Genomic DNA, 114,739 nt, shown 5'->3' with positions numbered 1-114,739 from the left:
CCACGTGCCGTGGCATTTTCAACCAGGTTGGCCTGGCGGATATGGCGCATGGTGGCACGCCCGGCGACCATGGCGATCTGATTGCCGCGGAAGGTGCCGGCGTGCATGCCCGGGCCCCAGGTGTCGAGGTGTTCGGCGTAGACAATCACCGACAGCGGGTAGCCGCCGCCGATCGCCTTGGACAGCACCAGGATGTCGGGCACGATACCGGCATGTTCGATGGCAAAGGTGCTGCCGGTACGGCCCAGGCCGGTCTGCACTTCGTCGATGATCAGCACAATGCCCAACTCGCGGGTGATCTCGCGTAACCCACGCAGCCACTGGGCCGAGGCGGGAATACAGCCACCTTCACCTTGCACCACTTCGACGAGCACGGCGGCGGGGCGGGTGACGCCACCTTCCGGGTCGCAAAGTACGGTGCGGATGTAGTCGATTGACAGTTGGTCCGTCTGCTCGCCATCGGTGCCGAACGGGCAGCGGAAGCGATACGGGAAAGGCAGGAAGTGGGTGTTTTGCGCGGTGACGCTGGGGATGTTTTTGGGGTTGAGATTGCCCATGGCCGACAGGGCACCGGCGGTCATACCGTGATAGCCGCCGTGAAAGGCCATCAGCGCCGAGCGTTTGGTGTAATGGCGCGCCAGTTTGATCGCCGCTTCCACCGCATCCGAGCCGCTGGGGCCGCAGAACAGAATCTTGCTGGAGTCACGCATGGCGGCCGGCAATTGGGAAAACAGTTCCTGTACAAACGCCTGCTTGGCGGGTGTGGCGAGGTCCAGGGCCTGTTGCAGTTGGTCGGTGCCGAGGAAATCCAGCACCGCTTCTTTGACGACGGGCGGATTATGCCCCAGGGCCAGGGTTCCGGCGTTGGCCAGGCAGTCGAGGTATTCCTTGCCTTGGGCATCCTTGACCCACACGCCTTTGCCGCTGACAAACAGGCGCTGGAACGTGGCGGCATAGGTGCGTGCATTCGATTCGACTTTCTTCAGATAACTTAGCTCTTCCATAATCATGCACTCATCGGCTGCGGCAAAGCGCAGCGCTGGATAGTTGATGGAACAAGAGACGGCGTGTCGTTAATAACGAGCGTTATTCAAGGCAGTAAACGGTGGACCGGTTATATGACCGTATGACGTTTGTTGCTGGAAAATAAACGCAGCCGTAAAGTTAGCCGAACAGCCTGTAAAGTGAGCACTGTCAAGTTAACTTATGACCCGGTTTAGTTTGAAGGAAGGCGGCAACGGCCGCTATCGGTTCAGGCGCGGGATGTCCCCGGAATCTCTGTCAATCAGGTGACAATAAGAGTAATAACCCGCGCCTGCGCTTGAACCGTGAAAGTTGTGCGTGGTTGCACGAAGAAAGTGTCAGTGATTCTGCTGTTAAATGAATAAACAGGGTGTTTTTTATTGCAGGCGTGTCACCGTCGGGTTACCGGGATTGGCATGCATCCAACGGATCAGCGAATGGCGCCCGCTGATGCCCATCTTGATCACCGCGCGTTTCAAGTAGCTTTCCACGGTATTGACTTTGAGCTCCAGCGCTTCAGCCAGCTCAGGCGCGGTACGCCCCGCCAGCAGGCCGGCGCAGATTTCCTTTTCGCGGTTGGACAGCCTCAAGCCAGATTGCACCAGGCGAGCCTCAAAACGCTGGCGCAGGGAATCCATGTCCCGGTTTTGTGGGACAAGCCCATCAACGGCGATATTTTTGTCCGGCATGCCTTGAGAATTTATCGCATTAATGTGCTTCTCTACCAACGCCAGCAGGAGCAAGGAGAAATCCTTGAGGATTATCTGCTCCTGCATCGAGAAGTCATCGATGTGTTCGCGGTAGAACGAAATTATATAAAAGTATTCTTTTTTCCGGGATTTGAGATGCAGCTGGGAACTGAAGGGAATGGGCGTCAACGCCGGTTTTGAAGACGCGCCGGCCGACGCTGAAAAGCTCGCCACGGATTGCGCGAGGACGGGCTTTGCTACCTGTAGGGCGGTCGGTGATTCAGGTGTTCTGGGTTGAGCGGACTTGATCAACGAAGACATGTGCTCCGGGCTCAGGATCTCCGCGCCGGCCCCGGTGGGCTCTACGCGCGCGCCGTCAGCGCCATCGATGCGCACATGGGTGATGTGCGTGGCATCCACGGGCACCTTGGTGAGTACCAGATCATGCAGAAATCGCGAGAAGTGGCGGCTGCCCGTACTGGCGATGACTTTACCGATGAGAGGAAACAGTGTTTGAGCGTTCATTATTTCACCGTCATGTTTCGGTTGATGACTGTCACAGCGGTTGGGTCGGTTGAAGCGCAAGCCTCACGGGGTAAAGCGGCAAGAAAGCCCGAGCTTTGGTTGCATGTTTTTAAACGGTGACCTAGCATCATTTTTGAATGATGGCTTAATGATATTATTTGGCGTTGCACGTTTTCATCCCTGCATCAGCCGCTGTGTGCCCATCACTCCGGACAGCAGGCCGATCCCCAGCAGAAATACACTGGGGGCCTTGGCCATGACTTTCTGGGCCACCGCGAAGGACAGCATCTGGCGCGAGATGGCGCCATAGATCAGCAGGATGGTGATATCGATCACCCCCCAGATCAGGGCGAGGATCAGTCCCTGTTTAATGAAGTCGCCATTGGGTTCGATGAACCCAGGCAGGAAAGCGAGGAAAAACAGGATGTCTTTCGGGTTGGACAACCCCACTTTCAGGGCGCGCCAGAAAAAATGACGCTGGCTTTTTTGCACCGTGGCAACGCTGTCCGAACTGGCCAGGAGGCTGGACACCCCCAACCAGGCCAGATACAGCCCGCCGACCACTTGGCCCCAGTTCAGCAGCACCGGGCTCACATCCAGCGCGGTATAGATGAGCGTCAGGGTGATCAGCAGCAAGAGTTGGGCGGACACCACGCCGCCTGTGATCGTGGCCGCAGGCCAGGCTTGCCTGGCATCGGAGATGACCAGGGCCACCACCGGACCGGGCGAGGCAATCAGGAAAAACACGGCCAGGGCAAAGGTCAGGTGCAGCATGCTCATAGGGTGGTTACCAGGTCCAGGACACGTTGGTTTTTGCCCAGGCGTTGCGCGTAGTAGCGATAGCCGGCGACCGCGAATGTGCGTTGGATCCAGCGATCGCGGCCATCCAGGCCAGCTGAGAACGCACTGCGGGCATGCGCGGTTTTACGGTTGTCGATGATCAACAGGTCACCGGCCTTGAGGTGCACCGGGTGGGCGACTTCCCAGGCGGCCTTGCGCAGGAGTTCGAGCTTGAGTTGCGCGTGTTTGCTGCTGGCCACCATGAATTGAGGGTCAAAGCGGAAATAGGGGGACTCGGGGTCACCGTATAGAACCGTTTGTTTTTGGTTTATATCAATGCGGCAGTTTTTTTCTGTGGCGCAGTAGTCCGACAGAAAGTTGTATTTTTCTTCATGGAAATAATTCAGGTCATGCGGGGTAATAATGTCGCGAATGCCATCGATGGAGCTGATGAAGGTCGCGGCCTCGGCGCCGGGGTCCTGGCGCAGGCAGAAAAGCACCAGATAATCCGGAGACACGGCATGAAAGGCATTTTCGGTATGCAGTTCCAACTCACAATCGTAGCTGTCCGAGTTGGCACCCTTGGAGTACTTTTTATGCGGGAAAAAGTTATTGATGATATCGCCGTTGGATTCCTGGATATAACCAATTGGGTCGCCCAGCATGGCCGTGGCTTTCAGAATGATCTGCTCACTGATCGTGCACTCTTTTTGCAGGCTGGCGCGGTCGCTCGGTGTTGGCGGAATTGTGCCGATGGGCAGGTCTTTTAAATGCAGGAAGCCTTTTTTATTACCAAATAAACGAAAATTCAATATATCGGATTCGGTCGCCTGGTCGAGTTTCGCTTGCTGGATACTGGAAGACAGGAGTTGATTGAAATTAGGCATGGTGAAGGATCTGCTGTGTGTTTAAAAACTATTAAAGGCCGCAGAGGTTAGGCGCATGCCAAGCATGATTGGATTTTTTATAGGGTTCGGTTGCGCTTGAAATGACTAATAAGTCTGTCGCTTATTTGTACGGTTGATTATTTGTCAATCGCACGGTATTTAAAAACGGAAAAAAATGATGGGTAAGGATGAGTATGAATCATGATGCGCTTGATCAGGGCGCGCGCCGGCTGCCGCCGCTCTACGCATTGCGGGCCTTCGAATTGGCTGCGCGTTTCAGTTCTTTTACCCAGGCTGCCGACACCCTCTTTATCACCCAAAGCGCCGTAAGCCGGCACGTCAAGGCCTTGGAGGAGCATTTTGGCTGCGCATTGTTCGAGCGCAAAGGGCCGAAAATTTTCCTCACCCAGACCGGACGATTGTTGGCTCAAGAATTGAAAGTCGGCTTTCGCCTGATCGAAAATGCCTGCACCGTCACCAGCCGCAAGGAGAAAACCCTGAGGGTCAAGGCGCCTTCCACCTTGACAATGCGCTGGTTGCTGCATGTGCTGGATGAGTTCAATGCCGTGAACGGTATAGAGCAGGCGCAATTGTCCAGCGAGTGGATGGACGTCGATTTCGTCAACTTCGATGTCGAGCCGTTCGACTGTGCCGTGTTGTTGGGCAACGGGCGTTTTTCCGATGACCTTGAGTTTATCAAGCTGTTTGATGAATGGCTGATACCGGTCTGCTCGCCGAGCCTGCTGGAGCAACACAACCTGAGCGGTGAGGGGATATTCTCCGCGGAATTGATCCACCCGTCCCGGGACCGGCGCGATTGGCAACGCTGGCTGGAGCGTGTGGGCTTGATGTCGGCGGTTTCCTGGCAGAAAGGCAAAATTTTCGACACCCTGGAGCTGGGTATCTCCGCCGCGATCCAGGGGCGCGGCGTTTCCATCGGTGACCTGGCGCTGGTCGGTGACGAATTGGTCAAGGGCTCACTGGTACTGCCCTACAACAAGGCGGTCAGTACCGGTGACAGCTACTATCTGGTATGGCCCGCACGCAGCAATCACAACGCCGCGCTGGAGAGCTTCAAGCGTTATTTGCTGGAAACCGTGCCGGTGATAGACGAGCGTGGGTTGGAATTCTTGAGTTGACGCAGCCCTGGCAACGTCAGGTTCGAAAGCGTCCCACCAGCGTGCTCAACCCCGCGGCCAGCGTTGCTAGCGCCTGGCTGGCTGCGCGGGTCTGCAAGGCGCCTGCCGCAGACTGCGCCGACAGGTCGCGGATCGCCAGCAAATTGCTGTCCACCTCACGGGCAACCTGAGCCTGCTCTTCGGCTGCACTGGCAATCACCAGGTTGCGCTCATTGATCTGGCTGATGGCCGCGAAAATATCTTCCAGCACGGCCCCCGACGCCTGGGTGATACCCAGTGTGTCTTGCGCCCGCGCCGTGCTGCTGCGCATCGACCCCACCGCCTGTTCGGCCGTGCTTTGCACGTTCGCAATCATCTGTTCGATCTCGCGGGTCGATGTCTGGGTACGGTAGGCGAGGGTGCGCACCTCGTCGGCCACGACGGCAAACCCCCGGCCTGCTTCACCTGCGCGGGCCGCTTCGATGGCCGCATTGAGGGCCAGCAGGTTGGTCTGCTCCGACACCGAGCGGATCACGTCCAATACCTTGCCGATGTTGCGCACTTCATCGGCGAGGTGCTGGATATGCGTTGCGCTGCCCTGAATCTCGGTGGCCATCGATTGAGTGCCGCTGATGTTCTCGCGCACTTGCTGGCGGCTTCTTTCCGACAGCGTATGGGAGGCGGTGGCCGCTTGCGAGGTAGACACTGCGTTGCGCGCCACTTCTTCGACCGCGCTGGTCATCTGGTTGACGGCTGTCGCTGCCTGTTCCAGTTGCATGTCCTGCTGTTGCAGGCCACGGTTGCTTTCTTCGGTGACGGCATTGAGTTGTTCAGCGGCTGAGGCCAACTGCGTGGCGGAGTCAGCGATCTGGATCAGTGTTTCGCGCTGGCGGGTCTGCATGCGTTGGAGTTCAACGAACAACTCGCCGATTTCGTTGCGACCAGGCGAGACGACCTCACAGGTCAAGTCGCCCCCGGCAATACGTTTGAAGTGCTCGCCGGCCTCGCGCAATGGCCGCAGGACCCTGCCGGCAATGAATGTCCAGCAGACGAGCGCGAGTGCCAGGGTCGCCAGGGTCAGGGCGATAGCCAGCGTTTGCGCGGTCTTCAGCCGCGCAGCCGCTTGCGTGTTGATCTCTTGGGCGCGGGCATTCAAAGCGTCGACCAGCTTCACGCGGATTTCCTGCAGCTTGGTCATGCTATTGCCGGCAGCGATATTGACCTGGAAATACTGATCGGCCGAATGCGCACGAGTGGCGGCGCGCTGGCCGGCGATGGCCGTACCGTATTCGGCGAATGCCTCTTTGAGAGTGTCGGCGAGCGCTTTCAGCGCCGGCTCACGCAAGTCTGTGGTCGAGGCATCGAGCTTGGCGATGGCCTCGCTCCAGATAGCCTCGCTGCGAACCAGCCGTGCCTGCGACTCATCAAAGCGTGCGCCGACGGTCTCGATAAACGCCGAGGACACATTGGCGCTGGTGCGAATGGCCAGTAGCAATGCGTTGTTGATCCCGTCGATTTGGCGTGAAGTGCGCCCCAACTCGTCAATCTGGTCGTGACTGCGTTCGGCCGACCACCAACCGTTCAGGGCCGAGAACAGCAGTGCAATGACGAACAGCAGGAGCACCCCGAACATACCGGTGCGAATTTTCAGATGGGCGAGCATGAGGCCACTCCGTGAACGACTGGATAATAGTGACCGAGCTATCCGCCGCCGCTTCAGGAACTTAAGCGGCAAAAGTGGGAACTCGTTCGATTACCGGACGTTAAATGCGGCGCGGGTTGAGGCTTATGGATGAGCGGGGTAATCAGTGTATCCGCGCTGGTCGCCACCAAAGAAGGTACTGGGGTCTGACGCATTGAGCGCCAGTCCCTCACGGATGCGCCGTGGCAAGTCAGGGTTGGCCAGGAACGGCCTTCCGAAGGCAATGATGTCAGCGCGGTTGGCGGCCAGGGCATGTTCTGCGGTTTTCGGATCGTAACCACCGGCCACCATCAGCACGCCTTTCCATTGCGTACGAAGTTGGCCGATGATTGCGTCCCAGCGCGGATCGAAATGCTCGTCCTTGACGGTGCCGACCACGGCAGGTTCCACAAGGTGCAGGTAGGCCAGGGGCCAGCGGTTCAGGGCGCTGACGATATGGCCGAATGTGGCTTCGGGAGTCGCATCGCCCATGCCCATGAAGCGGCCCATCGGTGTCAGCCGTACACCTACGCGCTCCGCCCCGACCTCATCGGCAACCGCCTCGACGACTTGCAACAACAGGCGCGCGCGATTTTCCACACTGCCGCCGTAGACGTCCTCACGCTGGTTGCTGTTGCTATTGATGAACTGGTCGAGCAGATAACCGTTGCCCGCGTGGATTTCAATGCCGTCCATCCCGGCTTTCAAGGCGTTGCGCGCGGCGCGACGGTAATCCTCGATGATCTGCACAATCTCCGCAGTTTCCAGGGCACGTGGTACGGGTACATCCCCCCAGACGCCGTTGCCATTGTCATCGACGATAAATGTCTTGCCTGGCACCGGCAGTGCGCTGGGGGCAACCGGCAGGGCGTTATCGGGTTGGAAGCTGGGGTGAGAAACTCGCCCGACATGCCACAGTTGCATGAAGATCAGTCCCCCGGCTTCGTGCACCTGTGTACTCACCTGGCGCCAGCCTTGCACCTGTTCATCACTGTAAATCCCCGGGGTCCAGGCGTAGCCCTGGCCTTGACGGGAAATCTGCGTGGCTTCGGTGATGATCAAGGCGGCACTGGCGCGTTGCCGGTAATACTCGGCGTTCAGGGCGGTCGGAAGATCGCCCGGCTGGCCGGCTCGGGAGCGGGTCAGAGGGGCCATGGCCACACGATGAGCCAGTGTGTAGGGGCCAACGGCGATAGGTTGAAACAGGTGCTGAGTCATGGGTAGTTCCTTTGCGTCAAACGCAATGCGTTGAAGGGGGCTTGGGGCTATGCCTGTTGCACTGAGCGGGTCAGGGGCAGGTTCAGCCAGCGGCGGCCGGTGGCGTTCGCGACGGCGTTGCCGATGGCGGCGGCCATGGGGCCCTGGACGATCTCGGCCGCGCCAAGAAAGGGTTGCCCGGGCTGATCGAGCAAATGTACGTCGACCTGCTTGGGTAACTGAGGAAAGCGCAGGATCGGGTAACCGCTCCAGTCGTAGCTGCGGACTCCGCCCGGGTCGTAGCCGACTTTTTCATACAAGGTCCAGCTGGCGGACTGCACGATGCCTCCCTCCACCTGGTTGCGCAGGCCATCGGGGTTGACGATTTGCCCCACGTCCACGGCGGTTATCACTTGGTCGAGCTGAATCTCGCCGGTTTGCGGATGCACGTGCAAACGCACGGCGAGTGCGCAGTAGCCCATGATGTTCTTGTAGCGGGCAAACGCGAAGCCAATGCCGGAGCCCGGTTGATTGCCTTTATGCGGCCAGCCGCTGGCATCCCGGACGCGCTCGACTACCGCACGGGCTCGCGGGTCTGCCAGATGGGCAAGGCGCAAGGCAACCGGATCGGTGCCGGCCTGGATGGCCAGTTCATCGATGCAGGCTTCGATGGCGAAGATATTGATGTGGGCCCCCAGCGAACGCATGGCGGATGTGCGAAACGGCATTGTGGTCACGAAGTTCATGTCGATGCGCGTAGAGGCCAGGGTGTACAGCGGCACCGCATTCCGATCGCCATCCCCTTCGGGCTGGGCGATTGGAACCGACGGCGCGGAGACGAACGGACGGGCCAACAGCCGAGCGGGGATCAGTCTGCCGGCATTTACGATGCGTTCGTTGTGTGGCGTGGTCCACAGCTCATAGGCCCAGTCCTGCAATTTGCCCTGTGCATCGAGGGTGGCCCGGACCTCGGTGAGCATGGCACTGCTGTAGGGCTCCCAGAGGTTTTCCTGCTCGCGCATCCATTGCACACGCACGGGCGTGCCGGCGACGCGCATTGCAATCAGCGCGGCGTCGGCTGCCGCGTCGTCCGCGCCATTGTGGCCGTAACAGCCGGCCCCCTCGACATGGATGCAGCGCACCTGCGCCGGTGTCAGCCCCAGCATCTCGGCGATCCCGGTGCGAAGAGGGTAGACACCTTGCGTGTGGGTCCACACGGTGAGCATGCCGTCCTTGAACCAGGCCACGGCGCAGGACGGGCCAATGGACCCGTGCATGAGGTACTGCTTGGTGACGCGCGCGTGATAACTCGCGCCGGCTACGGCGGCCGGGTTACCTTCATGGCTGATGGGATAGCGATGGGCGGGCAGGCGGGTCAACAACGAGTGGATGTCATCCGCGTCGGGAATCGCCTCTGCACCGCTCCAGCGGGCCAGCGCATACCCGCTGCGCATCGCTTTGATGGCTTGCCATTCATCTTCGGCCACCACGGCCAGGTAGTTGCCGTCGCGCACCACCTGTACGACGCCGGGCAGGTTTTTGACTGACTCGGTATCGAACGCTTCAAGCAGGCAACCAGGACGTGGTGGACGGATGACGCGGGCATGGAGCATGCCGGGCAGGCGCAGATCCTGGACGAACGCTGCGCCACCACTGACTTTGGCCGGGATATCCAGGCGTGCAAGAGAATGGCCGATCAGCTTGAACGTGGACGCCGGCATCGAGGGTGATTGCGCCTTCGCATAGTGGTGCAGGTCGACGCCCTTGACGGCTTCGGCATAGGTCATGCGTTGCCCGTTTGGGCCCTGGATGATGCCCTCCTGAGTGGTCAGCAAGGCGGTTTCGACTTTCCAACGGCGTGCCGCCGACTCCAACAGCAACTCGCGAACCTGAGCCGCCGCATTGAACAAGGCCGTGCCGCTGTCGAAAATACTGTGGCTGCCGGCGGTGTAGCCTTCGTCGGGCGTCAGGGCGGTATCCGCAGTGAGCAGACGGATCGCGGAGGGTGAGATATCCAGGCGTTCGGCGGCAATCTGCAGGAGGGCGGTTTTCACGCCTGTCCCCAATTCAACCTTGCCGGTGTAGACGGTGATGCCCTCGGCATCGACGCGGATCCAGGCATCGAGGTAGGGATTGGTGCGCAGGCTTCCAGGAAGATCGGGTGCCAGCACCACCGTGCCGAGTGTATCGACTTCGCTGTCGGCCAGTGCATGCCGCGCTGCCGGTAAAAGGGTGAATGTCAGGACCAGCGCGCCTGCGCGCAGAAAAGCGCGGCGCCCCTGATCAACCTCAGGCTGAAGGGTCATACGGCGCTCCTGTCTTGCCTGGCGACACGGCTGATCGCCTCGACGATCCGCAAGTGGGTTCCGCAGCGGCACAGGTTGCTCGCCATATGCTCGCGAATGGTGTCTTCGTCTGGATGGGGAGTGTGCTCAAGCAACGCCTGGGCGCGCATCAGCATGCCGGCGATGCAGTAACCGCATTGCGCGGCCTGGGTCTCGATAAAGGCTTTTTGCAAAGGGCCTGGTCGCTCTGCCGTGCCCAGGCTCTCGACCGTGCGGATGGCCTTGCCCTCCAGGCCCGTGCAGGGGGTCAGGCAGGAAAATACCGGCTGGTCATCCACCAGCACAGTGCAGGCACCGCACTGTCCCAGACCGCAGCCGTACTTGGCGCCGTTAAGCCCCAGATGATTGCGCAGCGCATACAGCAACGGCATGTCGGGCGCGAGCTCCAGCGAGTGGGGCGAGCCGTTGACGTTGAGGGTCATTTGGGTCATTGCGCCTCCTGGCGTAACTCGTGAAGGGTGGAAGAAAGGTCTGTCCATGGCTGGCCCGGCTTCGCCTGCTCGCGAAGAAATGCAGCCAGTGCCGCGATCTGCTCGTTGTCCAGGCTGGCAACGAACGGTGGCATGGCCGGCCCGGGTTGCCCTGGGGTGGCCGGCACGCCTTCGAGCACCGTCTTGAGAAAGTTGCGCGCGCTCACTGCCTGCAGCGCTGAGGTCTGGCCCAGGGCGGGGCGCCCGTCGATCTCGCGCATCGGCGCGGCCGGGCCATGGCAGCCCGCACAGGCGCCTTCGAACAACAGGGCGCCAGACGCCTGCTCGGCTGCCCCGATGGGGCGTGTGACCGCTGGGGCGGGGGAGGGAGATGCGGCGCTCGTGAGGCTCAGCAGGTATTCGGCAATGGCTTCGGCGTCGCCGGCGGGCAGCTTGGCCAGGCCCAGGCTGACCGGGCGCATCGGCCCGGCCGCGGTACCATGGCCTGCCACGACTTCCGCGCGCAGATAGCTCACCAACTGCTCGCTGCTCCAGGCAGGGGCACGGTTGGCCAGGCCCAGCAGGGAAGGCGCGTCCCATCCGTCGACCCGCCCTCCCGCAAGGTGCTCAGCGGTTTTCTCGGCGCCCAGCGGGTCAAGTGGAGAATGGCAGCCGGCGCAGTGGCCTGGACCTTCGACCAGGTAGCGGCCACGGTTCCAGCTTGCCGATTGCTGCGCCACGGGCGTCAAGGGTTGGGTATGCAGGAACAGCAGATTCCAGAACGACACCAATGGCCGGATGTTCATCGGGAATTTCATCTGGTTCGGTACGGCTGGCGAGTGCACGGCGGGGCCACTCATCAAATAGGCATAGACGTCCTGGATATCCCCTTGCGTCAGGCGGCGGTAGTGCACGTAGGGGAAGGCGGGATACAAGAAGTGCCCATCGCGCGCGACCCCTTCGCGCATGGCTCGCTCAAAGGCCGGTAATGACCATCGGCCAATACCGGTCTCGGCGTCCGGTGTGATATTGGTGCTGTAGAGCGTGCCGAACGGTGTTACCAGAGCCAATCCACCCGCCAGGTATTGGCCGCCGGGACGTGTATGGCAGACTGCGCAGTCGCCGGCTTCGGCTACCCGCGCGCCCTGTTTTACCTGAACGGGATCGAAGTGCCGTGGCGGTTCGGCCGGTGCGATCGCCGGGCGCCACATCAGCAGCACCGCGCATATCCCACCGGCCAAGGCGAGAACTGCAGCGCCCACTCCTAGCTGCCTGGCTTGCATGACATCACCCTTCATTCGTCCGTGAACCCGCAAGGGATTCGTATCGCCGAGGGTAGAGAAGAGACGCACGCGGCGGTATTGCCAAACCGCGCAACGGCGCTTTGCGTCATACGCATCGCTCAGTTGGCCCAGCGTCGGATTTTCCTCGGCGCCGGTGCCTGAGCACACGTGTGCAAGACACTCCATGCACGCTTGGGCATAGTGGTTCGCTTGTTTTTTTGTTCGGAATTGGCTGATGGACAAATTGCTGGCGCTGAAGATGTTCGTTGAAACCGTGCGGTGTGGCGGCTACTCATCAGCGGCGCGCAAGCTTGGTCTCTCGACGTCTTCGGTGACGCGCCAGGTGGCCGGCCTGGAAAGTGCCTTGGGCGCCAGCCTGCTTAATCGCACCACACGCAACACCAGTGTCACGGCTGCGGGGCAGGCTTATTTCGAAAAGGCCGTGGTGATTCTCGACGCCGTCGACGAAGCCGATGCCACCGTCGCCGACCGTGGCACCGAGATCCAGGGGCACCTGCGTGCCAGCGTCCCGGTAGAGTTCGGGCGACGCATTATCGCGCCTCACCTGGGGCGTCTGCTTGAGCGTCATCCGGGCCTGGAGATCAGCCTATCGTTGAGCGATCGGGTCAGCGACCTGATCAGCGAGCGCATCGACGTGTCTGTGCGCCTCGGTTCTTCGATGGTCAACGAGGACGTCGTCAGCAAGAAGATCGGGGATTTCCAGCGTTGGGTCGTGGCCAGTCCCGAGTACCTGGCGCAGGCCGGTCTGCCGCTGCATCCCAATGACCTGCTCAACCATCAGTGCCTGCGGTTTGACTATGGCGCGGCGCACCACGACTGGACGTTCCAGGGCGACGAGGACACCTTGCGCCTGAGCGTGCAGGGGCGCTTGCAAAGCAACAACGCCGACATCCTGCGCGAAGCGGCACTGGCGGGTGGCGGGGTGGCGCTACTGGCCGACTGGCTGGTGCGTGACGATGTCGGCCGGGGCCATCTGACCCGCGTGCTGGAACAGTATGAAGTCAATCCCGGCACCGCCAGCACCGGCATCAATGCGCTGTATCTGCCTAACCACCGTGGCTCGCGGCGTATCAATGTGTTTATCGCATTCCTTGAGGAAATCCTCGGCTAACGCCCTTCATCTGGCGTACGGTTTCTGCCAGCCAGCGCAAGACTGGTGGGTGGGTTGCGCGGTAGCGCGAGCCATTTAAGATCAAAGCTGAAATCGAAATACTGTCTCGCCAAGGTTGACAGTAGTGTGCGTGGGTTCACGTTTCCTTCACGTTGCAATTGGCCATAATGGTCAGCACTGCCCCACGTCTCCTATTTACTTTGACATCAGTGATTTCCAACCCATGAAAACCGTGGCAATGGTGCTGTTTCCAGACTTTCTCCTGCTCGATATGGCCGGGCCCATGGAAGTGTTTTCCATCGCCAATCGTTATCTGGCGGCGGCCGATCATTATCAGCTGTTGACGATCGGCACCGAGCATGGCGCCTTGCGCGCCTCCAATGGCGTCAATGTTCAGGCCGACGTGCACATAGACCAGGCCGGCGACAGCTATGACCTGTTGCTGGTGCCGGGCGGCCCGGGGGCCTACAACGGAAAACACCGGCCGTTGCTCGACTGGCTGCAGGGCGCGGTCGGCCGGTCGGCCAGGTATGGCTCGATCTGCACCGGGGCGTTCATATTGGGGCATGCCGGTTTGCTCGACGGTTATCAGGTGACGACTCACTGGCATTACACGGAGCGGTTGATTCGGGCGTTCCCCAAGGCAATCGTCAAGACCGATCAGATTTACGTGCAGGATCGCAACCTGAACAGTTCCGGCGGGGTCACCGCCGGCATCGACCTGGCACTGGCGCTGGTCGCCCAGGACCACGGCAAGAAAATCGCCCAGGACGTGGCCAAGGTCTTGCTGGTGGTGATGAAGCGCCAGGGCGGGCAAGCGCAGTTCAGCCCGTTGATGCCTGCCGTGGCGCCGCCGGAAACGCCGGTAGCCCGGGTGCAGAACTATGTGCTCGAACACATTGATGAGGCCTTTAGCGTCGAACGCATGGCCAGCCTGGCGAATATGAGTGCGCGACATTTCGCCCGGGTGTTTGCCCGTGAAGTGAACATGACGCCCATGGAGTTTTTGCAAAGCGCGCGTATCGACTGGGCCCGCAGCCTGCTGGAAACCAGCGACCTGCCGCTCAAGACCGTCGCCTACAAAAGTGGTTTCGGCAGCGTGCGGCACATGCGTTTTCTGTTCGGTGAAAAACTCGGCTTGACCCCCGCCCAGTACCGCGAACTGTTCAACTGAGGCGTGGTTGTCCGTCCTGCGCACCGGGATGGCCGTGACGCTCCCTCCAGGGCGGTTGTCCCGTCACGGGTGTCTGCCAAGATGTTTATGAATTCTTGGCAATGGAGATGCGAGAGCCTGGGCGAACTCGTGCAATGCGCTACCTCGAGTCGGGCCAGGTTTTGCGCACTGAATGTGCATGAACAGACTCAGCGATTTAAACAACAGTGCGGTGTTGCGGTTTGGTCCGTATGTGTTTCACACGCGTCAACGGCTGATCCTGCACGGTGATCGGCCGCTGCGTATGGGCGGGCGGGCCCTGGATATCCTCCAGGTACTGGTCGAACACGCAGGCGACGTGGTCAGCAAGGAGGCATTGATTGCCCAGGTCTGGCCGACTTCGGTGGTCGAAGAAATCAACCTGCGTGTGCACATCGCCGCCCTGCGTCGGGCCCTCAACGATGGCCAGGACGGCTGTTGCTACATCGTCAATGTTCCCCAGCGCGGTTATTGCTTTGTCGCCCCGGTGCAACGCGAGCCGGACGGGCTGCCGGTTTCGATCGAGACCGTTGAGCAACCCCGACACAACCTGCCGGTACGGATCACGCCGGTAATCGGTCGGGATTCGCTGGTGGGCAGCGTGGTCCGGCAGTTGCCGGTGTGCCGTTTCATGACACTGGTCGGCCCCGCCGGCATTGGCAAGACCACGGTGGCTTTGCGCGTGGCCGAACTGTTGTTGCAGCACTATGACGATGGCGTCTGGTTGGTGGATCTGGCGGCACTCGATGATCCGGCGCGGCTCGTCGATTATCTGGGTCAGACGCTTGAACTGGACGTGGGTGGGAAGGCGCTGGCGCAACGGCATGCGTTGCTGGTGCTCGACAATTGCGAGCACTGGCTCGAATGCTGCCGAAAGCATGTGGAGAGCCTGTTGGCTGCGGCGCCACGGTTATCGATCCTGGTCACCAGCCGCGAGCCGCTGCGGGCTGCGCGGGAGACGGTGCAGTGTCTGCCGGCCCTGGCGGTGCCGCCGATGTCGGCGTTGCACAGTGTCGGCGAGACCCTGAGCTATTCGGCGGTGCAGTTGTTTGTCAGCCGTGCCCGTAGCCGCCAACAGGGCTTTACTCTGCGTGAGCAGGACCTCCCGGCCGTGCGGGAAATCTGTCGGCGCCTCGACGGTCTGCCGCTGGCCATCGAGCTGGCGGCGGCGCAGATCGATGCGCTGGCACTGGTTGGGCTGCGCGCGCAACTGGATAACTGTTTTCAATTGCTGACCCAGGGCCGGCGCACCGCCGTCGCGCGGCATCAGACACTCAAGGCCGCATTGGACTGGAGCTATCAGCGCCTGAGCCCGTTGGAACAGACCGTCCTGCAAGGGCTGGCGGTGTTCAAGATAGCCTTTACGTTGGACGCGGCCATCGGCGTCATCAGCTGTGCGGTACTGCGGCCCGCCAACCTCGTCGAAGTGATAGACCGGCTGGTGCATAAATCGCTGCTGTCCGCTGAACAAAGCAATGGCGTCACCCGTTACCGGTTCCTCAACACCACCCGCACTTACGTGCTGGAAAAACTGGAACTGAGCGGGCTGCAGCGCGTGTTTGAAGTGCGTTATGCCGGCTACATCAGCCGGGCACGCTGGGTCTCAGGCAAGCCGGTGTTGTTGCAACTCGTCAAGCAAGCGACGGACTTTGCTTAGGTCCGGGGTGGCAAAGCCTTCGGTAAACGCGTTGTAGAGGGGCGCCAGCAAATCATGGGCTTGTTGCAGGCGTCCTTGACGCTGCCAAAGCTCGGCCAGGGATGTCGCCGTGCGCAGTTCCCACGCCCGTGCCCCCTGGGCCCTGGCAATTTCCAGGGCTTGGAGCAGCACCGTCTCGGCAGCACTCTGGCTGTTTTGCGCAAGCAGGGCATTCGCTCTGGCCCGCAGGATTTCCGCTGTGCTCCAACCGGCAGCGCCGTTTTCGGCGCGTGCCAGCAAGGCGTCATCGACGAAACCGCTATCCAGGGTGACCATGATTTCATGGATCAGCCCGTTGCCGGCTGTCGCGGTCGGATGTGCGCCCTCGGCATCGAGCACCTGCGCATACTGCCGGGCCCAGTTATAGAACAGCAGCACCGAGTGCTTTTGTGCCTGTTCGAGCAGCAGGCGCAAGAGCTCGCGGGCCGTTTGGCGGTCACCGTTGTAGTGCGCGATCAGGCACCCGGACAGCGCCAGCGTGTAGCAGATGGACGTGCCGTGGTCGATCTGGACGGCAATGTCCAACGCCTGCCGGGCAGTCTTCCAGGCCTTTTCGGGAAGGCCCTGCAACCAGAGGATCCGCGCCAGAATGGTCAGGGACGCGACGCTCTGGTCGTACTGGATGCCAAAGCCATGGGTGAAGCGATTGAGGTGCCCGCTCTGGGCCATGCACTGGAGGACCTGTTCGGCGCGCTGGCGTGCCTGGTGCTGGTCACCGGCAAAGTGCAGGGCCAGCACCTGCAAACGCTGGGTACTCAGGGAAACGGCGGCGTTGCCTTGCTCGCCCAGGCGATCGAATTGCAGGCTCTGTTCCAGGGCCGTTTGATAGTTGCCGCAACTGAGGTTGACCGCCATGTGCCCGGACACGGCCCGGAGCTGGCCGGCCAGGTCGTTGTTGCTTTCGGCCAGGGTTCGGGCGCTTACAAAGGCTTCGACGGTTTCGGCGGTGCCCCCTTGGGTGTGGTAGCAGGCGCTGCCGAGGGCGAGGTTGAGGGCCATTTTCAGGCGGGGGCAGGGCGCGGGCGTCAATTGGAGCAGGGCCAGGGCCTTGCGCACGTAGACACCGTGCTCCTTGAGCAGCGACAGTTCCTGCCAGAGGGGCGTCGACACCGAAGCTAGCTGGATCGCCACGGTCTGTGGCCCTTGCGCGTTAAAACCCCAATCCAGGGCCGCGCGGATGTCTTCCAGGTGGCGCGCGTAGCGCTCGATCCAGACCTCGGTCTGGACCTGCTCCCAATCGTTGCCGGCCTGGTGCATCAAGGCCAGGCAGCTCTCGGCGTGGCGTTGCAGGGTGCCCTGCAAATCATTTGCCTGGTCGAGTTTTTCCAGGGCATAGCTGCGGGTAGTGTCGAGCAGACGGTAGAACACCTGCTCGTCACCGACCTCCACGTTCAGCAGGGACTTGGCCACCAGTTGCGTAATCGCGCCCAGTACCGCGTGGGGTTCGAGCTGTTCCCCGACAATCACCGTCGCTGCGGCTTCCAGCGTGAAACTGCCCCTGAATACACTCAGTCGGCGCAGGCTGATCTGTTCACAGGGCGTCAGCAGCTCAAAGCTGCAGTCGAGTGTTGCGCGCAGGGTCTGATGCCGGCCCAGGGTCGTCTGGCCGCCCTGTGCGTATAAGCGAAAACTGCCTTGCAGTTGCTTCAACAGTTCGCTCAGGCCGAGGCTGTTCACGTGTGCGGCGGCCAGTTCGATCGCTAACGGAATACCGTCCAGGCGGCGGCAGATCTCGATCGCCAGAGGCAGTTCGTCATCGCTCAGTTCGAAACTGTCATGGCTGGCCATTGCCCGTTCGACGAACAGTTGCACCGCCGAAAAGCCCAGGGCTTGGGAGCGCTCCAGCGCAGCGACGGGCGGCGGGCAGTCGAGTGTTTCCAGGCGCTGCACGAATTCGCCTTCGGCCCGCAGGCTCTCGCGGCTGGTGGCCAGAATGTGCACATCGGGCGCCCCGCGAAGGAGGCTTTCACTGAGTAGCGCAATCGCGTCGATCAGATGCTCGCAGTTATCGAGGACCAGCAGCATGTGCCGTTCATGCAGGAAGGTCGTCAGCGCGCTCAGCGGCTCGGCGTCGTGCAACGACAGCTCCAGCAGCGTCGCCAGGTGGTTGGCGATCATCGCGGGATCGCTGATCGAGGCCAGGTCCAACAGGCGAATGCCGTCCCGGTAGCGACCGATCAGCTGTTCTGCGACGCGCAGCGCCACGCTGGTCTTGCCGATCCCCCCAGGGCCGACAAGGGTGATGAAACGCTGGCGTGGCAATTGCGTTACCAGACTGTCAACCAGGGCCTGGCGACCCACCAGGCGCGTGTGACGAATCGGCAAGTTATGCCCGCGCTGCCCCTGGCCGCTGCTCGGCGGGCGTTGTTCGGCGGGCGCCAGCGAATACGGCGCGACGAAGCTGTAACCCCGCTGGGCCACGGTGACGATATAGCGCTGGCCGGCTTGACCGTCGCCGAGGGCTTTGCGCAGCGCCGCGATATGCACACGCACATTGATGTCTTCGACAACGCTGTTGGGCCAGACCCGTGCGATCAATTGCTGCTTGCTGACCAGATCCCCGGCGTGCTCCAGCAGGATCAACAGAATGTCCATGGCGCGCCGGCTCAGGCGCAGGGGCTGGTCGGCCTCCAGCACCAGGCGTTGTCCGGGGTAGACCCGGTAAGGGCCGAAATGTACAGCCTGTTCGGGGGAAAGGGTCAACGGGTCACTCCTGCCTGCATGCGTCTATCACGGGGTATCCGAGCATGTTCCTGAGTTTTTTGCGGCAGCGCAACGCGGCGGGACCGGGTGTGCGTTGCCGGCGGCGTTTGCGGTGCCGTTCACCCATGCCGTATTGACTGGGGCTGCGCTGACAAAGACTGAGTCGCGGCTTTTGGCGCACCCCTGAGAATTAACAACGTTTAACTCGTCCTGCGTCTGGTTTACACCCAAAAATCCAAGGCTTCCAGTCCATCAACCGAAGGCACTGGTTTTTGTGCTCGTGCAGCAAAAGGGATGGACACTTCAGGAGAAGGCTGGAATGAGCGACGTGGTGGTGGTCTATCACAGCGGTTATGGCCATACGCGGGTTATCGCCGAAGCGGTGGCTCAGGGGGTGGAGCGGCACTCGGGCAGTACGTGCCGGCTGATTCCGGTCGAGGAGGTGGACGAGCAGTGGGACTGCCTGCACCGCGCCGACGCGATCATCTTCGGCGCCCCGACTTACATGGGCAGCGCGTCGGCGTCCTTCAAGGCCTTCATGGAGGCCACCGCGTCGTTCTACCTGGCGCAACCCTGGCGCGACAAGCTGGCTGCCGGGTTCACCAACTCCGGTTGCCTGTGTGGCGACAAGCTCAACACCTTGCTGCAGATGGCCGTGTTCGCCGCCCAGCACTCGATGATCTGGGTCGGCCTCGACCTGTTGCCGGCGCGCTCCAGCGTTGGCCGGTTCGATGGGCAATTGAATCGTCTGGGCAGCTCGCTGGGGGTCATGGCTCAATCAAATGTCGAGCAGTCCCCGGACCATGCGCCACCTGCCGAAGATCGCTTCACCGCCGCTCACCTGGGGGAGCGGGTGGCGCGCCTGGCCGAACGCATGCACCCTGCGTCGGGTTGATGCATCGCGTCCCATCCCTCACAAGGCTCAGCTCAGCAGTGAGCGGCTTGCGCTGCTGAAGAGGCAGGCAGGGCCCGTACGGCCTGGCAGCGCCAGGCGAACGGCGTGATACCTTCGCTGCGGGTGAACATGTGGCAGAAGTGCGCCTGATCGCAGAAGCCACACTCCAGGCTGATTTGCGTCAAGGTCAGGTCGGTGTCCTGGATCAGTTGCTTGGCGCGCAGGATGCGCTGGCAACGAATCCAGTCCTGGGGCGACAAGCCGGTGCTGGACTTGAAGGCGCGAGAGAAATGACTGCGCGACAGGGCGCAGGCCCGAGCGAGTTCGGTGACTTCCAGCGTTTCACTCAACCTTTCGAGGATCAATTTCTTGACCAGGCTTTCCCGCCAGGGAGAAAGGCCTCCGGTGGCCGGGGTGCGCGTTTGAGTGGTTGATACACGGACGGCGTTGTACTGAGCGTGGGCCATGGCAAATATCCGTATCGATGGGAGCGCGCTGGCGCACTGCGCGATGGCTCAGCAGCTTCCCGCGTTAGAAAACAGTCCTGCACAGAGGGCTTCATTTTTGGGCGCGGGTCGGTGGTTGGCGAGTTAAACGTTGTTAATTCCCTGCCTGTGCAACAGCATCCATTGAGCACATTGCTGCAATTTCTTGCGCCGAAAACGCGTGCATAATTGCGCGTATTTCGCCGGAGCCTATCGAACGCGGGTTTTACCGGCGGGCGGCAAGAGTGCCGATGCTCGAGTGAAGTTCGACTGAGGCGTACCTGGCTCAACACACAATGGGACTGTGCCTATGAACCGTAATGATCTGCGCCGCCTGGACATGAACCTGTTGGTGATTTTCGAGGCCCTGATGTTCGAAAAGAACCTGACCCGTGTGGCTGAGAAGCTGTTCATGGGGCAGCCTGCGGTGAGTGCTGCGCTGGGGCGCCTGCGCGATTTGTTCGACGACCCGCTCCTGTTGCGCAATGGTCGCGGGATGGAGCCGACGGCGCGAGCGTTGGCGATTCTTAAAGAGCTGCAACCGGCGATGGACATCATCTCGGGTGCCGTCAGCCGGGCCAAGGAGTTTGACCCGGCGACCAGCTGCGATGTGTTTCGCATAGGCCTTTCGGACGATGCCGAATTTGGTCTGTTCCCGCCGTTGCTGCGCCAGTTGCAGCAGGAGGCGCCGGGCATTGTCGTGGTGGTGCGCCGGGCCAATTATCTGTTGATGCCGGCCTTGCTCGCCTCAGGGGAGATCTCCGTGGGGGTCAGCTACACCACCGACTTGCCGGCCAACGCCAAGCGCAAGCGGTTGCGTGATATTGCCTGCAAAGTGTTGCGCGGGGATGACCGGCCTGGTGAGCTGACGCTCGATGAGTACTGCCAGCGCCCCCACGCGATGGTGTCGTTCTCGGGCGACCTGAGCGGCAACATCGACCTCGACCTTGCCAAGGTCGGGCGTGCCCGGCGCGTGGTGCTGGGGGTTCCGCAGTTCAGTGGCTTGCGGGCGATGCTCGCCGGTACCGAAATGATCGCCACCGTGCCCGACTACGCGGCGTGCGCCTTGGTCGAAGGTTGCGCCCTGCGAGCCGAAGACCCACCGTTTCCCATCGATGCGGCGCAACTGTCGATGGCCTGGAGTGGCGTTCACGACAACGATCCGGCAGAGCGCTGGTTACGTTCGCGGATCAGTCAGTTCATGTCGCAACCCCTGGACATCGCGACCCCCTAGATCCGGCTGAAAGCGGGGTCAGCGTTTTTGCAACCAGCCCAGGAAACCGCCTTTCCTGACCGGTACGGGCTTAGCCATCAACGCCAGCCGACTGTTCTGTTGCCGTACCGCCTGCAACTTGTTCAACGCCTGGCCGACCTCGCTGCGCTGCGCCATGCACTGGCGGGTCAGCTGCTTGTCGAGACGGTAGATGATCGAGGAGGTCAGCGCGGTGAATGTCGCCTGGGACGGTGTATCGGCAAGGATGCTCTGTTCGCCCATGACCTCGCTCGGCCCCATGCGACCGGCCTCGGCCAGCCCATTGCTGTCGGACACGCTGACACTGACGATACCGGTGGCAATCACAAACAGGCTGTCCGGCACTTCGTCCAGATCCAGCACCACCTGGCCGGCGCTGTATTGTTGCGGCACCATTGATTCGGCGAGGCGGTCACGCTCCTCATGGCTGAGCGAGCGGAAAACCTTCACCTCATCGAGCAACGCACGGGCGCGGCTCGAGGGTTCGATCACACCGTCCGGATGCCGCGAGATACCTGCCGCCTCAAGATGCCGATGGGCGAGGTCGAACAACTGGTTGCGCACGTCGCCTTTCCTGGCCAGTTCGGCGATGAAACCGCTGGCCACGTATTCGGACATTTCCTCTCCCGCCTCTTTGAGCAACGCTTTCGGCGCCGGGTTGAGCAACAGGCTGCTGCTGCCTTGCAGCGTCCGGTCGAGGGCATCGAGTACCCGGCGCGGCCGCACGTGATTCGGCACCTTGATGCTGATCGACACGCCGTGCAGGTTGGTGGGGCGGCTGAGGTTGACGATCTTGGCCTTGGCCGCCACCGAGTTAGGCACCACCGCCAGGGTACCGGCGCTGGTCAGCAGATGGGTGGCACGCCAGTCGATATCGAGCACCTTGCCTTCGACGCCGTCGATCATCACGAAATCGTCTACCTGATAGGGCTTGGTGGTGTTGAGCACGATGCCGGAGAACACGTCGCTCAACGTACTCTGCAGCGCCAGGCCGACCACAATGGCGACCACCCCGGAGGTCGCGAGCAAGCCTTTGACCGGCAGCTCCAGCACATACCCGGCGGCGGCGACAATGGCCGCCAGGAACACCAACGCGCCGATCACGTCCTGCAACAACCGACCGCTGTGCCCGATGCGCCGCATCAGAATCAGGCCGACCACTTCGGTCAGCACCCGTGCGGCGTACAGCCACCAGAGTATTCCCAAAGCCGTAGCGCCCAGTTGCGCAACCCGGTCATCGGCAAACGACGGCGCCTGCAACGGGCTGACGCCGGCATTGATGACCAGCGCGCTGAACGCCACGAACAACAGCAGGCGCACGCCGATGCGCGAGGCGCGGTGCGTGAACGGGGCGAGATGCCAGAGCAACGCGTCGAGCACCAGCAGCAGGGCGCTCCAGGACAACGGGTGGGTGAGGAAAAGGCTCATGGATTGCACTCCGGCGGGTACAAAAAAACTCGCCACACGCTGAGGTGTGGCGAGAGGTCGGACTCAGTTCAGATGCGTCTTGAGTTCGGCTGCGGCTTGACGTACCGCCGCTTGGACTTCCGGAATCCGGCTTAGCGGATTGAGCAGGCCGAAGTCATGAATCATCCCGTTGTAGCGCACCGCAGTCACCGGTACACCGGCCGCGTCGAGGTGGCGGGCGTAGCTTTCGCCTTCGTCACGCAGCACGTCGAACTCGGCGGTTTGCACCAGCGCGGCAGGCAGGCCCTTGAGCTGTTCGGTGCTGGCATTCAGGGGGGATGCGTGGATCTGTGCACGTTCGGCCGGGTTGGTGGTGTAGTTGTCCCAGAACCACTGCATCATGCCTTTGGTCAGGAAGTGGCCTTCGGCAAACTGCTGGTACGAGGCGGTTTCGAACCCGGCGTTGGTCACCGGCCACATCAGCAGCTGGAAGCGCAGGGCCGGGGTGTGCTGTTCCTTGGCTTTCAACGCCACTACCGCTGCCATATTGCCGCCCACACTGTTGCCGGCCACCGCCAGACGCTTGCCGTCGACGCCGATGTCCTTGCCGTGCTCGGCCACCCATTGGGTGGCGGCGTAGGCCTGGTTGATCGCGGTCGGGTAATGGGCTTCCGGCGACGGGGTGTAATCGACGTACACGGCAACTGCGCCCGAGCCCACCACCAGATCACGAATCAAGCGTTGGTGGGTCGGGAAGTCGCCCAGCACCCAACCGCCACCGTGGAAGAACATGAACACTGGCAACTCGCCCTTGACCTTGGCCGGACGCACCATTTTCAGGTTGATCACCTGACCGTCAACCTGGATCGCCTTGTCGCTGACCTCAACCCCCGACAGATCGACCTTCACCGACGCCTGGGCACCGGTCAGCACGCTGCGGGCATCTTTCGGGCTCAGTTGTTCCAGTGGTTTGCCACCGCCGGCGGCAAGGGCGTCGAGGAACGCCTGGGTGTTGTGTTCGACGCCAGGGCTGCCGGCGGCGAAAGCATTGCCGATGGACAGGGCGAGCAGGGAAGCGGTAAGGGTTTTCTTGAGGCTCATGGTCAATTCCTTTCAAACGTTCGAGTTTTTATGCCGTGGGATCGGGCTGCTGTGACGCTGGGTTCAGGTCTCAGCAACACCGTGAGCACAGATTAATGAGGCGCTTGAAAGTGAAAAAGCGGCTGGAAACCGTTTAACTGTCAATCAGGTTGTGACAATTAGCCCGTTCGAACGCCGGCGTGATTTTCCAGAGCCACACACCCATACAATCGCTGTGCTTCAACGAAGCCGAAAATGGCGCCTCTCAAACGCATCCGGAGAAGTGTCATGGCAATCGCAAAAGCAGTACCAGGCAAAGGTCTGATTGATCCGAGCAATCACGCTCTGATCCTGATCGACTTCCAGTCGCAGATGTCCTTCGCGACCAAATCCATCGACGCCGTCACACTCCGTAATAACGCTGCACTGATTTCCAAGGCAGCGAAGGAGTTTGGTGTTCCCGCCATTCTTACCACCGTCGCCGAAAAAAGTTTTTCGGGACCCATGTTTGAAGAAATCACTTCGGTCTTCGCCGGTCAGGAACTGATTGACCGCACCAGCATGAATACCTGGGAAGACGAGCGCATCGCCGTCGCCGTGAACAAGATCGGTCGCGACCGCATTGTTCTGGCGGGTCTCTGGACGTCGGTCTGCATTGTCGGGCCTGCTATCTCTGCCCTTGAACAAGGCTTCGAGGTCTACGTCATTTGCGACGCGTGCGGCGACGTTTCGGATGAGGCGCATGAGCGTGCCATCGAGCGCATGATCCAAGCCGGTGCGCGCCCAATGACCTCACTCCAATACCTCCTGGAACTGCAACGTGACTGGGCTCGCGGCGACACCTACAACGAAACGGTGAAAACCGCTATCGCTAACGGCGGCGCCTATGGTCTTGGTTTGATTTACGCCAAAACCATGTTTAACGCATCCGAAGGTCACTGATCCGTACTGCGCTTCTTCCTGTGATAGGCAGGGGGCTATCCTCAAAAATGATGCCCCTTGCGCACCGCTTGCTGCGCTTTTGATCTGCTTTTGATCTGCTTTTGATCTTGATTTTGATCTTAAGCGCCCCGTCAAACCACGCTGGCCGAACGCAGGCTTGAATCCGTGGGTAACCCGGCAGGAAGCCGGGTTAGCCGTCCTGGGCCAGGGATGGCCCATGACGGCGGCCCACGGATTCAAGCCTGTGTTCGGGCACACCGAGCCTGAGCGAGGTGCCGAGTGGTGGGGCAAAGGCCTTTTGCTTACTTTTGGGCCTTTCCAAAACTGAGCCGCTGTAAGAGCGGAACCAATATCAGCCGTTACCACTGCAACGGATATGTACTCGGACCACTCCAACATCCCGGTCGGCCCATAGGCCGCCACGGGAGCAAGCTCCCTCGCCACAAGTGCCAACCTGGCACCAGAGTTTTAGATAGGGAAAGAGGCGAGCAACGAGCCTACAACGGCGTCAACACATTCATCACGGTATCCAGCGCCACACGGGTGTCATCCAGCTGCACCAGCGAAGCATGCCGGGCACCGAGCGCGTCTCGGTTCTGGATCGCGGTGAGGATCGCCTTGTGCCGGGGCAGGCTGAGGCCCTGGATATCCGGACGTCGGTTGGTGATATTGATCGACTCGCGCAACGGCAGCGACAGCATGTTGCACATGTAGGCGAGCAAATCGTTGCGTGTGGCGTCGGCGATGGCCCGGTGAAAATCCAGGTCGGCCTGCAGCAATTGTTCGTGAGTCTGCGCGGTCTCCATGCCACGGTAGGCCTCCTCGATCGTGGCGATGTCCTCGACGGTGGCGGTGGTCGCGGCCATCGCGGCGATTTCCGGTTCGAGAATGCGCCGCACACCGGCCAGGGTGTTGAAAAACTCACTATGGGGCGTGGACTGCATCAGCCAGGACAACACGTCCGGGTCGAGCAAGTGCCATTTCAACCGCGGCCGCACCACCGCGCCGACCCGTGGCTTGGAATACACCAGGCCCTTGGCGCTGAGTACTCGCGTGGCCTCCCGCAATACCGAGCGGCTGACCTTGTACTCCTCGCAGAGCGTGGCTTCCAGGGGCAGTTTTTCTTCGGGCTTGAAGCGGCCGGAAACGATGTGCATGCCCAAGTCCTGAACGATCTGGGCATGCATGCTCTTGCGCGGTTTGGGCGGCTGGTGATCCATAACGACAGGGATGCTCTGACTTAGATTCGCGGCATCATAGCATCCCAATTAGTGGGAATGACGTGGGACTTCAGCGCCACGGCAACCCACCAGGAAGTCAAAGTCGCAGCCTTGGTCGGCCTGCAGCACATGGTCTATATACAACTGGCGGTAGCCACCGACGATCAGCTTCTGCGCGGGCTTGAGGTCGGCCATGCGGGCTGCCAGCTCTGCGTCGGGGATGTCCAGGTGCAAGCGGCCGTTGGCGCAGTCGAGTTCGATCCAGTCACCTTCCTGCACCGCAGCCAACGGCCCGCCGGCTGCGGCTTCCGGTGCGACGTGCAAGACCACCGTGCCGTAGGCGGTGCCGCTCATGCGTGCGTCGGAGATGCGCACCATATCGGTGACACCCTGGGCCAGCAGCTTGGCCGGCAGGCCCATGTTGCCGACTTCCGCCATGCCTGGATAACCCTTGGGGCCGCAGTTTTTCATGACCAGGATCGAGTTGGCATCCACGTCCAGCTCCGGGTCGTTGATGCGTGCCTTGTACATGTCGAAGTCCTCGAACACCACCGCGCGGCCTCGGTGTTGCATCAGCTCCGGGCTGGCGGCCGAAGGCTTGAGGACTGCACCCAATGGCGCCAGGTTGCCACGCAAGACGCAGATACCGCCGTCGGCGCGGATCGGATTGTCGAGCGTGCGGATGACCTCGTCCTGGCCGTAGATCGGCGAGTCCTGGGTGTTCTCGCCGAGGGTTTTACCGTTCACGGTCAGGGCATTCGGATGCGGAATCAGCTTGGCTTCACCCAGACGGCGCAGCACGGCGGGCAAGCCGCCGGCGTAATAGAACTCCTCCATCAGAAAACGCCCCGACGGCTGCAGGTCGACGATGGTCGGCATGCCACGGCCAATGCGGGTCCAGTCGTCGAGGTCGAGTTCCACGCCAATGCGCCCGGCGATGGCTTTCAAGTGGATCACGGCGTTGGTCGAACCGCCGATGGCCGCGTTCACACGAATTGCGTTTTCAAAGGCTTCCTTGGTGAGGATCTTCGACAGTTTCAAATCTTCGCGCACCATCTCCACGGCGCGCATGCCGGACATATGCGCCAGCACGTAACGCCGCGCATCCACGGCCGGTATTGCCGCGTTGTGGGGCAGCGACGTGCCCAGCGCCTCGGCCATGCAGGCCATGGTCGACGCGGTGCCCATGGTGTTGCAGGTGCCCGCCGAACGCGACATGCCACCCTCTGCCGCAAGGAAATCATCCAGGCTGATGGTGCCGGCCTTTACCTGTTCGCTGAGCTGCCAGACCACGGTGCCCGAGCCGATGTCCTGGCCCTTGTGCTTGCCGTTGAGCATCGGCCCACCCGTGACCACGATGGCCGGTACGTCGCAACTGGCCGCTCCCATCAGCAGGGCCGGGGTGGTCTTGTCGCAACCGGTCAGCAGCACCACGCCGTCGATGGGGTTGCCGCGAATGGCTTCCTCCACATCCATGCTCGCCAGGTTGCGGGTGAGCATGGCGGTCGGGCGCAGGTTCGACTCGCCGTTGGAGAACACCGGGAATTCCACGGGGAAGCCGCCGGCCTCGATCACGCCGCGTTTGACGTGCTCGGCGATCTGGCGGAAGTGCGCGTTGCACGGGGTCAGCTCCGACCAGGTATTGCAGATGCCGATGATCGGCTTGCCATGGAACTGATGGTCGGCGATGCCCTGGTTCTTCATCCAGCTGCGGTACATGAAGCCGTTCTTGTCGGCGGTACCAAACCACTGGGCGGAGCGTAGGCCGGGCTTTTTATCAGACATGATCGATTCTCTTATTGTATGACTATATGTTCTATCTGCGGCTAAACATAAGCGTAAAAACCCTGCTTTGGAAGAGTTGTTTTGCAAATAGTCCTACTATATAGTTTGTCTCAACTGAGGTATGACCCTGGCGGATGTTCGCGAGAGGTGTCCCCCGAGCTTCTATAAAAACAACAATCGGAGATCGACCCATGAGCCAGGAACTGCGGCTTATTCGGCGCATCACGCTGAAATTGATTCCCTTCCTGATCCTGCTGTACCTGATCGCCTACGTGGACCGTTCCGCCGTGGGCTTCGCCAAATTGCACATGGGCGCCGATGTCGGCATCGGCGACGCCGCCTATGGCTTGGGTGCCGGGTTGTTCTTTATTGGCTACTTCCTGTTCGAGATCCCCAGCAACCTGATGCTCGACCGCTTCGGCGCACGACGCTGGTTTGCGCGCATCATGGTGACCTGGGGCGCGATCACGATCGGCATGGCCTTCGTGCAAGGCCCGCACAGCTTCTATGTGATGCGCTTTTTGCTGGGCGCGGCGGAGGCGGGCTTCTTTCCGGGCGTGCTCTACTACATCACCCAGTGGTTTCCGGTGCGCCATCGCGGCAAGATCCTTGGGTTGTTCATCCTGTCCCAACCCATCGCGATGATGATCACCGGCCCGGTCTCCGGTGGCCTGCTGGGCATGGATGGCCTGCTCGGCCTGCACGGCTGGCAGTGGCTGTTCATTGTGATCGGCACGCCGGCGCTGCTGCTGACCTGGCCGGTGCTGCGCTACCTGCCGGACGGTCCCCGGCAGGTCAGCTGGATGAACGACGACGAGAAGGCCTGGTTGACCGGTGAACTCACCAAAGACCTGCAAGCCTACGGCCAGACCCGTCACGGCAACCCACTGCACGCCTTGAAAGACAAGCGCGTGTTGCTGCTGGCGCTGTTCTACCTGCCGGTCACCCTGAGCATCTACGGCCTGGGCCTGTGGCTGCCGACCCTGATCAAACAGTTCGGTGGCACTGACCTGGTCACCGGTTTCATCTCGGCCGTGCCCTATGTGTTCGGCATCATCGGCCTGCTGATCATCCCGCGCAGTTCCGATCGCTTGAACGACCGTTACGGCCATCTCGCGGTGCTTTATGTGTTGGGGGCCATCGGCCTGTTCTGCAGTGCCTGGCTGAGTCTGCCGGTACTGCAAATGGCGGCGCTGTGCCTGGCGGCGTTCGCGCTGTTTTCCTGCACGGCGGTGTTCTGGACCTTGCCGGGGCGGTTCTTTGCCGGCGCCAGTGCGGCAGCGGGGATTGCCTTGATCAACTCGGTGGGCAACCTCGGTGGCTATATCGGCCCGTTCGTGATCGGTGCGCTCAAGGAGTACACCGGCAACCTGGCCTCGGGCTTGTACTTCCTGTCTGGCGTAATGGTGTTCGGGTTGTTGCTGACCGGCGTGGTCTACCGCCTGCTGGAACTCAAGCATGTGTTGCCCGCCGACCAATTCGCCGCCAGTGCCCGTGGCGCCACCCGTACTTAATGGAGGAGAAGCTTCATGCGTTTAGTTCAGTTCGAGTTGCACAACGGTGAGCGCCGCGTCGGCGTAGTGGACGGCCATCAACTGCGCGAAGTGCGGACGGCCCACAGCGTGCGAGAACTGGCGCTGGCCGCCATCGAGGCGGGCGTCAAGTTGCAGCAGCAGGTGGAGAGCCTCGGCCTGGGCGCCAGCCACGACTACGCGGCCTTGTTGGCCGGGCAGCAGATCCTGCCCCCGCTGGACCATCCGGACCCGGCCCATATGCTTATCAGCGGCACCGGCCTGACCCACCTGGGCAGCGCCGCCGCACGCGACAAAATGCACCAGGCCGGTGACGACAGCGCACTGACCGACACCATGCGCATCTTCAAGTGGGGCGTGGAGGGCGGTAAACCCGCCGCCGGCCAGGCCGGTGTGCAGCCGGAGTGGTTCTACAAGGGCGATGGCAGCATCGTCGTGCGTCCGGGCCAGGCCTTCGCGGTGCCGCCGTTTGCCGAAGACGCCGGTGAAGAACCGGAAATCGGCGGCCTCTATGTGATCGGCCCGGACAGCCGGCCGTATCGCCTGGGCTTCGCGGTGGGCAACGAGTTCTCCGACCACGTGATGGAGCGCAAGAACTACCTGTACCTGGCCCATTCCAAATTGCGCAGTTGCAGCTATGGCCCGGAGTTGCGCGTTGGTGAGTTGCCCCAGCACCTGGCCGGCACCAGCCGCATCCTGCGCAACGGCGAGGTGATCTGGCAGAACGAGTTCCTCAGCGGCGAGGCCAATATGTGCCACAGCCTGGAAAACCTCGAGTACCACCACTTCAAATACCGTCAGTTCCTCAAGCCTGGCGATGTGCACATCCATTTCTTCGGCACCGCCACGCTGTCATTTGCCGACGGTATACGTACCCAACCGGGCGATGTCTTCGAGATCAGCCAGGCCGAGTTCGGCGCACCGCTGGTCAACAGCGTCGGCAGCGTTGACGCGGCATTCGAACCCGGCCAAGTAGTGCCCCTTTAAGGAGATCGACATGACCCAGTTCCTTGGCCACAACTACATCGGCGGCCAACGCAGCGGCAACGGCAGCGTCAAGCTGCAAAGCATCGACGCCACCACCGGCGAAGCCTTGCCGCAGGATTTCTACCAGGCCACTGCGCAGGAAGTCGACGCCGCCGCCCAGGCCGCAGCGCAAGCTTATCCGGCCTACCGTGCCTTGAGTGCCGCACGTCGTGCACAGTTCCTGGACGCCATTGCCGATGAGCTGGACGCGCTGAGCGACAACTTCGTTGAGCTGGTGTGCCGCGAAACCGCATTGCCCGCCGCCCGTATCAAGGGTGAGCGCGCACGTACCAGCGGCCAGATGCGTCTGTTCGCCAGCGTGCTGCGCCGTGGTGATTTCTACGGTGCGCGCATCGACAAGGCCTTGCCGGATCGCCAACCATTGCCACGTCCGGACCTGCGCCAATACCGCATCGGCCTGGGCCCGGTCGCGGTGTTCGGTGCAAGCAACTTTCCGCTGGCGTTTTCCACGGCCGGCGGTGACACCGCCGCCGCGCTGGCGGCCGGTTGCCCGGTGGTCTTCAAGGCGCACAGCGGGCACATGGCCACGGCTGAACAGGTGGCCAACGCAATTATTCGCGCGGCCGAGGCCACCGAAATGCCGGCGGGCGTGTTCAACATGATCTTTGGCGGCGGCGTCGGTGAGGCGTTGGTCAAGCACCCGGCGATCCAGGCGGTGGGGTTTACCGGTTCGCTCAAAGGCGGGCGTGCCCTGTGCGATATGGCGGCGGCACGCCCGCAGCCGATCCCGGTGTTCGCCGAAATGTCGAGCATCAACCCGGTGATCGTGTTGCCCGAGGCCCTGCAAGCGCGTGCCGACACCATCGCCCGCGACCTGACCGCCTCGGTGGTGCAAGGCTGCGGCCAGTTCTGCACCAACCCTGGCCTGGTGATCGGCATCGCGTCGCCGGCGTTCACCGCGTTCACCCAGCAGGTGGCGCAGTTGATCGGCGAGCAAGCGGCGCAGACCATGCTCAACGCCGGCACGCTTGGCAGCTACGGCAAAGGCTTGCAAAAGTTGCTGACGCAACCGGGTATTCAACACCTGGCGGGGAATGCCCAAACCGGCAACCAGGCGCAGCCGCAGTTGTTCAAGGCCGATGCCCGCTTGCTGATCGACGGCGATGAAGTGCTGCAGGAAGAAGTGTTCGGCCCCACCACGGTGTTTGTCGAAGTGGCTGACCCGGCCCAACTCAACGCCGCCTTGCACGGCCTGCATGGTCAGCTCACGGCGACGATCATTGGCGAGCCGGCCGACCTGCAACAGTTCGCTGCGCTCACGCCGCTGCTGGAGCAGAAGGTCGGGCGCATCCTGCTCAACGGCTACCCGACCGGCGTGGAAGTATGCGATTCGATGGTGCATGGCGGCCCGTACCCGGCGACCTCGGATGCGCGTGGCACCTCGGTCGGCACCCTGGCCATCGACCGTTTCCTGCGCCCGGTGTGCTTCCAGAATTACCCTGATAGCCTGCTGCCCGACGCGTTGAAAAACGCCAACCCATTGCGTATCCAGCGCCTGGTGAATGGCACGCCATCGCGCGATTCGCTGTAAGGCACCCGGAGGTTCCATGTCGTGTCATGCGGTCACTGCACACCGTGCACAATTGGGCGAAGGCCCGTTCTGGGACGTGCCGACCCAGGCGTTGTATTGGGTCAATATTGCCGGCAAACAGGCACTGCGCCTGATGAACGGGCAGTTGCAGATCTGGCAGCTGCCCGAGCACGTCTCGGCGTTTATCCCGTGTGTCCGTGGCGACGCGCTGGTGACGTTGAGCAGTGGCGTGTATCGCCTGGACCTGAGCACCGAAGCCTTGACGCTGCTCTGTGTGGCCGACACGCAGCCGGGCAACCGTGGCAATGAAGCGCGCTGCGATGCCCAGGGCCGCCTGTGGCTGGGCACCATGCAGAATAATATCGGCGAACACGGTGAAGACCTGCCGATTACCCGGCGTTCCGGCGGGCTGTTCCGTATCGACGCCGATGCACAGGTCACGCCGTTGCTGCGGGGCCTGGGCATTCCCAACACGTTGCTGTGGAACGAGGAGGGCACCCAGGTGCATTTTGGCGACAGCCTGGACGGTACGCTTTACCAGTATTCGATCCAGCCCGACGGCCAGTTGGCAGCGCCACAGGTCTGGTTCGGTCCGCACAGCCGCGGCGGCCCGGACGGCTCGGCGATGGACGCCGAAGGCTACCTCTGGAACGCACGCTGGGACGGCAGTTGCCTGCTGCGCCTGACGCCCACGGGGGAGGTGGACCGCATCATCGAGTTACCCGTCAGCCGGCCCACCAGTTGTGTCTTCGGTGGGCCGAACCTGACCACCCTGTATATCACCAGTGCCGCCAGCCCCTTGGATCATCCCCTGGATGGTGCGCTGCTGGCCATCGAGGTCGACGTGCCAGGCACACCCTGTCACCGCTTTGCCGGTTAAACAACCAGACTTGAAAACAACAATAAGGAGTCACCCGTATGAATCTTCGTCGTGGTATCCGTTCCCTGTGCTGCACCGCGGTGGCGGTCTCGGCCCTGAGCCTGAGTGGCCTGCTGCTGGCCGCTGAAGAAGTGAAGATTGGTTTTCTGGTCAAGCAGGCCGAAGAACCGTGGTTCCAGACCGAATGGGCGTTTGCCGAGAAGGCCGGCAAGGAACACGGTTTTACCGTGATCAAGATCGCCGTGCCGGACGGCGAGAAAACCCTCTCGGCCATCGACAGCCTGGCCGCCAACGGCGCCAAGGGCTTTGTGATCTGCCCGCCGGATGTCTCCCTCGGCCCGGCGATTGTCGCCAAGGCCAAGGCCAACGGCTTGAAAGTGATTGCGGTGGATGATCGCTTTGTCGATGCCAAGGGCAACTTCATGGAAGACGTGCCTTACCTAGGCATGGCGGCCTTCGAAGTAGGCCAGAAGCAGGGCGCCGCGATGGCCGCCGAAGCGAAAAAACGTGGCTGGGACTGGAAAGACACCTATGCGGTGATCAATACCTTCAACGAGCTCGACACCGGTAAAAAACGTACCGATGGTTCGATCAAATCCCTGGAAGAAGCCGGCATTCCCAAGGACCACATCCTCACTGCCGCGCTCAAGACGCTCGACGTTCCCGGCAGCATGGACGCCACCAACTCGGCCCTGGTCAAGCTGCCCAGCGGCGCGAAGAACCTGATCATCGGCGGCATGAACGACAACACCGTGCTCGGCGGCGTGCGCGCCACCGAAAGCGCAGGGTTTGCCGCTGCCAACGTGATCGGTATCGGCATCAACGGCACCGACGCCATCGGCGAATTGAAGAAGGCCAACAGCGGCTTCTTCGGTTCCATGCTGCCCAGCCCGCACATCGAGGGTTACAACACCGCGCTGATGATGTACGAGTGGGTCACCAAAGGTACCGAGCCGCCTAAGTACACCGCCATGGACGAAGTGACGCTGATCACCCGTGCGAACTTCAAGGAAGAACTGACCAAGATCGGGCTGTGGAAATGATGGCTGCGGCCCTGCGGTTTGACGGTATCGGCAAGACCTTTCCCGGGGTCAAGGCGCTGGACGGCATCTGCTTCACCGCCCACCCGGGGCAGGTGCACGCCTTGATGGGCGAGAATGGCGCGGGCAAGTCGACGCTGTTGAAGATCCTGGGCGGCGCCTATATTCCGAGCAGCGGCACGGTGCAGATCGGCGAGCAGACCATGGCCTTCAAATGCGCCGCCGATAGCATTGCCAGCGGTGTCGCGGTGATCCACCAGGAGTTGCACCTGGTGCCGGAAATGAGCGTGGCCGAGAACCTGTTCCTCGGGCATTTGCCGACGCGCTTTGGCGTGGTCAATCGAGGCCAGCTGCGCAAGCAGGCGCTGGCGTGCCTCAAGGGCCTGGCCGATGAAATCGACCCGGACGAAAAGCTGGGACGCCTGTCGCTGGGCCAGCGCCAACTGGTGGAAATCGCCAAGGCACTGTCCCGTGGCGCCCATGTGATTGCCTTCGACGAGCCGACCAGCAGCCTGTCGGCGCGGGAGATCGACCGCTTGATGGCGATCATTGCGCGCTTGCGCGATGAGGGCAAAGTGGTGCTGTACGTGTCCCATCGCATGGAAGAGGTGTTCCGTATTTGCGACGCGGTGACCGTGTTCAAGGACGGCCGCTTCGTGCGCACCTTCAACGACATGCGTGCGCTGACCCACGACCAGTTGGTGACCTGCATGGTCGGGCGCGATATCCAGGATATCTACGACTACCGTGCGCGCGAACAGGGCGCGGTGGCGCTCAAGGTCGACGGCCTGCTTGGCCCGGGCTTGCGCGAGCCGATCAGTTTTGAGGTGCGCAAAGGCGAGATTCTTGGGTTGTTCGGGCTGGTCGGGGCCGGGCGCACCGAGCTGTTGCGCCTGCTCAGCGGCCTGGAGCGTGCCAGCGCTGGCACGCTGGAACTCTGTGGTGAGCCATTGCCGCTGCGCTCGCCTCGCGACGCGATTGCCGCCGGGGTGTTGCTGTGCCCGGAGGATCGCAAGAAGGAAGGCATCATCCCACTGTCCAGCGTGGCCGAGAACATCAATATCAGTGCCCGTGGTGCGCATTCGAGGTTTGGCTGGTTGTTGCGCGAAGGTTGGGAAAAAGGCAACGCCGACCAGCAGATCAAGGCGATGAAGGTCAAGACGCCGAATGCGGCGCAGAAAATCCTGTACCTCTCCGGCGGCAACCAGCAGAAGGCCATTCTCGGCCGCTGGTTGTCGATGCCGATGAAAGTGCTGCTGCTGGATGAGCCCACGCGCGGCATCGATATCGGCGCCAAGGCCGAGATTTACCAGATCATCCATAACCTTGCGGCCCAGGGCATCGCGGTGATAGTGGTGTCCAGCGACTTGATGGAAGTCATGGGCATCTCCGATCGCATCCTGGTGCTGTGCGAAGGCGCCATGCGCGGCGAACAAATCCGCGAACACGCGACTGAATCCAACCTGCTGCAGCTGGCCCTGCCGCGCGGCCTGGCGAACTGAGAGAACACCATGACCACTCAAAACAACGCGTTGCCAACGGCACGCAAACCCTTGGATATCCGTGCACTGCTCGACAACTGGGCGATGCTGCTGGCGGCGGTGGGCATCTTTGTGCTGTGCGCCTTGCTGGTCGATAACTTCCTCTCGCCGCTGAACATGCGCGGGTTGGGCCTGGCAATTTCCACCGTGGGCATCGCCGCGTGCACCATGCTGTTCTGCCTGGCGTCGGGGCACTTCGACTTGTCGGTGGGCTCGGTGATCGCCTGCGCCGGGGTGGTGGCGGCCATCGTCATGCGCGATACCGACAGCGTGATGCTGGGCATCGGGGCGGCGCTGGTGATGGGCCTGGTCGTCGGGCTGATCAACGGTATCGTGATCGCCAAGCTGCGGGTCAACGCGTTGATCACCACGTTGGCGACCATGCAGATCGTGCGGGGCCTGGCTTATATCTTTGCCGACGGCAAGGCGGTGGGCGTATCCCAGGATCAATTCTTTGTGTTCGGTAACGGCCAGTTGTTCGGCGTGCCGGTACCGATCCTGATCACCATCCTGTGCTTCCTGTTCTTCGGCTGGCTGCTCAACTACACCACCTATGGGCGCAACACCATGGCCATCGGCGGCAATCCGGAAGCGGCGTTGCTGGCGGGGGTGAACGTTGACCGCACCAAGATCCTGATCTTCGCCGTACACGGCGTGATTGGCGCCCTGGCCGGCGTGATCCTGGCCTCGCGCATGACCTCCGGCCAACCGATGATCGGCCAGGGGTTCGAACTGACGGTGATCTCGGCGTGTGTGCTGGGCGGGGTGTCGTTGAGTGGCGGTATCGGCATGATCCGGCATGTGATTGCCGGGGTGCTGATCCTGGCGATCATCGAGAATGCGATGAACCTGAAGAACATCGACACGTTTTATCAATATGTGATCCGAGGGTCCATCCTGCTGCTGGCCGTGGTCATCGACCGCATGAAACAACGCTGATCCAAGCCATGTGAAGAGCAAGTGTGGGAGGGGCGGTGCGACGATTCGACTTGCTCCCGATAGCAGTGGTGCAGCACCGAATGTAACAACTGACCCACCGTCATCGGGAGCAAGCCCCCTCCCACAGTTTTAATCAGTGGTGAGTTTGAAGACGGTGTGATCCTCGGTGCTGTTGGCCAGCGCTGATCCAAGCCATGTGAGGAGCAAATGTGGGAGGAGCAAGCCCCTCCCACAGTTTTAGTCGGTAGTGAATTTGAAGACGGTGTTCTGGGTGTAGGTCTGCCCAGGGTTCAGGCGGGTCGAGGCAAACTTCGGTTGATTGGGCGCGTCCGGGAAGTGTTGGGTTTCCAGGGTGAACCCGCCCCAGTGCAGGTACGGCTTGCCGCCTTTACCCTTCACTGTGCCGTCGAGGAAGTTGCTGGTATAGAACTGCACTCCAGGCTCCGTGGTGTAGAGCTGCAACCGCCGCCCGGACTCAGGGTCATGCACCTCGGCCGCCAGTTGCTTCACATCACCTTTGCTATCCAGTGCCCAGTTGAAGTCGAACCCGCCTTGTTTCGGCTCGGCGAATTTCAGTTGCGGGTGATCATCCTTGATGTGTTGGCCGATGGCGGTGGGTTTGAGGAAGTCCATCGGCGTGCCCTGGACGGGCGCAAGTTCGCCGGTAGGAATCAAGGTGGCATTCACCGGGGTGTAGTGGCTGGCATGCAAGGTCGCCACTTGCTTGAGGATGTCGCCGTTACCTGCGCCGGCGAGGTTGAAGTAACTGTGGTTGGTCAGGTTGAGCACGGTGGGTTTGTCGGTGCTGGCCTTGTAGTCGATGTGCAGTTCGTTGTTATCGTTAAGGCTGTAGGTGACCTCGGTTTTCAGGTTGCCCGGGAAGCCCATCTCGCCGTCCTTGGACAAGTAGGTGAGGGTGACGCCGACCGAATCCTTGCCGTTGACCGGCTTGGCTTGCCACACCTGCTTGTCGAAACCCTGGGCGCCGCCATGCAGCGCATTGGGGCCGTCGTTGAGCGGCACCTGGTAGCGTTTGCCATCGAGTTCAAAGGCACCGCCGGCGAGCCGATTGCCGAAGCGTCCGATGGTCGCGCCGAAAAACGCCGTGCCGGCCTGGTAACCCTGCACATCATCGAAGCCGAGCACCACGTCGTCGACCTTGCCGTGTTTGTCCGGCACCTTCAGCGACTGCAACACGCCGCCGTAGGTAATCACCGTGGCTTGCATGCCATGGCTGTTGCGCAGGATGTACTGTTCGACGGGCGTGCCGTCGTTGGTTTTACCGAACGGTTTGTGCTCGCTGCTGAGCCCTGCTGCCTGGGCGCCGCCGCTGGCAATCAGCAGGGACATGGCGAGGCCCGAAAGCAGGTATCGAGGGTGCTTCATGATCGAACTTCCTTTTGTTGTTTTGAGTGGAATAGTTCTACTAATGTGCGATATTTGTCGCTGTGACAGCGAATTTATAGCCTTTAAAGCCGGTTTCGTAAAATAAAATAAGACTAATTGATCGAGGCAACCGTTATATGAGTACTGCACAGGCTGTTTATCCCGACCTTGAAGGCAAGACCGTACTGATCTCCGGAGGCGCGTCAGGCATCGGCGAGTTCATGGTGCGTGCGTTCGCCGCCCAAGGCGCCAAGGTGGCCTTTGTGGACCGCGCGCAAAGCCAGGGCGAGCGCCTGGCGGCACTGCTGAACTCAAACGGGCACAGGGTAGAGTTCGTGTGCTGCGACATCACCGATGAAATCGCCTATAAGGCCGCCATCGGGCGTTTCGAGCATTCCCTGGGGCCGATCAGCGTACTGATCAACAATGCAGCCAATGACGTGCGCCACACGTTGGACGAGGTGGATTCGCAAACCTTCGACAAGCTGATCTCGGTCAACCTCAAGCACGCCTTTTTTGCCGCCAAGGCCGTGGTGCCGATGATGAAAAGCGCCGGCGGCGGCTCGATCATCAACCTGGGCTCGGTCGGTTGGATGATGGCGTCCGCCGGCTACCCCGTATACGCCGCCAGCAAGGCCGCAGCCCATGGCATGACCCGCGCATTGGCGCGGGAGCTGGGGCCAAGCCGTATCCGCGTCAATACACTGGTGCCCGGCTGGGTGATGACCGAAAAACAGCTGGCGATGTGGGTAGATGATGCGGCCCGCGAGTTGATTAGCCGCAGCCAGTGCTTGCCGGGGTCTGTCGAGCCTCAGCATATTGCCGATATGGCGCTGTTTCTGGCGTCTGATGTGTCCGCGATGTGCTCCGCGCAGAACTTTATCGTGGATGGCGGCTGGGTTTAGGTGTGATTTGGCCAGCCGTAGCCCGGCTGGCCAATGCCCTCGAGACGAGGTACGGTTTTTAACAACTCTTTACTTTTAGCGTCTGGATTACCCAAAAAACAAAGTGCTAATTTGCGCGTTTTCTGGGGGCGATGGAACGGTGTGGACAAACTAAGGGAAGTGGTTTTAAAAAAGCCGTGCTCATTTATCTTCATCATGGCTTTTGTGGTCTTGGCGGTATTGCAGTACAAGCCTGCGGTACTTAACTACACCACGCGCTTTGTCGATTTTGCCGAATATATGCTGCAGTACGGCGTCACCCTGTTTCCCATTGCGGATGATCTGCAGCCCTATCCTGACTATACGGTCTTCAATACATTACTTGTCTATCTGGTCTCCCTGCCATTTGGGCGCATCTCGATTCTTTCGATGGGCGTTCCCTTTTGTATAGCCGCCGCCTTGATGCTGGTGTTCATTTACAAGTTGGGAGCACTGCATGAAAAGAAATGGGGCGCATACGGTGTCGTGTTTGCGCTGTTCACCTGGTCTTTCCTGGACGGTGTGAATTCCTTGGCGCTGGATGTCTACCCGGCACTGTTTACGGTGATGTGTTTTTACCTGGCTTATACGGGAGAGATGTACAAGCAACGTTTGCGCTTGCTGCTGGTTCTCGCGGTTCTTGCGCTGGGCTTTGCATTTCGTGGCCCGATTGGCCTGATTGGTCCGGCCAGTGTGGTCGCCTCTTACTATCTGCTGAGCCGACAGTGGCGCATGCTGGTGGTGTTTTCCTTGCTGGCTGGCGTGGTGCTGGCCTTGGGGGTTGCCATACTCGCGTGGGCGGCCTATTTACAAGGCGGCGAGGCTTTCCTGCATGAGGTGCTGGTCATGCAGGGACTGGGACGCTTTGGCAGTGATCACGCTCCCCGTTACTACTTCTATTTTTCGGCGGGCCTGTTGACCTACGGCGTCACCGCTTTAATTGCTGTGGGCGTCATTATCAAGAAGGGCAAGCAGTTTTTTGCCGATACACCTCACCCGTCGACAGACATGCTGCTGTATCTCACCGGCTGGTTCCTGGTGGTGCTCGTGCTGTTCACGATCTCGAGTTCGAAGAAGGCGCGTTATATACTTTCAATTACGCCTGCTATTTCATTGTTGGCCGCTTATATTTTTGTAGAACGTAGCCAGCTATTTGCAAAGACGCGACAAAAGTTGTTGAAGTTCTGCTTGAACTTGCCGGCGATCGGGCTGGGCCTGTTGTTGCTGGCCTGGGTTCATGGTTTGTATGCCCAGACGCCCCTTCATCCCAATTACCTCGGTGCGTCCGTTGGCTTGATTGCCCTCGCTGCACTTCGGCCCTGGATGGAGTCGCGCCTGCGCACCTACCCACATCGCGAGTTCGTGGTTTTCTGCTTTGGTGCAGCCGCCTTTCTCCTGCTGGATTTGTTTTTCTTTAATTCCATTACTTACCATTTGGAGTTGGCCAATGAGCCGACTCCCAAATTCCTGCCTTATTGGTTTTGGTAAGGCATGCCGTCAGCGGTGCATGAGGCTATCCGCAGGGCCGGCCTTGTGCCTGGAGCGCTTGAAGGCTCCCGCTGCGGCAATGTTGAGTAACCGGCGAAAATTCGGGCATTGCGCGTGGCTGGGGGCAGAGCATGCGGCGGCATGCCGCAAGCCCTTGCTCATGGCCTGCAGTTGCTTGACCGTCGCATCAAGCTCATCGGCCTTGGCCAACAGCAGCGCTCTGTCCACGGTCACCTGACCACTGGCGGGCAGCATGGCCTGTATCTCGTCCAGTGAGAGGCCTCCCGCTTGCCCGAGTGCAATCACCGCCAATTGCTCGACCACTGCTGCGGAAAACTGGCGGCGAGCGCCGGGTGGGCTGATTGCCGTGATCAAGCCTTTCTTCTCATAGAAACGCAAGGTGTGGGCAGGAATGCCCGTGCGCTTGACGACCTCAGTGATATCCATTGATAGACCATTGACTTGAAGTTGACTTCAACTTCTATGATGCCTGCGCATGTTTAATCGGTCCATGGACAAGAGGTGGATATGGCATCGCTGGAGATGGCTGCACAGGTTGTTTTGTTGGGCGCCGGGGCTACGGTGGTGATGGATGTGTGGATGTTGATCCTGAAAGCCCTTGGCGTTCCAACGCTGAATTTCGCGCTGGTTGGACGCTGGGTCGGGCATGCCTGCCGAGGGCAGTTCGCTCATCGCAGCATTGGGCAAGCGATGCCCGTGCGAGGTGAAGTCGCTCTGGGCTGGATTGCGCACTACGTCACAGGCGTTGTGTTTGCCGTGTTGCTGGTGTGGATTCAAGGTGTTGACTGGCTGCAGCAACCCACCTTCCTGCCGGCACTCGCGTGGGGCGTGGTCACAGTGGCTGTACCACTGTGTGTGATACAGCCCGCCATGGGGGCGGGATTCGCATCCTCCAGGACGCCGACGCCGGGCAAGAACCGCCTGCGCAGTTTGATCAGCCATGCCGTGTTCGGCGTGGGCCTCTACCTGGCCGGGGTCGCGATTAGCTGGGCCTAGAGAGGCACCCAATGCAATCGCGGCCAATGCCGTAGCGTCGCCCCTGTGGCTTTTTTCAGCCCTGTGGCTGCACAAAGTCTTCCTCGAAGTGCTCGTGTTCACCTCGTGTATCACCCTGGCGACGCAGCACTTCCATCTGGCGCAGTTCCACGCGGCGGATCTTGCCGGAAATGGTCTTGGGCAGCTCGCTGACGAACTCGATACGCCGCACCCGCTTGTAGGGCGCCAATTGTTCACGGGCGAAAGCCAGGATGTGGCGGGCCAACTCGGCGTCGCCGACGCTGTCATGGGCCAGGATCAGGAATGCCTTGGGCACGGCCAGGCGCAACGGGTCGGGGCTCGGCACCACGGCCACTTCCATCACGGCCGGGTGTTCGATCAGTGCGCTTTCCAGTTCGAAAGGGCTGATGCGATAGTCGGAGGCTTTGAACACATCGTCGGCGCGCCCCACGAACGTGATGTAACCGTCGGCGTCGATCTGTGCGGTGTCGCCGGTGCGGTAGTAGCCGTCGCGCATCACTTCTGCGGTTTTTTCCGGGCTGTCTTCGTAGCCGAGCATCAAGCCGAGCGGGCGTACCGCCAGGGGCAAGGCGACTTCTCCCTCGGTGCCGGGCCGGCCGTCGGGATCGAGCAGCGCCACTTGGTAACCCGGTAATGGGCGGCCCATGGAGCCTGGCTTGAGCACCTGGCCGGGTGTGTTGCCCACCAGGGCGGTGGTTTCCGATTGGCCAAAACCGTCGCGCAGCGGCAGCCCCCAGGCCAGCTGGATCTGCTCGATGATTTCCGGGTTCAGCGGCTCACCGGCGCCCACCAGTTCACGCAGGTTCAGGCGTGGCTTGTAGGTGGCCAGGTCTTCCTGGATCAGCATGCGCCACACCGTGGGCGGGGCGCACAGGCTGGTCACGCCGTAGCGTTCCAGCGCGCCGAGCAGGGCCGGTGCGCTGAACCGCGCCACGTTATGAATAAAGATGCAGGCACCGGCATTCCAGGGGGCGAAGAGGCAGCTCCAGGCATGCTTGGCCCAGCCCGGCGAGGAAATATTCAGGTGCAGGTCGCCTGGCTGCAGGCCGATCCAGTACATAGTCGACAGGTGGCCCACCGGATAGCTCTGGTGACTGTGCAACACCATTTTGGGTTTCGAGGTGGTGCCGGAGGTGAAGTACAGCAGCATCGGGTCGATGGCCTGGGTGCTGCCGTCGGCTTGGAACGCCTCGGGATATTCGAAGGCGGCACTGTGGGCGACCCAACCGGAGGGTGGCGAGCCGACACAAATACGATTACAGCCGTCAGCCAGGCCGGTGAACTTGCTGATATGTGCCTGGCCGACCACCAGATGGCGTACTTGCCCGCGCTCGATGCGGTCGCGCAGGTCATCGGGGTTCAACAGCGCCGTGGCGGGGATGACCACGGCGCCGAGCTTGAAGGCGGCGAGCATGGTTTCCCACAGCGCCACATCATTGCCGAGCATCAACAGGATGCGCTCACCACGCCGCACTCCGAGGGCACGCAGGTGGTTGGCGACCTGGTTGGAGCGTGCCGACAGTTGCTGGAAGCTGTAGCGCTGCTCACTGCCGTCTTCTTCGACGATCCACAGTGCATCGGCCGAATTGCCCTCAGCCATGGCATCGAAGTAATCCAAGGCCCAGTTGAATGCGTCCAGCTGCGGCCAGCGGAAATCGCGGACGGCGGTGGCGTAGTCAGTGCGGTGAGCGAGGAGAAAATCCCGAGCGGCCAGGAAGGGCTGGGTCATGGTGGCTGTCCTTAATTATTGTTGTGGGGACTGGCCCCCGGCGCGACCGGGTGGCTGAGCCGAGTATAGGCACGCATAAATCAGAGCAGAACGCTCAAAAACACCACTGCGTTGTGCAAAAAAGTCATGGGGGCCGGCAACATCGAGGTGTGATTGACGGTTAATACATAAAAGTCCAGTATGGAATTATAAGTACAAAAAAGTAGCGTCACCTCGTTCTTCACGCTTGCCAAACCAACAACAATTCGCGAGAACACGACCATGAAGAAACGCGCGCTCATCACAGCCTTGACCTTGGGCTTGATCGCCTCCAGCCATCTGCTGGCCGCCGAGAAAACCCTGCGCATCGGCATTGAAGCGGCCTATCCACCGTTCGCTTCCAAGACCCAGGAAGGCAAGATCGTCGGGTTCGACTACGACATCGGCAACGCGTTATGCGCGCAGATGCAAGCCAAGTGCGTGTGGGTAGAGGGTGAGTTCGACGGGCTGATTCCTTCCCTCAAGGTGAAGAAAATCGACATGGCCTTGTCGTCCATGACCATCAACGAAGACCGCAGGAAGTCGGTGGATTTCACCCACAAGTATTACTTCACCGGCTCGCGGCTGGTGATGAAGGAGGGGGCGGTGGTGGACGATCAGTACGCCAGCCTCAAGGGCAAGACCGTCGGCGTGCAACGCGCCACGACCACCGACCGCTATGCCACCGAGGTGTTCGAGCCCCAAGGGATCAACGTCAAGCGCTACAGCAACAATGAAGAGATCTACATGGACCTGGCCGCAGGCCGCCTGGATGCGATTTTCGCCGACACCATCCCCCTCAGCGACTTCCTGTCGATGCCGCGTGGCAAGGGCTATGCCTTTGTCGGCCCGGAGCTAAAGGACCCCAAGTACGTGGGCGAGGGCGCCGGTATTGCGGTGCGCAAGGGCAACACGGCGTTGGTCAGTGAGCTGAACGCCGCGATTGACGGCATCCGCGCGAACGGCGAGTACCAGAAGATTTCCCAGCAGTACTTCAAGTCCGACATCTATGGCGATTGATAACCCCTGTCCCAACTGTAGTGAGCGGGCTTGCCCTAATGTCTGTCAGTTAAGCGATAGAGCAGACGATGGATAACCTGTGGGAGGGAGCAAGCCCCCTCCCACCGTGACAGCGTTAAGCCTTAACTGACTGGCATCAGGGCAAGCCCGCTCACTACAACTTCAGTTCTTTCAGGTGTTTGTAGACGGTCGCCCGGCCCATGCCCAGCACATTGGCCACATAGTTGGAGGCACTCTTGCCCTTGAATGCGCCCTCGGCATGCAGCGCCAGTACCAGTTCGCGTTTGTGGTCACGGGTCAGCAGGTTCAGGCTCAGTTGGCGTTCACGCATCCAGGCGTGCAGGAACGTGTTGATGCGTTCCTGCCAGTCATCGCGAAACAGCGAGTCCGGCTGGGGGATCAGCTTGCTGGGCGACAGGAACAGGTCCAGCGCCGCCTTGGCGTTTTCGAACAGTGAAATATTCAGGTTGATGCACAGTACCGCGAGGCGATGGCCCTGGTGGTCGTGCAACACGGTACTCAGGCTACGAATTTTCTGACCGTCCCAATTGAGCTTTTCGTAAGGGCCGATATTCACTTCGCTGACGTCATCGCTGAGCATGTCCTCCAGCGAGGAGTCATCGCCAATGGCCCGTTTCGACAGGTTATTGGCGATGTAGTCGACGGTTTGCGTGCGCAAGTCATGCAGCACCACTTCCGCATGGGGAAAGAACAACGTGGCGATCGCATCGGCGATCGCACGGAAGTTCTGCATGACCTTGTCGTGTTCAGCGGTGTTCATCAATGGGGCTCCAGGCGGACGGGGGAGAGCATACCAGCGTCCAGGCCGAACCGCGTCAGGTGCTCGGGCAATGGGGCGCCGCGTGCCAGGGCGGCGCTGGCCTGGCCCATGGCGGGCGAGGTCTGGATACCATAGCCGCCTTGCGCCGCAACCCAGAACAGCCCAGGCACGCGGGTATCGAAGCCCGACAGCAAATCACCATCCGGCACAAAGCTGCGCAGGCCGGCCCAGGTGCGGGTGGGGCGGCGGATGGTCAGGGTGGTGGCTTCTTCGATCTGGTAGATGCCCATGGCGATGTCCAGTTCTTCGGGCTGCACATCCTGGGGTTCCACCGGGTCGGCATTGGCCGGTGAACCGAGGAACATGCCGGCATCGGGCTTGATGTAGAAAGCTTCGTCGAGGGCCACCAGCATCGGCCAGGCATGGCTGTCGACACCCTCAGGCCCGGCGAAGATAAACGCCGAGCGGCGCTTGGGTTGCAGGCCGATGGACGCGGCGCCCGCCAGCGCGCCGATGGAATCGGCCCAGGCCCCGGCGGCATTGATGATAACCGGGGCGGTGAAGGTCGCGTGCTGGGTACGCACCTGCCACAGGCCGTCGGCATCGCGGCTCAGGCCCAGCACGTGGCTGTCGGTGTGCACTTCGCCCTGATTGCGGCGGATGCCGCGCAAATAGCCTTGGTGCAGGGCGTCGGTGTCGATGTCGCTGGCCGTCGGGTCATAGATCGCACCATGGACTTTTTCGCGGAGCAGGATCGGCAAGCGTGCGCAAGCCTCGTCGGCACTCAACTGTTCGACCTGCGGCACCGTGGCCTTGGCGCTCAGGTATTGGGCGTTCAATTCGGCGGGGTCATTGTTGAAGTCGACGGTCAACTCACCCCGTGGCGTGAGCAACGGGTGCTCACAGAAACCTGCGGGCGGGTTATCGAAGAACGCCCGGCTGGCCAGGGTCAGGGCACGCACTTGCGACGTACCATAAGCGGCGGTGTAGAGCGCCGCCGAGCGCCCGGTGGAGTGATAGGCCGGGTGGTTTTCACGCTCCAGCACCAACACCTTGCCGTGCGGCGACAGCCAGAAACCCGTGGACGCACCCGCAATGCCGCCGCCGATGATGATGAAGTCTGCATGGCTCATGAACATCTCCTTGAATGGGATTCAGCGCTGGATCTGGTAGAGGGCATTGGCCAGTGCCACGTCTTCCAGGCCCAGCCCGATGGAGCGGAAAAAAACGTGGCGATCGTAGTCCGGACGCTGTGCCCTGTCGCTGAGCAACTCGGGCAGGTCGCCGACCACGGCGCGTTTATCCCAGCCGTGCTGCTCGGCAGCAATCAGCATTTCACCGGCCGCGTCTGGGGTGGTCTGGCGATAGTCGCAGAATACGTGCATGGCGTTCAGGCACTGGGGCGGTACTTCATGGGCACGGGGGGCGTTGGTGCTGATGGAGGTGATCAGCGCCGGTTTACTCAGGTGCGACGGATCGATCACCGGACCGGCCGACGAGGTGCACAGCAGGATAACGTCGGCGTCTTGCACGGCCTCGTCGCAGGATCGGGCCAGACTCAGGCGCGGGTCCAGCGCCTTGAGCTGCGCGAGGGTTTCAACGCCGGCACTGCCAAGGCTTGGCGAATACAGACGGATGCTTTGCCAACCGCGCAGGTGCTGCACGTAGTGCAGGTGCGCCTGGGCGACCTTGCCGCTGCCGATAATCGCCAGGCGTCGGGCTGCCACGGGCGCCAGGGCATCCACGGCCAGTGCTGTCGTGGCGGCGGTGCGGGCGATGGTCAGTTCTGCCGCGTCGCACAGCAGCAGCGGCTGCCCGGTGTGCATCGACATCAGCAATGTCCAAGCCGTCACCAATGGCCCTTGCTCGCGCACGATATACGGCGAAGTCTTGACGCCGTACACCTCGTCGGCGGCCAGCACGCCCAGGTAATTGATGAAGTCACCCGCGCCGTGCGGGAACTCTACCCACTGTTGCGCGGGCTGCACCGCTTGCCCGGCGGCCAGGTCGCGAAACAGCTGGTGCAGGATGTGCGGCACATCGACTTGTGCGAGCAGTTCACGGGCCTGGCCCTGGTTGATCACGAGAGGCGTGCTGGACATGGATATCTCCGCATAAACTATTTTGTCCATTATGGACTTTTAGTTATGCTTGGCAATATCCGCACGAAAAAAGCGTTGCGAACGTTACGTCGCCAGCCACACCGTGACACACAACCCCCGCTGCTGCGCCTCATCGGTAAACCCCAATTGCACCTGTGCCCCGGTGCGCTCGGCAATCGCCTTGACGATCGACAGGCCCAACCCGGAGCCGGCCTCCTCAGTGCCCAGGCTGCGATAGAACGGGTCGAACACCCGCGCTTGTTCTTCCACGGTGATACCAGGCCCCGAATCCTTGATTTGCAACTGGACCGCGCCAGGCATCGCCACCACCGACAGGTCGATCCGTCCGCCCGAGGGGGTATAGCGGATGGCGTTATCGACCAGGTTTTTCACCAGGGTGAACAGATCCATCGGGTTGAACATCACCGGCACGTCCACGGCGCTGTCGACGCCGATATCGATCTGCTTGGCCTCGGCCAATGGCAGTAGATCCTCCAGCACCTGCCGATACACGTCATGCACGGACAGTTGGGTGGGCGCCCGATCCGTCGCCGATTGCGCCGCTGCCAGGCTCAGCAGTTGGTCGATCAGTTTGCGGCCACGCTCGATGCCCCGGGACAATGGCAAGAACCGTTCGCGGGTGATCGGCGACATGTCGGTGGCGGCCAGTCGGTCGGCCTGCAGCGACAGGGCGGTCATGGGCGAGCGCAGTTCATGGGCGGCATCGGCGACAAAGCGGCGCTGGCTGTCCATGGACTGTGCGACACGGCCCAGCAGACGGTTGATCGCCACCACGAACGGGCGCACTTCGGTCGGTAGATGCTGCTCATCAATCGGGTGCAATGCCTGCTCGGCACGCTGGTCGATCTCCGCTGCCAGTACCCCGATCGGGCGGAACAGCTTGCGCACCAGGTCGCCCACTACCAACAACAGCACTGGAAACAAAATCAGAAACGGCAGCAGACTGCGCCATGCGCTTTCGCGGGCATCCTTGTCGCGTGCATCCTGCTCCTGGGCCACGGCAATGCGCTCGCCTTTGGAGGTGGTGTGCACCAGCACACGGAAGGCTTCGCCGGCCACCTCGACCGTGGACAGGCCATCGGTGAGCGTGGTGGGAAAGGGCAGGGGCAGCGCCTCATCGGTGGTGCCTGTCGAATGCCGGCTGTCACCCAGGTACTGGATGATCACCCGGGACTCTTCGTCATCCCCCTCGATGGCCTTGCCTTGCGGGTAGTTCAGGCTCATCTGCTGACGATCGAACAGCATGGCGACCTGGCGCAGGGTGTCGTCCTGTTGTTCGTGGGTTTCTTCAAAAGCGGAGACGAAGGCAAACACACTGGCCACCAGCGCCACCAACAGAATCGCCAGGGACAGGGTCACCGATAACCGCAGTTGAACCGACTCACTCAAACGTTTTTTGAAACCATCCATCCCATGCCCCTGACGTTCTTGATCACGTGAGTGCCTAACTTGCGCCGCAAGGCGTGAATCAAGAACTCGATGGCGTTGCTTTCCACCTCGTTGCCCCAGCCATACAAGCGATCTTCCAGTTCACTGCGCGAGAGGATCGCTCCCGGGCGGATCAACAAGGCTTGCAACAGCGCGAACTCGCGGCTGGAGAGTGCCACGCCAGGTTGTTCCGCGCTGCTGGCTTCTTTGGAGAGCAGGTCCAGCGAGACCACCCCGTTGCTGAGCAAGGATGACGCGCTGCCGCCTTTACGGCGCAGCACGGCGCGCATGCGGGCCAGCAGTTCGGGCATGTCGAAGGGCTTGAGCAAGTAGTCGTCGGCACCGCCGTCGAGCCCCCGCAGGCGGTCGTCGAGGCTGTCGCGGGCGGTGATGATCAGCAGCGGCACCGGGTTGTTGCGGCTGCGAAGGGTCTCCAGCACTTGCAAGCCATCCTTGCCGGGCAGGCCCAGGTCCAACAGCACCAGGTCATAGGGATGGGTGTCCAGGGCGGCCAGGGCCGTGACACCATTGTTGACCCAGTCGGCGGCATAGCTTGCATCGCTGAGCGCGCGCTGGATGGCATCACCAATCATCGGGTCGTCCTCGACCAGCAGTATCCGCATGTTTCTCTCCACGCAAAAAAAACGCGGCGAAAGGATCGCCGCGTGTGTATTGAAGCACCTGTGCCGAACCGCGTCAGCCTTTCATCGAGTCGAAGGTCTTGAGCAGGTCATCCATCGAGGCCTTGCAGGTGGCTTGGTTCGGGTTGCTGTCACGCAAGTCCGAGAGGGCACGGTCGATGGCTTTGTCCAGCACATGCCAGTCGCTCGCGGCCCGTGGCTTGATGCCGGCTTCGGCGGCGTCCCAACTGGTTTCCAGGTCCTTGATACGGGCCTTGGCGCCGGGCAGGTCATTCTTGGCGACCCGTGCGGACACATCTGCCGCGATGCTGCGGAATTCGGACAGGTCACCCAGTTTCGAGGCGTGGGCCTGGCTGCTGGTCGGGTTGGCGTCGGCGGCGTCCTTGGGCTTGTCGGCTGGTTTCGAGCAACCCGTGGCCAGGGTCAGCATAAAGATGGCCGAGGCGATGGCGACGCGGCGAAGCAGGTTTTGAGCGATACGCATGAGGATTTCCTTGCTAGCAGAGATTATTGAGTGATGGCTTTGCGGTTACCGACGCTGATTTGCGCGACGGCCACCAGCAGTACGATGACGCAGAGGAACAGCGCGCTGGTCCAACTGGCGCCCATGCCCAGGCCGCCGTAGGTCTTGGCTTGGGTGAGCAGGTCGCCGAGGGAGGCGCCGAACGGCCGAGTGAGGATGTAGGCGACCCAGAAGGTCAGCACGCTGTTGACGCCCAGGCGCCAGGCCACCAGGGCAATCGCGATCAGACCGGCGAAGATCACTGCACCGAGGGTGAAGCCCAGGCCCAGCGCTTCGGTGGCGAGGTCCCCGGCGGCGGTGCCCAGGGCGAAGGTGCACAGCACCGTGGTCCAATAGAACCACTCACGCCGTGGGGTCACAATGTCGCGGATCGACAGGCTGCGTTCCGTGCGGAACCAGACGATGAAGTTGAGGGCGAGCAATACCGAAAAAATCGCCGTGCTGGTGTACAGGCTCACGTCGAGCTTATCGGTAAGGATATCGGTGATCTGTGTGCCGACGATGCTTACCAGCACCACGGTCAGCCAGTAGATCCAAGGCGTGTAGGCTTTGGTGCGCATCTGGCAGAACAACGCCACCGCCAGCAGCGCGGCCATGCCGATGCTGGTCCAGCCGGCGCCGAAACCGGCATTGACGGCGAGGTAATCCGCGCCGGTTTCGCCCACGGTGGTGGACAAGATCTTGATCACCCAGAATGACAGCGTCACCTCGGGTACTTTGTTCAGCCAGCGGGCTGCTGTGGCATTCATGGGGTAGTTCTCCTTGACTGCGCTGTGGTTGGCGCAGGGGAGAAGGTAAGCCCCGAAACTTAGCTGAGACTGAGCGCCGCGTCTTTTTTCAGGATATGCGCCATGCCGATCGTGGTGAGGTGCACCTCAGTGCCGGTCGGCGGCGCCTGCAAGCCCGAACTGCGCACCAGGATGGCCTGGCCCGGTTCGTCCTCATCGGGGTGCAATACCACGGTCAGGGTGCAGGTATTGCCGCCGAATTCGCGCTCGGTCACCACGCCACGGCAACCGGCATCACCGCTGGTGCTCAACTGCAGCTGCTCCGGGCGCAGCATGATCCGTGTGGTGTCGTGCAGGGACGGGTTGTCGACCGGTACGCGCCCCAGGCCGCAATGCGCCCAGCCGCCTTCGACCCTGGCGGGCAGCACCACTGCTTCACCGAGGAACAACGCGGTTTGCTCATCGACCGGGTATTGGTACAGGTCCATCGGGTGGCCCGATTGCACCAGGCGGCCCTGGCGCATCACCGCCAGTTGGTCGGCAAATGACAGCGCCTCACTTTGGTCGTGGGTCACCAGAATGGTGGTGATGCCGGCGTCGCTCAGAAGGCGTGCAACCATCTTGCGCATGGCCGAGCGCAAGCCGGTGTCCAGTGCCGAAAACGGCTCGTCCAGCAGCATCAGCCGTGGCTGTTGCGCCAATGCACGGGCCAGGGCGACACGCTGCTGCTGGCCGCCGGACAACTCGTGGGGCCAGCGCCGGGCCATGTTGGCGTCCAGGGCCACGCTGTCCATCAGCTCGGCGATGCGGGTGTCGCGGGCCTCACCTTTGGTCGCCAGGCCGAAGCCGATGTTGTCGGCCACGGTCATGTGCGGGAACAGCGCGCCGTCTTGCGGCACGTAGCCGATCTGGCGCTGGTGCGCCGGTACGGCGTGGGTGGCGTCCACCAGGGTCTGGCCGTTGAGGGTCAGGCGGCCGGTGTCGGGGAATTCAAAGCCTGCGATCATGCGCAGCAAGGTGGTCTTGCCGGAGCCGGACGGCCCGACGATCACTGTGCGGCTGCCCGTGGGCACCGACAGACTGACGTCCGCCAGGGCACGCTGGGTGCCGAAGGTCTTGCAGAGGGCGTGGAGTTCGAGGGCGTTCATCGGCCTGCCGTGCGTTTGGATTGGTGGTAGAGAAGGCCGGTCAACGGCAGTGAGAGCAGGATCATGATCAGCGCATAGGGCGCCGCGGCGGCGTAATCGATTTCGCTGGTCATTGCCCAGAACCCGGTGGCCAGGGTGCGCGTGCCGTTGGGGGCCAACAACAGCGTCGCCGTCAGTTCATTGGTGATCGCCAGGAACACCAACGCGGCCCCCGCAGCGGCGGCGGGGGCGGCCAGGCGCATGGTGATCAGCCACAACGCGCGGCCCGGCGAACGGCCGAGGCTGCGTGCCATGTTTTCCAGCTCTACCGGCGCCTGGGCGATACCGGCGCGCAGACTCACCAGCGCCCGTGGCAGGAACATCAGCAAGTAGGCGAGCAGCACGGTGATCGTGGTCTGGTAGATCGGTCGGGCGAAGTGGATGGTCACCGTGACCAGGGCCAGCGCGACGACGATACCCGGCAGCGAGCTGGTGATGTAATTGCAGCCCTCCAGCATGCGCTGCAAGCGCCCCGGCGCACGGATCGACAGCCACGCGATCGGTACCGCCGCGCACGTGGTCAACAGCGCCCCGGCAATCCCCAGCAGCACGGTCTGTTCCAGTGCCGGCAACAGTTCGCCGAGCTGCCAGACCTCGCTGCCACCGGCGATCAGCCATTTGCCCAGGGTGACCAGCGGAACGCCCAGGGCCAGTGCGCAGGTGGCGACTTGCAAGGCCAGGGCGAGCAGGGTGGTGGTCGCGCCCAGTGTGACGGTGCGCTGTTCGCGGGCGCTGCCGGAACCGACCCGCGCATAGCGCGCATGCCCGCGTGCGGCGGATTCGACGGTCAGCATCGCCAGGCAGCACAACGCCAACACCGCAGCCAGCATGTTCGCCGCCGGGCCGTTAAAGGTGGATTTGAACTGATCGAAAATGGCCGTGGTGAAGGTGTCGAAGCGGATCATCGCGTACAGGCCATATTCGGCCAGCAGGTGCAGGCCCACCAGCAGCGCGCCGCCGCAGATCGCCAGGCGCAGTTGTGGCAGCACCACCCGCCAGAACACCGCCCAGGGCTTGAGCCCCATGGATTCGGCCACGTCTTCGATGGCCGGATCAAGCCGGCGCAACGTCGCCGCCACCGGCAAATACAAAAACGGGAAGTAGGCAATCACCGACACCAGCACGCCCGCCGGCAAGCCGTGGATCGACGGCACCAGGCTGACCCAGGCGTAACTGTGCACAAACGCCGGCACCGCCAGCGGCGCCACGGCCAACAACGACCAGGCGCGCCGCCCCGGCAGGTTGCTGCGCTCGGTCAGCCATGCCAGCGCAATGCCCAGCGCCATGCACAACGGTAAGGTGAACAGCACCAGCAATACGGTGTTGAGCAACAGTTCGCCCACACGCGGGCGCCACACCAGCGCTTCGATCTGCGCCCAGCCAATTTGCCACGACACGCCGATCACAAACGCGATCGGCAGCAGGGCCAGCAGCGAAACCAGTACCGACAAACTGGTGACCCACGTGCCGCCACGGCTTTTGAACAGGCCGTGGAAGCGTTTGCGCGGCGACGCGTGGGCGATGCCGGTCAGGGAAGGTTCAGGCAACAATCAGAGCAGTCCGGCCTGGGTCATCAGCTCGACCGCTTTTTTGCTGTTGAGCTTGGACGCGTCGACTTTCGGTGCATCCAATTGCGCCAGCGGGGTCAGCTTGGGGTTGGACTGGGCGTTCAGGCCCACCGCGTATTCGAACGAGTTGCCGTCCTTGAGAATCGCCTGGCCGTCTTTGCCGGTGATCCACTTCAGGAAGGCTTGGGCCTGTTCTTTATGTTTGCTGGAGGCCAAGACGCCGCCACCGGAGATGCTCACGAACGCGCCCGGATCCTGATGCTTGAAGTAGTGCAACTGGGTGTTCTTGCTGTTTTCACCGGTCTTGGACTGATCGACGAAGCTGTAATAGTGATAGATCACGCCGCTGTCGACCTGGCCAGCGTTGACGGCTTTGAGCACGGCGCTGTTGCCACGGTAGATGCTCGCGTTGGCCTTCATTGCCTTGAGCCAGTCGAGGGTGGCGGCTTCGCCCTTGAGTTCCAGCACGGCGGCGACGATGGCCTGGAAGTCGGCACCGGCCGGCGAAGCGGCCCAACGGCCTTTCCAGCTTGGCGAGGCCAGGTCCATCAGCGATTTGGGCAGATCGGCGTCTTTCAGTTTGCTCGGGTTGTACACAAACACCGTGGAGCGTGCGGCAATCCCCAGCCATTTGCCGTGAGCCGGACGGTAGGCAGGATCAACCTGTTCCAGGGTGGCGGGTGCGACCGGCGCGAACAGGCCGGCGTTGTCCACCAGGACCATGGCCGGGGAGTTTTCGGTGAGGAACACATCCGCCGGGGAGGCAGCGCCTTCCTGCACGATCTGGTTGCCCATCTCCGTGTCATCGCCATTGCGGATCGTCACCGGAATCCCGGTTTCCTGGGTGAAGCCTTCGACCCAGGCCTTGGTGAGGCTTTCGTGCTGGGCGTTGTACACCACCAGGCCGACCGGTTCACTGGCGGCGTACACGTGCCCGGCGCTGACCAAGGCAGTGGCGAGCAGGGCTTTTTTGACGAACGAGGGAAGGCGGCTGGTCATGCGGTGAAAGCTCCGGGTTTTTATGGCTGCACGGGAGATCCGCGAGTGGTGTTCGAGATTAAACCAATAGGAATCATTTGCATATTGAAGCGCGGCGAATGTAGGGCCGGGAATGAGAAAAAAACGTCAAAAAAACGTGATAAATATCGTCGAGCGCAGCGCTCAAAACCCATGAGGGAGGGTAGCCTCATTCCCGTCAGTCAAGAATATCCGCCCCGACCCGGCCTTGTAGTGAGCGGGCTTGCCCCGCGCTGGGTGGCGCAGCCGCCCTAATCCAGGCACCGCGTTTTTTCTGAAACACCACGGCGTCCTTATTGGGGCGGCTTCGCCACCCAGCGCGGGGCAAGCCCGCTCACTACAATGCGGGTTTCCACAGGGGGCTAGAGCGTCTTGGCGGTAGTCCTGCCTACCAATTCCACCCGGCACCCAGGCTGCGCATCGCTGACCGTCAGTTGCATGTCATGCAGCCGCGCCACCGCCGCCACCATGCTCAACCCCAGCCCATTGCCCGGTGTGTGCCGGCTCGCTTCGGCGCGATACAAGCGGCGTAGTACCGCCTGGCGCTCGGCTTCGGGAATGCCGGGGCCGTTGTCGGTCACGTGAATGCCGGTCCAGGCCGCATCGGCAATCACGCTCAGCCGCACCTGGCTGTTCCCGGGTGAAAACTTGATGGCGTTATCCAGCAAATTGCACAGCGCATCGAATAACAGTTGCGCATCACCGGCGATGATCACCGGGGCGTCGTGGGTGTCGACGCTGAGGACCGTGCCACGCTCTTCGGCCAGCGGCTCGTAAAGCTCGGCGGCGTCGGCGGCGATCAGGTTGAGGTCGACCGGGGCGAAGTGGCTGCGCCGGGCGCTGTTTTCGATTTCAGAGATGCGCAGCAATGCCTTGAAGGTCAGCAGCAACCCCTTGGCCTCGCTCAGCGCGGCGTCCACGCTGGCGGCATAGTCGGCGGGGGCCATGTCACGGCGTTGTGCACGCTCAAGGCCGGCGATCAGGCGGGTCAAAGGGGTGCGCAGGTCATGGGCGATGTCATCGCACACGCCTTTGACCTCGCTCATCAAGCGTTCCAACTCATCGAGCATGCCGTTGACCACCTGGGCCAGGCGGTCGATGTCGTCGTTGTTGCCGCGTACCGGCAGGCGGCCGCTCAGGTCGCCTTCGATAATGCCTGTGATCGAACGGCTGACCTTGTCCAGGCGACGATGGGCCAGGTAGCCCAGCCCTACCGCGCCCACCAGTCCGACCAGCAGCAACAGCAGCCCGCCGGAGATCAGTGCATTGATCAGCAGTTCGTCGAATTCGCGGATGTCATGCACATCCTGGGCAACCAGCAGCAGCTTGCCGTCATCCAGTCGATGCACGATAAAACGCACGGGCCGGTGGTGCCCGTTGGTTTTGAGCCAGCGAAATTCCTGGGGTTTGTCCAACGCCGTATACGCCGGCAACTGACGAATCGCGCCGGCAATGAACTGCCCCTGTGCATCGAACAGGCTGTGGGGCAGGCGGCCGTCGGTGTCTTGGGCGGCGTGTTTGCGGATTTCATGCAGGCGCAACTCGGCGTCTTGTGCACTGCGGTTTTCCACCTGGCGATACAGCGCGGTATCCGCTTCGGTTTTCAGGTAGAACGAGGTCTGCCAGTAGATATAGCCGAACAACGCCAGGAACGAGCAGCCGAACAGACCCAGAAACAAGAGCCCGGTACGAAAGCTGATGGTCCGCGGGATTTCACTCAGGCGTGCGAAGGACATAGCCGGCTCCTCGCACGGTATGGATCATCTGTCCTTCGCCGTCGCCATCGATTTTACGGCGCAGGCGGCCGATGTGCACTTCGATGACATTGGTGCGCTCGTCGTAGCGGTAATTCCACACGGCCTCGAACAGCATGGTGCGGGTGATGACCAGGCCGGCGTTGCGCATCAGGTGTTCGAGCAGGGCGTATTCGCGCGGGACCAGTTCGATGGTGCGCTCGCCACGACGTACGGTACGGCGCAGCAGGTCGACTTCCAGGTTGGCCACGCGCAGGTGGGTTTCCGGCGCCGGGGCCGCCGGTTCGGCGCGGCGGCGGTTGAGCGCATCCAGGCGAGCGGTCAGCTCAATGAACTCGAAGGGTTTGGTCAGGTAGTCATCGCCACCGGCACGCAGCCCGCGCACGCGTTCATCCAGGGCGCTCAAGGCGCTGAGGATCAGCACCGGCGTGGTGGTGCCCGCCGCGCGCAATGCAGTGAGCACGCCCAGGCCATCGAGGCCGCCGGGCAACATGCGGTCGAGCACGATCAGGTCAAACGGCTCGCTCAAGGCTTTGAGCAGGCCGTCGCGACCGTTCAGCGCCGTGGTCACGCTGAAGCCGTAGTCGATCAGCGCCAGTTCGATTTCGCGGGCGGTGGTTAAGTCGTCTTCAACGACCAGAACATGAGTCATGGCAAGAGAACCGGTCACGTCTTCAGGGCAGAGGTGGCATAGTGTGGCAAAGCCTGGAGCGGCGCCACGTTCCCGCCAGATAAATTAAAGTTTAGATTCGAGCTGGAGATACAAGCGTGCGCATTCTTGTGGTTGAAGATGACGAGCAGACCGCCAACTACCTGCTGCGCGGTTTAAGCGAAAGCGGGCATGTGGTGGATGTGGCCGTGGACGGCACCAGCGGCCTCGGCCTGGCGCTGGAGGGCATTCACGACGTGTTGATCGTCGACCGGCGCCTGCCGGGCCTGGACGGCATTGCCTTGGTCAAGGCACTGCGCGCACGCCAGTCGCGGGTGCCGGTGTTGATGCTCAGCGCCCAATCATCGACTCGCGACAAGGTCGAGGGCCTGCAAGCGGGTTGCGATGATTACCTGTCCAAACCCTATGCGTTTGCCGAAGTGCTGGCGCGACTCGATGCGTTGCTGCGTGGCCGCGAACAATCGGGCAGAACCCTGCACGTCGGCGAGTTGCAACTTGACTGCGCCACCCGCACCGCCGTGCGCCAGGGGCGTAGCATTGCCCTGCAGCACCGCGAAGCCCTGTTGCTGGAAAAGCTCATGCGCCACAGTGGCCAGGTGGTGACCCGCGACATGTTGCTCGACAGTGCCTGGGACTACGACTTCGACCCCAACGACAACGTGATCGACAAACACATCCACCGCTTGCGGCGCAAATTGGATGAAGGCTTCGAGTACTCGCTGATCAAGACCATCCCCGGGGCCGGCTACAGCTTCCAGGTTTCTTAAACAAAAGTTTATCGACTGACGAACGCCCTGGCAGGCACCTCTCGCTATCTTCGCCGCATTCTTTAGCGGGGGGCGGGTGCCCATGTCAGTTGCAAGAACCTCTTTATGGCTTGTCGGCCTGCTGCTCAGCGGTTGTTCGATGGTGCCCGATTATCAAACGCCCACCTTACCCCTGGCCCCGCAATGGGATGCCGGGGCGTCGGCGTCGGCGGCGCAGGGCGGGCGCTGGTGGCGCGAATTCCACAGCGCCGAGCTGGACCAGTTGATCGCCCGTGGCCTGGCCGCCAACTACACGCTCAAGGCGGCGGTCAGTCGTATCGATGAAGCCCGCGCTTCGTCGCAAGTGGCGGGCGCGGCGCAGTTTCCGGCGCTGAATCTGGGAGGCAACTTCCAACGCCAGAACAATTACGGCACCACACCAAAACGCAGCGTGTTTGCCGAAGCCACCTATGAGCTGGACTTCTGGGGCAAACAGCGTGCAGCGGCAGACTCGGCAGACGCACTGGCCAAGGCTACGGTGTTTGATGCGGGCACCTTGCGTATGAGCTTGAGCGCAAGCATCGCCGACAGTTATTTCCAGGTGCTGTCCCTGCAAGAGCGCCTGCGCCTGGCCCAATCCATCGCCGACGATGCGCGCCAAGTGCTCGACCTGGTGGAGGTGCAAGCCCGCCAGGGCGCCGTGTCCAACCTGGAAGTGGCCCAGCAGCGCAACGCCCTGCAAACCTTCGAAGCGGCCATGCCACCGCTGCGCCAGCAGCGCGACCAGGCGTTGTATCAATTGGCGGTGCTGGTCGGCGCGCCGCCCGAGGGCTTCCATTTGCAAGGGGAGGGGCTCAAGGGGCTGCAAATTCCGCAGCCGACCACGGGCCTGCCGATCGGGCTGCTGCGCCAGCGCCCGGACATTCAGGCCGCCGAAGCGCGCCTGGTATCGGCCAACTTTGATGTCGGCGTGGCGCGTGCGGCGTTTCTGCCCAACCTGTCCCTGGACCTGCTGGGCGGTATCGACACCCTGGCCGGCGGGCAAATCTGGAGCGCCATCGGCACCCTCAGCCAGCCGCTGTTCCAGGGCGGCCAACTCAAGGGCCAACTGCATTTCGATCAAGCCCATGTGCAGGAGCTGACCGCCAGCTACCGCGAATCGATCATCGAGGCCCTGCAAGACGTCGAGACCCAACTGAGCGCTACCCGCGAGCTGGACAAGAGCTACGCGCTCAACCAGGCCGCTGTCGACTCGGCCCGCGAAGCCGCGCGCCTGGCCCAGGTGCGCTACCGCTTGGGCTCCACCGATTTCCAGACGCTGTTGATCGTCGAGCGCACCCAGTACCAGGCCGAAGACAGCCTGCTTCAGGTGCGCCTGCAGCATTTACAGGCCGCCGTCGGTTTGTTCCGCGCTCTGGGCGGTGACTTCTCCGACGCCGGCCTTGCTTCCCAATCTCCCGTACAGGTGGCTCAGCCATGAGTGTCTCCAATTCCCGTCATCGCCTGGTTCTGGGCACCCTGATCGTGCTGTCGCTGGCCGCCGTGGCCGGGGGCGTTCATTGGGTCCGGCGCGCGCAGGCCGCACCGCTGCCGGTGGAGGCAAGTGCCGTGCCGGTACGTTTGTCGACGGTCAGCCGTCAGGACTTGCCGATCTGGATCAGCGCCATCGGCAATGTGCAGGCGCTCAACAGCGTCAATGTGCGGGTGCGGGTCGACGGCGAGTTGCAAAAGATCCTGTTCAACGAAGGCCAGATGGTCAGCGCCGGCAGCCTGCTCGCGGTGATCGACCCACGGGTGTATCAGGCGCAAGTCGCCCAGGCCCAGGCACTGGTGGCTAAAGATCAGGCACAACTGGCCAACCTGCGGGTCGACCTCGACCGCGCCAGCAAATTGGCCGCCGCCAAGGCCGGGCCGACCCAGGATGTGGACACCTTCCGTGCCCAACTGGCTGCGCAACAGGCCACGGTGCAGGCTGATCAGGCCGCGCTGGACAGCGCACGCCTGCAGTTGGAGTTCACCCAGGTCAAGGCGCCGTTCACCGGGCGCACCGGCCAGCGCCTGCTGGATGTCGGCGCTATTGCCCACGGCGCCGAGGCCACGGGGCTGGTGACCATTACCCAGATGAACCCGATTTCGGTGGCGTTTGCCGTGTCCCAGGATGACTTGGCCGAGATTCTTCAAGAGAACGCCAAGGGCGCGTTGCAGGTGGTGGCGATGACCCGCGATGGTCGCCAGGCGATTGCGCAGGGGCGCTTGAGCTTTATCGACAGCCAGGTGGCGGCGGCCAGCGGTCAGGTGCAGCTCAAGGCGCAATTCGATAACACCGCCGGCCAGCTGTGGCCGGGTGAACTGGTCAGCGCGCGCTTGCTGGTGCAAACCCACCAGGATGTGACTGTGGTACCTGCCGAGGCCGTGCAATTCGGCCGCCAAGGCAATTTTGTGTACGTGGTGGGCGACGATCAGCGCGTGCAACCCCGGCAGGTCGACGCCGGTACCGTGGTCGACGGCAAACAGTGGATTCGCCAGGGCTTGAACGCCGGGGAAACCGTCGTGGTACAAGGCCAATCCCGTGTCGCCCCCGGCGTCAAGGTGATGCCCGCCAACACCGACACTGCCGTGCTGGCGGAGACCAAACCATGACGGGCCTGGCCGGTTTGATTCAACGCCGCGTCGGCCTCAGCCTGTTGGCGGTGGGCGTGATGCTGCTGGGCGCGTTTGCCTACTTCCAGTTGCCGGTGGCACCGCTGCCGACCGTGGATTTCCCGACGATTCAGGTCACCGCCAAACTCTCCGGCGCCAGCGCCGAAACCATGGCCTCCTCGGTGGCGACGCCGTTGGAGCGGGCGTTCGCCGCCGTGCCGCAAGTCACCTCGATGACCTCATCGAGCGCCGCCGGCAAGACTCAGATCGTCCTGCAGTTCGATCTCAACCGTGACATCGACGGTGCGGCCCAGGATGTGCAGACCGCGATCAATACCGCCACGCCCAACCTGCCCAAGACGATGTCCAGCGCGCCGACCTTCAACAAGGTCAACCCGGCCGAAGGCACCGTGCTGTCCCTGGCGGTCACGTCGCCCACACGCACCTTGCCGGAGCTGGACCGCTACGCCGACAACTACATCGCCCAGCGCCTGTCGCAGATGCCCGGTGTGGGTCTGGTGGATTTTCACGGTGAGCAGAAACCTGCCGTGCGCGTGCAGATCGACCCGGATGCGCTGGCCGCCCGTGACCTGACGCTGGAGGACGTGCGCAGCGTGATCGGTGTCAGCACGCTCGATCAACCCAAGGGCAGCCTCGACGGGCCCAGCCGCTCCATCACCCTTGGCGCCACCGACCAGATGCTTGACCCGCAGCATTACCGTGACCAGGTCATCGCCTATAAAAATGGCATGCCGATCAAGCTCGGCGACCTCGGCCGCGTCATCGCCGGGGCCGAAGACACCCAGCAAGCCGCCCAGTTGGGGCGTGAGCCGACGGTGATCGTCGATATTCATAAACAGCCGGGCTTCAACCTGCTGTCGACGATCGCCACGCTCAAGGCCAAGTTGCCTGAACTCACCGCTTCGTTGCCGCGCGATGTGCAGGTCCAGGTGGTCGGCGATCGCACGCAAACCATCGAAGCCTCGGTCAACGACATGCAATTCACCTTGCTGCTGTCTATCGCGCTGGTGGTCGTGGTGATCTTTATCTTCTTGCGCAAGGCCACGGCCACGCTGATCCCGAGCCTGACCATCCCGCTGTCGCTGGTGGCCACGTTCGGCGTGATGTACCTGTTGGGCTACAGCCTCGACAACCTGTCGATCATGGGCCTGGCGATTGCCGTGGGTTTTGTGGTGGACGATGCCATCGTGGTGATGGAAAACATCGTGCGTCACCTGGAAATGGGCAAGTCGCGCTTGCAGTCGGCGGTGGATGGCCTGCGCGAAGTAGCGTTCACCATTGTGTCGATGACGGTGTCGTTGATTGCGGTATTCCTGCCGATTTTGTTGATGTCGGGGATCGTCGGGCGCTTGATGCGCGAGTTTGCAGTGACGGTCAGCGTGGCGATCCTGATGTCGTGCATCGTTTCGCTGACCATTACGCCCATGCTTTGCGCCTGGCTGCTCAAACCTCACGCCGAGCAACCAGAGGGGCGCTTCGCCCAGGCGTGCGAGCGCGCCTTCACGCGCTTGCACAATGGCTACCGACGCAGCCTGGACTGGGTGCTGGACCATCAGCGCATGACCCTGGCGGTCGCCATTGCGACCTTGGCCGCTACGGCGGTGCTGTACGTAGGCATTCCCAAGGGCTTCTTCCCACAGCAGGACAACGGCCTGATCCAGGGTGTGGCCGAAGCGGCGCCGGATATCTCGCCGTCGGCGATGCGTGCCCAGGTCAACCGCGCCGCCGAAGTCATCGGCCAAGACCCCGCGGTGGCACGCGTGTATTTCTGGATCGGTCCCAACCCGACCGTCAGCCAGGGCAAGGTGATGATCAACCTCAAGCCCTTCAGCGAGCGCACCGCCAGTGCCGCTGACGTGATCCGTCGCTTGCAGCCGGCGCTGGATCGCCTGGACGGTGTGAAAGTGTTCATGCAGGCCAACCAGGACATCCAGATCGGCGGTCGCGCCAGCAAGACCCAATACCAATACACCCTGCAAGACCCGGACAGCGTTGAATTGGACCACTGGAGCGGCGTGCTGCTGGCCAAGCTCAAGACCTTGGCGCAACTGCAGCATGTGACCTCCGACCAGCAGCAGGCCATCGCCCAGTCGACCCTGGTGATCGACCGCCCGACGGCCGCTCGCCTGGGCGTGACGGTGCAGGCGATTGATGACGTGCTGTATGACGCCTTCGGCCAGCGCCAGGTCGCAACGATGTTCACCCAACTGGACCAGAACCATGTGATCCTCGAACTCGACCCGAGCTGGCAAACCTCCACCGCCACCCTGGCGCATCTGTTTGTGCGCGCCAGTTCCGGCGCGCGGGTGCCGCTCGACCTGCTGGCGAGCGTGCAGACCGAGCAAGTGCCGATCATCATCAACCATCAGGGCGTGTTCCCGGCGATTACGCTGTCGTTCGACCTGGCGCCCGGCCAAGCCCTGAGCAATGCCGTGGATGCCATCAACCAGGCGAGCCTGGCGGTGGCGATGCCGGACACCGTGGTCGGCAGTTTCCAGGGGACCGCCCAGGCGTTCCAGGACTCGCTGAAGTCGCAACCGTGGCTGATCCTGGCGGCGATCCTTACGGTGTACATCGTGCTCGGTGTGCTTTACGAGAACGCGGTCCACCCGCTGACGATTATTTCGACGTTGCCGTCTGCCGGGTTTGGCGCCTTGCTGGCGCTGATGCTGTGCGGCCAGGACCTGTCGGTGCTGGGCATGATCGGCATCATCCTGCTGATCGGCATCGTCAAGAAAAACGCGATCATGATCGTCGATTTCACCTTGCAGGCCCAGCAGCAGGGTATGTCACCCCGCGAGGCGGTGCGCGAAGGCTGCTTGCTGCGTTTGCGGCCGATCCTGATGACCTCGCTGGCCGCTTTGCTGGGGGCGGTGCCGCTGGCGTTCGGGCATGGGGCCGGGGCTGAATTGCGCCAACCGTTGGGTATCGCGATTGTCGGCGGGTTGGCGGTTTCGCAGATTCTTACGCTCTACACCACTCCCGTAGTCTATCTTTGGTTCGAACGGCGGCGTCGCAAGGCACTGCCCGACACCAAGGGTATTGCGGTTTGAACGCGGCAGTGGAACCTCGTATGGGCATGGATTTCAGGCAAAGCCTGACGAAGCGGATCGTGATTGTGTTTGCCCTGATGAGTGCCTTTGTAGCGGGAGTGTTTGCCGCAGGTATCGTGGCGACCGTGCATGTCGTCGAGTCCAAACTCACCAGTGCCGACCTTGGGGGCGGCTTGAACCGTCTGTTGCGCCAGGACGATGCTGGCGCCTGGAGCCACCACCCGGAAAAAGACGAGTTGTTTTTTGCCCAGGGCGAGTCGGGCGACATGGCCCTCGACCCGGCCCTGGCCACGCTGGCGCCGGGGTTCCAGGAAATCGAGTATCAGGGGCAGTCTTACTACGCGGTTTCCCAGGTGGTGGACGGTCGCCAATATGTGCTGCTGCGTAACCAGGAAAGCTTCGAGCAACGCGAGCGCGTGCTGTTCGCTGCGGTGGCGGTGGGTTTTGTGCTGAGCATTCTGCTGGCGATCCTGTTGGGCCGCTTGTTGGCTCGCCGGGTCATGGCGCCCGTGATCCGCCTGGCGCGGCAGGTGCGCCATCGTGATCAGTTGCTGGACGTGGCGCCGCCCCTGCATCCGGACTACGCGGTAGATGAGGTGGGGGAGTTGGCCCTGTCCTTCGATAAGACCCTGGGGCGGCTGCGCGACGCGTTGAGCCGGGAAAAGCTCTTCACCAGTGACGTCAGCCACGAATTGCGCACGCCGCTGATGGTATTGGCCAGCTCCTGTGAGCTGTTGCTCAGTGACCCTTCCCTGGATCAGCGCTCGGCAGCGCAGGTCGGCCGCATTGCCCGGGCCAGCGATGAAATGCGCCAATTGGTGGACACCTTCCTGATGCTGGCGCGGGCTTCGGATGCCCGGGAAAATGGCGCGCAGGCCACCCTGAAAGAGGTGGCCGACGGTTTGGTCGAGATCTGGGGGCGGATGATTCGCGAAAAAGGCTTGACGTTCATCTATGCCAGCGAACACGCCTCGTCGCAGTTGTACAACCAGACGTTCCTGCAATCGGTCATGGGCAACCTGCTGCGCAATGCCTGGCACTACACCGACCAAGGGTTTATTCGCCTGACCCTGAGTGAGCATGGCTTCAGCGTGGAAGACAGTGGCATCGGCATTCCCGATGACAAGCGCGAAGCGATGTTCCAACCCTTCGTACGCGGCGAACAAAGCCGTGGCGAAGGGTTGGGCCTGGGCCTGTCGCTGGTGCAGCGGATTTGCGGCATTCAGCAATGGCGGGTCGACCTCACCGCCAGAGAGCCGAACGGCTGTTGTTTCGCCGTGAGCCTGGAACGCAACGCTTGATCAATGGATGCACCGCGATCCAAATGTGGGAGGGGGCTTGCTCCCGATCGTGGCGGGTCAGTCGGCAGATATACCCACTGACCCACCGCTATCGGGAGCAAGTCGAATCGTTGCACCGCCCCTCCCACATTTAACCCAGGAGCGGCTTGTTTAGCGCATATGCAGGATGATCGGGCTGCTGCTGGCCGGGTCGGTATGCCCGCGCAACTTGCTCACCGCTGGGGCGTCCACCGCGCCGCCATGGTTGCCCCAGGTACTGCGCACGTAACTCAGCACTTCGGCGATTTCTGCGTCCGACAACTGCTCACGAAACGCCGGCATGCGGTACGCGTCCGGCATGCCGGCGGTCACGACCCGTTGTGAGCCGTTGAGGGTGATGTTGATCGCTGAGGCACTTTCCGTCGCCAACGCCGAGGTAGCACCGGCCAGGGGCGGCATCCACTCGGGCTGGCCCTTGCCGTCCGCGCCGTGGCAGGACGCGCAGCGGGTGGCGTAGGTGTAGGCGCCGGGGCGGGTGTCGACGGCGGCGTTCTGGTATTGCCAGGGCGTGCCGTCACGCTGCGGGTCGCCGGGCAGTGACTTGAGGTAATGGGCGATGGCTGCCAGGTCCTCGTCGTTCATGAACTGGGTGGAGTTATTGAACGCCTCGGTCATCGAGCCATATACCACGGCATGCCGGTTGCGACCGGTCTTGAGGAACTGCACGATCTCAGGCTCGCTCCAGCGGCCCAACCCGGTGTTGGGGTCCTGGCGCAGGCTGGGTGCATACCAGCCGTCGAGCAGGGCGCCTGCGAGGAACGGGGTGCCGGACTCATCCAGGGCTTTTTCATTGAAGGCCAGGCCGCGTGGTGTGTGGCAACTGCCGCAGTGGCCGGGCCCCTGGACGATATAGGCGCCGCGATTCCATTGCGCATCCTGGCCGGGTTTGGCCGCGTAGGGAGCGCGGGGGGCAAACAGGCCGTTCCAGAGTGCAATGGGCCAGCGCATATTCAACGGCCAGGGAATATCACTGGGGATATTGGGTTGGTTGGAAGGCTGCACGCCCTTCATGAAAAACGCGTACAGCGCACGCATGTCGTCATCGCTCAGCTTGACGTAGGACGGGTAGGGCATGGCCGGGTAAAGCCGTCGCCCGCCGGGTGCCACGCCGTGGCGTACCGCACGGTCAAAGTCGGCCAGGGTGTAGGCGCCGATACCGGCGCCCTTGTCGGGCGTGATGTTGGTGGCATGAATCGCCCCCAACGGCGTGGCCATCTCCAGGCCACCGGCGAACGGTGCCTTGCCCGGCAGGCTGTGGCAGGCCACGCAGTCACTGACGCGGGCGACATACTCGCCGCGGCTGACCAGGCCCGGGTCAAAGGTCTGTTCCTGCTCGAAAGGCGTGGCGGGCTGGCGTGTGACATACCAGGCCAGCGCGCCGGCCGCGACCAGGCCGGCCAGCACCAGCCAGCCTGCGGTTCTTGCGAATCGTGGGTTGTTCATGGGCGGTTCCTGTCGGTTAGGCGAACGTATATCGGCTCAATGGCAGGCTGCGGATGCGCTGGCCGGTCAGATGCGCCACCGCATTGGCCACGGCGGGCGCCACTGCAGGCAGCGGCGGTTCACCGATACCGCCCATTTTTTCGCCACTCTCGACGATCTTCACGTGCACCTGCGCCATGCGTGAAGGCGGCAGGATCGGGTATAGGTCGTAATTGCGCGCCCGAGGTTTGCCGTCTACCCACACCGACTCTTCCACCAAGGTCTGCGACAAGCCCAACGCCACGGCGCCATGCACCTGCGCCTCGACAATCGCCGGGTTGACGATGCTGCCCGGGTCGATCGCTTCCCAGATGTGATGCACCTTGACCTGGCCATTTTCAATCGACACTTCGGCGACTACCGCCGCCTGGGAGCCGAACGGCGAGGCCATGGCGATGCCCCGGGCGCGTCGGCTGCCATCTTCCGCGGTGTACGGCCCGCGCTTCCAGCCGCCGGACAGTTCCGCCGCCGCTTGCAGCAGGGTGGTCAGCCGCTTGTTGTCGCGCAACAGGTGCAGGCGCAGCTCGTAGGGGTCGTGGCCGCCTTTGTCGGCCAGTTCGTCAAGGAACGCCTCGTAGAAGAAGTCATTGAGCGAATTGCCCACCGAACGCCAGTAGCCGAGCATGGGCGCGCCTTTGACGTAGATCTGCGCGATGCGTTTGTTCGGGATCGCGTAGGCCTTGCCCGACAGCCCTTCAAGGGCCGTGGGGTCGATTTTATCGCCCTGTTTGCCGGCAAGGGCTTCGGTCGGGCCTTCGGTGGCGCTGACCGCCTCGAGGGCGACCGGCAGGCCCTTGTCGTCCAGCGCTGCGCGGAACTTGACCACGGCGACCGGGCGCAGCACATCACGCAGGAACTCTTCTTCACGGCTCCAGATCAACTTGACCGGGCGGCCGACTGCCTTGGCCAAGGCAATGGCCTGCGGATAGGGGTTGGCCGAGTCATACAGGAAATGCCGGCCGAAAAAACCACCGAGCAACGGCGAGTGCAGGGTGATCTTCGCGGGGTCGAGCCCGGTGCGCTTGGCGATATCGGCGCGGAACATGTCCGGCGCCTGGTTGGGCAGCCAGACCTCCAGCGTTCCGTCGGGGTTGAAGCGTGCCAGGGCCGACGGTGGCTCCAGTTGGGCGTGGTTCAGGTATTGGTTGTGGTAGGTGGCTTCAACCTTGGTTTTGGCATTCGCCAGCGTGCCGGCTACATCGCCTTCTTTTTCGTCGTCACGGGCCGGCCCCTGTTGGGCCGCAAGGAAGTCACGGTGCTTGTCGCTGGAAAAATCCGCAGGCATGACCCGCAGCGGCGAGTCGGCCGGTGCTTCCAGCCAGTCCACCTGGATCGCCTCGACGGCACGCTTGGCATGCCACCAGCGTTCGGCAACCACGGCCACTGCGCCGGGCAGTTGATGGACCGAGTGCACCCCCTTCATGGCTTCGACCTGCGCCTGGTTGCGCAGGCTGCCGACGGTCATGCCCAGGCGCGGCGCATGTTGCACGGCGGCGTGGAGCATGTTGTCGACCTTGAGGTCGATGCTGTATTGCGCCTTGCCGGTGGACTTGTCGTAGGCATCCAGGCGTTTGACCGGCTTGCCGATCCAGCGGAACTGGCTTGGATCACGCAGGGTGATCGTTGCCGGATCGGGCACCGGCATGTCCAGAGCGCGACCGGCCAGTTCGCCATAACCCACCGAGCGGCCGGAGGCGCTATGCACGACGCGGCCGGGTTGCGTGGTCAATTGGGCCACGGGCACGCCGAGCTGTTCGGCACCGGCCTGCAGCAGCATGGCGCGGGCCAGGGCGCCGAGGCGGCGCATGGTCGGGTAGCTCATCCGCACCGACATACTGCCGCCGGTGATGCGCATGCCGTTTTCCATCACCACATAGGCTTCACCGGGCGGGGCAGCCTCGACGATAAAGGTGGCGGGGTCGGCATCCAGCTCTTCGCCGACAATCTGCGCCATGGCGGTGTGGGTGCCTTGGCCGCCTTCCATGAATGGGCTGCGCAGGTGAATGCTGCCGTCCGGGCGGATTTCCAGGAACGCCGGCACCTGGGTACCCCGTTCTGCGGCGTTGGCTGTGGCTGCCAATGCCCTGGGCGAACTCAGCGGCAGGCCAAAGCCAATGACCAGCGCGCCCACGGCGGTGCCGGCAAGGAAACGACGGCGGGACAGGTTGACCGGATCGCCCAGGGGCAGGTCGAGGTTTTTGTCGGAGGTATTCATCAGACGACCTCCTTCGCCAGGTCCTGCATGGCGGTATGGATCGCGTTATAGGTGCCGCAGCGGCACAGGTTGACCATCGCCGCGTCGATCTGCGCCGGCGTGGGCGCTGGGGTGTGCTTGAGCAGCGCCGTGGCCGCCATTACCTGCCCGGACTGGCAGTAACCACACTGCGCCACCTGATGTTCGACCCAGGCCGCGACCACGCGTTTGCCTACGTCATCATTTTCAACGGCCTCGATGGTGGTGATCTCCCGTCCCACCACGCCGGCCACCGGCGTCACGCAGGAGCGCACCACGTTGCCGTCCACCAGCACCGAACAGGCACCACACTGGGCCAGGCCGCAACCGTATTTAGTGCCGGTCAGCCCCAGGTCATCGCGGATAACCCACAACAAGGGCGTGTCGGCGTCGGCCTCAACCTGATAGGCCTTTTGGTTTATACGTAATTCCATGGCTGGGTCACCTGCTGATCATCGGTTGGTGGTGCTGATTTCTTATAGGAGTGGTGCGACAACAAGTCGCCCATCGTCGAACTCTAGACCAGCGCGCAAGAGGGATCTATCCGCTAGTCGGCAAGTTCAGAGGATCAGGCAAGTATTCGAGAGGATTGGGTGAGCGTACGGGTTTCAGAAATCGACGGTGGCTGATAGCACGAGGGTGCGCGGCGCGCCTTGGGAGAAGGCACCGTAGGAAGCTACGCCGGACCAATAACGGTGGTCGAACAGGTTTTGCACCGAGGCACGGAATGTGGTCGGACGTTCGGCGATGCGCGTGCTGTATCGCGCGCCGGCATCGATGCGGGTCCAGGGGGCCAGTTGCTGGGTGTTGTCCTGGTTGACGTATTGGCTGGCGGTGTAGAGCGTGCCGCCGGTCAGCGTCAGCCCTTCTGCCCAGGGCACATCCCATTCGGTCCAGAGGTTGGCCTGCACCTTGGGTGCACCCACCGGGGTATTGTCCAGGTCGGCGGCAACGCCGGTTCGGGTCAATTGCGCATCCAGCAACGTAATACCGCCGAGCAGGCGCACGCCTTGGGCGACTTCGCCCAGCAGGCTCAACTCCAGGCCACGATTGCGTTGTTCACCCTGTACTGAAAATCTCCCGTTGGCCAATTCGCCACTGGGCTTGGAAATCTGGAACAGCGCCAGGGTCGACATGAAGGTGCCGTAGTCGAGTTTCAAGCCGAGTTCGTGCTGCCTCGAAACGTAAGGCGTAAAGACCTCACCGGCGTTCGAGGCGTTGGCGGGGGCGATGTCACCCTTGCTCAGACCTTCGACGTAGTTGTAATAGAGCGACACATGCTCCCACGGCTTGACCACCGCGCCGAACAGCGGTGTGGTCTTGCCTGCGTCGTAGGTCGTGGCCACCGTGCCGCTCGCAGTGTAGTTATGCGACTGGATGTGCTGCTGGCGCAGGCCCACGGTCATTTGCACACGTTGCTCCAGCAGCGACAGGGTATCGGCAATGGCGACGCCGGACAGTTCGGAAGTGGAGACCTTCAGGGCGTCCGGCTTGGCAATCGATGGCTCAGGGCGGTCGACGGGATGGTAGAGGTTGGACAGGATCGGCGTACCGGAATTGATCCCGCGCGACAGCTCGTCGCGATAACGGCTGACCTGCACGGTGGTGCTGTGGCTGATCGGGCCGGTATCGAAGTGCAGGCGTGCACCGCCATCCACTGTGTACCGCCGGACCTCGAAACGGTAATAGCCAGGGGTCGATGAGGTGTCGCCGGCGGTATTGATGATTGTGGGTGTCTGATCGGACAGGCGTGCCACGCCCGATTGGCCGCCACCGGCATGGGTGAATACGGTGAGTGTGTCGCTCAGGTCGTACTCTGCGCTGAACAGGGCGGATTTATCCCGGGTTTTCGACCAGCCCCATTCCTGGCTCACGTTGGTACGCCCATTGGCGGCGTCGGGAATTTTTATACCTGGGGCGATCAGGAACGGTCGGGAAGCGGCATCGAATTGTTCCTGTTGGGCGATCAGGTCCAGGCTGGTACGCAAGCGGTCACCCTGGTAATCGAGGGACAGGGCACCGATGTCGACTGCACGCGATTGCGCGTCGACGCGTGTATCGCCTTGTTGCACGCCGCCATTGAGGCGCACACCGAAGCGGCGTTCGTCGCCGAAGCGTCGGCTGATATCGATCCGATTCGCGACGTGCGCATTTTGTGCGTAGCTGGCGGTGTAACGGGTCAGGTCCTCATCCAGCGAGCGTTTGGGCACCACGTTGATCACCCCGCCGACAGCGCTGTTCGGCGAGATGCCGTAGAGCAGGGCGCCCGGGCCTTTGACCACTTCGACACGCTCGGCGTAGTCGGTGAAGACTCGATAATTTGCAGCCACGCCGTACACGCCGTCGAACGCCAGCTCACCGAGGTTGCCTTCCCCGACAGGAAAGCCGCGTATGAAGAACGAATCGACAATCCCGCCCGCCTGGCCGGTGGAGCGCACCGATGAGTCTCGTTCCAGCACATCGCCTACCGTCACTGCCTGCTGGTCCTGGATCAGCGACGCGGTGTAGGTGCTGAGGCTGAAGGGCGCGTCCATCATATCCGTATTGCCCAGCATACCCAGGCGCCCACCGGCGGCGGCCTGGCCGCCCGAGTAGGGCTGCGGCAAACTCTCGGTACGGGGTATGACGCCGTTGACCGTGGTGGCGGACAGAATGACCTGGCGCAGCATCAGGGTATAACTGCCGTCGTCGCGCGGCACCATCTCCAGGCCACTGCCGGCCAGCAAACGCGTGACGGCTTGCTGGGCCGAATAAGTCCCGGACAGCCCTGGGCTGGTGCGCCCTTCGGTCAAGGCCGGCAGGAACGACAGGGCAATACCGGCGTCCATGGCGAAACCCGACAGCGTGGGGCCCAGTGGTCCAGGGGCAATCCGGTAGGTGCGTGGGCTGAGCGAATCCAACGGTGGTGGGGTGGCTGCCAGGGCCGCGCCGGCTAGCGCCAGGCTGAGCAGCGTGCTGCGAATGACGAGCATGAAGAGGCCCCTTATTTATCGGTGCGCCGGGTCAGGCGGGGGCAAGGGTGACCCAATAGCCGCTCAAATGGTCGGCCGCACGCACCGGGTAGGTGTGCACCAGCATGTTCAAGGTGCGCTGGGTGTCGCTGATGGGGAAGGCGCCGGAAATGCGCAGGTCGGCAATCGCCGGATCGCAGCGCACGAAGCCTCGGCGGTAGCGTGCCAGTTCGGCGACAAAATCGGCCAGGCGCATCTTGTCGGCCATCAGCATGCCCTGGGTCCAGGTATCGGCGTTGCGATCGGCCAGGCTCGGCGCGTCGACGGTCTGTGCAGAGAAGGCGGTGCGTTGCCCGGCATTGACGACCAGCGGCGACGTCTGACGGTTCTCGGCCAACGCTACCTGCACCGCGCCTTCGAGTACCACCAGCTGGGTGCGCGGACCCCGTTCACGTACGGTAAAGCGCGTGCCCAGGGCACGCATGCGGCCTTGGCGGGTATTGACCAGAAACGGCCGGGGGAGGGCGGCTGTATCCGTTGCGGTCTGCACCAGGATCTCGCCCTCGCGCAAATAGACCAGGCGCTGCTGGTGGTCGAACCGCACATCGATGGCCGTGTCGGTATTGAGGGTGATGCGCGAGCCATCGGCCAGGGTCAGTTCGCGGCGTTGGCCCACGGCGGTACGGTAGTCCGCTGTCCACTGCTGGGATTGGGCCAGCTTCCAGCCGCCCCAGCCCACGGGCATCATTGCCAGTAACAAGGCCAGTTTGCCCAGGGCCGCGCGCCGTTCCGGGTGGCTTGGCCGATCGAGTGCCGACATCGTCAGGGACGGCGGCAGGCCGCCCAGCGTACTCTGCAGCCATTGTGCCCGCGCCCAGGCGCGGGCACGCTCCGGCGTACTGACCTTCCAGCGTTCCCAGTCGGCACGCTCGCTGTCGTTCAGGTCGTTCTCGCTCAGGCGCATCAGCCACTCGGCGGCTTCTTCGAGGGTTTCGGCTGTCAGCGGTGGCTCTCTACGCACTGTGGGCATTCATTCGACCCACATCAGGCATTGCAGGAAGGCTTGTTTCATGTAGCGCTTGACGGTGATCAGCGACACGTCCAGTTGCACGGCGATGTCGTGGTATTTGAGGCCGTTGATCTGCGACAGCAGGAAAGCACGTTTGACCATGGGCGGCAGCGCGTCGAGCATCGCATCGATTTCATGCAGGGTCTCCAGCACCAGAAAGTGCGATTCCGGCGAAGGCGCCTCGTGCTGCGGCGCATGGGCGAGCGCATCCAGGTAGGCGCGTTCCAATGCCTTGCGCTGATACCAATTGACCAGGATGCCCTTGGCCACGCAGCTCAAGTAAGCCCGTGGCCGCTCGATGACAGTGACTTGGGAGGCGAGGATGCGAGTGAAGGTGTCCTGGGCCAGATCCGCCGCATCCATGGCATTCCCTAGTTTTCTTTTCAGAGTGGCGTACAACCAGCCGTGGTGCCCGCTGTAAAGCGCCTCGATCGCGCGCAGGTGGTGGTTGTGATCGTCGGAACAGGTTTCGCTCATGGCGCGCATTCGTGCAATTGAGAAGTATTCCCAATGCTAAAGGGCAAAGCCTTGATCGCGCAACGCCCATGAGGTCAAAAAAATATTCAGGAGGCTGATACTTTTTCGCGAGTCGACTGGCAATAGGCGTAATTCCCATTGCCTCTCGTTGAAAGGACCCCGATGTCATGCCCGTCACTCGCCGGTTAACACTCGCCATTCGTAGCGCCTTGATTCTGGCCGTCTCAAGCCCCCACGCCTGGGCCGCCACCCCGGAACCGGCTGACGGCACGCAGCCCCTGACCCTTGACGCAACCAACGTCAACGCCCGTTACAACGGCCCTGGCGACTTGCCCGACGTGCTTGCCGGCGGCCAGGTGGCCCGTGGCGCTCGCCTGGGTATGCTGGGTAACAAGGACGTGATGGACACACCATTCAGCGTGACCAGTTACACCGCCAAGACCATGGCCGACCTGCAAACCGTGACGGTGGCCGATGCCCTGGAGCGCGACCCGTCGGTGCGCTCTACCGGGCAGACAGGAGGCATCGTCGATTCGTTTTTCATTCGTGGGTTTGCCGTCGGTGAGGGCAACCTGGGCGAGTTGGCCTACGACGGTGTGTACGGCGTGGCGCCCAACTACCGGGCCTTCACCGACTATGCCGAGCGCATCGAAGTGCTCAAGGGGCCGGGTGCGCTGATGTACGGCATTTCGCCCAACAGCGGTGTCGGCGGGGTGATCAATATCGTGCCCAAGCGCCCGCTGGACCAAGACTTGACCCGTTTCACCGGTAGCTACGCCTCGGACTCCCAAGTAGGGGGGCACCTGGATATCAGCCGCCGCTTTGGTGACGAAAACCAGTTCGGCGTGCGTTTCAACGGCAGCCTCCAGGGTGGGGACACGGCGGTCGACAACCAGAGTCGCGACGTGGGGGTCGGGGCGATTGCCCTGGATTACCGCGGCGAACGGTTGCGCCTGAACCTCGACTACATCAGCCAGAAAGAAAGCTTCGACGGCGCATCGCGACCGTTCACCATTGCCGCTGGCGTGCAGGTGCCGTCGGCCGCCAATGGGCGTACCAGCCTGCCGCAGAAATGGGGCTGGTCGGACACCCAAGAGCAGTCGGCACTGCTCGGCGGCGAATATGACTTGAACGACTCACTGACCGTGTTCGCCCATGCGGGCGGCGGCCGGTCGGATGTGAAACGCATGTCCGACCAAGTGCCACAGATCCTCAATGACGCCGGTGACACCCGCAATACCCCCGGTTACTACAAATTCAATGTCGATCGTTCGACGGCTGATATTGGCCTGCGGGGCAACTTTGTCACAGGCCCGGTGAGCCATATCACCACGTTGATGGCGACTCGTTATCAGGATGAGTTGTCCCGTGGCATCAACAACGGTACGCCGATCCTTTCCAACATTTATCACCCGGTGGATGTGCCGAAGCAGTCCATCAACAGCCCCAAGGTGCTGCGCATTTCCGAATCGGAGTTGTCCGGCCTCGCATTGAGCGACACCCTCGGCGTGCTGGACGACCGTATTCAGTTGACCCTGGGCGTGCGCCGCCAGGATATCGAGTCGCGTAACTACGCGGCCACGGGCGTCGTCAGTTCGCGCTACAAAGACAACGCGACGACGCCGCTGGTGGGGGTGGTGGTCAAGCCCTGGGAGGATGTTTCGCTCTACTACAACTATGTGGAGGGCCTGAGCAAAGGCGATATCGCGTCGGGCACGGCGGTGAACGCCGGGGAAGCCTTTGCGCCGTATACGTCCAAGCAGCATGAGTTGGGTGTGAAATATGAGTACGGCACCTTCATGACCACCGTGGCGCTGTTCCAGATTGAGAAGCCCGGCGGCGAGGTAGGCGCTGACGGCGTGTATTCGGTGCAGGCCGAACAGCGCAACCGGGGTGTCGAGTTGAGTGTGTTCGGCGAAGTGGCCCCCGGCACGCGCTTGATGGGCGGTGTGACGTTGCTCGATGGTGAGCTGACCCAGTCGGCCACTGCCGCCAACCGTGGCAATAAACCGGTCGGCGTACCGGACATCCAGGCCAACCTGTGGGGTGAATGGGATACGCCGTGGCTGGAGGGCTTTACCCTGACCGGCGGGGCGATCTACACCGACCGTCAATACGTCAACCAGGCCAACACCCAGGTGCTGGGTTCCTGGACGCGCGTCGATGCCGGTGCACGCTATGCGACGAAGATCGAGGGCCGCCCGACAACGTTCCGCGCAACGGTGCAGAACGTGTTTGATCGTGAGTATTGGTCGGGCGTTGCGTCGTATGGGGCTTTTTCGCCAGGCTACCCGCGCACCTTGCAACTGTCGGCCACGGTGGATTTCTAAGCACGTGCCAAACGGCGGGAGAGCGTCCTGCAACGCTCTCCCGCCTGATCACTCAGAGCAGCACCCGCCGCAGCCTGCCGCTCAGCGGTACGCTCCTGTGGTCGGGCGAAGGCAGCGCTCGCCCCGTCAACCCCATCCCTTCACTCACCAATACCGCACCGTCCACTCGGCATACATTGGACGGTGTATCCAGCCCGCGGGCCAGCACTTCTACCTGCCCGGTCTTCAAGCCGCATCGCAGCAGCCGCCCGCTGAAACGGGTAAAACCGCCATGCAAAGGTGCGCCACTCCAGTCCGGTGGCAAGGGCTCTTGCAGGTGGCTGCAGAGTTCCAGCACCAGTAGATGCCCGTCCGGGCAGAGTGCCAGGCCGGTAGGCAGTTGCAGGCCGTGAACCACCACGTCGATACGCCCACTCGATGGGTCTACCCGAATCACTTGGCCGGCGCGGTCAGCGAAGTCGATGCCTTTGCGCGCAGGATCAGCGTGCAGTTCACCGGAAAACAGGCTGATCAGCACCGCATCGGTCTGGGCGTCGTACACCAGGGTGACGGGCACGGCGTCCTGGCCTTGCGCCAGATCGGGCAATTGCACCAGCACGCGCTCGTCCGCGCCGCTGCTGAACTCCACCAGTTGGTTGGTATCGGGCTTGACCGCCAGCCAACTCTTGCGGGTGGGGTGATAGCACAGCGCATTCAGGTTGCCCCGGCTGTGGAATACCGGCTCAGGCGGGCTGTATTGCAGGTCCAGCAGTTTGGAGCCGCCAACGTAATCGGTCTGGCTTGCCAGACAGCGCCCGCCACCGCAGGCGATGTCCGACAGGCCCATGATCTCATCGCGCAGCATGCGCGCCTGCATATTCATGGCGCGAAACCCTTGGGCCAATACCTCGCCAGGCAGGTAGGCGCCGGGCTGATGGGGATCGGGTCGCAGGCGGCTGATACGACCGCTGAACGGCTGGTCCGGCAAGCCGGAGCCGGCTTCGGCCAGCAACAGGCTGCCATCGGCTTGCAGGCACAGGCCGCGGGGGTTGAGCAAGCCTTCGGCGATCAATGTGCTGGGGCGCAGGTTTTCGCCGGGCTGCGCAGGTATAAGAAGGGTCATGACTGATGCTCCGTCTGTGGCGGCTGCCACGGTTCACCGGTGAGGTACGCCCGCAGCAGCGCCCGCTGGCAGGGCGACATCGAGCGCACCACCGGCATGAACAGTGTGGTGCCTTTGTACACGTCCGAGGTGCGCGCGAGGATGGCGTCTTTGGCGCCCATGACTGCATCAGGCTGATTCAACGCGACGTAGCGCGACATGGCAGGGAAGGCCAGGTAGTGAAAACGCAGGACCTTGGGATACATCATTGCCCAGGTGATCGTGGTGCCCTTGGGAATGCCGAAATCGGTCTGCGCGTATTTGCGCAGGTTGGTGAAGTAGGCGCCGCTGGGATGGCCATTGACGCTATAGGCCAGGGCGACGAAACCCGCCTGGGCGGCACTGCCGGGTTTGAGCGTGACGGGGAAGCGGACGCTGGGCTGGCCGGCTTCCAGCGTCACGCTGGCGGGCACGTTGAGGAAATCCCAGTATTGCGGGGCGTCGTAGACCGCCGGTGCGCCGGGCGTCAGGTCGATCCGGGTGGTGTTGGGCACCGCGCCGCCCAGGTAGCTGACATACAGGGTAATCGACAAACCCTTGGGGTAATCCTCCAGGTACACATTGCGCTGGTCGGCATACACCCGGTACACCGACTCGATGGCGTTCAGTGAGGTCTCGGCCACCCGGTTCGGCGCCTTGATGGCCAGGGCGCTGGCCTTTACCGCCTGCTGCTGGCTGGTGTTCAACGGTACATCGACGATACCGCCGTACACGTAGTAATTGACCAGCGGGCTGGCGCTGGGGTCGAGGGTGATCAGGGGGGTGGTGCCGGCGGTCAGCGTGACCGGGCCGTAATTGGCGTTAGGCCCGATGGGGCTGGTGATGTCGTCCCTGACGGCGCGGAAAGTCTGTTTGGGGATCACATTGACCATATCGAGGCTCAACAGCGCCGCATTGGCCAACTGCGCGTAGCCCGTGTTCCTGGTGTCCTGGTTGATCAGTTGCCGGCCCGGCTGGCAATCGAGGGGTTCACCGGCAAACGCCGGGGCCAGGGTGCCGATGACCCGGCCGATGCTCGGGTTCGGCGTATCCCGGCCGTTGGCGTAGTCGTCGACCAATTGCGCGGTGGTCATCTGCGGGCACATTTCGAACATCACGAAACGCAGCACGATCCCGGTGGCCCCCGGCGCCTGGATGATCGCGCGCAGGCCGCTGCTGTTCTGGTTCCAGCTGACGATACTGCTCAACGGGAAAGTCAGTTGAAAGGTGCCGCTGAACCGAAAGGAGCCCGGTGCATCCATGCTGGGCGGTTCCAGCACGCGTTTTTTCACATCCAGGCTGCTGCACACCGCATTGGCGTGAATCAACAGTTGGATGTTGTCGTTGTTGCCGATCTGCAGGCCGCCGACGAAGATCTGGGTGGTGGTCGAGGCCGTGGGGTCCAGGTCCACCATCATCGGGCCGGAAATCGGTCCTTGTTGGGTCACCGGGTCTATGGAGCCCAGCAGGTAGACCGGCTGGCCGACCTGGTCGCCGCTGGTGCCGACATTGCCCGGGCTGCCTTGGGAACTGATCAGCGCGTTCTTCATGCTCACCACATGTTGCCCGTAGTGGTTCCAGCCGCCGGCGGTGTAGTAATTGCCGTTGGGCGTATTGATCATGTTGTTCAGTTGCTCGTCGCTATACAGCTCGGCCTCGGGGGCCAGGGTGGAGGTGGTCAGGTCAAACAGCGGCCAGTTGGCGTCCGAGTTCTGCGGCAGGGTCGGGGAGTTGTTCGGCAGGCTGACGTCCGTGCGGATGCCGCCCCAGAAATTCAGTCGGGGTCCGTTGAGGATGCTCATGGTCTATTCCTTGTCCTTGGGCGATGGGTTGCCCGGCGCGTTGGCGAATTTGAACAGGTAGGAGAAGTCGGACTTGTAGCGGCTCTTCACCGGCGTTGCCATGGAGTGGCAATTCATGCAACTGCTGTTTTGCTGGATATAGCTCTCCATGGTCACGTTGGCCGACAGTGCCGGGGTCGGGTCACCCAAGGGGTTGCCGGGGTCGTTCGGTGTGGTCGGGCGCTGGGTGGTGATGAGCTGGTAGTACTTCAACGGGCTGTTTTGCAGCCCGGTGTTGGCGCGGTAGGTCGTGTTGACGGCCTGGGTGATGTCGGCAATCGGGGTCACGCGGCTGAGCGGGTTGGGGGTTTGGAATGTCATGCCCGGTTTGGGCACGCAGACCAGCTGGGTGCCGTGGGTTTGCCAGTCGCAGGGCGACTGGTTGGTAGTGCTGGCGTCTGGGTTGAAGTAGCTGTAGGTGCCGTTGCTACTCTGCGCAGACGGCAGGTTGTCGACCTGCTCGAAGGTTGACCAGATCCACTGCGGATAGCCGGCCGCCTTGGTGATGACATGCAGGCCTACCAGCCCCAGGTAGGCTTCGGTCACACCGGTACGCTGGCCCTGGCTGTCGAATGTGGGCACACGGGCGAGCATCGTCAGATAGCGGCTGGCGTTGTCGTGGGGGGTGAGGATGCGCCAGCTGGACTTGACCTCGATGACCCCATTGGGGAAAGCGATGTTGTTCGCCTTGGACACCACATTGGCGTTGTAGAAGGTATTGCTGACAATGTAGTTGTAGGAGATCTCGTTGGCCGAAATGTCGTAAAAGGTCGGGTTACCGGCCTGGTCGATCAGCCAACCGCCGACCGCCTGGTCAACCGAGTTGACCTGCGAGCTGTTTTTCAATGCGGCAATATTGATGATGCCCAGGCTTTTGGCGAGTAGCGGGGTGTTCCACGGCCCCGGGTTGGCGGCCTGTGGCAGGAATATTTCTTCGACCGTCTTGTAGGTCTGCCACACGGTGTAACCGGCAGCGCCCGGTGTTTTGCTGCAGTCGGGCTGGCCGCGCTGCCCGTTTTGTGCCGGCCAGTTCAAGGCGATAAACAACTGCCAACTGTAGTTATCGAACGGTCCTTGCCCGGCGTCGGCGGCCGGTGCGCTGGTCGGCGGCCGGCAATTGAGCTGGGTCGCTTGTGCCGACGGCTGGGGAGCTTCCCGGGCCTGGGCCGACAGGCTGGCCAGCCCGAGTAACATCACACTCAGTAGCGTTTTCATGGCGGTTCATCCTTGAAGGTCAGGGCTTGCGCTGCATGAGCTGGTTCCACTGCGCCTTATGCCCATTGCTCTGGGCTGCCGGTGGCTCGAACAACTGGCAAGGCGGCGGGTTCGACGGGCACATGGCGGCCACTTGATTCCAGGTCTCGGCCGGGTCGGGCTTGGCGATGCGAAAGTGGGTGTAGTTCTGGCTGACGATGGGCGCGTTGGCGACGCTGGTGTCCCCCGAGAAGAAAAACGATTGCGGCAGTCGGTAAGGCGGCTTGCCCGTCTGCTGCTTGTTGAAGGCATAGCCGAACAGAATCGGCCCCGACGGCGACTGCAAGTCCAGGGCGTAAGCCTGCACGCTGCCATTGAGGTGTTGGCTGCGTTCGACGCTGTAGGGCAGGTGCTGCACGAAGTCCTGGCGCGGCGGGTGGTTCATCGGCGAGAACATGCAGCAGGCCGGCATGTCTTTCGGGCGGTCCTGCGGGTACGTGAGGAAGTACGCCTTATTGCCCAGGGACACGAAGGAGCAGCTGTAATTGTTGTTCTTGATCGGAAAGATCGGCAGGCAGTACTTCTCGTAGTGCTCCATCATCGCGCCGAAGCCGTCGCCGTCTGCCGGGATGTAGGTGGTGTCGTAATAGCTGGTGCCCTTGGATACCGTGTAGTCCGAAGGTTGCAGGGTCGAGGGCGGGTTACTGTAGGGCGGTGGGTTTTTCTCGTAGTTGTGCATCACCCGGTACATCGTCCACTCGCTGATCCATTGCGCCGGGAAGAACGGGTCGGACGGCTCGCCGGGAAGCCGTTTGGCGATGCAGTTGCCGTTTTGTTCATTGCACCCTTCGGTGTTGTGCACGCCGTTGGTGAAGTACACGGCAGCGTCGTCGGCAAACGCGCCGGGGCTGAGCAGCGTTAGCAGCAGCAACAGCCGGTTCAAGAGGCGGGTCTTCATCATCACACTCCTGTGTTGTGCCGGGTGACGCAGGTGTCACCCGGTGGTTCCGTCAGTGGTTCAGTGGTAGTCGCTCATGCTGAGCGGTATGGGAGGGTAATTGCGCTTGACCAGGGCTTGTGCCCACAGCTCCAGCACCGCGCGACGGCTTTGCGGCATGTCGCGGGTGATCGGCATCGCCAGGGTGCTTTCTTCCTGGTACGGCTTGCTGATCAGCACAATCAACTGGTCCACGGCGCCTTCAATGCGCGTCAGGGAGTTGAGCGGCATGTACTTGCTCATGATCGGGTACAGGTAATAGAAAGGTTGCAGGATGAAGGGGTAGATGAAGGTCTCCCAGATGATCTGGCCGGCATCTTCGCGCTGGTAAATCAGGTTCCACGCATTGACGAAGTCCTGTTGCAACTGGGGTTCCAGCGGCAGCACGCGCAACGGCGCGAGGAAGTCGGTGTAGGCTTGGTTTAGGGGGAAGCTGAAGGGGATGGTCGGTGCCTGCTGACCTTCCTGCACAAAGAAGCGCAGCGTGGGAAACCCCGGTGCCTGGGCCGTGACGGTCAGGTTGGCGATACCGTTGGCGTCGGTCTGCACCTTGGCCAGGCTGTATTGCACGGTGTTGCTGAGGGGGTCCTTGAGCGTGCCTTGCATGGGGATCGGATTGGCAAAGGTGAGACACGGGCTCAAGGCAACCGAAGCCGGTGTCGGCAGAAATTGCCGGTAGGTCACAGGCTCGGTCTGATCGTCGGACACGGCGAGGCGCGTCGCCATCAGCTGGCGGCCGGTGCCTTCGGTGATCTGGCCGGCCAGCGGTATCGTCCCAATGAATTGCGGCAGGTTGGGGCTGTTGTTGATGGGGTTCTGCGGGTCGTTGTTGAACAGCGTGAAGTCCGCATCATTACTGAATGCCAGGTAGTAATCGGTGGTGCACAGCATGTAGGCGTTGTTGTATTGCGCAACCCACAGCGTGGTACCGGCCGGTGCCGGCTGGCCGTCGAATTGCACCATGATCTGCAGCGTCTTGGTGTCTCCCACATCGATGAAGCTGGCGCTCTGCACCACTTCGGCGGTCCACAGTTGCTGGGTCGCGGCGATGATGGCCGTGGTGCCGGGTTGTTGCAGTTCCAGGCTACCGGTCTGCAACAGGCTTTGTGCATCGACCGTCAACGGCAGGTCGAGGATGCCCGAGCGCTTGTCGAATTGCGCCTGTTGGTAATCGTCGTAGCCGAAGCTGGCGATGGGGGCGAATTGCGTGCCCTGGCGCACGCCCACTTGATAGTCTCCGGCCTGGTATTTGGCTGCGACGGGGATGTCGGTCTTGGGCTCCAGGGGATAAAACGGGAAGGTGTTGCCCAGGTCCAGAGACAAGGTATTGCCATGGGCCTGGGCCGAGATCACGCCGAGCTGCGCCGAGGTGGCATCGCTCGGTGAGGTTTTGTAGATCGGCACCGTCTGGGCGGGTACCAGGCGCCGCCCGGCGGGGGCAGTGGGAAATTCGTCATCGAACCACAGGCCCAGGGTGCCCACCGTACGGCTATAGGCCGGGTTGAAGAAAATATCGCCGACGTTGTCCAGGCCCTGTTGATACATGGCCTGCACTTTAGCCTGGGCCTCGGGCGTGGCGTCGTGGGTATCGATCGGTGGGTAGTTGTTGAGGATGCCGTTCTTGTCGTAGCAGGTCAGGTAGGTGGAAAAGCGGAACATCAACCCCTTGGCATTTTGCTGTTGCATCTGGGTTTGCAGGTTTTGCAGCAGCGCTGAATTGCCGAGCACCCAGGACAGGTTTTCTTTCGGGAAGCAGGTTTGCCAGGTGGTGGTGACGTAGGCCAGGCCACCGAGGTTGGCCCAGTTGAAGTTGAGAAAGCGGTCGAGCATGCGGTGCTCGCGCTTGAGCGTCAGGCCACATTGGGCATTGCCCAACACCAGGCTGTCGAAGTACAGCGCGGTGAAGGTGTTCTGCCAAGGGCTCACATCGACGAAGCGCGCCGGTGAGTTCGGCGCACCGCCGAATGAGTTGCCGAGCAACTGAAAGCTCTGGTTGATCAGCGGGTCCTGGCTCACGTAGCCACCCCCCGGCAGCTCGCCGCCAGTGATCACCGACTGCGTCTGGTTGTAGCTCACGGTGCCGCAGGCGTTGTCGCCGAACAGGTTCCATTCGCCGGGGATGGTCGGCGCGGCCAAATTCGCGGCATTGCCCGGCACCTGCATGACGTAGGCGGGCACCTGGGCCGGCGGCAGCGGCGTTATGGTCCAGGGCAGCAGAGTGCTGGCAGCGTTCCATGGCGTGATGTCGAAGTCTTTCAGGAACCGCCAGTTCATCTGCATCTTCACCGCGTCGTAGAGCGGGAACATGTCATTGTTGTTGGCGGTCGGCGGGTTCCAGAACATATGGCCGCCGAGGTAGATGCGCGGGAAATTCAATACGCTCATGTCAGGCTCCTTAACGTTGCCACTGGGCGCGTTTGAGCGACCAGACAAAATCCAGTTTGTGGTAACCAACAAAGTCGGTGTCCGGTAGCGGGGCGGTGGGGTAGACGATGCCGCCGTCTTTGTTCAGGGCGAAATTGAAGTAGCCCTGCTTGGGCGAATACGCGGCGGTGCCATGGCAGGCGAAACACGACGACTCGCTCTGGAACGCTGATTCCAACTGGGAGTTGGCGAGCAAGGTCGGGGTGGTCTTGGACTGCACGCCGATCAACTCATACTGCGCCAGTGTCGGGTACTGGGCCTGGAATGTGCTGTTGACCGGTTGCGCCGCCGGGGTCGGCCCGGTGCTGTTGGTCATCGGCGTGGGCGGGATTGCGTTGGTCACGGTGTACTTGCCGTTATTGCGGTTTTCGAAGGTGGTCCACACCCAGTCGGGATTGAGTTTGTTGATCACATGCAGGCCGCTCAGCGCGGCATACCCCACCACATACTGCGTGCCTTGCTGGTAGTAGGCCTGGGCGATGTAGTAGCCGTCACTGGCCAGTTGCTGCTGGTAGCTTTGGTCGTTGCCGATCCACAGCCAGGCGGCTTTGAGCTCCCAGGCAGTGGCGGGAAAATCAAGGTCGCTGGTCAGCGCGGCCTGGCCATTCACGTTGTAGACCTTCTGCTGCACGATGTAATTGAAGGTGTCCTCGCCCATCAGCAGTTGGAAGCGCACCGCCTGGCCTTGTTCGGCGGCGGGTACCTGGCCGCCCATTTCCAGGATCAGCCCGTCCACCTGCTGGGTGGCGTTGAGGTTGTGGAAGGTGCGATTCGGGTTCATACCCATCGCCTGGGCCTGGGTCAGTACGGCGGCAGGCGGCGCCACGCTCTGGTTGTAGGGTTGGGGCGCGGCGCCATTGGGCAGGTAGACCTGGTCGGAAGGTTTCAAGGTTTCCCATACCACATTCGGGCTCTGTGCAGCGGCCGGCTGATTCAGGCAGGCAAACCAGTTCCAGGCCAGGGTCTCGGGGCTTTGCACGAAGGTGGCCCGGGTCTGATCGAGGTTGCCTCCATACTGCAAAAAGTTCGTGCAGTCGAAGGGGTTGGTGTCTTGGGCATGGGCCAACCCGGCCAGTGCACTCAGGACTGTGATAGATAAGGCTCGCCGCATGGAAGCTCCTTGGCTGTGGCCGGTTCGGTCTGTGGGCGCCCCAGGAAATGTTCCAGGAGCAGTTGCTTCACGGCCGTCGCCGCCAACCGTGGCGGTAACGACAGTGCGCAATCGGTGATCAGCAGCGGGCCGTTCTGCGCGTTGCTCGGAAGGCGACCATGGCTGCCACGCACCAGTGAGGTGTCCAGCGGGATCAGGTCCATGTAGTAGCGAAAGCCGAGTTTTTTTTGCAGCAGGCGCCGCGCCACTTTCAGCGTGGGAAAGCGAATGGTCGGGTCGACAAACAACTCCACCGGGTCGTAGCCGGGCTTGCGGTGAATGTCCACGGTACGCGCGAAGTCCGGTGCTTTGCGCTCGTCCAGCCAGTAGTAGTAATCGAACCAGCACCCGCTGGCGGCCACGGCCACCAGTTCGCCGCTGCGCGGATGGTCGAGCTGCCAGGCGTGTTGCTCGGCCTTATCCAGCACCTGTTCGATGCCGGGCTGGCGCTGCAGCAGGGCCTTGACCCGAGGAATGTCCTGGGCGCGTTTGACGTAGATATGCGCAATTTGATGATCCGCCACCGCAAACGCCGGGCTGGCGCCAGGGTCGAGCAGTTCCCAGCCCAGGGACTGGCGCACCTGCAACAGACCTTCGTTGCGCAGGATGCGGTTGATCGACACCGATTGCTCGACCGCATCGATTCCATATTCCGAGAGCAGCATCACGGCGGCGCCCTGGGCCTGGGCAAAATCCAGCAGGCGCCCGACCTGGCTGTCGATGGCGCGAACTTCGGCGGCGATCGACGGATGCTCAGGCCCCACGCGTTGCAGGCTGTAATCCAGGTGGGGCAGGTAGATCAGTTGCAGATGTGGCCGGTTGATCTGGAATTCGGTGATGGCGCAATCAACGATCCAGCGGCTCGAGGCAATGCCCGCCGCCGGCCCCCAGAACCCCGGGAACGGAAACTCGCCGATCTGCTGCTCGATCTGCTCATGCAGCCCGGGTGGCGACGAATACAGGCCGAACTGTTTGCGCCCATCGGCCGGGTAGTGCGGGCGCGGGGTTATGGCGGCGTCCACGTCGGCATACATGTTGAACCACCAGAACAACTGGCTGCAGCGAAACCCCGGGATTTCGCGTTGGAGCGTGTGCCAGACCTTTTCCCCCTGGATCAGCTCATTGGGTTGCAGCCAGAAACGCACCTCGGCCTGGTCGCGAAAGTACCAGCCATTGCCGACGATGCCATGCTGCGACGGCGGCGCGCCGGTGAGGATCGACGCCTGCACCGTCGAGGTCACGGCGGGGAATACCGGTTGCAAGTGAGCCAACTGGGCGGTCTTGAGCAACCGGTTGATGTGCGGTGTCGCCTCACCGAGCAGCGCAGGCGTCAGCCCTACCACATTGATCAGCAGCAGCGGTTGCTCAGAAAACATTGGCGTAGGCCTCCCGGCTATAGGCGTGCAACAGGCCGCGCTGGCGCAACTGGTCCTCGACCCAGTGCAGTTCGGCGACGATGCCTTCGAGCTGGGCCAGGGTGGTGGTGGGGCGCAGTTGAGCGGGCAGCACGCCCCAGCTGTAGGTCTCGACCTCCAATACCGGGTGAAACTCGACGTGGTCGGACAGGTAGTCGAAGGTCTGCGCCAGCGCCTCCTGGCTGCCGCTGAGTTCGGGCAGCAGCAGCCGTTCGCTGAACAGCGGGATATGGAAGTGAACGCGCAGCTCGCGAAATTCACTGCACTGCGCCAGGGCTGCGGGCAAGTCCGCCCAGGCCACGCGTCGACCCTGTGGGTCGAGAGCCTTCACCTGGTGCAGGTAGGTGGCCTCGGCAAAGCGGCCCAGGGTGTCGAGCACCTGTTCGCGTCGCGGATCATGCGGCGGCGGCAGGCGGCAGATCATCGCGTTGGACAGCTGGATCTTGCCCACCGGTACGCCCGCCTGGCGTAGCCGATCCAGGGACTGGTAACAGTCCTCGAACATGACCGCCTGGTGGCATACGTCGAAACACAGGGCCAGGTAGGCATGGTTCGGGTCCATCGCCTGCCGTTGCTGGAAAAACGCAATGGCCTGCTCGGTGTTTTCCAGCACGCAGTCCGGCTCCATCTCCAGGCAGAACACAATTTTCTTACCGCTGTCCTGGTGCAATTGGGCGAGTGCGGCGGTGAGTTGGCTGAGGTGCTCGTCGGCACGCGCCTGCAGCACCGTGCTCCAGGTGGCGGCATAGCCCAGCGGCACCGTGGATATCACCCCTTGGCGGCAATCCGGCGGTAACGCCTGGGCCAGCAGGTACGCCAGGTCGAGGCTGTAGGCCAACCGCTGCGGGTCGGCCCAACTGGGCAGGTAGACCTCGGCTTTCACCGCGCCCTGATGGAACTCGCCATAGGGGAAGCCATTCAAGGAGGTCAGGCGCAACCCGCTGTCTTGCAGCGACCCCAGGAATTCCTGGCGCGCCGCGGGTTGCTGCAACTGCCGGGCCGCGTGAGCGCAGATCCACAAACCACTGTCCTGCACGTCCAACCCGCGCAGGTTGCGCACGCCCCGGAAATGTTCGGCGATCGAGGCCCTGAGCCCGGCCAGGTCGCGGGCCGGGTGCACATTGCTGCAATAACCGACCTGAGTGGCCGTCCAACCGCCGATGTCGCTCATTTGACCACCGGCTCCTGGCCGCGCAGGGCCGAGTTGTCCTGCCATTGCTTGCGCTGGTCGATGGGCAGCGGTGTGCTGACCAGGGCCTTGTCCAGCTGGCCGCTCTGGGCGAAGAAATCCACCGGGTTATGGAACAGCACCTGTTCGACCTGGGCCTGGCTGAAGCCCGCCGCCAACATCGCCTGGCCGGTCTTGGGCACCTTCAGCGGGTCGCTGATGCCCCAGTCAGCGGCACTGTTGACCACCATTTTTTCCGTGCCGTATTCCTGGAGCAAGGCGACCATGCGCTGCTCCGACATCTTGGTGTTGGGGTAGATGGAATGGCCGCGCCAGCAGTCGCTGTCGAGCACCAGGGGCAAGGTCAGTTCGTTGAGGTGGTCGATGATCACCAGGTGCTCGGCAATCCCCACTTCGCGGATCACCGCCAGGGTGCGCTTGGTGCCGCCGATCTTGTCGCGGTGGGGCGTGTGCACCAGCACCGGCAGGTTGAACTGCCTGGCCAGTTCCAGTTGCGCGGCGAGAAAACGGTCCTCTTCGGGGGTGATGTCGTCGTAGCCGATTTCACCGACGGCCACCACACCGTCTTTCACCAGGTAACGCGGCAATATCTCCAGCACCTCATTGGCCACCGACAGGTCATTGGCCTCCTTGGGGTTCAGGCCAATGGTGCAGAAATGATGGATGCCGAACATGCTGGCGCGAAAGCGTTCCCAGCCGAGCAAGGTGTCGAAGTAGTCGATGAAACTGCCGACGCTGGTGCGTGCCTGGCCCTGCCAGAACGCCGGCTCGATCACCCCAGTAATCCCGGCGGCGGCCATGTTCTGGTAGTCGTCAGTGGTGCGGCTGACCATATGGATATGCGGATCGAAGTAGGTGGGCATAGTGAATCCTCTTCTGGGAAAGTCTCAGTTCAGGTACAGGTGCCACTGCGGTGGCAGGTGTCGGCGTTGTTCCGGGTCCAGCAGGTGGAAGGCGATCACCTCGGGCAGGCCGGGCGATATGGGACGGCCCGCGGCCTGTTGCTCTTGCATCAGGTCCAGGGCCAACTGATTGAACGTGGTGCTATGCCGTTGCTTGAGGCCGACCACACGCCCGACGTCCAGGCCCATGCCGAGTGCCTTGAGTACAAGCTGGTGAAAGGCCCGCTCGGGGTAATGGCGTGATGGGTAGGCGTTGTCGAGAGCCAGGGCGGCAAACACCTGCGGGTTGCTGGTGCGTCCGGCCTGCAAGGCCAGCGCCAGGCACTGACCGTTGCTGTCGAGCCAGTCGAGGGCACCGAGCAGGGCGATTTTTTCCTGATCGTCGCCCCACAGGAACCACTGGCGTAGCAGGGGCAAATGTTCGGCAATGGCGGCGGTTTCCAGCACCTGGGCCAGCAGCAATGCACGCGCCAGGTCGACCACGGGGGACGTCAAGTGGCGCTTGCACTGGCTGCTCAACAACGCCGCCGTGGTGGCGTCCGGTTGTTGCGCGAGCGTGGCCTGCGCCTGGCGCCACCACAGCGCTTGGCTGTCGTGCAGTTGCTGGCTTAGCGCTTGGCGCAGTTCGATAAGGCGATCCTGGCGCATGTTCATGTCGGCTTGATCCAACGCTGAAAGTGGGGAAGCAGGAAAAACACCAGCACACACAGCAGACTGCCCAACGGCTGGTCGGCCACGGCCAACACCAGCCCATCGAACAGCGGCAACGCCGCCAGGCCTGCGCCGATAAAAGCGCGCACCTGGCGTTGTTGCGGGTTGGCCAGGTGCCTGCGGTAGTGCAGGCCCAACCAACCCAGCCAGAGCAGCAGCACCGGCCAGAACCACAGGTTGTTGGAGTAGATCGCCAAAGCCAGCGGGCTGAGCATCAGCAACAGCGGCAGGCGGCTGACCAGTTGGTTGCGGTGTTCCTGGCGAGCCAGGTAAGTCAGGCCGCTGATGTACACGCCCAGCAGCATTGCGCACAGCCAGATCGGCTCCGGCGGCAGTGCCAGGCTGGCTGCCGCCGTGAGGTACAGCGCCGAGCGGCACGCTCCCATCAGCCATACGCTGTGGGCGTATTTTTTGTGCAGCAGGTTGTAGCCGAAGATGCAGGCCAGCAGCAGCCCCACGCCGCCAAGCAGCCAGTGGGGCTGATCGATCAGGCGGCTCAGGCCCAGCACGGCCATGGCGGCGAGGATCAGCAGCAGCGCCGTGGCCAGGCCCACTTGCTGCCGGCTGGCCAGGCCCAGGGTGATGGGGCGCGGGTTGTGGTGTTGTTGATCCCAGTCGGCGTCCAGCCAGTCGTTCAACAGCATGCCGGCCAGGTACAACAGCGACAGCGTGCTCAGCAGCAACCCCCAGACCAGCGACGACGGCGGCGCCAACGCTCCGGCGCTGCTGGCGAGCAGGGCGGCAGCCAGCGTGTTGGTCCGCACCGTGGGCAGGTTGGACACGCGACCCAAGGTCAACCAGGTTTTCAGGTTGGCCTGGCTCATTGCGCGTAACTCAGTGGCAGCGCCAGGTCGCCGCGGTTCGCCAACCGTTGCAGCGCCTGTTCCATTTGTGCGTCATCGATGGCATGCAGGTCTACCGACTCTCCGATGCAACGAAGCATGGGGATCGACAGCTGCCCGCCCAGGTGCTGACGGAACTCCTCCAGGCCGAGCAACACCTGGGAGCGGCCCTGGGCATCTTTCATCTTCAGTTCCGGCGGGCACAAGTTGAAGCCCAGGGTGTGCAGCAGGTTCATCAGCCGTTGCGTGTCGCTAGCGCTCAACAACCCCACGGCATTGGCGTACAGACTGTCCAAAGTCATGCCCACGGCGACGGCTTCACCATGACGCAGGCGGTGCTGGCTGAGGTTTTCCAGCTTGTGCGCGGCCCAATGCCCGTAGTCCAGTGGGCGGCCATTACCGCGTTCGAACGGGTCCCCGGCGCCGGTGATATGCCCCAGGTGCAGTTCGGCGCAACGGCGAATGGCGTAGCGGCTGGCCGGGTGATCAAAGCGCGCGAGGGCGTCGGCATGCTGCTCCATCCACTCGAAAAACACCGAGTCCTTGATCAGCGCCACCTTGACCGCTTCGGCCAGCCCGGCGATCTGGTCGCGGTGGGTCAGGCTGGTGAGCAATTGAAAGTCGTTGAGCACCGCTGTAGCGGGATAGAACGCGCCCAGCAGGTTCTTCTGGCCGAAGGCATTGATGCCATTTTTCACCCCGATACCGGCGTCGTTCTGCGCCAGTACCGTGCTGGGGACGCGCACCAGACGGATGCCGCGATGAAAGGTCGCGCAGGCGTAGCCCACCGCGTCCAGCACCGCACCGCCGCCCAGGGCCAGTACGTAGCAATGCCGGTCCAGATGGTGCTGCAGCATGTCGCTGTAGAGCTGCTCCAGGACTTGGGTGTTTTTGCTCAGTTCGCCGGCCGGCACGGCGATGGGGGCCGTTTGCAGGTGCAGGTCGGTGTGGGCGGCGAAATACGCGTCGATCTGCTCCCGCAGCTGAGGCGCGCTGTGCAGCAGTTGTGCGTCGGCAAATATCAGCACCGTCACTGGCCCGTTGTGCAGTGCGCTGAGTTGTTGATGCAGGCAAGGGTTGCGTGGGTCGAACAGGTGGTCGGTGAACACCACCGGGTAGTCATAGCTGACGCTGAAGCAGCCACGCAACGCTTGTTCGGCAGCGGGTTTGCGCAAAGCCTTGAACAGGCTGTACCCCGCCACGAACAGCAGCGGTAGCACCATGCTGGCAAGGATCGTCACCAGCAGTGCATTCTGCTCGATCAGGAACGTGCCGATGGCGGTATAGGCCAACGCCAGGCCCGCATTGGCCAGCGTGGTAATCAACAGAAACGCGCGCAGCGGGTAACGCTGCATTCCGGCGGCCACCACCGAAGTTTCCGCCAGCACCGGCACCCCGCGCAGGCAAATCAACGACAGCGTGTTCAGCCGATACGCCAAGTGCCCCGGGCGACGCTGATGCAGGCCAAGACGACCGGATAACAACCGAAAGTAGCCGGCGCCCAACGCGTAGCCCAACCCGGCACCCAGGCACAAGCCGATAAAAATCACCAGGTAGCCGCCCAGGCCGCCGAGCATGGCAACCGCCAGCAGCGCAACCACGCTCGAGGGTACGGGCAGCAGCACATCCAGCGCGAGCAGGGTAATCAGCAGCAGGGCCAGGTTGAGTGCCACACCGGGCGTGGAAGGTTGGTACAGGTTGAGGTGAAGCAGGAAGGCCTGGATCTGTTGCTCGAACAACAGGAAGCTGGCGATGACCAACACGCAAAAGCCAAACAATGACAGCCAGAAATGTTGGGCTGGCCCCTTTTTCAAGAACGCACGATACGGCTGGCTGCGTTTCATCAAAGCATCCCTTCTGAGTATTAAGACTTAAGTTCCGTGTCTGTATTTAGAGCAGCGTCGGGTCTTGTTTCAGAGCAATAGAATCCCTCGCCAGAATGGCTGGCTGAATGAACGATGGCGGTTGGCCTTCACGGTATTCATGAACCTAGACGGTTGTGGTTTTTTTGCAAGTACGTCGAGTCACAACGGCTGTAACGTAGGCGGTATGGGTAAGATTTTTATATTCAATACAATTAGTTGTATTGAAATTCAGTGGGCGTCAATAACTTGTTATGAGCCCACATAGTTGAAGTGTTTGTTATGAGGATTATTGCCGCTGGCTATATGGTTTCTTATTAAAAAGCGGTTTGTCGAGAATGATTCCGCTTAATGTGCTTGTTGTTTATCCATTGAAACGAAACCCCGCTGATAACTTGTTCTTTAGATAGCCAACTAACGTACTGACCGACTTGGGTACATGGGGCGAGTAGGGGCGGATCAAGTAGATCTCATCGGCAAATACCCCTTTGAGCGTCCAACCCTCGAGCACCTGCACCAGCGTGCCGCTGGCCAATGCGGCGTGGGCACTGAAATCCGGGAGCAGGGCGATACCCAGGTGGTTGAGCGCCGAGTCGCGCAGGGCTTCGCTGTTGTTGGTGGCAAAACTACCGGCGATGGGCACGGTGATACGCTCGGCGTTGCGTTCGAAGGTCCAGGCCGGTTGGTCGGCCCCGCGTGGGTAGAACAGGCAATTATGCGCAGTGAGGTCGCCGGGTTCGCACGGCTCGCCGTGGCGTTGCAAGTATTCGCGGGTTGCCACCAGCACCGAGGCGGTGTCGCACAGCTTCCACGCCACATGGGTTTCCGGCACCTGGAAACCGTGGCGCACCGCCAGGTCGTAGCCCTCGGCCGCCAGCGAACTCAAGGTATCGGAAACATCCAGTTGAATGCGCACCTGCGGGTAGAGCTGCAAGAACTCCGACAGATGCGGCACCAACTGTTGCCGGGCAAAGGCCACCGGCGCGGTGAGGCGCACCAGGCCGCGAATCTCCCCGGCCGAGTCGCGTACCGAAGAGAAACTGCGCGCGATTTGGGCATAGGCGCTGCGCACTTCGCGGGTCAAGGATTGCCCCGCATCGGTCAGCCGTACGCTGCGCGTGGTGCGGGTGACCAACCGTGTACCGGTGGCTTTCTCCAGGTCCGAGATGCGCTGGCTGACGGCGGACTTGCTCACGCCCAGGCGCGCCGCGGCGGCGGTGTAGGTGCCTTGCTCCTCCAGCACCGACAGCCAGTGAATGTGGGTCCACAACCCCTCTATCTCGGCTTTTTCCATGGTTCTATTGTTCGCCTGTATGGACAATAAGTTCTGAATTTTGCTCTGGTTGGGAACAAAGCGAAAGCCTATCGTGGCTTCCATTGCCATCCACCAGGGAGCCTCTGCCATGACCACCACCCTTGAGCACTACATCAACGACCAGCGCGTGAGCCGCGATGATCGCTATCAGGACGTCTTCAACCCGGCCACTGGCGAAAAGACCGGCCGCGTCGCCCTGGCCAGTCGCCAGACCGTGTCCGAAGCCGTCGCCGCTGCCCAGGCTGCGTTCGCCGGTTGGGCCGACACACCGCCGATCCGCCGTGCCCGCGTGTTGTTCGAGTTCTTGCACCTGCTGCGTGAGCGCAAGGATGACCTGGCGCGCATCATCGTCGCCGAACATGGCAAGGTCTTCACCGATGCCCAGGGTGAAGTCGACCGTGGTATCGACATTCTTGAGTTCGCTTGCGGTATTCCCAACCTGCTCAAGGGCGAGCACTCCGACCAGGTGTCCCGTGGCATGGACAACTGGACGATGCGCCAGCCGCTGGGCGTGGTGGCGGGCGTGACGCCGTTCAACTTCCCGGTGATGGTGCCGATGTGGATGTACCCGATCGCCATCGCGGCGGGCAACACCTTCATCCTCAAGCCGAGCCCGACCGACCCGAGCGCCTCGCTGTTCATGGCCGAACTGCTGCGCGAAGCCGGCCTGCCCAAAGGCGTGTTCAACGTGGTGCAGGGCGACAAGGAAGCAGTGGATGCGCTGATCCAACACCCGGACGTCAAGGCCGTGAGTTTCGTCGGCTCCACGCCGATTGCCCAGTACATCTACGAAAGCGGTGCCCGTCACGGCAAGCGTGTGCAAGGGCTGGGCGGCGCGAAAAACCACATGGTGGTGATGCCCGACGCGGATATCGAGAAAACCGTCGACGCACTGATGGGCGCCGCCTATGGCAGTGCCGGCGAGCGCTGCATGGCCATCTCCGTCGCCGTGCTGGTAGGCGATGTGGGTGACAAGGTCATCGCCGCCTTGACCGAACGGGCCAAGCAACTGCGCATCACCGATGGCCGGGATTTGAAAGCCGAAATGGGCCCGATCGTGTCCCGTGCCGCGCTGGAGCGCATCAGTGGCTACATCGAACAGGGCGTGCAAGCCGGTGCGCAATTGCTGCTCGACGGGCGGGGTTACGTGCCGTCCGAGGCCGGCCTGGAACACGGCTTCTGGCTCGGCGCCACGCTGTTCGACCACGTGACCCGGGACATGAGCATCTACCGCGAAGAAATCTTCGGCCCGGTACTGGCCTGCGTGCGCGTCAACGACTTCGCCGAAGCGATCAAACTGGTCAACGACCACGAGTTCGGCAACGGCGTCAGCTGCTTTACCCGCGACGGCCACATTGCCCGCGAGTTTGCCCGGCGTATCGAAGTCGGCATGGTCGGCATCAACGTACCGATCCCCGTGCCCATGGCCTGGCACGGGTTTGGCGGCTGGAAGAAGAGCCTGTTTGGCGACATGCATGCCTACGGCACCGAGGGTGTGCGCTTCTACACCAAGCAGAAGTCGATCATGCAGCGTTGGTCGGAGAGCATCGAACAAGGCGCCGAATTCGCCATGCCAGTGTCCAAGTAACGACCTGAAGAACACCGCCGGGAAACTGTGGGAGGGGGCTTGCCCCCGATGGACTGCGTAGCAGGCCCATTTTTGAGGCCGCCGCGCGGCCTATCGGGAGCAAGCCCCCTCCCACAAGTTTGATCGCATTCAGGCATCCCATCGTGCAATGGAACAATTTCTTACCTCAGTACCACACAGGGTGGACAAATCTACCGCCGTGTTTCCTACCGTGGTCGAGAGAACATTCCACTCGCATGATGATGAATAATGACCACCAATATTCTTGCATTTCCTACCGATCGCCATTGGGCCAGAAACCTTGAAGGGGGCGCGGAAACAGCGAGCAGTCGTACCAAGCGATCTTCGGGTTCTGACGCAGCGGGCAACAGTGAGGCGCCCAAATCCGCATCAGGCCCCTCAGCCGCCAGCCCGCCTCAGGTCACTGGCGGCTCATCGGCCCAGGCGGGCAAAAATAATGCGCCATCGGAACTCAGCAAAAGCTCTGTGAGTTGGGTGAGTTATCAGCACGGTGTCAACCTGGCCGAAGCCATCGAGCCGGGCTCTTCGAAGCGGATGACCCAGGATGAACTGATCGCCTTGCCCGGCAAAATGAGTGCTATGGCGGTGACACCCGAACAAGAGCTGTTGATTGCGTCGACGCGCATTGGCCCCGCGCTGGAGTGGGCCGTTGCCAACGGCATTCTTGAAGATAAAACCGAATTTTCGCAGGCGGACATTCAAAAAGCCCTTGCCGCATTGGATCAGCATCTTGAAAAGATGGCGGGTGCCATCGGTAGCCTCTCTAGCCCCATGCCAATGAGGAAGGATTATTTCCTTGGGACGCAACAGGTATCGCCCATCAAAGGCCATGCCGATCCGGATAATAAAAAATACCCGGTGGCTATCTACGATGACCAAAAATTCGGCGAAGACTTCAAAGCCGATCTGGCGAACAAGAAAGCCGCCTACGGCACGATAATCCAATACGCTCTCTCAACGCTGCCCCCGGCGGATCAAATCGCCATAGCGCACGGTGACGTCGGTGTGTATGCGATGAAGTCACCAGGAGAGGGCGGCGAGCCCGAGCGCACTACGTTCTTGATTAAAGCGGTTCACGAAGGAAAGACGACGGTCTATGAAGTCAACCCTGAACGGGGGACCGTGGTTAAGCGGGACGATTACGTCGGTGTATTTCAGGGCCACAGTGTCATCGGAAAACAACGTTTACCCGACGGCAGTTATGCGAACGCATTCACCGCGTGGCCAAAACCCAGCATTCAAGGGCAGCGTTATGAGGCGAAAGCTGATCAGCCAGTGGGCGCCCGATCGGACAATACGCCGTTTTCCGCCCAGCTTTATACGTTGGAACCGCTGGCGACCTTTCCGGCCTCTGCGCAAGGCAGCGCCGGAAAGCCAACCTATCAGGCAAAGTTCGTGGAGCGAACCGGCCAGATCGGCACGACGGTGTCCGAAAAACTGTTTTTTATGAAGGATCTGGATTTGCTGGAGAGGGCAAAAGAGGATCCGGAGCGCGTGACTGAAGCCGAGAAAGAGGACAGAGACAACTATCAGACATTCAAGGCCGACAGGGAGAAGCGTCGTGAAATCCTTAAAGGTTTCGTGCCTTTTTGGCACGGTGTCGAGGCAATAGTTGCCGGCCGCCCACTCGAAGGCATCGCGCAAATATGGATTGATCTGCTTTCACTGTTTACGCCTGTTGAACAAGCCGCCGCTGGCTTGACGAGGGGGGTTATCCGATCGATCAAACCCATCATCCCGAAGTTTTTGAAACCGTCGGTAAATTTTGCGAGTTACAGCTTAAAGCCTGGGGTTGCCGGGGTTAAATGGGAAGGCGGCGTACAGGGTTTGAAGTGGGCACCCAATGCTTCCAAAAAAGCAACTCAGGGCATTGAGCAGTTCAAGGCTGCCGCCGTGCCGTTGCCCCGCAGTCAACCGGGTGTCAGGCCGATTGAGCTGAATGGTGTGAAGTATTTTGTTTCCGAAAAACCTGATGCCGGCGATGGCGTCCACTATGTGTTACGCATCGCCAAACCGGATGACCCTACGCAGTTAGTCAGTAGCGGAAAAATTGCCAAGCCTGATGACGCAGGTGTCTGGAAGAGAAGAGGCGTCGAGGGCGGCGGGAAAATATCAGAGGTTTTTTCGCAAAAATATAGAGATGCCCGTAAGGAACTGGCTGGCGTTGTGGAAAAACACAAGCAGTCAGGGGGCGCGCTCTCCGAGCAGCAGAAGGACGAGTTCACCAAGACCCTCACTAAACTTGTCGGAGAAAGTAATGCTGATGATTTTGAGCATGTGGGTACTTATACTCGCGCAGGCTCAGACTTCGTCAATCAGCCCCTGCGTGCGAATCGGCGTACGCCGGAACTTGAAGCGTTTTTGCGTGAGTTTGATCAATTAAAGCCCTATGAGGGCAAGGCGTATCGTTCGGCGTTCGTCACCCCAGAGGGTGCAAGCCGGCTTAAAAATGGCGTAGGCAAAGTCTTCCAGGATCCTGGGGTACAGTCCGCCTCGGCGACCGTGCACAATTCAGTGGAGTGGGAAGGCTGGGCGAAAGGCGTGGCAAAAGGTCAGGGGCAGGGGACTCAGCAGGTCGTCTATGTCTTTGATGAGTCCATACCGAAGAAGAACGTATCAACCAGTTTCTTGAAGGATCATGTCGCGATCGGCGCGGGCCAACCCGTCAAAGTATTGGCTGTCCAGGAACACGGTGGAAAGTTGTTCGTCTATTTTTCGTCGCCTTCCGAGGTCCCTGACCATCTCTACAATATCTACAATGGCGCCCAGATTTATTGACGTCATAGGCTTTCGGCACGGACGCATAGCCCTGATCATTCCCACATCCCGTGGGAATGATCAGGGCGGGTTCAGCGCCGCCCAGCCCGCGTACTCACATCCACCCACACCGCCAGCACCAGAATGCTGCCCTTCACAATCATCTGCCAGTAACTGTCCACATCCAGCATCGACATACCGTTGTCCAGGCTGGTAATCACCAACGCCCCGAGCAACGCGCCATACACCGTGCCCGAACCGCCGCGCATGGACGTGCCACCGATAAAGCACGCAGCAATGGCGTCGAGTTCACCCATGTTGCCCGCCGACGGCGAACCGGCCGCGAGGCGGGCGGTGTTGACCAGGCCGGCGAGGGCGCACATCACGCCCATGATGCCGAAGATCCATAGCTTCACCGCCTGTACGTTGATACCCGACAGGCGCGTGGCTTCCATGTTGCTGCCCACCGCGTAGACGCGACGACCGAACACGGTCTGGCTGGTGACGTAGCTGAACACGCCGAGCAGCACCAGCAATAACAACACCGGCACCGGGATGCCGTCGTAGCTGTTGAGGGTGGTGACGAACCCGGCCAACACCACGCCGATCACCCCCACGCGCAACCCATCACGCACCCGCGAGTGCGCCGCCAGGCCATGCAAGGCGCGGTTGCGCCGCTGCTTCCAGGTGAGGAACACGGTCAGCGCAAACAGCAGCACGCCCAGGCCGACTCCTACCGTATGCGGTAAATAGCCCTGGCCCACGTACACCAGTGACGGCGATACCGGTGCGATGGTGGTACCGCCGGTAATCCCCAGCAGAATCCCGCGAAACGCCAGCATCCCGCCCAAACCTACGATAAACGACGGGATACGCAGGTAAGCCGTCATGTAGCCGTTGGCCAAGCCGATCATCAGCCCGCACAACGCCACCAGGCTCAGGTTGGCCAGCAGCGGAATGTGGTACACCACGTCCAGGATCGCCGCGAGCCCGCCCAGCAGCCCGAGCAACGAGCCCACCGATAAATCGATCTCGCCGCTGATGATCACCAGCACCATGCCGCAGGCCAGGATTCCGGTGATCGACATCTGCCGCAGCAGGTTGGACAGGTTGCGCGGCGTCACGAAGCCGCCCTCGGTCTGCCAGCTGAAAAACAGCCAGATAAACGCCACGGCGATGACCAGGGCCAGCATTTTGTAGCGGGTAAAAAGGTGTTTGACCTGATTCATCTACGCGGTCTTCCGATCATGATGGTTTTGGCTGAGCGCGGCGGCGAGCACCTGTTCCTGGGTGAGGTCTTCATTGATAAAGTCGCCACGCAGTTGCCCGTCGCCGATCACCAGCACGCGGTTGGACACGCCCAGCACTTCGGCCAGTTCCGAGGAAACCATGATGATCGACACGCCTTCGGCCGCCAGTGCGCTCATCAGCTTGTAGATCTCGTACTTGGCGCCCACGTCCACGCCGCGGGTGGGTTCATCGAGGATCAGCACCTTGGGCTTGGCCATCAACATCTTCGCCAGCACGGCTTTTTGCTGATTGCCACCGGACAGGCTGGTGATCGACAGCGACGGGCTGGCCGTCTTGAGGTGCAGGCGAGCGATCTGTTGCTCGATGCTGCCCAACTCGGCTTCGGCGTTGATGCGCGTCAGGCGCGAGTAGGTTTCCAGCACGGTCAGGGTGATGTTCTGGCCCACCCCGAAATCCGGAATGATGCCTTGGCGCTTGCGGTCTTCGGGCACCATGCACAGCCCTGCGCGGATCGACTTGAGCGGCGTGCGCGTGTCGACCGGCACGCCGTCCAGCCACACTTCGCCGCTGTAGCGGCCGGGGTAGGCGCCGAACAGCGCCGATACCAGTTCCGTGCGTCCGGCGCCCACCAGCCCGGCGATGCCGAGGATTTCCCCGCGCCTGAGCACAAAGGAAATATCGTCAACGCGTTTGCGCTTGGGGTTGTCGACGTCATAACAGGTGACGTTGCGTGCTTCGAAAATCACCTCGCCCACCGCGTGGGGTTCGGTGGGGTAGAGGTTGTTCATCTCGCGGCCGACCATCTGGGTGATGATCTGCGGGATATCCATGTCGGCCATGGCGGTAGTCGCGATGTGTTTGCCGTCGCGGATCACGGCAATGGTGTCGCACACCGCCGCCACTTCATCGAGCTTGTGGGAGATGTACACGCAGGCCACGCCCTTGGCCTTGAGGTCTCGGATGATATCCAGCAGTACCTCGATTTCCGACCGGGTCAGGGCCGAGGAGGGCTCATCGAGGATCAACAGGCGTGCCTGTTTGTTCAGGGCCTTGGCGATTTCCACCAGTTGCTGGTAACCGCCGCCGTATTGCGACACCGGCAACGCCACGTTCATGTCCGGTACCTTGAGCTCGCGCATCAAGGCTTCGGCGCGGTGGAGCATGGCCGGGTAGTTCATGCGCCCGCCGGGCAAGGTCAGCTCGTGGCCCATGAAGATGTTTTCGGCCACCGACAGGTCAGGCACCAGGGTCAACTCCTGGTGAATGATGACGATACCGACGGCCTCGGTTTCGCTGATGGACTGGGCCTTGAGCGGTTGCCCATCCCAGAGGATTTCACCGTCCCAGGTGCCGTGCGGATAGACCGCCGACAGCACCTTCATCAAGGTGGATTTACCGGCGCCGTTCTCACCGCACAGGCCGACACATTCCCCCCGCCGCACGTTGATATCGATACCGTTCAGGGCGGGTACACCGCCAAAGGTCTTGACGATGCCGCGCATTTGCAACAGGTAGTCGGACATGACCATCATTGCCCGGCAATCTGTGCCTTGGTATAGAACCCGTCCTTCTCCAACAGGTCGATGTTGGCCTTGGTCAGCGGGGTGGGCGTGAGCAGGATGGTGTCGACCTTTTTGCTGCCGTTGTCGTATTGCGAGCTGTAGCTAGGTTTTTCATTGCGCGCCAGTTGTACCGAGAGCTTGGCCGCCTCGGTGGCGATCAGCTTGAGCGGCTTGTACACGGTCATGGTCTGGGTGCCGTCGAGCACGCGCTTCACGGCGGCCAGGTCAGCATCCTGCCCCGAGATCGGCACCTTGCCGGCCAGCTTCTGTGCGGCCAGGGCCTGGATCGCACCGCCGGCGGTGGCGTCGTTGGAAGCGACGATGGCGTCGATCTTGTTGTCGTTACGCGTCAGGGCGTTTTCGACGATGCTCAGGGCCTCGGTAGGGTTCCATTCCTTGACCCACTGCTGGCCGACAATCTTGATGTCGCCCTTGTCGATGGCCGGTTGCAGCACCTTCATCTGGCCTTCGCGCAGCACCTTGGCGTTGTTGTCGGTGGGCGCGCCGCCGAGCAGGAAGTAATTGCCCTTGGGCGCCGCTTGCAGCACACCGCCGGCCTGCATCTCGCCGACTTTTTCGTTATCGAAGGAGATGTACGCGTCGATATCGGCATTGAGGATCAGGCGATCATAGGACACCACCTTGATCCCGGCCTTCTTGGCTTCGGCGACGGCGTTGGTGAGCACGGTCGCGTTGAACGGCACGATGACGATCACGTCGACACCACGGGAGATCAGGTTTTCGATCTGGGAAATCTGCTTCTGCTCGTTGGCGTCGGCCGACTGTACAAACACTTTGGCATCGAGCTTTTCGGCTGCCGCCACGAAGTAGTCGCGGTCGCGGGACCAGCGTTCCAGGCGCAGGTCGTCGATGGAAAAGCCGATTTTCGGGTGAGCGGAATCAGCCATCGCCGGCAGGGCGAGCAAGGCCAGTGCCGAGGCAAGAAGAGTGCGTTTGAATGACTTCATAGTGGTGCGTCCTTTTATTGTTGTAGTAAGACTCTGTAGTGAGCGGGCTCGCCCCGCGCTGGGCGGCGCAGCCGCCCCAAAACCAGGCACCTCGGTCTTTCTGAAACACCCTGGCGTCCCTGTCTGGGGCGGCTGCGCCACCCAGCGCGGGGCAAGCCCGCTCACTACAATCAGCTGTAGATAAAGCGGTTCACGACACCTTCGAGCATCTCCTGTCGCCCGCTCACGGCCTGCGGGTTCAGCTCATTGGCAAATGCATGCTCGGCCAGGGACTCCAGGCTGTACTCGCCGGCCAATACGGCCTGGCCCAGCGGCTGCCGCCAACCGGCATAACGCTGGTCCTTGAATTGTTGCAAGCGGTCGTTCTGCACCATGGCGGCTGCGCGTTCCAATGCCAGGGCCAAGACATCCATGGCGGCCACGTGCCCGTGGAACAGGTCGACTTCGTCCAGGCTCTGGCGACGGACCTTGGAGTCGAAATTGTAGCCGCCATTCTTGAAACCGCCGGCCTTGAGGATTTCATAAGTGGCGAGGGTCATTTCCTCGACGCTGTTGGGGAACTGGTCAGTGTCCCAGCCGTTCTGCGGGTCGCCACGGTTGGCATCGATGCTGCCGAAAATGCCAAGGGACACGGCGGTGGCAATCTCATGCTGAAAACTGTGCCCGGCCAGGGTCGCGTGGTTGGCCTCGATGTTCACCTTGATTTCCTGTTCCAGGCCGTACTCATGCAGGAAGCCGAACACCGTGGCGCTGTCGTAATCGTACTGGTGCTTGGTCGGCTCCTGGGGCTTGGGCTCGATCAGCAGGTCGCCCTTGAAGCCGATCTTGTACTTGTGCTCCACCACCATGCGCATAAACCGGCCGAGCTGCTCGCGTTCGCGCTTGAGGTCGGTGTTGAGCAGGGTTTCATAGCCCTCGCGACCGCCCCACAGCACGTAGTTGGAGCCTTTGAGCCGCAAGGTGGCGTTCATCGCACTGCACACCTGGGCGGCCGCATAGGCAAATACCTCCGGGTCCGGGTTGCTGGCGGCGCCGGCGGCAAAACGCGGGTTGCTGAAGCAGTTGGCGGTGCCCCATAACAGCTGGATGCCGGACTGTTCCTGATGACGCTCCAGGTGATCGACCATCTGCGCAAAGTTATGGCGATATTCCTTGAGCGAGCTGCCTTCGGGGGCGACGTCCGTGTCGTGAAAGCTGTAGTAATCGATGCCCAGTTTGGAGAAGAACTCAAAGGCGGCCTGCGCCTTGCCGATCGCCAGCTCCATCGGCTCGCCACTGCGCTGCCACGGCCGCTTGAAGGTGCCCAGGCCGAACACGTCCGAGCCCGGCCACACAAAGGTGTGCCAATAACAAACGGCCATGCGCAAGTGCTCGCGCATGGGTTTGCCGAGGATCAGTTTGTTGGCGTCATAGTGGCGGAAGGCGAGGGGCGCGTCGCTGTCGGGGCCTTCGAAGCGGACCTTCTCGACACCAGGGAAATACTGCATGGCGTTTTCCTTATTGTTCTTGGCGGTGTCTGGATACTAGCAACGGCGTTGGGCCCGCCGATTATGAAAATCACCAAGGGAGGGTGCGATTTTGAGTGGCGGGGTTTAGTCTGTGGCGACAGGCCTCAGGACAAAAACAATGAAAACCCTACCGCCCGTTCACCGTATCGCCCTGTTGTTCAACGGCAGCAAAATCTACGATCGCGGCATCATCGCCGGCATCGGCAACTACCTGAGCAGTACCCGTGCGTCGTGGGATCTGTTTCTGGAGGAAGACTTCCTGTGCCGCCTCAAAGGCATCGAGCATTGGCAGGGCGACGGCATCATTGCGGATTTCGACGACCCGCTGATCGGCGAAGCGCTGGCCGGGAGCCGCTTGCCGGTGGTGGCGGTGGGCGGCTCCTACGAGGATGTGCGTGCCTACCCCAAGGGCATTCCCTATGTGGCCACCGACAATCATGGCTTGATGAAGCTGGCGTATGAACATTTGATCGAGGCGGGGTTGACCCGGTTTGCCTGTTTCAGCTTGCCGCCGGCCCAGGCCAACCGCTGGGCGCAGGAGCGCGAAAAGGCCTTTCGCAGCCTGCTGACGCGTGATGGTGTGCCGGTGGAGATCTATCGCGGCCTGGGCACCAGCGCACCGCTGTGGGACAGCGCGGTGGAGCAGCAGATTGCCTGGCTGGAAAGCCTGCCCAAACCCATCGGCATCATCGCCGTCACCGACGCCCGTGCCCGGCAACTGCTGCAAGCCTGCCTGACGGCCGGGATCGCCGTGCCGGAAGAAGTGGCGTTGATCGGCATCGACAACGACCCGTTGACCCGCACCCTCACGCGGGTGCCGTTGAGTTCGGTGATCCAGGGCACCGAGACCATGGGCCGTACCGCCGCCGCCCTGTTGCACCAGATGCTGCACGGCAAACCCTGCGCCGGTACGCAGATCCTGGTGCCGCCGGAGGCGATCAACGTGCAAGCCTCCAGCCTGCACCAACCCTTGGGCAACCCCTACGTGATGCAGGCGTTGCTGTTTATCCGCCAATACGCATGCCAGGGTATCAAGACCGCCCAGGTGGCGGCCTATGTGGGCGTATCACGCTCATCCCTGGAGTCGCACTTTCGCAAGGAACGTGGCTGCAGCGTGCACGACGAGATCCTGCGCTTCAAACTGGCGGCCGCCGCCAAGGGCCTGGAGAACCACCGCGTGGCGATTGCCGAGGTTGCCGCGCGCTGCGGCTTCAAATCGGCACAGTACCTGCACACGGTGTTTCGCCGGGAGTTCGGCTGCACGCCACGCGAATACCAGCAGGGCGCGGCCTAGAACACAGCTTTGACCTGCAACCCCACGACCAGCGCGTTATCGATGTTCTCACCCGAAAACGCGCCCGGCTCGATGATGTATTGCACATCCGGGCGCAGGGTCAGCCAGGGCGTGGCCTGGTAGCCATAGCTGAGTTCGATCAATTGCTCGGCATTGTTCAGGTCGGGATACTCGGTCCCCGCCTTGAAGGCCGCCAGTTCCTGTACGTCACGGCTGCGAGGGTTCGGTACCGCACGGCCGTAACCCAGGGCGACGGTATCGCGTGGCCGACCTTCGAAGGGCTTGTACAGCACCAACCCTGCGCCGTACCACTTGCTGAACGGCGACGCTGCTTCACTGGCTGCCGAGTACTGACCGAAAGCATGCAGCGTGCGCCCGGCGGAGGCCTCGGAGGCCCACACCGCCTGGTCGATCAGCAGGTAATGGCCGCCACGCCCGTTGACCTCTTTATTGCTACCGATGCGTTTGACGTTGGAGCTGTCGTAGTAATAACCCAGCTTGTACTCACCGGGCAGCGGGCCTGCGTGTTTGTACACCAGTTCGATCGGCACCACGGTGCCGGTGGTGTGTTTCGGGTCCAGGCGCCAGGCGCGGCTGGAGTTACCGTTGCTCTCGGGGTCGACGTTGAAGGCTGCGACGCGCAGTTGCCAGGACGGTGAAAAATCGTATTTCACGCGGGCACCCAGGCGCGCATTCGGGTAGTTGGTCCAGCCGCTGCCGCCGGACATGTTCAGCGGATGCCCGCAGAAACCGGCGTTCATGAAGTTGCAGAGGATGCCGCTGTCCAGGCCGCCGAGGTCATTGCCCATGGCCATGTAGCCCAGCTTGACGTTAAGCGCCGGGGTGAACAGCGTGCGCTCGTAGCTCAGTTCGGTGAGGCGGGTATAGAGGCCGCCGTAGTTTTCCTGGATCGGCAGGCGGTTACCCACCAGATCCTCGGAGGCGCTGTTGCCGCGACGGTCATTGATCGTGACCTGGATGCGGTCGCCATGGTTGAAGCCGTAGAGCTTGCCCAGGTCGAACTGCACGCCGAGCTTGAGGTTCTGCGAGTAGCGTGCCGCACGGTGTTGGCCGCCGTCGGCGTTGTAGGCGGTCTCGCCGCTGTAGTCGCCGGTGAAGCGAATGCCTTGTTCGTCGAGTTCGCGGCGCAGGCCGCCCCAGTCGCCGGTCAAGGTGGTGTCGTCGGCTTGTGCGGGCAGCGCGGCGCCAAAGGCCAGGCCCAGCAACAGGCGCCCAATGGACGTAGGAGAAACGGGGAGCATGCAGGTTCTTCCAAATAGACGGCGCGGTGCCGAAGCACCGCGCAAACACAGGGTTTTTATGGCAGGGCGTAGGCGATCACGTAGTCGCCACGGTCGGTGGACTGGCGTGCGCCACCTGCGGTGATGACCACGTACTGCTTGCCGGTTTTCGGCGAGACATAGGTCATCGGGCCGCCCTGGCTGCCGACGGGCAGGCGGGCTTTCCAGATTTCTTCACCGTTGCCGCTGTTGAAGGCGCGCAGGTAGAAGTCCTGGGTGCCGGCGATAAAGATCAGGCCGCCCTGGGTCGACAGCGTACCGCCAAGGGTCGGCAAACCGATCTTGATCGGCAGGTGCATGCGGATACCCAGCGGGCCGGTGTCTTCCACGGTGCCGACCGGCACTTGCCAGGCGACTTTCTGGGTCTTCATGTCGATCGCGGTCAGGGTGCCGAACGGCGGTGCCTGGCACGGAATACCGGCCACCGACAGGAAGCGGTTTTTGTTCACCGCATACGGCGTGCCCTTGAGCGGTACGGCGCCCATGCCGGTGTTGAGTGCTTCACCGCCGGACGAGGCCTGAGCGCGGTTCTGCGAGGGGATCATCTGGATCCACAGGCCCAGGCGCATGTCGTTGACGAAGATAAAACCGTGCACCGGGTCGGTGGAAATACTGCCCCAGTTCATGCCGCCCAGGGAACCTGGGAAGCTCAGCGATTTATCGGTGCCCGGCGCGGTGTACAGGCCGTCGTAGCGCATGCCCTTGAAGTCGATGCGACACAGCAACTGGTCGTACGGCGTGGCACCCCACATGTCCGCCTCGGTCAGGGTTTGCGCGCCGATCTGCGGCATACCCAGCGATTTGGGTTGGGTCAGCGAGTAAGGCTCGTTGGGGATGTTCGCCGCCTTGACGGGCACTTCCTTGACATCGGTCAGCGGCTTGCCGGTGGCACGGTCGAGTACATAGATCTGCCCGGCCTTGGTGCCGATCACCACGGCGGGCACGGCTTTGTCGCTACCCGGCGGGGTGAAGTCGATCAGGCTCGGCTGCATCGGCAGGTCGAAGTCCCACAGGTCGTTGTGGACGGTCTGGTAGACCCATTTTTCGCTGCCGGTGGAGGCATCCAGCGCCAACACCGAGGCGCCGTACTTGTGGTTGAGCTGGGTGCGTTCCACGCCATAGATATCGGTGGAGGAACTGCCCATCGGCAAGAACACGGTGTTCATCAACGGGTCATAGGACATCGGTGCCCAGCTGTTCGGCGTACTGCGCACATACGTGCTGCCGGCTGCGGGGGCTTGCTTGTCTTCGGGGTTGCCCGGGTCGAAGGCCCAGCGCATTTTGCCGCTGATTACGTCGAAACCCCGGATCACGCCGCCGGGCATGTCGGTCTGCACGTTATCCGCCACGCGCCCGCCGACCACCACGGTGGTGCCGGCCATCAAGGGTGCCGAGGACAATTGGTAGTAGCTGTCCGGTACATCGCCCAGGCCGGCTTTCAAGTCCACCTGGCCATGGGTGCCGAAGTCTTCGCAGAATTTACCGGTATCGGCATCCACGGCGATCAGGCGTGCATCAATGGTGTTGGTCAGCAGGCGACGCTGGCATTGCGCTCCGGCCGGTACGCTGGCGGCGAGGATCGGCGAGCTGTTGGGCTGCGTCGGTTGGGCAATCGGCGCGGTGGCGTCGAAATACGCCATGCCACGGCAGCGCTGCCACACCGCCGACTTGGCGTTGATCTCGTTCTTCCACAGCTCTTTGCCGGTGTCGGCATCCAGCGCAATCAGGTTGTTGTGGGGGGTGCAGATAAACACCTTATTGCCGATCTGCAACGGTGTCAGTTGGTCTTCGGCACCGTTGCCGTCGCTGATCGCCACGTCGCCGGTGTGGTAGGTCCAGGCCACCTTGAGCTTATTGACGGTGTCGCGGTTGATCTGGTCCAGTGCGGCAAAGCGGCTGCCGCCTTCGGTATTGCCGTAGTGAGCCCAGTCTTTTTGCGCGTCGGCCGCAGCGACCGGCGTGATGCCAGGGCCTTGACCGGTCGACGCGACGCTTGGGTGGGCGACAAACATATTGCCTGCCGCAACCGCCACGCCCACCGCCAACACGGCGGCAATCGCATAGGCGCCCCGTGCCGGCCGGTTGACCAGCAGCGGGTACACCAGCGCCACGACCACGCCGATCACCGCGAACATGAACACTCGAGAGAACATCGGCCAGAACACCAGGCCCACATCCGCGATCGCCCACACGGCGGTCCCTACCAGGAACGTCGCGAACAACCAGGCGCCCGCCGGTTTGCGCTGGGCAATCAACAGCCCGGACACCGCCATCGCCAGGCCGCCGATCAGGAAGTACCAGGAGCCGCCAAGGCTCACCAGTTTGGCGCCGCCCACGGCCAGCGCCACGCCGAGCAGGGCGATGATGACGCCCAGGCCCAGCAGGAGAAATCTAGAGGCGCCGGTGGCGCGCGATGCTCGTTTCATATCGATAAATGCTCGAAGGTGAGAGGCGAAGGCGCGATTTTAGCAATATAAGTAACTAGTTAGTACATTATGCTCGGTAATAGTCTGTTACCGCCTCGGCGATGATGCCCGGCGTCAAGCCAGGGCATCCCGCTGCATGGACTGCAGGTTCTTCTCGATGGTCTCGCAGATGTTTTCCATCTGTATCTGGTGTTCGCTGGAGCGAAACGGGCTTTGCAGGTCGGTGCCGATGCGTTCGATCGCCAGCAGCATGAAGCCCACCACCGTTGAGGCCAAGGGTGTGAACCAGCCCAGGGATTCCACCAGGCCCACCGGCACGATCAGGCAAAACAGCGAAATGAACAACCGGGGGAAATACACGTAAGGGTAGGGCAGCGGCGTATTTGCAATCCGCTCCATGCCGCCCTGGCTGTTGGATAAATCCACCAGCGTGGACTCCAGCCGCGCCAGGCGAATGCTGTCCAGGCGCCCGGCCTGGTATTCCCGGGCCAGCAAGGTCGCCGAACCGGTGAGCAGGTCATTGGCAAAATTATTGGTGGCGCCGTTGCGCGCGAACTCGTCCGCGGGAATAAACGCGCGCACCTCATCAGGGCAGGGGCGGCCCCTGAGATGCGCCGCCAGGCAGTTCACGTAGGCGACGTGGCGACGCAACAGGGTTGATTTGATCGGGTTCACCTCGCCCTGGACATCATCGAGCAAGGTCAACACCTGGCGGGCGTAGCTGCGCGAGTTGTTGACCATCGCCCCCCACAGCGTGCGCGCTTCCCACCAACGGTTATAGGCGCTGCTGTTACGAAAGCTGATCAATACCACCAGGGCCGAACCCAGCAGAGTCAGGGGCATCAGCGGCAGGTTGATCTTGGCATTGAGAAACAGCATGAAATCCACCGTGACGGCGATATCCCACAACAGCAGCCAGAACAGCGACCAGCCCACATAACCCATGGTTTTGATGATCAGACGGTATTTCTTGAGGATCGCGGCTTTCAAATCAAGACCTCGCAGGGAACGGTTGGTAACAGTGCTCTGATTCGGACGTGCGCAGTCTGGGAAAGGTTCGCTGACCAATGCGTGAATGGAGTTATTCAATAAGTGCAAGGCGTAAATACGGGGGAAGTGTCACAAGAGTTCTCTGGATTGTGCGCAATCAGCGCCTTGGAACAACTTTGGTATTGATGATGTGTGGTCGGCCAATCGCTGTACATTGCGCCATCAGGCAAAGCGCCATTACCTGAAGTTTTGCGACGTGATTTGTTGTGGGACCGGGTCACGGAAACTTCTGTGGCCGAGATCAGTGGAAGACAGTTGGTTGGTCAGGGCTCATTCATGCACGTCAGTTCGTTGAAGTTGGCTATATGTCACACGGCGCAGGAGCTCGAACGCCATGTGGATTTTGAACGTTCCATCCGGGCCCACTACACGGTGCAGTTGGGCCCCTATTCAAGACGGCCGTTTTTCTACAAGAGCGCACTCAAATACAGCCGTTTGATGGTGTCGTTTGCGTTGTTGAGTGAATACTTCCGCAAGCCGACACCGTTACTGTCCGAGGTCAAAACCTTTTGTGTGGCGCGCGGGTACTGCTCGCGAAACAGCCTGGAGTCGATCTTTTCGTTACTCCGCGCCCTGGGTTTCATGGAAGTCGCGCCACACCCGGAAGACAGCCGTTTCCGGGTGTATTCACCGTCGGAGGAAGCCTGTCGCGAAGTGCGTCTGATGCTGGCGTCGATTACCCACTCATTGACCCGGATGTGCCCGGATCGCGCCACCTTGCAGCGCATGCATGCGCTGGATGACCAGCAGTTCCTGGCGACCTATTTCAAAGGCTTTGGCGTCATCCTGGCCGCCGACCTGACCGTCGATGTGTTGCTGCCCGAGTGTTACTGGCTGGTCAAGCGAGATGCCGGGCATATGTTGATGCTCGCCATCTACAACGATGCGTTTGCGCCGGACAATCAACGCGCGCGCTTTCGTTCGTCTTCCTACCTGGCCTTGGCCAAACAACTTTCAGTATCGAAAACCCACGTCATCCGAGTGGTTCAGGAGGGGGTCGAAAAGGGCTACTTCAAAGTCCACTCCAAGACCCGATTGGAAGTGCTGCCGCGATTTGCCAGCCTGGTCCGGCGGTTTATGGCGTTTTCATTTGCGGTGAGCGTGCATGCCGTTGAGATGGGAGCCTAAAAGATGCCTGCTCACTTGAAGTTGAGACCCAGAATGCGCCGGTTGCTCTCGCCGGCGGTCACCTGGGCCGAAGGGATAGGGATTGTGGCCTGGGTGGGTCAGTTGCTGATTCATCCGGGCATTGAGTTCGACGGTATCACCTTGTTGATCAGTATCTGCCTGCTGGTGGTGTGCCGGCTTCATTATGTGGTCGAGAACTTTCACCTGTGGCGGGCGCTGGGCATTGTCTACGTGGTGGTGCTGTCGGCAGGTTTTGCCTATGTCATCGAGGCTCAGGAAGCGTTGCGTATTTTTGTGCTGCCGCTGGCGGTCACACTGGTCATCAGCAGCGCCATCCTGTTTATCAGTGTTCGCGACTATCTGGTCTGCACGGCATTGGTGTGGCTGATCCTGTGGCCGTTGATGCAGACCGATAACTACGCTCAAACGCAGACCTACCTGTGGATGTTTTGCCTGTCGTCGGTGTCGATCGGCTTTGTCTTGAGCTTTTCCTATTTGAAGACCTTGCGTTCGGTACTGCTGGTGGAAAGTGAGTTCCGCGTGATGGCGGAGACCGACTATCTGACCTCCATCCTCAACCGCCGCGCGTTCATGCAATGCTTCGACAACCTGATCGCCGAGGGGCAAAGCGGCTACTTCCTGATGCTGGATATCGACAGTTTCAAATCCAAGAATGACCTTTACGGCCACGATGTCGGCGACAAGATCCTGTGTGCCATGGCCACCTGCCTGAGAAATGCCCAGGGCAGCCACAGTTTCGGCCGGATCGGCGGCGAGGAGTTCGGCGTGCTGTGGCTGGGCGATGACTCGGCGCTGGCCTGCGACTTTGCCCTGGACCTGTTGCAAGCGATCCGGCGCAGTGTCGCCGCGCCGCACAACTACACCTGCAGTGCGGGCATGGCGCGGTTTTCAGCGGGGGCGGAGCTGTCGGTGGTGCTCAAGAGCGCCGACAGGAATTTGTACAGCGCCAAGCGTAATGGCAAGGATCGCGTTTATCTGGAGGGCGAGCTGGTCGCCGCACCGTGTGGTGCGACGACGCTGTGAATTTACTCGATCGGGTAGCGTTTGAAGGCTGGATGCTGTTCCAACTGCTCGGCGTGGCGTTGCAGGTTGGCAAATGCGTCGGCTTTCACCACCGAGGGTACGGTGAATTGGCTGAAAGACCAGGCCACTGCCGCCGTCAGCGATGCCTGGGAGATCGCGTTACCGGCGGCCTGGCCCAAGTGTTTGTCGAGCAAGCCAAAGGCGGCCAGCAATTGCCCGCTGACCCGGTCGAGCCAGGGGGCGTGTTGCTTCTCGGCGGGGCGCAGGTTGTGCTCATACACGATCTGCACGCTTTTCTCACAGGCGGCCAGGGCCAGCCCGAGCAGTTGCAGATCGCGGGCACGTGCGGCGGGCGATGGAGGCAGCAGCTTTTTGTCAGCCGGGGCCAGGGTTTCCAGATAGTCCAGGATCAGGCTCGAATCCATGAGTACCGTGCCATCGTCCAGCACCAGGGTGGGCGCCTTGACCACCGGGTTAATCTGGGCGAATTCGGTGTAAGTGCTGAACACCGAGAGTGCTTCATGGGTGAAGTCCACCCCGTACAGGTCCAGGGATATGGCCACGCGGCGTACGTAGGGCGAGTCCAGCATGCCGATCAGTTTCATGAAGCCTCCATTGCTTGCGGGTATCGGGCTCAAGAGAGTAAGGGCATCGGCTCGGCGCGCGCAATCGCTTCACGCAGCGGCTGGTAGGCCTGCACCAATTGTTCCAGGCTGAATGCCAGGTTGCGCCCACTGGGGTTGGGCAGTACCCACACCGAGGCCTCGGCGAAGGGTTGTGGCTGCAACCCCCAGGCGAGCGTGCGCTGGCCTGACAGTGCGCTATAACCTGCCTTGCCGAGAAACGCCAGGTAGCGCGGCCGACAGCGGCGGATTTTCTGTTCGAACGCTATCGCCGCCTGCAGGAATTCATGCCGGGCCAATTCCCCCGCGCTGGCGGTGGGCCGCTCCACCAGCGTGGTCAGGCCGCAGTGGTATTGCAACAACGTGGGGCCGTCCTCGGGGTGAATCTCATGGGGCGTAAAACCCGCCAGGTGCAGCGTGCGCCAGAAGCGGTTGCTGCGATTGGCAAAGTGCTGGCCGATGGCGGCGGAGCCCTTGCCGGGGTTGATACCGCAGAACACCACGCTCAGGTGCTCGGCGAGGATGTCTTCAAGCCGCTCGTTCATGTCGGGTCTACCTGCAAATGGGTCAGCAACCACGCGGTGAAATGACGCGCCATGGGGTCGTGCTCGCTGTCACGATGGGTCAGCAGCGCCCAACTGGGGCCGCGGATCGTGGCTTCCACCAGGGGCGACAGCAAACCGTCCGCCCGCGCCTTGCGACTGAGCAACTGGCTGACCAGGCCAATGCCCAATCCGGTGCACACTGCGTCCAGCAACAGGCCAGGGTCGGAAAAATTCAGCCCCTGAGCTTGCTGCCCCACGTCGATCCCGGCTTCCACCGCCCAATGGCTCCAGTCCATTTCCCGTTCGCCGTGCAAGGTGGTGCGCTGGTCGATGGGCAGTTGCAATACCTTGGGGTGGCACGCCGGAAACAGTCGGTCGGCGTGCAAGACCTTGAAGCTGCATTCGGCCTGGGAACTGATGTCGTCGCGCACCGCCAGGTCGATGGTCTGGGTGGCCATGTCGGGGACTTCGTCGGTGCTGAAGATCCACAGGTCGACCTGCGGGTGCTGAAGGCGGAAATCCGCAAGTCGCGGTAGCAGCCAATGCCGGGCAAAGGTCGGCGTGGTGTTGAGCACCAGTTGATTCGGTTTGCGGTACTGCCCCAGCCGGCGCACGCCCACCGCCAGTTGCTGCAACAACGCCTGGGTGGTGCTGAGGAAGTCGTGGCCGGCGTCGGTCAGGCTCACGCTACGACCGCTGCGAAAGAACAGCGGCTGTTCCAGGTACGCCTCCAGGCTGCGGATCTGTTGGCTGATCGCCGATTGGGTCAGGTGCAGTTCCTCGGCGGCCTTGTGAAAGCTGCCCAGCCGGGCGGCGGCTTCAAAGCCGCGCAGGGTGCCGAGGGGCGGCCAGTGATTGAGCATGCTGATAAGTTCCTCTAATCAGTTTTCTACAAAATCCATCGTTTGTTTGGTCAATAGCGCCAACGTAGCATGCATGCCAGCACTCCGTGGGCAGTTTTCACTGAAAACAATGACTTAACTCAAAGGTACTTGTCATGCAGCGCAATGAACATTTAAGCAGGGGGTGGTGGATGCCCGCGGAGTGGACCCGACATGCGGCGACCTGGATGGTCTGGCCCCATAACCAATCGCTCTGGGAAACCACCTGGGGCGTCACCTTGCCCGGGGTGCAGGACGACTTCGCGAGGGTGGCCAATGCCATCGCGCGGTTCGAACCGGTGAAGATGATCGTGGACCCGTCGGCCCTGGCCCGTGCGCGAGCGCTGTGCGGGCCAGGGGTCGAGCTGATTGCGCAGGCGGTCAACGACAGTTGGTGTCGCGACTCCGGCCCGACCTTCATCTGCCACCCGCAACAGGGCTTGGCCGGGGTGAGTTGGCGCTTCAATGCCTGGGGCGGCAAGTCGGCGCATGACTTGGACGAAAGCCTGGCGCGACGGGTGCTCAATCACCTGGGCCTGGAGTGCTTCGGTACGCCTTTGAGCAATGAGGGCGGGGCAATCCATGTCGACGGCGAGGGCACCTTGATCACCACCGAGTCGGTACTGCTCAACCCCAACCGCAACCCCGGCATGACCAAGGCCGATATCGAGGACATCTTTGCGCGCCTGTTGGGCATCCGCAAAACCGTCTGGCTGCCTGGTGACCCGGATTACGTCACCGGCGACATGACCGATGGCCACGTCGACGGCGTGTGTGCCTTCGCGCGCCCCGGTGTGCTGTTGGTGGATGCGACCCACGACCAAGGTTCGGTCTACGCCGAGGTGGTGCGCGAAAATCGTCGCGCCCTGGCGTTGGCCTCGGACGCCAACGGGCGCCGCTTTGAAATGCTTGAGTTGTACGAAGCGAGCGAGGCCGTCGATAGCGAGGCCGAGGTGTTCTGTGCCTCCTACACCAACTTCTATATCGCCAACGGCGCGGTCATCATGCCGGCCTATGGCATTGCCGCCGACCAGGCTGCCGCCGAGGTGCTGGCCCAGGCGTTCCCTGGTCGGGAAATCGTCCCGGTGCAGATCAACCAGCTGGCCCATGGCGGCGGCGGCGTGCATTGCATCACCCAGCAACAGCCTGCAGGAGCCATGCGATGAGCCTGCTGACGATCGCGACGACGCAAATGCCGTGCACCTGGGATTTGCCCGGTAACCTTGATCGCGCCGAGCAGTGGGTGCGCGCTGCCGCAGCCCAGGGCGCCCAGGTGATTTTGTTGCAGGAACTGTTCGCCACGCCTTACTTCTGCATCGAGCAGCACCCCAGGCACTTGGCGCTGGCCGAGGAGTACTCGCACAGCCAGGTGCTCAAACGCTTCGCCGCCTTGGCCAGGGAGTTGGGGGTGGTGCTGCCGCTGAGCTGGTTTGAAAAAGCCGGCAATGCCTTCTTCAACTCCCTGAGCGTGGCCGACGCCGATGGGCAACTGCTGGGGGTGTACCGCAAGACCCATATCCCCAACGCCATCGGCTATCAGGAGAAGGAGTACTTCAGCCCCGGCGACACAGGCTTTCGCGTCTGGGACACAGCGTTCGGGCGCCTGGGTATCGGTATCTGCTGGGATCAGTGGTTCCCTGAAACTGCACGCTGCCTGGCTTTGCAGGGCGCCGAAGTGCTGCTGTTTCCCACTGCCATTGGCTCGGAACCCGGCTGCGCGACGCTCGACTCCCGCGACCATTGGCAGATGACCATGCGCGGACACGCGGCGGCGAACCTGCTGCCGGTGGTGGCGGCCAACCGTGTCGGCCGTGAAGTCGCAACCACCGATAGCGCGCTGCAAATGGACTTCTACGGTTCCTCGTTTATCTGTGACCATAAAGGCGCATTGTTGGCCGAGGCTGACCGCGACTCGACAGGTGTATGGGTCCACAGCCTGGACCTTGCGGCGATGCGCGAAGAGCGCCTGACATGGGGCATCTTCCGTGATCGCCGCCCGGACATGTACGGCGCACTGCTGACGCTGGACGGTCGCCCATCATGAAACGACTGCTGATAGGTACACTGATGCTCAGCGCCGCCTGCGCCTCGGCCGACGACAAAACCCTGAAGCTGTACAATTGGGCCGATTACTTCGCGGCCGACACCTTGTCCCGATTCACCGCTGAAACCGGTATCCAGGTGATCTACGACGTCATGGACGGCAGCGAGACCCTGGAAGCCAAGTTGATGGCCGGCGGCAGCGGCTACGACCTGATCTTCCCGGGCGACACGGTGGCCGAGCGCCTGATGCGCGCCGGCAGCCTGCAGCCGCTGGATTCCGCCAGGCTCACTGCGCTGAACGATATCGAGCCGGGTTTGCAACAGCTGCGCAGCCGCTACGTCACCTCGAACAAAGCCACGGTGCCCTATACCTGGGGCACTATCGGCCTGACCTATAACGCGCAGAAGATCGAACAGCGCTTGGCGAATGCGCCGGTCAACAGCCTTGACCTGCTGTTCAAGCCGGAGCTGGCGGCCAAATTCGCCGACTGCGGCATTTCGCTGATCGACTCGCCGGACGAAGTGCTGGCCGTGGTGCTCAACTACCTCGGCCGCGATCCGCGCAGCGCCAAGCGCGAGGACCTGGCCGCCGCCAGCGCGCTGCTGCTGAAACTGCGGCCGTACATCCGCAAGTTCCAGTCGCAGCCGGTGACCGACCTGGTCAACGGCGACCTGTGCCTGTCCCTTGGCTACAGCGGCGACATGACCCAGGCCCAGCGTGCCGCCGATGCCGCCGGCAAACCGGTGACTTTCGGTTATCACATCCCCCGCGAGGGCACCACGGTGTGGATGGACACGATGGCCATCCCCGTCGACGCGAAACACCCGGAATATGCCTACGCGTTCATCAATTTCGTGATGCGCCCCGAGAACATGGCCGCCATCAGCAACTTCACCGGCTACCCCACGGCCAACGCCAAGGCGCGGCCGGCGGTGGAGGCGCGCATGCGCGACAACCCCGACCTCTACCCGGATGCGCCCACCTTTGAACGGCTGATTGCCGGCAAGGACATCCCCCAGGCCGACATGCGCGCCCGCATGCGCATATGGACTAAATTCAAAACAACCCCCTTGTAGTGAGCGGGCTTGCCCCGCGCTGGGTGGCGAAGCCGCCCCCATATCAAGGACGCCGAGGTGTTTCAGGAAGACCGAGGTGCCTGGGTTTAGGGCGGCTTCGCCCCCCAGC

91 protein-coding genes (1 of these 91 cut by a window edge) are annotated in these 114,739 nt (G+C 62.0%); 32 read left to right on the top strand and 59 right to left on the bottom strand.

Translation table 11 applies throughout. The features are described 5' to 3' along the window. The 4 genes from ACQRBT_RS25890 to ACQRBT_RS25875 form a co-directional block, all read right to left on the bottom strand. Window positions 1-1,004: the 5' portion of a diaminobutyrate--2-oxoglutarate transaminase family protein gene (locus tag ACQRBT_RS25890; RefSeq protein ID WP_412046935.1), read on the bottom strand. Its footprint begins 337 nt before the window's first position; the window shows 1,004 of its 1,341 coding nt (coding positions 1-1,004); it begins with the start codon at window positions 1,002-1,004; the stop codon falls past the left edge of the window. 396 nt (window positions 1,005-1,400) lie between these two features. Then, entirely contained in the window at window positions 1,401-2,237 is an 837-nt protein-coding gene (locus tag ACQRBT_RS25885) for a helix-turn-helix transcriptional regulator (RefSeq protein WP_081087076.1), read from the bottom strand. A gap of 174 nt (window positions 2,238-2,411) precedes the next feature. Then, entirely contained in the window at window positions 2,412-3,017 is a 606-nt protein-coding gene (locus ACQRBT_RS25880) for a LysE family translocator (RefSeq protein WP_060756404.1), read from the bottom strand. Beyond that, complete coding sequence (locus tag ACQRBT_RS25875) at window positions 3,014-3,904, bottom strand: TauD/TfdA family dioxygenase (protein ID WP_090372002.1); 891 nt, start codon at window positions 3,902-3,904, stop codon at window positions 3,014-3,016. Before ACQRBT_RS25875 ends, ACQRBT_RS25880 begins: the two co-directional genes overlap by 4 nt. Before the next feature lie 188 nt (window positions 3,905-4,092). On the opposite strand from ACQRBT_RS25875, the gene ACQRBT_RS25870 reads away from it, so the two are divergent. Then, complete coding sequence (locus tag ACQRBT_RS25870; RefSeq protein ID WP_060756402.1) at window positions 4,093-5,043, top strand: LysR substrate-binding domain-containing protein; 951 nt, start codon at window positions 4,093-4,095, stop codon at window positions 5,041-5,043. A gap of 16 nt (window positions 5,044-5,059) precedes the next feature. Here ACQRBT_RS25870 and ACQRBT_RS25865 read toward each other — a convergent pair whose 3' ends face one another. The 5 genes from ACQRBT_RS25865 to ACQRBT_RS25845 all read right to left on the bottom strand — a co-directional run bounded on the left by ACQRBT_RS25865 (window position 5,060) and on the right by ACQRBT_RS25845 (window position 11,917). After that, window positions 5,060-6,685: a methyl-accepting chemotaxis protein gene (locus ACQRBT_RS25865; protein WP_412046934.1), complete on the bottom strand. Its 1,626-nt coding sequence runs from the start codon at window positions 6,683-6,685 to the stop codon at window positions 5,060-5,062. A gap of 123 nt (window positions 6,686-6,808) precedes the next feature. Then, the gene (locus ACQRBT_RS25860; RefSeq protein WP_412046933.1) at window positions 6,809-7,921 is read right to left on the bottom strand and encodes an alkene reductase; all 1,113 of its coding nucleotides are present in this window, start codon (window positions 7,919-7,921) and stop codon (window positions 6,809-6,811) included. 47 nt (window positions 7,922-7,968) lie between these two features. Further along, complete coding sequence (locus tag ACQRBT_RS25855; protein WP_412046932.1) at window positions 7,969-10,206, bottom strand: xanthine dehydrogenase family protein molybdopterin-binding subunit; 2,238 nt, start codon at window positions 10,204-10,206, stop codon at window positions 7,969-7,971. Next, window positions 10,203-10,676 carry a (2Fe-2S)-binding protein gene (locus ACQRBT_RS25850; protein WP_060756398.1) on the bottom strand — a complete coding sequence of 158 codons (474 nt, stop codon included), beginning with the start codon at window positions 10,674-10,676 and terminating at the stop codon, window positions 10,203-10,205. The genes ACQRBT_RS25855 and ACQRBT_RS25850 overlap by 4 nt, the downstream gene beginning before the upstream one ends. Next, entirely contained in the window at window positions 10,673-11,917 is a 1,245-nt protein-coding gene (locus ACQRBT_RS25845; RefSeq protein ID WP_354001841.1) for a c-type cytochrome, read from the bottom strand. The genes ACQRBT_RS25850 and ACQRBT_RS25845 overlap by 4 nt, the downstream gene beginning before the upstream one ends. Before the next feature lie 256 nt (window positions 11,918-12,173). Between ACQRBT_RS25845 and ACQRBT_RS25840 the strand changes: the two genes are divergently transcribed. The 3 genes from ACQRBT_RS25840 (at window position 12,174) to ACQRBT_RS25830 (ending at window position 15,919) form a co-directional block, all read left to right on the top strand. Then, on the top strand, window positions 12,174-13,070 hold the full coding sequence (locus ACQRBT_RS25840) for a LysR family transcriptional regulator (RefSeq protein WP_104993289.1): 897 nt from the start codon (window positions 12,174-12,176) through the stop codon (window positions 13,068-13,070). 223 nt (window positions 13,071-13,293) lie between these two features. Further along, window positions 13,294-14,244 carry a GlxA family transcriptional regulator gene (locus ACQRBT_RS25835; protein ID WP_412046931.1) on the top strand — a complete coding sequence of 317 codons (951 nt, stop codon included), beginning with the start codon at window positions 13,294-13,296 and terminating at the stop codon, window positions 14,242-14,244. A gap of 178 nt (window positions 14,245-14,422) precedes the next feature. Next, complete coding sequence (locus ACQRBT_RS25830; RefSeq protein ID WP_412046930.1) at window positions 14,423-15,919, top strand: ATP-binding protein; 1,497 nt, start codon at window positions 14,423-14,425, stop codon at window positions 15,917-15,919. On the opposite strand, the gene ACQRBT_RS25825 is transcribed toward ACQRBT_RS25830, so the two are convergent. Next, window positions 15,866-18,661, bottom strand: coding sequence for an ATP-binding protein (locus tag ACQRBT_RS25825; RefSeq protein WP_412046929.1), 2,796 nt, complete (start codon window positions 18,659-18,661; stop codon window positions 15,866-15,868). The genes ACQRBT_RS25830 and ACQRBT_RS25825 overlap by 54 nt on opposite strands. Window positions 18,662-18,980: 319 nt before the next feature. Between ACQRBT_RS25825 and ACQRBT_RS25820 the strand changes: the two genes are divergently transcribed. Further along, window positions 18,981-19,556 (top strand): flavodoxin family protein, encoded by a 576-nt coding sequence (locus ACQRBT_RS25820; RefSeq protein WP_412046928.1) that lies wholly within the window; start codon window positions 18,981-18,983, stop codon window positions 19,554-19,556. A 32-nt stretch (window positions 19,557-19,588) separates the two neighbouring features. Here the strand turns inward: ACQRBT_RS25820 and ACQRBT_RS25815 are convergent, their stop codons facing one another. Further along, window positions 19,589-20,023: a helix-turn-helix domain-containing protein gene (locus ACQRBT_RS25815; RefSeq protein WP_104993293.1), complete on the bottom strand. Its 435-nt coding sequence runs from the start codon at window positions 20,021-20,023 to the stop codon at window positions 19,589-19,591. 328 nt (window positions 20,024-20,351) lie between these two features. On the opposite strand from ACQRBT_RS25815, the gene ACQRBT_RS25810 reads away from it, so the two are divergent. Continuing rightward, window positions 20,352-21,275: a LysR family transcriptional regulator gene (locus tag ACQRBT_RS25810; protein ID WP_060756390.1), complete on the top strand. Its 924-nt coding sequence runs from the start codon at window positions 20,352-20,354 to the stop codon at window positions 21,273-21,275. Window positions 21,276-21,293: 18 nt separating this feature from the next. Here ACQRBT_RS25810 and ACQRBT_RS25805 read toward each other — a convergent pair whose 3' ends face one another. Further along, entirely contained in the window at window positions 21,294-22,721 is a 1,428-nt protein-coding gene (locus ACQRBT_RS25805) for a mechanosensitive ion channel family protein (RefSeq protein WP_060756389.1), read from the bottom strand. A gap of 63 nt (window positions 22,722-22,784) precedes the next feature. Further along, on the bottom strand, window positions 22,785-23,801 hold the full coding sequence (locus tag ACQRBT_RS25800; protein ID WP_412046927.1) for an alpha/beta hydrolase: 1,017 nt from the start codon (window positions 23,799-23,801) through the stop codon (window positions 22,785-22,787). 267 nt (window positions 23,802-24,068) lie between these two features. Here ACQRBT_RS25800 and ACQRBT_RS25795 point away from each other — a divergent pair, with 267 nt between their 5' ends. Beyond that, a complete protein-coding gene (locus ACQRBT_RS25795; RefSeq protein WP_161550328.1) occupies window positions 24,069-24,722 on the top strand; it encodes a hydrolase in 654 nt (217 codons plus the stop codon). Between the two features lie 497 nt (window positions 24,723-25,219). Here ACQRBT_RS25795 and ACQRBT_RS25790 read toward each other — a convergent pair whose 3' ends face one another. Then, the gene (locus ACQRBT_RS25790) at window positions 25,220-25,942 is read right to left on the bottom strand and encodes a FadR/GntR family transcriptional regulator (RefSeq protein ID WP_412046926.1); all 723 of its coding nucleotides are present in this window, start codon (window positions 25,940-25,942) and stop codon (window positions 25,220-25,222) included. Window positions 25,943-25,990: 48 nt separating this feature from the next. Continuing rightward, window positions 25,991-27,727, bottom strand: coding sequence for an IlvD/Edd family dehydratase (locus tag ACQRBT_RS25785; protein WP_161550386.1), 1,737 nt, complete (start codon window positions 27,725-27,727; stop codon window positions 25,991-25,993). Between the two features lie 191 nt (window positions 27,728-27,918). Here ACQRBT_RS25785 and ACQRBT_RS25780 point away from each other — a divergent pair, with 191 nt between their 5' ends. The 7 genes from ACQRBT_RS25780 to araH are packed head-to-tail and all read left to right on the top strand — an operon-like array spanning window position 27,919 to window position 36,237. Next, a complete protein-coding gene (locus ACQRBT_RS25780) occupies window positions 27,919-29,241 on the top strand; it encodes an MFS transporter (protein WP_104993296.1) in 1,323 nt (440 codons plus the stop codon). A gap of 15 nt (window positions 29,242-29,256) precedes the next feature. Next, window positions 29,257-30,246 (top strand): AraD1 family protein, encoded by a 990-nt coding sequence (gene araD1, locus ACQRBT_RS25775; protein ID WP_090371961.1) that lies wholly within the window; start codon window positions 29,257-29,259, stop codon window positions 30,244-30,246. 10 nt (window positions 30,247-30,256) lie between these two features. Then, a complete protein-coding gene (locus tag ACQRBT_RS25770; protein ID WP_104993298.1) occupies window positions 30,257-31,837 on the top strand; it encodes an aldehyde dehydrogenase (NADP(+)) in 1,581 nt (526 codons plus the stop codon). Window positions 31,838-31,853: 16 nt separating this feature from the next. Continuing rightward, on the top strand, window positions 31,854-32,717 hold the full coding sequence (locus ACQRBT_RS25765; protein WP_412046925.1) for an SMP-30/gluconolactonase/LRE family protein: 864 nt from the start codon (window positions 31,854-31,856) through the stop codon (window positions 32,715-32,717). 38 nt (window positions 32,718-32,755) lie between these two features. Beyond that, window positions 32,756-33,760 (top strand): substrate-binding domain-containing protein, encoded by a 1,005-nt coding sequence (locus ACQRBT_RS25760; protein WP_090371954.1) that lies wholly within the window; start codon window positions 32,756-32,758, stop codon window positions 33,758-33,760. Beyond that, on the top strand, window positions 33,757-35,259 hold the full coding sequence (araG, locus tag ACQRBT_RS25755) for an L-arabinose ABC transporter ATP-binding protein AraG (RefSeq protein WP_411984739.1): 1,503 nt from the start codon (window positions 33,757-33,759) through the stop codon (window positions 35,257-35,259). The genes ACQRBT_RS25760 and araG overlap by 4 nt, the downstream gene beginning before the upstream one ends. A 9-nt stretch (window positions 35,260-35,268) precedes the next feature. Beyond that, the gene (araH, locus tag ACQRBT_RS25750; protein ID WP_060756379.1) at window positions 35,269-36,237 is read left to right on the top strand and encodes an L-arabinose ABC transporter permease AraH; all 969 of its coding nucleotides are present in this window, start codon (window positions 35,269-35,271) and stop codon (window positions 36,235-36,237) included. 237 nt (window positions 36,238-36,474) lie between these two features. On the opposite strand, the gene ACQRBT_RS25745 is transcribed toward araH, so the two are convergent. Then, complete coding sequence (locus ACQRBT_RS25745) at window positions 36,475-37,623, bottom strand: aldose epimerase family protein (protein ID WP_161550389.1); 1,149 nt, start codon at window positions 37,621-37,623, stop codon at window positions 36,475-36,477. Between the two features lie 137 nt (window positions 37,624-37,760). Between ACQRBT_RS25745 and ACQRBT_RS25740 the strand changes: the two genes are divergently transcribed. Both ACQRBT_RS25740 and ACQRBT_RS25735 read left to right on the top strand, forming a co-directional pair. Then, window positions 37,761-38,528 (top strand): SDR family NAD(P)-dependent oxidoreductase, encoded by a 768-nt coding sequence (locus ACQRBT_RS25740; protein ID WP_104993301.1) that lies wholly within the window; start codon window positions 37,761-37,763, stop codon window positions 38,526-38,528. A 195-nt stretch (window positions 38,529-38,723) separates the two neighbouring features. Next, complete coding sequence (locus tag ACQRBT_RS25735; RefSeq protein WP_412046959.1) at window positions 38,724-40,034, top strand: hypothetical protein; 1,311 nt, start codon at window positions 38,724-38,726, stop codon at window positions 40,032-40,034. Window positions 40,035-40,043: 9 nt separating this feature from the next. Here ACQRBT_RS25735 and ACQRBT_RS25730 read toward each other — a convergent pair whose 3' ends face one another. Further along, window positions 40,044-40,481 carry a helix-turn-helix domain-containing protein gene (locus ACQRBT_RS25730; RefSeq protein ID WP_104993302.1) on the bottom strand — a complete coding sequence of 146 codons (438 nt, stop codon included), beginning with the start codon at window positions 40,479-40,481 and terminating at the stop codon, window positions 40,044-40,046. 81 nt (window positions 40,482-40,562) lie between these two features. Here ACQRBT_RS25730 and ACQRBT_RS25725 point away from each other — a divergent pair, with 81 nt between their 5' ends. Further along, window positions 40,563-41,051 carry a DUF2938 domain-containing protein gene (locus ACQRBT_RS25725; RefSeq protein ID WP_060756375.1) on the top strand — a complete coding sequence of 163 codons (489 nt, stop codon included), beginning with the start codon at window positions 40,563-40,565 and terminating at the stop codon, window positions 41,049-41,051. A gap of 55 nt (window positions 41,052-41,106) precedes the next feature. On the opposite strand, the gene ACQRBT_RS25720 is transcribed toward ACQRBT_RS25725, so the two are convergent. Next, window positions 41,107-42,801, bottom strand: coding sequence for an AMP-binding protein (locus ACQRBT_RS25720; RefSeq protein WP_104993303.1), 1,695 nt, complete (start codon window positions 42,799-42,801; stop codon window positions 41,107-41,109). Window positions 42,802-43,062: 261 nt separating this feature from the next. Here ACQRBT_RS25720 and ACQRBT_RS25715 point away from each other — a divergent pair, with 261 nt between their 5' ends. Next, on the top strand, window positions 43,063-43,839 hold the full coding sequence (locus tag ACQRBT_RS25715) for an ABC transporter substrate-binding protein (protein WP_090371939.1): 777 nt from the start codon (window positions 43,063-43,065) through the stop codon (window positions 43,837-43,839). Between the two features lie 154 nt (window positions 43,840-43,993). On the opposite strand, the gene ACQRBT_RS25710 is transcribed toward ACQRBT_RS25715, so the two are convergent. From ACQRBT_RS25710 to ACQRBT_RS25655, 12 genes are all read right to left on the bottom strand, one after another. Further along, window positions 43,994-44,620, bottom strand: coding sequence for a helix-turn-helix transcriptional regulator (locus tag ACQRBT_RS25710; protein WP_060755458.1), 627 nt, complete (start codon window positions 44,618-44,620; stop codon window positions 43,994-43,996). Next, window positions 44,620-45,753 (bottom strand): NAD(P)/FAD-dependent oxidoreductase, encoded by a 1,134-nt coding sequence (locus ACQRBT_RS25705; protein WP_104993305.1) that lies wholly within the window; start codon window positions 45,751-45,753, stop codon window positions 44,620-44,622. The genes ACQRBT_RS25710 and ACQRBT_RS25705 overlap by 1 nt, the downstream gene beginning before the upstream one ends. A 21-nt stretch (window positions 45,754-45,774) precedes the next feature. Next, a complete protein-coding gene (locus tag ACQRBT_RS25700) occupies window positions 45,775-46,722 on the bottom strand; it encodes an ornithine cyclodeaminase family protein (protein ID WP_104993306.1) in 948 nt (315 codons plus the stop codon). Between the two features lie 84 nt (window positions 46,723-46,806). Beyond that, complete coding sequence (locus ACQRBT_RS25695) at window positions 46,807-48,153, bottom strand: ATP-binding protein (RefSeq protein WP_412046924.1); 1,347 nt, start codon at window positions 48,151-48,153, stop codon at window positions 46,807-46,809. Continuing rightward, the gene (locus ACQRBT_RS25690; protein WP_060755454.1) at window positions 48,129-48,794 is read right to left on the bottom strand and encodes a response regulator transcription factor; all 666 of its coding nucleotides are present in this window, start codon (window positions 48,792-48,794) and stop codon (window positions 48,129-48,131) included. The genes ACQRBT_RS25695 and ACQRBT_RS25690 overlap by 25 nt, the downstream gene beginning before the upstream one ends. Before the next feature lie 73 nt (window positions 48,795-48,867). Further along, entirely contained in the window at window positions 48,868-49,296 is a 429-nt protein-coding gene (locus ACQRBT_RS25685) for a hypothetical protein (RefSeq protein ID WP_412046923.1), read from the bottom strand. A gap of 23 nt (window positions 49,297-49,319) precedes the next feature. Beyond that, the gene (locus ACQRBT_RS25680; RefSeq protein WP_412046922.1) at window positions 49,320-50,084 is read right to left on the bottom strand and encodes a COG4705 family protein; all 765 of its coding nucleotides are present in this window, start codon (window positions 50,082-50,084) and stop codon (window positions 49,320-49,322) included. A 59-nt stretch (window positions 50,085-50,143) separates the two neighbouring features. Then, entirely contained in the window at window positions 50,144-51,211 is a 1,068-nt protein-coding gene (locus ACQRBT_RS25675) for an ABC transporter ATP-binding protein (RefSeq protein ID WP_060755451.1), read from the bottom strand. Next, window positions 51,208-52,800, bottom strand: a complete 1,593-nt coding sequence (locus ACQRBT_RS25670; protein ID WP_411984667.1) for an ABC transporter permease — start codon at window positions 52,798-52,800, stop codon at window positions 51,208-51,210. The genes ACQRBT_RS25675 and ACQRBT_RS25670 overlap by 4 nt, the downstream gene beginning before the upstream one ends. Next, complete coding sequence (locus ACQRBT_RS25665; RefSeq protein ID WP_060755450.1) at window positions 52,801-53,817, bottom strand: iron ABC transporter substrate-binding protein; 1,017 nt, start codon at window positions 53,815-53,817, stop codon at window positions 52,801-52,803. Between the two features lie 380 nt (window positions 53,818-54,197). Continuing rightward, on the bottom strand, window positions 54,198-55,571 hold the full coding sequence (locus tag ACQRBT_RS25660) for a sensor histidine kinase (protein ID WP_412046921.1): 1,374 nt from the start codon (window positions 55,569-55,571) through the stop codon (window positions 54,198-54,200). After that, window positions 55,549-56,241 carry a response regulator transcription factor gene (locus ACQRBT_RS25655; RefSeq protein WP_104993310.1) on the bottom strand — a complete coding sequence of 231 codons (693 nt, stop codon included), beginning with the start codon at window positions 56,239-56,241 and terminating at the stop codon, window positions 55,549-55,551. Before ACQRBT_RS25655 ends, ACQRBT_RS25660 begins: the two co-directional genes overlap by 23 nt. A 116-nt stretch (window positions 56,242-56,357) precedes the next feature. Here ACQRBT_RS25655 and ACQRBT_RS25650 point away from each other — a divergent pair, with 116 nt between their 5' ends. The 5 genes from ACQRBT_RS25650 (at window position 56,358) to ACQRBT_RS25630 (ending at window position 64,020) form a co-directional block, all read left to right on the top strand. Further along, a complete protein-coding gene (locus ACQRBT_RS25650; RefSeq protein ID WP_090371923.1) occupies window positions 56,358-57,026 on the top strand; it encodes a response regulator transcription factor in 669 nt (222 codons plus the stop codon). Between the two features lie 82 nt (window positions 57,027-57,108). Further along, window positions 57,109-58,485 carry an efflux transporter outer membrane subunit gene (locus ACQRBT_RS25645; RefSeq protein WP_412046920.1) on the top strand — a complete coding sequence of 459 codons (1,377 nt, stop codon included), beginning with the start codon at window positions 57,109-57,111 and terminating at the stop codon, window positions 58,483-58,485. Then, window positions 58,482-59,645 carry an efflux RND transporter periplasmic adaptor subunit gene (locus ACQRBT_RS25640; protein WP_412046919.1) on the top strand — a complete coding sequence of 388 codons (1,164 nt, stop codon included), beginning with the start codon at window positions 58,482-58,484 and terminating at the stop codon, window positions 59,643-59,645. The genes ACQRBT_RS25645 and ACQRBT_RS25640 overlap by 4 nt, the downstream gene beginning before the upstream one ends. Then, on the top strand, window positions 59,642-62,719 hold the full coding sequence (locus tag ACQRBT_RS25635; RefSeq protein WP_412046918.1) for an efflux RND transporter permease subunit: 3,078 nt from the start codon (window positions 59,642-59,644) through the stop codon (window positions 62,717-62,719). Before ACQRBT_RS25640 ends, ACQRBT_RS25635 begins: the two co-directional genes overlap by 4 nt. A gap of 26 nt (window positions 62,720-62,745) precedes the next feature. Further along, window positions 62,746-64,020: a sensor histidine kinase gene (locus tag ACQRBT_RS25630; RefSeq protein WP_104996112.1), complete on the top strand. Its 1,275-nt coding sequence runs from the start codon at window positions 62,746-62,748 to the stop codon at window positions 64,018-64,020. 150 nt (window positions 64,021-64,170) lie between these two features. Here ACQRBT_RS25630 and ACQRBT_RS25625 read toward each other — a convergent pair whose 3' ends face one another. From ACQRBT_RS25625 to ACQRBT_RS25600, 6 genes are all read right to left on the bottom strand, one after another. Next, a complete protein-coding gene (locus tag ACQRBT_RS25625) occupies window positions 64,171-65,502 on the bottom strand; it encodes a c-type cytochrome (protein WP_412046917.1) in 1,332 nt (443 codons plus the stop codon). Window positions 65,503-65,518: 16 nt separating this feature from the next. Then, window positions 65,519-67,756, bottom strand: a complete 2,238-nt coding sequence (locus tag ACQRBT_RS25620) for a xanthine dehydrogenase family protein molybdopterin-binding subunit (RefSeq protein ID WP_412046916.1) — start codon at window positions 67,754-67,756, stop codon at window positions 65,519-65,521. Further along, window positions 67,756-68,208, bottom strand: a complete 453-nt coding sequence (locus ACQRBT_RS25615) for a (2Fe-2S)-binding protein (RefSeq protein ID WP_060755441.1) — start codon at window positions 68,206-68,208, stop codon at window positions 67,756-67,758. The genes ACQRBT_RS25620 and ACQRBT_RS25615 overlap by 1 nt, the downstream gene beginning before the upstream one ends. A 174-nt stretch (window positions 68,209-68,382) precedes the next feature. Further along, on the bottom strand, window positions 68,383-70,746 hold the full coding sequence (locus ACQRBT_RS25610) for a TonB-dependent siderophore receptor (RefSeq protein ID WP_412046915.1): 2,364 nt from the start codon (window positions 70,744-70,746) through the stop codon (window positions 68,383-68,385). A 31-nt stretch (window positions 70,747-70,777) separates the two neighbouring features. Then, window positions 70,778-71,755 carry a FecR domain-containing protein gene (locus ACQRBT_RS25605; RefSeq protein ID WP_411984660.1) on the bottom strand — a complete coding sequence of 326 codons (978 nt, stop codon included), beginning with the start codon at window positions 71,753-71,755 and terminating at the stop codon, window positions 70,778-70,780. After that, window positions 71,756-72,271: a sigma-70 family RNA polymerase sigma factor gene (locus ACQRBT_RS25600; protein ID WP_198763550.1), complete on the bottom strand. Its 516-nt coding sequence runs from the start codon at window positions 72,269-72,271 to the stop codon at window positions 71,756-71,758. It lies immediately after the preceding gene. 167 nt (window positions 72,272-72,438) lie between these two features. Here ACQRBT_RS25600 and ACQRBT_RS25595 point away from each other — a divergent pair, with 167 nt between their 5' ends. Further along, complete coding sequence (locus ACQRBT_RS25595; RefSeq protein WP_412046914.1) at window positions 72,439-74,601, top strand: TonB-dependent receptor; 2,163 nt, start codon at window positions 72,439-72,441, stop codon at window positions 74,599-74,601. Window positions 74,602-74,653: 52 nt separating this feature from the next. On the opposite strand, the gene ACQRBT_RS25590 is transcribed toward ACQRBT_RS25595, so the two are convergent. The 13 genes from ACQRBT_RS25590 to ACQRBT_RS25530 all read right to left on the bottom strand — a co-directional run bounded on the left by ACQRBT_RS25590 (window position 74,654) and on the right by ACQRBT_RS25530 (window position 91,542). Next, window positions 74,654-75,703, bottom strand: a complete 1,050-nt coding sequence (locus ACQRBT_RS25590; protein WP_412046913.1) for a hypothetical protein — start codon at window positions 75,701-75,703, stop codon at window positions 74,654-74,656. Next, entirely contained in the window at window positions 75,700-77,523 is a 1,824-nt protein-coding gene (locus ACQRBT_RS25585) for a hypothetical protein (RefSeq protein WP_205345518.1), read from the bottom strand. Before ACQRBT_RS25585 ends, ACQRBT_RS25590 begins: the two co-directional genes overlap by 4 nt. Before the next feature lie 3 nt (window positions 77,524-77,526). Beyond that, complete coding sequence (locus ACQRBT_RS25580) at window positions 77,527-78,777, bottom strand: hypothetical protein (protein WP_412046912.1); 1,251 nt, start codon at window positions 78,775-78,777, stop codon at window positions 77,527-77,529. A 19-nt stretch (window positions 78,778-78,796) separates the two neighbouring features. Further along, window positions 78,797-79,714, bottom strand: a complete 918-nt coding sequence (locus ACQRBT_RS25575) for a hypothetical protein (protein ID WP_412046911.1) — start codon at window positions 79,712-79,714, stop codon at window positions 78,797-78,799. 60 nt (window positions 79,715-79,774) lie between these two features. Further along, window positions 79,775-82,138: a hypothetical protein gene (locus tag ACQRBT_RS25570; RefSeq protein ID WP_412046910.1), complete on the bottom strand. Its 2,364-nt coding sequence runs from the start codon at window positions 82,136-82,138 to the stop codon at window positions 79,775-79,777. Window positions 82,139-82,148: 10 nt separating this feature from the next. Then, the gene (locus ACQRBT_RS25565) at window positions 82,149-83,288 is read right to left on the bottom strand and encodes a hypothetical protein (RefSeq protein ID WP_090371894.1); all 1,140 of its coding nucleotides are present in this window, start codon (window positions 83,286-83,288) and stop codon (window positions 82,149-82,151) included. Beyond that, a complete protein-coding gene (locus tag ACQRBT_RS25560; RefSeq protein ID WP_412046909.1) occupies window positions 83,258-84,703 on the bottom strand; it encodes an alkaline phosphatase family protein in 1,446 nt (481 codons plus the stop codon). Before ACQRBT_RS25560 ends, ACQRBT_RS25565 begins: the two co-directional genes overlap by 31 nt. After that, window positions 84,693-85,913 (bottom strand): metabolite traffic protein EboE, encoded by a 1,221-nt coding sequence (gene eboE / locus ACQRBT_RS25555; RefSeq protein WP_412046908.1) that lies wholly within the window; start codon window positions 85,911-85,913, stop codon window positions 84,693-84,695. Before eboE ends, ACQRBT_RS25560 begins: the two co-directional genes overlap by 11 nt. Further along, window positions 85,910-86,794 (bottom strand): TatD family hydrolase, encoded by an 885-nt coding sequence (locus tag ACQRBT_RS25550; RefSeq protein WP_090371887.1) that lies wholly within the window; start codon window positions 86,792-86,794, stop codon window positions 85,910-85,912. The genes eboE and ACQRBT_RS25550 overlap by 4 nt, the downstream gene beginning before the upstream one ends. A gap of 24 nt (window positions 86,795-86,818) precedes the next feature. Continuing rightward, window positions 86,819-87,487, bottom strand: coding sequence for an EboA domain-containing protein (locus tag ACQRBT_RS25545; protein ID WP_412046907.1), 669 nt, complete (start codon window positions 87,485-87,487; stop codon window positions 86,819-86,821). Continuing rightward, window positions 87,484-88,368, bottom strand: coding sequence for a UbiA family prenyltransferase (locus ACQRBT_RS25540; RefSeq protein ID WP_412046906.1), 885 nt, complete (start codon window positions 88,366-88,368; stop codon window positions 87,484-87,486). The genes ACQRBT_RS25545 and ACQRBT_RS25540 overlap by 4 nt, the downstream gene beginning before the upstream one ends. Then, on the bottom strand, window positions 88,365-90,230 hold the full coding sequence (locus tag ACQRBT_RS25535; RefSeq protein WP_412046905.1) for a 3-dehydroquinate synthase: 1,866 nt from the start codon (window positions 90,228-90,230) through the stop codon (window positions 88,365-88,367). Before ACQRBT_RS25535 ends, ACQRBT_RS25540 begins: the two co-directional genes overlap by 4 nt. A gap of 382 nt (window positions 90,231-90,612) precedes the next feature. Further along, on the bottom strand, window positions 90,613-91,542 hold the full coding sequence (locus ACQRBT_RS25530; RefSeq protein ID WP_412046904.1) for a LysR family transcriptional regulator: 930 nt from the start codon (window positions 91,540-91,542) through the stop codon (window positions 90,613-90,615). Window positions 91,543-91,651: 109 nt separating this feature from the next. Between ACQRBT_RS25530 and ACQRBT_RS25525 the strand changes: the two genes are divergently transcribed. Next, window positions 91,652-93,151, top strand: a complete 1,500-nt coding sequence (locus ACQRBT_RS25525; RefSeq protein ID WP_412046903.1) for a CoA-acylating methylmalonate-semialdehyde dehydrogenase — start codon at window positions 91,652-91,654, stop codon at window positions 93,149-93,151. Between the two features lie 249 nt (window positions 93,152-93,400). Next, window positions 93,401-95,950 (top strand): hypothetical protein, encoded by a 2,550-nt coding sequence (locus tag ACQRBT_RS25520; RefSeq protein ID WP_412046902.1) that lies wholly within the window; start codon window positions 93,401-93,403, stop codon window positions 95,948-95,950. Window positions 95,951-96,021: 71 nt separating this feature from the next. Here ACQRBT_RS25520 and ACQRBT_RS25515 read toward each other — a convergent pair whose 3' ends face one another. The 4 genes from ACQRBT_RS25515 to xylA all read right to left on the bottom strand — a co-directional run bounded on the left by ACQRBT_RS25515 (window position 96,022) and on the right by xylA (window position 101,197). Continuing rightward, entirely contained in the window at window positions 96,022-97,158 is a 1,137-nt protein-coding gene (locus tag ACQRBT_RS25515) for a sugar ABC transporter permease (RefSeq protein WP_090371873.1), read from the bottom strand. Next, window positions 97,159-98,712 (bottom strand): D-xylose ABC transporter ATP-binding protein, encoded by a 1,554-nt coding sequence (gene xylG, locus ACQRBT_RS25510; protein ID WP_412046901.1) that lies wholly within the window; start codon window positions 98,710-98,712, stop codon window positions 97,159-97,161. Continuing rightward, window positions 98,709-99,710: a D-xylose ABC transporter substrate-binding protein gene (gene xylF / locus ACQRBT_RS25505; RefSeq protein ID WP_412046900.1), complete on the bottom strand. Its 1,002-nt coding sequence runs from the start codon at window positions 99,708-99,710 to the stop codon at window positions 98,709-98,711. Before xylF ends, xylG begins: the two co-directional genes overlap by 4 nt. 170 nt (window positions 99,711-99,880) lie before the next feature. Further along, window positions 99,881-101,197: a xylose isomerase gene (gene xylA, locus ACQRBT_RS25500; protein ID WP_412046899.1), complete on the bottom strand. Its 1,317-nt coding sequence runs from the start codon at window positions 101,195-101,197 to the stop codon at window positions 99,881-99,883. 139 nt (window positions 101,198-101,336) lie between these two features. On the opposite strand from xylA, the gene ACQRBT_RS25495 reads away from it, so the two are divergent. Further along, window positions 101,337-102,512: a XylR family transcriptional regulator gene (locus ACQRBT_RS25495; protein WP_060755418.1), complete on the top strand. Its 1,176-nt coding sequence runs from the start codon at window positions 101,337-101,339 to the stop codon at window positions 102,510-102,512. Here ACQRBT_RS25495 and ACQRBT_RS25490 read toward each other — a convergent pair. The 3 genes from ACQRBT_RS25490 to ACQRBT_RS25480 form a co-directional block, all read right to left on the bottom strand. After that, on the bottom strand, window positions 102,509-103,774 hold the full coding sequence (locus ACQRBT_RS25490) for a carbohydrate porin (RefSeq protein WP_060755417.1): 1,266 nt from the start codon (window positions 103,772-103,774) through the stop codon (window positions 102,509-102,511). The genes ACQRBT_RS25495 and ACQRBT_RS25490 overlap by 4 nt on opposite strands. A 56-nt stretch (window positions 103,775-103,830) precedes the next feature. Next, window positions 103,831-106,239, bottom strand: a complete 2,409-nt coding sequence (locus ACQRBT_RS25485) for a glucose/quinate/shikimate family membrane-bound PQQ-dependent dehydrogenase (protein WP_412046898.1) — start codon at window positions 106,237-106,239, stop codon at window positions 103,831-103,833. A 114-nt stretch (window positions 106,240-106,353) separates the two neighbouring features. Beyond that, on the bottom strand, window positions 106,354-107,229 hold the full coding sequence (locus ACQRBT_RS25480; RefSeq protein WP_090371861.1) for a bestrophin family protein: 876 nt from the start codon (window positions 107,227-107,229) through the stop codon (window positions 106,354-106,356). A 336-nt stretch (window positions 107,230-107,565) separates the two neighbouring features. Here ACQRBT_RS25480 and ACQRBT_RS25475 point away from each other — a divergent pair, with 336 nt between their 5' ends. After that, entirely contained in the window at window positions 107,566-108,417 is an 852-nt protein-coding gene (locus ACQRBT_RS25475) for a hypothetical protein (protein ID WP_174554040.1), read from the top strand. A 3-nt stretch (window positions 108,418-108,420) separates the two neighbouring features. Next, on the top strand, window positions 108,421-109,461 hold the full coding sequence (locus ACQRBT_RS25470; protein ID WP_412046897.1) for a GGDEF domain-containing protein: 1,041 nt from the start codon (window positions 108,421-108,423) through the stop codon (window positions 109,459-109,461). Window positions 109,462-109,463: 2 nt separating this feature from the next. Here ACQRBT_RS25470 and ACQRBT_RS25465 read toward each other — a convergent pair whose 3' ends face one another. The 3 genes from ACQRBT_RS25465 to ACQRBT_RS25455 are packed head-to-tail and all read right to left on the bottom strand — an operon-like array spanning window position 109,464 to window position 111,492. Continuing rightward, a complete protein-coding gene (locus ACQRBT_RS25465; protein WP_090371855.1) occupies window positions 109,464-110,066 on the bottom strand; it encodes a glutathione S-transferase family protein in 603 nt (200 codons plus the stop codon). A 29-nt stretch (window positions 110,067-110,095) separates the two neighbouring features. After that, window positions 110,096-110,629 (bottom strand): G/U mismatch-specific DNA glycosylase, encoded by a 534-nt coding sequence (gene mug / locus ACQRBT_RS25460; RefSeq protein ID WP_412046896.1) that lies wholly within the window; start codon window positions 110,627-110,629, stop codon window positions 110,096-110,098. Further along, entirely contained in the window at window positions 110,626-111,492 is an 867-nt protein-coding gene (locus tag ACQRBT_RS25455) for a LysR substrate-binding domain-containing protein (protein ID WP_060755410.1), read from the bottom strand. The genes mug and ACQRBT_RS25455 overlap by 4 nt, the downstream gene beginning before the upstream one ends. A gap of 134 nt (window positions 111,493-111,626) precedes the next feature. Between ACQRBT_RS25455 and ACQRBT_RS25450 the strand changes: the two genes are divergently transcribed. The 3 genes from ACQRBT_RS25450 to ACQRBT_RS25440 are packed head-to-tail and all read left to right on the top strand — an operon-like array spanning window position 111,627 to window position 114,630. Then, window positions 111,627-112,676 (top strand): agmatine deiminase family protein, encoded by a 1,050-nt coding sequence (locus ACQRBT_RS25450; protein WP_412046895.1) that lies wholly within the window; start codon window positions 111,627-111,629, stop codon window positions 112,674-112,676. Next, window positions 112,673-113,554 carry an N-carbamoylputrescine amidase gene (gene aguB / locus ACQRBT_RS25445; RefSeq protein ID WP_412046894.1) on the top strand — a complete coding sequence of 294 codons (882 nt, stop codon included), beginning with the start codon at window positions 112,673-112,675 and terminating at the stop codon, window positions 113,552-113,554. Before ACQRBT_RS25450 ends, aguB begins: the two co-directional genes overlap by 4 nt. Next, on the top strand, window positions 113,551-114,630 hold the full coding sequence (locus ACQRBT_RS25440; protein WP_412046893.1) for an extracellular solute-binding protein: 1,080 nt from the start codon (window positions 113,551-113,553) through the stop codon (window positions 114,628-114,630). The genes aguB and ACQRBT_RS25440 overlap by 4 nt, the downstream gene beginning before the upstream one ends. The last annotated feature ends 109 nt before the right edge of the window (window positions 114,631-114,739 follow it).

The sequence above is a fragment of the Pseudomonas sp. R19M genome (assembly GCF_050312585.1).
GTDB lineage: Bacteria > Pseudomonadota > Gammaproteobacteria > Pseudomonadales > Pseudomonadaceae > Aquipseudomonas > Aquipseudomonas palleroniana.
The sequence above is the reverse complement of the archived record's forward strand: the minus strand, read 5'-3'. Positions and strand labels throughout refer to the sequence as shown.

What these genes read in the sequence shown, in the direction of transcription:
- ACQRBT_RS25805 (WP_060756389.1), bottom strand. Translation starts at nt 22,721, where the DNA reads ATGAGCCTTTTCCTCACCCACCCGTTGTCCTGGAGCGCCCTGCTGCTG.
- ACQRBT_RS25785 (WP_161550386.1), bottom strand. Translation starts at nt 27,727, where the DNA reads ATGTCTGATAAAAAGCCCGGCCTACGCTCCGCCCAGTGGTTTGGTACC.
- ACQRBT_RS25820 (WP_412046928.1), top strand. Translation starts at nt 18,981, where the DNA reads ATGAGCGACGTGGTGGTGGTCTATCACAGCGGTTATGGCCATACGCGG.
- ACQRBT_RS25550 (WP_090371887.1), bottom strand. Translation starts at nt 86,794, where the DNA reads ATGCCCACCTACTTCGATCCGCATATCCATATGGTCAGCCGCACCACT.
- ACQRBT_RS25475 (WP_174554040.1), top strand. Translation starts at nt 107,566, where the DNA reads ATGCACGTCAGTTCGTTGAAGTTGGCTATATGTCACACGGCGCAGGAG.
- ACQRBT_RS25635 (WP_412046918.1), top strand. Translation starts at nt 59,642, where the DNA reads ATGACGGGCCTGGCCGGTTTGATTCAACGCCGCGTCGGCCTCAGCCTG.
- ACQRBT_RS25630 (WP_104996112.1), top strand. Translation starts at nt 62,746, where the DNA reads ATGGATTTCAGGCAAAGCCTGACGAAGCGGATCGTGATTGTGTTTGCC.
- ACQRBT_RS25530 (WP_412046904.1), bottom strand. Translation starts at nt 91,542, where the DNA reads ATGGAAAAAGCCGAGATAGAGGGGTTGTGGACCCACATTCACTGGCTG.
- ACQRBT_RS25645 (WP_412046920.1), top strand. Translation starts at nt 57,109, where the DNA reads ATGTCAGTTGCAAGAACCTCTTTATGGCTTGTCGGCCTGCTGCTCAGC.
- ACQRBT_RS25565 (WP_090371894.1), bottom strand. Translation starts at nt 83,288, where the DNA reads ATGCGGCGAGCCTTATCTATCACAGTCCTGAGTGCACTGGCCGGGTTG.
- ACQRBT_RS25490 (WP_060755417.1), bottom strand. Translation starts at nt 103,774, where the DNA reads ATGCTCCCCGTTTCTCCTACGTCCATTGGGCGCCTGTTGCTGGGCCTG.
- ACQRBT_RS25835 (WP_412046931.1), top strand. Translation starts at nt 13,294, where the DNA reads ATGAAAACCGTGGCAATGGTGCTGTTTCCAGACTTTCTCCTGCTCGAT.
- ACQRBT_RS25560 (WP_412046909.1), bottom strand. Translation starts at nt 84,703, where the DNA reads ATGTTTTCTGAGCAACCGCTGCTGCTGATCAATGTGGTAGGGCTGACG.
- ACQRBT_RS25665 (WP_060755450.1), bottom strand. Translation starts at nt 53,817, where the DNA reads ATGACCAGCCGCCTTCCCTCGTTCGTCAAAAAAGCCCTGCTCGCCACT.
- ACQRBT_RS25540 (WP_412046906.1), bottom strand. Translation starts at nt 88,368, where the DNA reads ATGAGCCAGGCCAACCTGAAAACCTGGTTGACCTTGGGTCGCGTGTCC.
- ACQRBT_RS25810 (WP_060756390.1), top strand. Translation starts at nt 20,352, where the DNA reads ATGAACCGTAATGATCTGCGCCGCCTGGACATGAACCTGTTGGTGATT.
- ACQRBT_RS25700 (WP_104993306.1), bottom strand. Translation starts at nt 46,722, where the DNA reads ATGTCCAGCACGCCTCTCGTGATCAACCAGGGCCAGGCCCGTGAACTG.
- ACQRBT_RS25690 (WP_060755454.1), bottom strand. Translation starts at nt 48,794, where the DNA reads ATGCGGATACTGCTGGTCGAGGACGACCCGATGATTGGTGATGCCATC.
- ACQRBT_RS25830 (WP_412046930.1), top strand. Translation starts at nt 14,423, where the DNA reads ATGAACAGACTCAGCGATTTAAACAACAGTGCGGTGTTGCGGTTTGGT.
- ACQRBT_RS25695 (WP_412046924.1), bottom strand. Translation starts at nt 48,153, where the DNA reads ATGGATGGTTTCAAAAAACGTTTGAGTGAGTCGGTTCAACTGCGGTTA.
- araG (WP_411984739.1), top strand. Translation starts at nt 33,757, where the DNA reads ATGATGGCTGCGGCCCTGCGGTTTGACGGTATCGGCAAGACCTTTCCC.
- ACQRBT_RS25520 (WP_412046902.1), top strand. Translation starts at nt 93,401, where the DNA reads ATGACCACCAATATTCTTGCATTTCCTACCGATCGCCATTGGGCCAGA.
- ACQRBT_RS25570 (WP_412046910.1), bottom strand. Translation starts at nt 82,138, where the DNA reads ATGAGCGTATTGAATTTCCCGCGCATCTACCTCGGCGGCCATATGTTC.
- ACQRBT_RS25605 (WP_411984660.1), bottom strand. Translation starts at nt 71,755, where the DNA reads ATGCCCACAGTGCGTAGAGAGCCACCGCTGACAGCCGAAACCCTCGAA.
- ACQRBT_RS25815 (WP_104993293.1), bottom strand. Translation starts at nt 20,023, where the DNA reads ATGGCCCACGCTCAGTACAACGCCGTCCGTGTATCAACCACTCAAACG.
- ACQRBT_RS25865 (WP_412046934.1), bottom strand. Translation starts at nt 6,685, where the DNA reads ATGCTCGCCCATCTGAAAATTCGCACCGGTATGTTCGGGGTGCTCCTG.
- ACQRBT_RS25720 (WP_104993303.1), bottom strand. Translation starts at nt 42,801, where the DNA reads ATGACCCAGCCCTTCCTGGCCGCTCGGGATTTTCTCCTCGCTCACCGC.
- ACQRBT_RS25585 (WP_205345518.1), bottom strand. Translation starts at nt 77,523, where the DNA reads ATGAGCATCCTCAACGGACCCCGACTGAATTTCTGGGGCGGCATCCGC.
- ACQRBT_RS25615 (WP_060755441.1), bottom strand. Translation starts at nt 68,208, where the DNA reads ATGGAATTACGTATAAACCAAAAGGCCTATCAGGTTGAGGCCGACGCC.
- ACQRBT_RS25625 (WP_412046917.1), bottom strand. Translation starts at nt 65,502, where the DNA reads ATGAACAACCCACGATTCGCAAGAACCGCAGGCTGGCTGGTGCTGGCC.
- ACQRBT_RS25470 (WP_412046897.1), top strand. Translation starts at nt 108,421, where the DNA reads ATGCCTGCTCACTTGAAGTTGAGACCCAGAATGCGCCGGTTGCTCTCG.
- ACQRBT_RS25455 (WP_060755410.1), bottom strand. Translation starts at nt 111,492, where the DNA reads ATGCTCAATCACTGGCCGCCCCTCGGCACCCTGCGCGGCTTTGAAGCC.
- araH (WP_060756379.1), top strand. Translation starts at nt 35,269, where the DNA reads ATGACCACTCAAAACAACGCGTTGCCAACGGCACGCAAACCCTTGGAT.
- ACQRBT_RS25885 (WP_081087076.1), bottom strand. Translation starts at nt 2,237, where the DNA reads ATGAACGCTCAAACACTGTTTCCTCTCATCGGTAAAGTCATCGCCAGT.
- ACQRBT_RS25515 (WP_090371873.1), bottom strand. Translation starts at nt 97,158, where the DNA reads ATGAATCAGGTCAAACACCTTTTTACCCGCTACAAAATGCTGGCCCTG.
- ACQRBT_RS25730 (WP_104993302.1), bottom strand. Translation starts at nt 40,481, where the DNA reads ATGGATATCACTGAGGTCGTCAAGCGCACGGGCATTCCTGCCCACACC.
- ACQRBT_RS25875 (WP_090372002.1), bottom strand. Translation starts at nt 3,904, where the DNA reads ATGCCTAATTTCAATCAACTCCTGTCTTCCAGTATCCAGCAAGCGAAA.
- ACQRBT_RS25715 (WP_090371939.1), top strand. Translation starts at nt 43,063, where the DNA reads ATGAAGAAACGCGCGCTCATCACAGCCTTGACCTTGGGCTTGATCGCC.
- ACQRBT_RS25870 (WP_060756402.1), top strand. Translation starts at nt 4,093, where the DNA reads ATGAGTATGAATCATGATGCGCTTGATCAGGGCGCGCGCCGGCTGCCG.
- ACQRBT_RS25600 (WP_198763550.1), bottom strand. Translation starts at nt 72,271, where the DNA reads ATGAGCGAAACCTGTTCCGACGATCACAACCACCACCTGCGCGCGATC.
- ACQRBT_RS25740 (WP_104993301.1), top strand. Translation starts at nt 37,761, where the DNA reads ATGAGTACTGCACAGGCTGTTTATCCCGACCTTGAAGGCAAGACCGTA.
- ACQRBT_RS25575 (WP_412046911.1), bottom strand. Translation starts at nt 79,714, where the DNA reads ATGAAGACCCGCCTCTTGAACCGGCTGTTGCTGCTGCTAACGCTGCTC.
- ACQRBT_RS25685 (WP_412046923.1), bottom strand. Translation starts at nt 49,296, where the DNA reads ATGCGTATCGCTCAAAACCTGCTTCGCCGCGTCGCCATCGCCTCGGCC.
- ACQRBT_RS25880 (WP_060756404.1), bottom strand. Translation starts at nt 3,017, where the DNA reads ATGAGCATGCTGCACCTGACCTTTGCCCTGGCCGTGTTTTTCCTGATT.
- ACQRBT_RS25450 (WP_412046895.1), top strand. Translation starts at nt 111,627, where the DNA reads ATGCAGCGCAATGAACATTTAAGCAGGGGGTGGTGGATGCCCGCGGAG.
- ACQRBT_RS25855 (WP_412046932.1), bottom strand. Translation starts at nt 10,206, where the DNA reads ATGACCCTTCAGCCTGAGGTTGATCAGGGGCGCCGCGCTTTTCTGCGC.
- ACQRBT_RS25745 (WP_161550389.1), bottom strand. Translation starts at nt 37,623, where the DNA reads ATGAAGCACCCTCGATACCTGCTTTCGGGCCTCGCCATGTCCCTGCTG.
- ACQRBT_RS25840 (WP_104993289.1), top strand. Translation starts at nt 12,174, where the DNA reads ATGGACAAATTGCTGGCGCTGAAGATGTTCGTTGAAACCGTGCGGTGT.
- ACQRBT_RS25760 (WP_090371954.1), top strand. Translation starts at nt 32,756, where the DNA reads ATGAATCTTCGTCGTGGTATCCGTTCCCTGTGCTGCACCGCGGTGGCG.
- ACQRBT_RS25660 (WP_412046921.1), bottom strand. Translation starts at nt 55,571, where the DNA reads ATGTCCTTCGCACGCCTGAGTGAAATCCCGCGGACCATCAGCTTTCGT.
- araD1 (WP_090371961.1), top strand. Translation starts at nt 29,257, where the DNA reads ATGCGTTTAGTTCAGTTCGAGTTGCACAACGGTGAGCGCCGCGTCGGC.
- xylG (WP_412046901.1), bottom strand. Translation starts at nt 98,712, where the DNA reads ATGATGGTCATGTCCGACTACCTGTTGCAAATGCGCGGCATCGTCAAG.
- ACQRBT_RS25860 (WP_412046933.1), bottom strand. Translation starts at nt 7,921, where the DNA reads ATGACTCAGCACCTGTTTCAACCTATCGCCGTTGGCCCCTACACACTG.
- ACQRBT_RS25485 (WP_412046898.1), bottom strand. Translation starts at nt 106,239, where the DNA reads ATGAAACGAGCATCGCGCGCCACCGGCGCCTCTAGATTTCTCCTGCTG.
- ACQRBT_RS25780 (WP_104993296.1), top strand. Translation starts at nt 27,919, where the DNA reads ATGAGCCAGGAACTGCGGCTTATTCGGCGCATCACGCTGAAATTGATT.
- ACQRBT_RS25580 (WP_412046912.1), bottom strand. Translation starts at nt 78,777, where the DNA reads ATGAAAACGCTACTGAGTGTGATGTTACTCGGGCTGGCCAGCCTGTCG.
- ACQRBT_RS25640 (WP_412046919.1), top strand. Translation starts at nt 58,482, where the DNA reads ATGAGTGTCTCCAATTCCCGTCATCGCCTGGTTCTGGGCACCCTGATC.
- ACQRBT_RS25525 (WP_412046903.1), top strand. Translation starts at nt 91,652, where the DNA reads ATGACCACCACCCTTGAGCACTACATCAACGACCAGCGCGTGAGCCGC.
- ACQRBT_RS25770 (WP_104993298.1), top strand. Translation starts at nt 30,257, where the DNA reads ATGACCCAGTTCCTTGGCCACAACTACATCGGCGGCCAACGCAGCGGC.
- ACQRBT_RS25850 (WP_060756398.1), bottom strand. Translation starts at nt 10,676, where the DNA reads ATGACCCAAATGACCCTCAACGTCAACGGCTCGCCCCACTCGCTGGAG.
- ACQRBT_RS25495 (WP_060755418.1), top strand. Translation starts at nt 101,337, where the DNA reads ATGAAAACCCTACCGCCCGTTCACCGTATCGCCCTGTTGTTCAACGGC.
- xylF (WP_412046900.1), bottom strand. Translation starts at nt 99,710, where the DNA reads ATGAAGTCATTCAAACGCACTCTTCTTGCCTCGGCACTGGCCTTGCTC.
- ACQRBT_RS25655 (WP_104993310.1), bottom strand. Translation starts at nt 56,241, where the DNA reads ATGACTCATGTTCTGGTCGTTGAAGACGACTTAACCACCGCCCGCGAA.
- ACQRBT_RS25545 (WP_412046907.1), bottom strand. Translation starts at nt 87,487, where the DNA reads ATGAACATGCGCCAGGATCGCCTTATCGAACTGCGCCAAGCGCTAAGC.
- ACQRBT_RS25765 (WP_412046925.1), top strand. Translation starts at nt 31,854, where the DNA reads ATGTCGTGTCATGCGGTCACTGCACACCGTGCACAATTGGGCGAAGGC.
- xylA (WP_412046899.1), bottom strand. Translation starts at nt 101,197, where the DNA reads ATGCAGTATTTCCCTGGTGTCGAGAAGGTCCGCTTCGAAGGCCCCGAC.
- ACQRBT_RS25790 (WP_412046926.1), bottom strand. Translation starts at nt 25,942, where the DNA reads ATGGATCACCAGCCGCCCAAACCGCGCAAGAGCATGCATGCCCAGATC.
- ACQRBT_RS25680 (WP_412046922.1), bottom strand. Translation starts at nt 50,084, where the DNA reads ATGAATGCCACAGCAGCCCGCTGGCTGAACAAAGTACCCGAGGTGACG.
- mug (WP_412046896.1), bottom strand. Translation starts at nt 110,629, where the DNA reads ATGAACGAGCGGCTTGAAGACATCCTCGCCGAGCACCTGAGCGTGGTG.
- ACQRBT_RS25800 (WP_412046927.1), bottom strand. Translation starts at nt 23,801, where the DNA reads ATGAGCCTCAAGAAAACCCTTACCGCTTCCCTGCTCGCCCTGTCCATC.
- ACQRBT_RS25675 (WP_060755451.1), bottom strand. Translation starts at nt 51,211, where the DNA reads ATGAACGCCCTCGAACTCCACGCCCTCTGCAAGACCTTCGGCACCCAG.
- ACQRBT_RS25620 (WP_412046916.1), bottom strand. Translation starts at nt 67,756, where the DNA reads ATGAATACCTCCGACAAAAACCTCGACCTGCCCCTGGGCGATCCGGTC.
- ACQRBT_RS25595 (WP_412046914.1), top strand. Translation starts at nt 72,439, where the DNA reads ATGCCCGTCACTCGCCGGTTAACACTCGCCATTCGTAGCGCCTTGATT.
- ACQRBT_RS25465 (WP_090371855.1), bottom strand. Translation starts at nt 110,066, where the DNA reads ATGAAACTGATCGGCATGCTGGACTCGCCCTACGTACGCCGCGTGGCC.
- ACQRBT_RS25440 (WP_412046893.1), top strand. Translation starts at nt 113,551, where the DNA reads ATGAAACGACTGCTGATAGGTACACTGATGCTCAGCGCCGCCTGCGCC.
- eboE (WP_412046908.1), bottom strand. Translation starts at nt 85,913, where the DNA reads ATGAGCGACATCGGCGGTTGGACGGCCACTCAGGTCGGTTATTGCAGC.
- ACQRBT_RS25735 (WP_412046959.1), top strand. Translation starts at nt 38,724, where the DNA reads ATGGCTTTTGTGGTCTTGGCGGTATTGCAGTACAAGCCTGCGGTACTT.
- ACQRBT_RS25725 (WP_060756375.1), top strand. Translation starts at nt 40,563, where the DNA reads ATGGCATCGCTGGAGATGGCTGCACAGGTTGTTTTGTTGGGCGCCGGG.
- ACQRBT_RS25705 (WP_104993305.1), bottom strand. Translation starts at nt 45,753, where the DNA reads ATGAGCCATGCAGACTTCATCATCATCGGCGGCGGCATTGCGGGTGCG.
- ACQRBT_RS25590 (WP_412046913.1), bottom strand. Translation starts at nt 75,703, where the DNA reads ATGACCCTTCTTATACCTGCGCAGCCCGGCGAAAACCTGCGCCCCAGC.
- ACQRBT_RS25795 (WP_161550328.1), top strand. Translation starts at nt 24,069, where the DNA reads ATGGCAATCGCAAAAGCAGTACCAGGCAAAGGTCTGATTGATCCGAGC.
- ACQRBT_RS25710 (WP_060755458.1), bottom strand. Translation starts at nt 44,620, where the DNA reads ATGAACACCGCTGAACACGACAAGGTCATGCAGAACTTCCGTGCGATC.
- aguB (WP_412046894.1), top strand. Translation starts at nt 112,673, where the DNA reads ATGAGCCTGCTGACGATCGCGACGACGCAAATGCCGTGCACCTGGGAT.
- ACQRBT_RS25610 (WP_412046915.1), bottom strand. Translation starts at nt 70,746, where the DNA reads ATGCTCGTCATTCGCAGCACGCTGCTCAGCCTGGCGCTAGCCGGCGCG.
- ACQRBT_RS25535 (WP_412046905.1), bottom strand. Translation starts at nt 90,230, where the DNA reads ATGAAACGCAGCCAGCCGTATCGTGCGTTCTTGAAAAAGGGGCCAGCC.